Origin of the sequence: Acinetobacter sp. RW6 (assembly GCF_041956835.1) — a bacterium.
Classification (GTDB): Bacteria; Pseudomonadota; Gammaproteobacteria; order Pseudomonadales; family Moraxellaceae; genus Acinetobacter; species Acinetobacter calcoaceticus.
The window spans coordinates 1,959,211-2,074,553 of record NZ_CP167121.1; the positions used below are offsets into that span (position 1 = coordinate 1,959,211).

Annotated in this window: 103 protein-coding genes, 5 pseudogenes and 1 riboswitch (2 of these 109 only partly in view); of the genes and pseudogenes, 33 read left to right on the forward strand and 75 right to left on the reverse strand. The window is 37.4% G+C overall.

Annotation, left to right across the window (positions count from 1 at the left end):
- The 17 genes from ACB088_RS09290 to ACB088_RS09370 all read right to left on the reverse strand — a co-directional run.
- A protein-coding gene (locus tag ACB088_RS09290; RefSeq protein ID WP_375038738.1) for a hypothetical protein crosses the window boundary here: on the reverse strand, positions 1 to 414 show its 5' portion. The gene continues 213 nt to the left of window position 1, outside the view; the window shows 414 of its 627 coding nt (coding positions 1–414); the start codon lies at positions 412 to 414; its stop codon lies off the left edge, out of view.
- A gap of 12 nt (positions 415 to 426) precedes the next feature.
- Positions 427 to 1,233, reverse strand: coding sequence for a type IVB secretion system protein IcmH/DotU (gene icmH / locus ACB088_RS09295; protein ID WP_017390380.1), 807 nt, complete (start codon positions 1,231 to 1,233; stop codon positions 427 to 429).
- 17 nt (positions 1,234 to 1,250) lie between these two features.
- Positions 1,251 to 2,615 (reverse strand): type VI secretion system baseplate subunit TssK, encoded by a 1,365-nt coding sequence (gene tssK / locus ACB088_RS09300; protein WP_375038739.1) that lies wholly within the window; start codon positions 2,613 to 2,615, stop codon positions 1,251 to 1,253.
- A gap of 16 nt (positions 2,616 to 2,631) precedes the next feature.
- Positions 2,632 to 3,726 carry a type VI secretion system protein TssA gene (gene tssA / locus ACB088_RS09305; protein ID WP_375038740.1) on the reverse strand — a complete coding sequence of 365 codons (1,095 nt, stop codon included), beginning with the start codon at positions 3,724 to 3,726 and terminating at the stop codon, positions 2,632 to 2,634.
- A 22-nt stretch (positions 3,727 to 3,748) separates the two neighbouring features.
- Positions 3,749 to 6,430 carry a type VI secretion system ATPase TssH gene (gene tssH, locus ACB088_RS09310; protein WP_375038742.1) on the reverse strand — a complete coding sequence of 894 codons (2,682 nt, stop codon included), beginning with the start codon at positions 6,428 to 6,430 and terminating at the stop codon, positions 3,749 to 3,751.
- A 148-nt stretch (positions 6,431 to 6,578) separates the two neighbouring features.
- Positions 6,579 to 6,842, reverse strand: a complete 264-nt coding sequence (locus tag ACB088_RS09315; RefSeq protein WP_003651066.1) for a PAAR domain-containing protein — start codon at positions 6,840 to 6,842, stop codon at positions 6,579 to 6,581.
- A gap of 16 nt (positions 6,843 to 6,858) precedes the next feature.
- Positions 6,859 to 7,626: an OmpA family protein gene (locus ACB088_RS09320; RefSeq protein ID WP_004642337.1), complete on the reverse strand. Its 768-nt coding sequence runs from the start codon at positions 7,624 to 7,626 to the stop codon at positions 6,859 to 6,861.
- Positions 7,627 to 7,628: 2 nt separating this feature from the next.
- Positions 7,629 to 8,588, reverse strand: coding sequence for a type VI secretion system-associated protein TagF (tagF, locus tag ACB088_RS09325; protein ID WP_005047747.1), 960 nt, complete (start codon positions 8,586 to 8,588; stop codon positions 7,629 to 7,631).
- 37 nt (positions 8,589 to 8,625) lie between these two features.
- On the reverse strand, positions 8,626 to 12,444 hold the full coding sequence (gene tssM, locus ACB088_RS09330) for a type VI secretion system membrane subunit TssM (protein WP_375038743.1): 3,819 nt from the start codon (positions 12,442 to 12,444) through the stop codon (positions 8,626 to 8,628).
- 30 nt (positions 12,445 to 12,474) lie between these two features.
- The gene (locus ACB088_RS09335) at positions 12,475 to 13,884 is read right to left on the reverse strand and encodes a hypothetical protein (RefSeq protein ID WP_375036762.1); all 1,410 of its coding nucleotides are present in this window, start codon (positions 13,882 to 13,884) and stop codon (positions 12,475 to 12,477) included.
- Positions 13,881 to 14,879 carry a type VI secretion system baseplate subunit TssG gene (gene tssG, locus ACB088_RS09340; RefSeq protein WP_375036763.1) on the reverse strand — a complete coding sequence of 333 codons (999 nt, stop codon included), beginning with the start codon at positions 14,877 to 14,879 and terminating at the stop codon, positions 13,881 to 13,883. Before tssG ends, ACB088_RS09335 begins: the two co-directional genes overlap by 4 nt.
- Entirely contained in the window at positions 14,843 to 16,654 is a 1,812-nt protein-coding gene (tssF, locus tag ACB088_RS09345) for a type VI secretion system baseplate subunit TssF (RefSeq protein WP_375036764.1), read from the reverse strand. Before tssF ends, tssG begins: the two co-directional genes overlap by 37 nt.
- Before the next feature lie 16 nt (positions 16,655 to 16,670).
- Positions 16,671 to 17,147, reverse strand: a complete 477-nt coding sequence (gene tssE / locus ACB088_RS09350) for a type VI secretion system baseplate subunit TssE (protein WP_002048404.1) — start codon at positions 17,145 to 17,147, stop codon at positions 16,671 to 16,673.
- 78 nt (positions 17,148 to 17,225) lie between these two features.
- Positions 17,226 to 17,729 (reverse strand): type VI secretion system tube protein Hcp, encoded by a 504-nt coding sequence (locus tag ACB088_RS09355; RefSeq protein ID WP_003651052.1) that lies wholly within the window; start codon positions 17,727 to 17,729, stop codon positions 17,226 to 17,228.
- 49 nt (positions 17,730 to 17,778) lie between these two features.
- Positions 17,779 to 19,260 (reverse strand): type VI secretion system contractile sheath large subunit, encoded by a 1,482-nt coding sequence (gene tssC / locus ACB088_RS09360; RefSeq protein ID WP_375036765.1) that lies wholly within the window; start codon positions 19,258 to 19,260, stop codon positions 17,779 to 17,781.
- The gene (gene tssB / locus ACB088_RS09365; protein WP_003651049.1) at positions 19,253 to 19,756 is read right to left on the reverse strand and encodes a type VI secretion system contractile sheath small subunit; all 504 of its coding nucleotides are present in this window, start codon (positions 19,754 to 19,756) and stop codon (positions 19,253 to 19,255) included. Before tssB ends, tssC begins: the two co-directional genes overlap by 8 nt.
- A gap of 16 nt (positions 19,757 to 19,772) precedes the next feature.
- Entirely contained in the window at positions 19,773 to 20,462 is a 690-nt protein-coding gene (locus ACB088_RS09370) for a hypothetical protein (RefSeq protein ID WP_375036766.1), read from the reverse strand.
- An 804-nt stretch (positions 20,463 to 21,266) separates the two neighbouring features.
- On the opposite strand from ACB088_RS09370, the gene ACB088_RS09375 reads away from it, so the two are divergent.
- A complete protein-coding gene (locus tag ACB088_RS09375; RefSeq protein WP_375036767.1) occupies positions 21,267 to 22,238 on the forward strand; it encodes an SUMF1/EgtB/PvdO family nonheme iron enzyme in 972 nt (323 codons plus the stop codon).
- A gap of 330 nt (positions 22,239 to 22,568) precedes the next feature.
- Positions 22,569 to 23,537: a formylglycine-generating enzyme family protein gene (locus tag ACB088_RS09380; protein WP_375036768.1), complete on the forward strand. Its 969-nt coding sequence runs from the start codon at positions 22,569 to 22,571 to the stop codon at positions 23,535 to 23,537.
- Between the two features lie 29 nt (positions 23,538 to 23,566).
- Here ACB088_RS09380 and ACB088_RS09385 read toward each other — a convergent pair whose 3' ends face one another.
- The 8 genes and pseudogenes from ACB088_RS09385 to ACB088_RS09420 form a co-directional block, all read right to left on the reverse strand.
- Positions 23,567 to 26,569, reverse strand: a complete 3,003-nt coding sequence (locus tag ACB088_RS09385; protein ID WP_375036769.1) for a hypothetical protein — start codon at positions 26,567 to 26,569, stop codon at positions 23,567 to 23,569.
- 7 nt (positions 26,570 to 26,576) lie between these two features.
- Positions 26,577 to 29,357, reverse strand: a complete 2,781-nt coding sequence (locus ACB088_RS09390; protein ID WP_375036770.1) for a DUF2345 domain-containing protein — start codon at positions 29,355 to 29,357, stop codon at positions 26,577 to 26,579.
- A gap of 345 nt (positions 29,358 to 29,702) precedes the next feature.
- Positions 29,703 to 30,041 (reverse strand): annotated as a pseudogene (locus tag ACB088_RS09395) (hypothetical protein); the annotation flags it as partial.
- Between the two features lie 118 nt (positions 30,042 to 30,159).
- Positions 30,160 to 30,564 carry a hypothetical protein gene (locus ACB088_RS09400; RefSeq protein ID WP_375036771.1) on the reverse strand — a complete coding sequence of 135 codons (405 nt, stop codon included), beginning with the start codon at positions 30,562 to 30,564 and terminating at the stop codon, positions 30,160 to 30,162.
- 35 nt (positions 30,565 to 30,599) lie between these two features.
- On the reverse strand, positions 30,600 to 30,995 hold the full coding sequence (locus tag ACB088_RS09405) for a hypothetical protein (protein WP_199990829.1): 396 nt from the start codon (positions 30,993 to 30,995) through the stop codon (positions 30,600 to 30,602).
- Positions 30,983 to 35,791 (reverse strand): RHS repeat-associated core domain-containing protein, encoded by a 4,809-nt coding sequence (locus ACB088_RS09410; protein ID WP_375036772.1) that lies wholly within the window; start codon positions 35,789 to 35,791, stop codon positions 30,983 to 30,985. Before ACB088_RS09410 ends, ACB088_RS09405 begins: the two co-directional genes overlap by 13 nt.
- A gap of 9 nt (positions 35,792 to 35,800) precedes the next feature.
- Complete coding sequence (locus ACB088_RS09415; RefSeq protein WP_375036773.1) at positions 35,801 to 38,998, reverse strand: type VI secretion system Vgr family protein; 3,198 nt, start codon at positions 38,996 to 38,998, stop codon at positions 35,801 to 35,803.
- Between the two features lie 103 nt (positions 38,999 to 39,101).
- The gene (locus ACB088_RS09420; RefSeq protein WP_375036774.1) at positions 39,102 to 39,998 is read right to left on the reverse strand and encodes a LysR family transcriptional regulator; all 897 of its coding nucleotides are present in this window, start codon (positions 39,996 to 39,998) and stop codon (positions 39,102 to 39,104) included.
- A 98-nt stretch (positions 39,999 to 40,096) separates the two neighbouring features.
- On the opposite strand from ACB088_RS09420, the gene ACB088_RS09425 reads away from it, so the two are divergent.
- The 4 genes from ACB088_RS09425 (at position 40,097) to ACB088_RS09440 (ending at position 43,752) form a co-directional block, all read left to right on the forward strand.
- Positions 40,097 to 41,437, forward strand: a complete 1,341-nt coding sequence (locus tag ACB088_RS09425; protein ID WP_375036775.1) for an MFS transporter — start codon at positions 40,097 to 40,099, stop codon at positions 41,435 to 41,437.
- Positions 41,430 to 41,831, forward strand: a complete 402-nt coding sequence (locus ACB088_RS09430) for a hypothetical protein (RefSeq protein ID WP_375036776.1) — start codon at positions 41,430 to 41,432, stop codon at positions 41,829 to 41,831. Before ACB088_RS09425 ends, ACB088_RS09430 begins: the two co-directional genes overlap by 8 nt.
- 95 nt (positions 41,832 to 41,926) lie before the next feature.
- Positions 41,927 to 42,871, forward strand: a complete 945-nt coding sequence (locus ACB088_RS09435) for an ABC transporter permease (RefSeq protein ID WP_092705412.1) — start codon at positions 41,927 to 41,929, stop codon at positions 42,869 to 42,871.
- On the forward strand, positions 42,871 to 43,752 hold the full coding sequence (locus ACB088_RS09440) for an ABC transporter ATP-binding protein (RefSeq protein ID WP_375036777.1): 882 nt from the start codon (positions 42,871 to 42,873) through the stop codon (positions 43,750 to 43,752). The genes ACB088_RS09435 and ACB088_RS09440 overlap by 1 nt, the downstream gene beginning before the upstream one ends.
- A gap of 51 nt (positions 43,753 to 43,803) precedes the next feature.
- Here ACB088_RS09440 and ACB088_RS09445 read toward each other — a convergent pair whose 3' ends face one another.
- From ACB088_RS09445 to ACB088_RS09465, 5 genes are all read right to left on the reverse strand, one after another.
- Positions 43,804 to 44,826, reverse strand: a complete 1,023-nt coding sequence (locus ACB088_RS09445) for an ABC transporter substrate-binding protein (RefSeq protein ID WP_375036778.1) — start codon at positions 44,824 to 44,826, stop codon at positions 43,804 to 43,806.
- Positions 44,823 to 46,634 carry an allophanate hydrolase gene (gene atzF / locus ACB088_RS09450; protein WP_375036779.1) on the reverse strand — a complete coding sequence of 604 codons (1,812 nt, stop codon included), beginning with the start codon at positions 46,632 to 46,634 and terminating at the stop codon, positions 44,823 to 44,825. Before atzF ends, ACB088_RS09445 begins: the two co-directional genes overlap by 4 nt.
- Before the next feature lie 12 nt (positions 46,635 to 46,646).
- Complete coding sequence (locus ACB088_RS09455) at positions 46,647 to 47,081, reverse strand: CopG family ribbon-helix-helix protein (RefSeq protein ID WP_001118705.1); 435 nt, start codon at positions 47,079 to 47,081, stop codon at positions 46,647 to 46,649.
- A gap of 4 nt (positions 47,082 to 47,085) precedes the next feature.
- The gene (locus tag ACB088_RS09460; RefSeq protein ID WP_017390353.1) at positions 47,086 to 47,211 is read right to left on the reverse strand and encodes a hypothetical protein; all 126 of its coding nucleotides are present in this window, start codon (positions 47,209 to 47,211) and stop codon (positions 47,086 to 47,088) included.
- A gap of 197 nt (positions 47,212 to 47,408) precedes the next feature.
- Entirely contained in the window at positions 47,409 to 47,792 is a 384-nt protein-coding gene (locus ACB088_RS09465) for a winged helix-turn-helix transcriptional regulator (RefSeq protein WP_375036780.1), read from the reverse strand.
- 93 nt (positions 47,793 to 47,885) lie between these two features.
- Here ACB088_RS09465 and ACB088_RS09470 point away from each other — a divergent pair, with 93 nt between their 5' ends.
- Entirely contained in the window at positions 47,886 to 48,422 is a 537-nt protein-coding gene (locus ACB088_RS09470) for an NAD(P)H-dependent oxidoreductase (protein ID WP_375036781.1), read from the forward strand.
- Between the two features lie 39 nt (positions 48,423 to 48,461).
- On the opposite strand, the gene uca is transcribed toward ACB088_RS09470, so the two are convergent.
- The 4 genes from uca to ACB088_RS09490 form a co-directional block, all read right to left on the reverse strand.
- The gene (uca, locus tag ACB088_RS09475; RefSeq protein ID WP_375036782.1) at positions 48,462 to 52,067 is read right to left on the reverse strand and encodes an urea carboxylase; all 3,606 of its coding nucleotides are present in this window, start codon (positions 52,065 to 52,067) and stop codon (positions 48,462 to 48,464) included.
- Positions 52,068 to 52,069: 2 nt separating this feature from the next.
- Positions 52,070 to 52,723 (reverse strand): urea amidolyase associated protein UAAP2, encoded by a 654-nt coding sequence (locus ACB088_RS09480; protein WP_005041686.1) that lies wholly within the window; start codon positions 52,721 to 52,723, stop codon positions 52,070 to 52,072.
- 15 nt (positions 52,724 to 52,738) lie between these two features.
- Positions 52,739 to 53,479 (reverse strand): urea amidolyase associated protein UAAP1, encoded by a 741-nt coding sequence (locus ACB088_RS09485; protein WP_375036783.1) that lies wholly within the window; start codon positions 53,477 to 53,479, stop codon positions 52,739 to 52,741.
- A gap of 28 nt (positions 53,480 to 53,507) precedes the next feature.
- A riboswitch (guanidine-I (ykkC/yxkD leader) is annotated at positions 53,508 to 53,603 on the reverse strand.
- Positions 53,604 to 53,898: 295 nt separating this feature from the next.
- Positions 53,899 to 54,849 carry a 3-hydroxyacyl-CoA dehydrogenase NAD-binding domain-containing protein gene (locus ACB088_RS09490; protein WP_375036784.1) on the reverse strand — a complete coding sequence of 317 codons (951 nt, stop codon included), beginning with the start codon at positions 54,847 to 54,849 and terminating at the stop codon, positions 53,899 to 53,901.
- A 204-nt stretch (positions 54,850 to 55,053) separates the two neighbouring features.
- On the opposite strand from ACB088_RS09490, the gene yddG reads away from it, so the two are divergent.
- Positions 55,054 to 55,980: an aromatic amino acid DMT transporter YddG gene (gene yddG, locus ACB088_RS09495; protein WP_375036785.1), complete on the forward strand. Its 927-nt coding sequence runs from the start codon at positions 55,054 to 55,056 to the stop codon at positions 55,978 to 55,980.
- Positions 55,981 to 56,012: 32 nt separating this feature from the next.
- Here yddG and ACB088_RS09500 read toward each other — a convergent pair whose 3' ends face one another.
- The gene (locus ACB088_RS09500; protein ID WP_375036786.1) at positions 56,013 to 57,086 is read right to left on the reverse strand and encodes an alpha/beta hydrolase; all 1,074 of its coding nucleotides are present in this window, start codon (positions 57,084 to 57,086) and stop codon (positions 56,013 to 56,015) included.
- 228 nt (positions 57,087 to 57,314) lie between these two features.
- Between ACB088_RS09500 and ACB088_RS09505 the strand changes: the two genes are divergently transcribed.
- Positions 57,315 to 57,746 (forward strand): SRPBCC family protein, encoded by a 432-nt coding sequence (locus ACB088_RS09505; RefSeq protein WP_209733243.1) that lies wholly within the window; start codon positions 57,315 to 57,317, stop codon positions 57,744 to 57,746.
- A 360-nt stretch (positions 57,747 to 58,106) separates the two neighbouring features.
- Entirely contained in the window at positions 58,107 to 58,340 is a 234-nt protein-coding gene (locus ACB088_RS09510; protein ID WP_005047819.1) for a hypothetical protein, read from the forward strand.
- Positions 58,341 to 58,393: 53 nt separating this feature from the next.
- Here the strand turns inward: ACB088_RS09510 and ACB088_RS09515 are convergent, their stop codons facing one another.
- From ACB088_RS09515 to ACB088_RS09635, 25 genes and pseudogenes are all read right to left on the reverse strand, one after another.
- Positions 58,394 to 58,948 (reverse strand): TetR/AcrR family transcriptional regulator, encoded by a 555-nt coding sequence (locus tag ACB088_RS09515; RefSeq protein WP_375036787.1) that lies wholly within the window; start codon positions 58,946 to 58,948, stop codon positions 58,394 to 58,396.
- A 637-nt stretch (positions 58,949 to 59,585) separates the two neighbouring features.
- The gene (locus ACB088_RS09520) at positions 59,586 to 60,170 is read right to left on the reverse strand and encodes an FAD-binding oxidoreductase (protein ID WP_375036788.1); all 585 of its coding nucleotides are present in this window, start codon (positions 60,168 to 60,170) and stop codon (positions 59,586 to 59,588) included.
- A 183-nt stretch (positions 60,171 to 60,353) separates the two neighbouring features.
- On the reverse strand, positions 60,354 to 60,734 hold the full coding sequence (locus ACB088_RS09525; RefSeq protein WP_375036789.1) for a hypothetical protein: 381 nt from the start codon (positions 60,732 to 60,734) through the stop codon (positions 60,354 to 60,356).
- 104 nt (positions 60,735 to 60,838) lie between these two features.
- On the reverse strand, positions 60,839 to 60,994 hold the full coding sequence (locus tag ACB088_RS09530; RefSeq protein ID WP_375036790.1) for a hypothetical protein: 156 nt from the start codon (positions 60,992 to 60,994) through the stop codon (positions 60,839 to 60,841).
- Between the two features lie 50 nt (positions 60,995 to 61,044).
- A complete protein-coding gene (locus tag ACB088_RS09535; RefSeq protein WP_151745310.1) occupies positions 61,045 to 61,419 on the reverse strand; it encodes a hypothetical protein in 375 nt (124 codons plus the stop codon).
- 118 nt (positions 61,420 to 61,537) lie between these two features.
- A complete protein-coding gene (locus ACB088_RS09540; protein ID WP_375036791.1) occupies positions 61,538 to 61,894 on the reverse strand; it encodes a hypothetical protein in 357 nt (118 codons plus the stop codon).
- A gap of 12 nt (positions 61,895 to 61,906) precedes the next feature.
- On the reverse strand, positions 61,907 to 62,110 hold the full coding sequence (locus tag ACB088_RS09545; RefSeq protein ID WP_151745334.1) for a hypothetical protein: 204 nt from the start codon (positions 62,108 to 62,110) through the stop codon (positions 61,907 to 61,909).
- 34 nt (positions 62,111 to 62,144) lie between these two features.
- Positions 62,145 to 62,468, reverse strand: a complete 324-nt coding sequence (locus ACB088_RS09550; protein ID WP_375036792.1) for a hypothetical protein — start codon at positions 62,466 to 62,468, stop codon at positions 62,145 to 62,147.
- A 78-nt stretch (positions 62,469 to 62,546) separates the two neighbouring features.
- On the reverse strand, positions 62,547 to 62,846 hold the full coding sequence (locus ACB088_RS09555) for a hypothetical protein (RefSeq protein ID WP_375036793.1): 300 nt from the start codon (positions 62,844 to 62,846) through the stop codon (positions 62,547 to 62,549).
- A 563-nt stretch (positions 62,847 to 63,409) separates the two neighbouring features.
- Entirely contained in the window at positions 63,410 to 64,630 is a 1,221-nt protein-coding gene (locus tag ACB088_RS09560; protein ID WP_375036794.1) for a chloride channel protein, read from the reverse strand.
- A 303-nt stretch (positions 64,631 to 64,933) separates the two neighbouring features.
- A complete protein-coding gene (locus ACB088_RS09565; protein ID WP_375038797.1) occupies positions 64,934 to 66,652 on the reverse strand; it encodes an acetyl/propionyl/methylcrotonyl-CoA carboxylase subunit alpha in 1,719 nt (572 codons plus the stop codon).
- Positions 66,652 to 68,235 (reverse strand): 5-oxoprolinase/urea amidolyase family protein, encoded by a 1,584-nt coding sequence (locus tag ACB088_RS09570; protein WP_375036795.1) that lies wholly within the window; start codon positions 68,233 to 68,235, stop codon positions 66,652 to 66,654. The genes ACB088_RS09565 and ACB088_RS09570 overlap by 1 nt, the downstream gene beginning before the upstream one ends.
- 32 nt (positions 68,236 to 68,267) lie before the next feature.
- Positions 68,268 to 69,074 carry a putative hydro-lyase gene (locus ACB088_RS09575; RefSeq protein WP_375036796.1) on the reverse strand — a complete coding sequence of 269 codons (807 nt, stop codon included), beginning with the start codon at positions 69,072 to 69,074 and terminating at the stop codon, positions 68,268 to 68,270.
- A gap of 11 nt (positions 69,075 to 69,085) precedes the next feature.
- Positions 69,086 to 69,850: a LamB/YcsF family protein gene (locus ACB088_RS09580; RefSeq protein ID WP_038346770.1), complete on the reverse strand. Its 765-nt coding sequence runs from the start codon at positions 69,848 to 69,850 to the stop codon at positions 69,086 to 69,088.
- 34 nt (positions 69,851 to 69,884) lie between these two features.
- A pseudogene (locus ACB088_RS09585) lies at positions 69,885 to 71,136 on the reverse strand (NRAMP family divalent metal transporter).
- Between the two features lie 339 nt (positions 71,137 to 71,475).
- A complete protein-coding gene (gene mumR / locus ACB088_RS09590; RefSeq protein ID WP_092705395.1) occupies positions 71,476 to 72,387 on the reverse strand; it encodes a LysR family transcriptional regulator MumR in 912 nt (303 codons plus the stop codon).
- 95 nt (positions 72,388 to 72,482) lie between these two features.
- Positions 72,483 to 73,427: a DUF4424 family protein gene (locus ACB088_RS09595; protein WP_375036797.1), complete on the reverse strand. Its 945-nt coding sequence runs from the start codon at positions 73,425 to 73,427 to the stop codon at positions 72,483 to 72,485.
- Positions 73,428 to 73,551: 124 nt separating this feature from the next.
- Positions 73,552 to 73,896: a hypothetical protein gene (locus tag ACB088_RS09600; protein WP_375036798.1), complete on the reverse strand. Its 345-nt coding sequence runs from the start codon at positions 73,894 to 73,896 to the stop codon at positions 73,552 to 73,554.
- 311 nt (positions 73,897 to 74,207) lie between these two features.
- Positions 74,208 to 74,666 carry a hypothetical protein gene (locus ACB088_RS09605; protein WP_092705393.1) on the reverse strand — a complete coding sequence of 153 codons (459 nt, stop codon included), beginning with the start codon at positions 74,664 to 74,666 and terminating at the stop codon, positions 74,208 to 74,210.
- A gap of 252 nt (positions 74,667 to 74,918) precedes the next feature.
- The gene (locus ACB088_RS09610; protein ID WP_375036799.1) at positions 74,919 to 75,113 is read right to left on the reverse strand and encodes a hypothetical protein; all 195 of its coding nucleotides are present in this window, start codon (positions 75,111 to 75,113) and stop codon (positions 74,919 to 74,921) included.
- 175 nt (positions 75,114 to 75,288) lie between these two features.
- On the reverse strand, positions 75,289 to 75,606 hold the full coding sequence (locus tag ACB088_RS09615) for a hypothetical protein (protein WP_005070099.1): 318 nt from the start codon (positions 75,604 to 75,606) through the stop codon (positions 75,289 to 75,291).
- Positions 75,607 to 75,748: 142 nt separating this feature from the next.
- The gene (locus ACB088_RS09620) at positions 75,749 to 76,453 is read right to left on the reverse strand and encodes a hypothetical protein (protein WP_375036800.1); all 705 of its coding nucleotides are present in this window, start codon (positions 76,451 to 76,453) and stop codon (positions 75,749 to 75,751) included.
- Positions 76,454 to 76,820: 367 nt separating this feature from the next.
- Complete coding sequence (locus ACB088_RS09625; RefSeq protein ID WP_375036801.1) at positions 76,821 to 77,858, reverse strand: FUSC family protein; 1,038 nt, start codon at positions 77,856 to 77,858, stop codon at positions 76,821 to 76,823.
- Positions 77,859 to 77,946: 88 nt separating this feature from the next.
- Positions 77,947 to 78,729: an SDR family oxidoreductase gene (locus tag ACB088_RS09630; protein WP_375036802.1), complete on the reverse strand. Its 783-nt coding sequence runs from the start codon at positions 78,727 to 78,729 to the stop codon at positions 77,947 to 77,949.
- Positions 78,726 to 79,142, reverse strand: a complete 417-nt coding sequence (locus ACB088_RS09635) for a heme-binding protein (RefSeq protein WP_375036803.1) — start codon at positions 79,140 to 79,142, stop codon at positions 78,726 to 78,728. Before ACB088_RS09635 ends, ACB088_RS09630 begins: the two co-directional genes overlap by 4 nt.
- A 112-nt stretch (positions 79,143 to 79,254) precedes the next feature.
- Between ACB088_RS09635 and ACB088_RS09640 the strand changes: the two genes are divergently transcribed.
- Entirely contained in the window at positions 79,255 to 80,157 is a 903-nt protein-coding gene (locus ACB088_RS09640) for a LysR family transcriptional regulator (RefSeq protein WP_375036804.1), read from the forward strand.
- Between the two features lie 139 nt (positions 80,158 to 80,296).
- On the opposite strand, the gene ACB088_RS09645 is transcribed toward ACB088_RS09640, so the two are convergent.
- The gene (locus tag ACB088_RS09645) at positions 80,297 to 80,851 is read right to left on the reverse strand and encodes a TetR/AcrR family transcriptional regulator (protein WP_375036805.1); all 555 of its coding nucleotides are present in this window, start codon (positions 80,849 to 80,851) and stop codon (positions 80,297 to 80,299) included.
- A 693-nt stretch (positions 80,852 to 81,544) separates the two neighbouring features.
- Between ACB088_RS09645 and ACB088_RS09650 the strand changes: the two genes are divergently transcribed.
- Positions 81,545 to 82,054 carry a GNAT family N-acetyltransferase gene (locus ACB088_RS09650; RefSeq protein ID WP_375036806.1) on the forward strand — a complete coding sequence of 170 codons (510 nt, stop codon included), beginning with the start codon at positions 81,545 to 81,547 and terminating at the stop codon, positions 82,052 to 82,054.
- A 128-nt stretch (positions 82,055 to 82,182) separates the two neighbouring features.
- Entirely contained in the window at positions 82,183 to 82,941 is a 759-nt protein-coding gene (locus ACB088_RS09655; protein ID WP_375036807.1) for an HD domain-containing protein, read from the forward strand.
- Here the strand turns inward: ACB088_RS09655 and ACB088_RS09660 are convergent.
- Both ACB088_RS09660 and ACB088_RS09665 read right to left on the reverse strand, forming a co-directional pair.
- On the reverse strand, positions 82,931 to 83,962 hold the full coding sequence (locus ACB088_RS09660) for an AraC family transcriptional regulator (RefSeq protein ID WP_375038798.1): 1,032 nt from the start codon (positions 83,960 to 83,962) through the stop codon (positions 82,931 to 82,933). The two genes, ACB088_RS09655 and ACB088_RS09660, sit on opposite strands and share 11 nt — an antisense overlap.
- Positions 83,963 to 84,161: 199 nt before the next feature.
- Entirely contained in the window at positions 84,162 to 85,172 is a 1,011-nt protein-coding gene (locus ACB088_RS09665) for a DUF6670 family protein (protein ID WP_375036808.1), read from the reverse strand.
- A 289-nt stretch (positions 85,173 to 85,461) separates the two neighbouring features.
- Between ACB088_RS09665 and ACB088_RS09670 the strand changes: the two are divergent.
- Positions 85,462 to 85,629: pseudogene (locus tag ACB088_RS09670) on the forward strand (GNAT family N-acetyltransferase); the annotation flags it as partial.
- A gap of 17 nt (positions 85,630 to 85,646) precedes the next feature.
- Positions 85,647 to 86,291, forward strand: a complete 645-nt coding sequence (gene leuE / locus ACB088_RS09675) for a leucine efflux protein LeuE (RefSeq protein WP_375036809.1) — start codon at positions 85,647 to 85,649, stop codon at positions 86,289 to 86,291.
- Positions 86,292 to 86,402: 111 nt separating this feature from the next.
- On the opposite strand, the gene ACB088_RS09680 is transcribed toward leuE, so the two are convergent.
- Entirely contained in the window at positions 86,403 to 87,002 is a 600-nt protein-coding gene (locus ACB088_RS09680) for a TetR/AcrR family transcriptional regulator (protein WP_375036810.1), read from the reverse strand.
- A 180-nt stretch (positions 87,003 to 87,182) separates the two neighbouring features.
- On the opposite strand from ACB088_RS09680, the gene ACB088_RS09685 reads away from it, so the two are divergent.
- Genes ACB088_RS09685 through ACB088_RS09695 form a run of 3 tightly spaced genes read left to right on the forward strand, consistent with a single transcriptional unit; the run spans position 87,183 to position 90,052 of the window.
- Positions 87,183 to 88,235, forward strand: a complete 1,053-nt coding sequence (locus tag ACB088_RS09685; protein WP_375036811.1) for a sugar phosphate isomerase/epimerase family protein — start codon at positions 87,183 to 87,185, stop codon at positions 88,233 to 88,235.
- A 19-nt stretch (positions 88,236 to 88,254) separates the two neighbouring features.
- On the forward strand, positions 88,255 to 89,154 hold the full coding sequence (locus ACB088_RS09690) for an alpha/beta fold hydrolase (RefSeq protein ID WP_375036812.1): 900 nt from the start codon (positions 88,255 to 88,257) through the stop codon (positions 89,152 to 89,154).
- Positions 89,138 to 90,052, forward strand: coding sequence for an alpha/beta hydrolase (locus ACB088_RS09695; RefSeq protein ID WP_375036813.1), 915 nt, complete (start codon positions 89,138 to 89,140; stop codon positions 90,050 to 90,052). The genes ACB088_RS09690 and ACB088_RS09695 overlap by 17 nt, the downstream gene beginning before the upstream one ends.
- A 121-nt stretch (positions 90,053 to 90,173) precedes the next feature.
- On the opposite strand, the gene ACB088_RS09700 is transcribed toward ACB088_RS09695, so the two are convergent.
- Positions 90,174 to 92,120, reverse strand: coding sequence for a phosphatase PAP2 family protein (locus tag ACB088_RS09700; RefSeq protein ID WP_375036814.1), 1,947 nt, complete (start codon positions 92,118 to 92,120; stop codon positions 90,174 to 90,176).
- 363 nt (positions 92,121 to 92,483) lie between these two features.
- On the opposite strand from ACB088_RS09700, the gene ACB088_RS09705 reads away from it, so the two are divergent.
- Positions 92,484 to 92,906: a DoxX family protein gene (locus ACB088_RS09705; RefSeq protein ID WP_016138644.1), complete on the forward strand. Its 423-nt coding sequence runs from the start codon at positions 92,484 to 92,486 to the stop codon at positions 92,904 to 92,906.
- 129 nt (positions 92,907 to 93,035) lie between these two features.
- Here the strand turns inward: ACB088_RS09705 and ACB088_RS09710 are convergent, their stop codons facing one another.
- Complete coding sequence (locus ACB088_RS09710; protein ID WP_375036815.1) at positions 93,036 to 94,412, reverse strand: EAL domain-containing protein; 1,377 nt, start codon at positions 94,410 to 94,412, stop codon at positions 93,036 to 93,038.
- Positions 94,413 to 94,781: 369 nt separating this feature from the next.
- On the opposite strand from ACB088_RS09710, the gene ACB088_RS09715 reads away from it, so the two are divergent.
- The 4 genes from ACB088_RS09715 to ACB088_RS09730 all read left to right on the forward strand — a co-directional run bounded on the left by ACB088_RS09715 (position 94,782) and on the right by ACB088_RS09730 (position 99,739).
- Positions 94,782 to 95,288: a sigma-70 family RNA polymerase sigma factor gene (locus ACB088_RS09715; protein WP_375036816.1), complete on the forward strand. Its 507-nt coding sequence runs from the start codon at positions 94,782 to 94,784 to the stop codon at positions 95,286 to 95,288.
- 30 nt (positions 95,289 to 95,318) lie between these two features.
- Entirely contained in the window at positions 95,319 to 96,275 is a 957-nt protein-coding gene (locus tag ACB088_RS09720) for a FecR domain-containing protein (RefSeq protein ID WP_375036817.1), read from the forward strand.
- A 68-nt stretch (positions 96,276 to 96,343) separates the two neighbouring features.
- A complete protein-coding gene (locus ACB088_RS09725) occupies positions 96,344 to 98,887 on the forward strand; it encodes a TonB-dependent siderophore receptor (RefSeq protein ID WP_375036818.1) in 2,544 nt (847 codons plus the stop codon).
- A gap of 153 nt (positions 98,888 to 99,040) precedes the next feature.
- On the forward strand, positions 99,041 to 99,739 hold the full coding sequence (locus ACB088_RS09730; RefSeq protein WP_375036819.1) for a DUF1826 domain-containing protein: 699 nt from the start codon (positions 99,041 to 99,043) through the stop codon (positions 99,737 to 99,739).
- Positions 99,740 to 99,781: 42 nt separating this feature from the next.
- Here ACB088_RS09730 and ACB088_RS09735 read toward each other — a convergent pair whose 3' ends face one another.
- Positions 99,782 to 100,252, reverse strand: a complete 471-nt coding sequence (locus ACB088_RS09735) for a spore coat U domain-containing protein (RefSeq protein ID WP_375036820.1) — start codon at positions 100,250 to 100,252, stop codon at positions 99,782 to 99,784.
- A 508-nt stretch (positions 100,253 to 100,760) separates the two neighbouring features.
- Between ACB088_RS09735 and ACB088_RS09740 the strand changes: the two genes are divergently transcribed.
- Positions 100,761 to 101,198, forward strand: a complete 438-nt coding sequence (locus ACB088_RS09740) for a DUF2147 domain-containing protein (RefSeq protein ID WP_375036821.1) — start codon at positions 100,761 to 100,763, stop codon at positions 101,196 to 101,198.
- A gap of 103 nt (positions 101,199 to 101,301) precedes the next feature.
- On the opposite strand, the gene ACB088_RS09745 is transcribed toward ACB088_RS09740, so the two are convergent.
- Positions 101,302 to 101,418: a helix-turn-helix domain-containing protein gene (locus tag ACB088_RS09745; RefSeq protein ID WP_375038799.1), complete on the reverse strand. Its 117-nt coding sequence runs from the start codon at positions 101,416 to 101,418 to the stop codon at positions 101,302 to 101,304.
- On the reverse strand, positions 101,415 to 101,885 hold the full coding sequence (locus tag ACB088_RS09750; protein WP_231761481.1) for an Lrp/AsnC family transcriptional regulator: 471 nt from the start codon (positions 101,883 to 101,885) through the stop codon (positions 101,415 to 101,417). The genes ACB088_RS09745 and ACB088_RS09750 overlap by 4 nt, the downstream gene beginning before the upstream one ends.
- Positions 101,886 to 101,994: 109 nt before the next feature.
- Here ACB088_RS09750 and rarD point away from each other — a divergent pair, with 109 nt between their 5' ends.
- A complete protein-coding gene (rarD, locus tag ACB088_RS09755) occupies positions 101,995 to 102,894 on the forward strand; it encodes an EamA family transporter RarD (protein ID WP_375036822.1) in 900 nt (299 codons plus the stop codon).
- Positions 102,895 to 103,005: 111 nt separating this feature from the next.
- On the opposite strand, the pseudogene ACB088_RS09760 reads toward rarD, so the two are convergent.
- Positions 103,006 to 103,278 (reverse strand): annotated as a pseudogene (locus ACB088_RS09760) (TetR family transcriptional regulator); the annotation flags it as partial.
- A 448-nt stretch (positions 103,279 to 103,726) separates the two neighbouring features.
- On the opposite strand from ACB088_RS09760, the gene ACB088_RS09765 reads away from it, so the two are divergent.
- The gene (locus ACB088_RS09765) at positions 103,727 to 104,563 is read left to right on the forward strand and encodes a metal-dependent hydrolase (RefSeq protein ID WP_375036823.1); all 837 of its coding nucleotides are present in this window, start codon (positions 103,727 to 103,729) and stop codon (positions 104,561 to 104,563) included.
- Between the two features lie 162 nt (positions 104,564 to 104,725).
- Here ACB088_RS09765 and ACB088_RS09770 read toward each other — a convergent pair.
- Both ACB088_RS09770 and ACB088_RS09775 read right to left on the reverse strand, forming a co-directional pair.
- Positions 104,726 to 104,917: pseudogene (locus ACB088_RS09770) on the reverse strand (ethanolamine permease); the annotation flags it as partial.
- Positions 104,918 to 104,922: 5 nt separating this feature from the next.
- Positions 104,923 to 105,873, reverse strand: a complete 951-nt coding sequence (locus ACB088_RS09775; protein WP_375036824.1) for an AraC family transcriptional regulator — start codon at positions 105,871 to 105,873, stop codon at positions 104,923 to 104,925.
- A 422-nt stretch (positions 105,874 to 106,295) separates the two neighbouring features.
- On the opposite strand from ACB088_RS09775, the gene ACB088_RS09780 reads away from it, so the two are divergent.
- The 6 genes from ACB088_RS09780 to ACB088_RS09805 all read left to right on the forward strand — a co-directional run bounded on the left by ACB088_RS09780 (position 106,296) and on the right by ACB088_RS09805 (position 112,597).
- Positions 106,296 to 107,345, forward strand: a complete 1,050-nt coding sequence (locus ACB088_RS09780) for a phenylacetaldoxime dehydratase family protein (protein ID WP_375036825.1) — start codon at positions 106,296 to 106,298, stop codon at positions 107,343 to 107,345.
- 113 nt (positions 107,346 to 107,458) lie between these two features.
- Entirely contained in the window at positions 107,459 to 108,310 is an 852-nt protein-coding gene (locus ACB088_RS09785; RefSeq protein WP_375036826.1) for a transporter, read from the forward strand.
- Between the two features lie 140 nt (positions 108,311 to 108,450).
- On the forward strand, positions 108,451 to 109,965 hold the full coding sequence (locus tag ACB088_RS09790; protein ID WP_375036827.1) for an amidase: 1,515 nt from the start codon (positions 108,451 to 108,453) through the stop codon (positions 109,963 to 109,965).
- Between the two features lie 84 nt (positions 109,966 to 110,049).
- Positions 110,050 to 110,649 carry a nitrile hydratase subunit alpha gene (nthA, locus tag ACB088_RS09795; protein ID WP_133746395.1) on the forward strand — a complete coding sequence of 200 codons (600 nt, stop codon included), beginning with the start codon at positions 110,050 to 110,052 and terminating at the stop codon, positions 110,647 to 110,649.
- 42 nt (positions 110,650 to 110,691) lie between these two features.
- Positions 110,692 to 111,342: a nitrile hydratase subunit beta gene (gene nthB, locus ACB088_RS09800; protein WP_375036828.1), complete on the forward strand. Its 651-nt coding sequence runs from the start codon at positions 110,692 to 110,694 to the stop codon at positions 111,340 to 111,342.
- Positions 111,343 to 111,385: 43 nt separating this feature from the next.
- Entirely contained in the window at positions 111,386 to 112,597 is a 1,212-nt protein-coding gene (locus tag ACB088_RS09805; RefSeq protein ID WP_375036829.1) for a GTP-binding protein, read from the forward strand.
- A gap of 8 nt (positions 112,598 to 112,605) precedes the next feature.
- Here ACB088_RS09805 and ACB088_RS09810 read toward each other — a convergent pair whose 3' ends face one another.
- Both ACB088_RS09810 and ACB088_RS09815 read right to left on the reverse strand, forming a co-directional pair.
- Entirely contained in the window at positions 112,606 to 113,055 is a 450-nt protein-coding gene (locus ACB088_RS09810; protein WP_375036830.1) for a limonene-1,2-epoxide hydrolase family protein, read from the reverse strand.
- Positions 113,056 to 113,076: 21 nt separating this feature from the next.
- Positions 113,077 to 113,931 carry a metal-dependent hydrolase gene (locus tag ACB088_RS09815; protein ID WP_375036831.1) on the reverse strand — a complete coding sequence of 285 codons (855 nt, stop codon included), beginning with the start codon at positions 113,929 to 113,931 and terminating at the stop codon, positions 113,077 to 113,079.
- 191 nt (positions 113,932 to 114,122) lie between these two features.
- Here ACB088_RS09815 and ACB088_RS09820 point away from each other — a divergent pair, with 191 nt between their 5' ends.
- Entirely contained in the window at positions 114,123 to 114,806 is a 684-nt protein-coding gene (locus ACB088_RS09820; RefSeq protein ID WP_092705352.1) for a TetR/AcrR family transcriptional regulator, read from the forward strand.
- A gap of 73 nt (positions 114,807 to 114,879) precedes the next feature.
- Here ACB088_RS09820 and ACB088_RS09825 read toward each other — a convergent pair whose 3' ends face one another.
- Positions 114,880 to 115,343, reverse strand: the 3' portion of a protein-coding gene (locus tag ACB088_RS09825; protein WP_375036832.1) for a TetR/AcrR family transcriptional regulator. The gene runs 97 nt beyond the window's last position; the window shows 464 of its 561 coding nt (coding positions 98–561); its start codon lies off the right edge, out of view — the gene reads right to left on this strand; the stop codon is at positions 114,880 to 114,882.

A 115,343-nucleotide genomic window follows, 5' to 3' on the forward strand; every position in this document is an offset into this window, starting at 1 on the left:
CACAGTCTGAACTTTCTTTTCACCCGTGAGCTGTTCGTCAAATGGAGAAACTCGCTGTTCATTAGTAGTAGCGGACTTATGTGGAACAGGTTTAAAGATACTACTTAATTCATTATCTTTAGGTTGTTCAAAGCCATCACGGCTCATTGAATCTGTTTCATTGTCTTGACTTACAGCAACCTGATTTTGTTCATCAGAAGAATGAACAGTTTCTTGATTTAAAGTCTGTTCTTCTGTTGATTTACTCTCAATTGCTGCTGATTCTGACGAATACGGTTGAGACAAGAACAGGAATAGCGAGATGCTTACAAACACCCCGGCAATAACACCAATGACAATATAAAGTATTGGTGATTTCGGCTTTTTTTTATTCGACTGTAAAACTCGAATAGAAGTTGGTTTTTCCTGAGCCATTTCGTACCATCATCAAGGTAAATAAATTGTAATATGTGCTTGCTCTTGAGGAGCAGAAATCACATTTTGATAATTAGATAATGCTTTATCATTTTGATTGTTCAGCATAAATCTTAGTCCTGCAAAGGTAAGTAATGCAAAAATCAATAAAAAGATCAAAATCCAGAAGAACGGTACTTCGCGATGAATAATATTTCGGATCTGATCGGGAATTGCCGAGAACGGCGAAAATGCGAGCTTTTTCCCCTTCAAATAGTCAATTTCATCACCCACTCGTGATACTAAATGGTTCAGGCTTTCCGTTGACTCAATTCGGTACTTGCCCTGAAAACCTAACAAAAGGCAGTAATGAAATACTTCTAAAGCAGCTAGACGTTCTTTTCCACGGCTACGTAATTGCTCCAATATTTCAAAGAAGCGATAACCAGCTAATTGAGAACCAAACAAGCTCAATTGCAATGGACTAATCAACCAAGCATTTTGCAAATTAAAATAACTCGCATCTTGTTGCGTTACGATAGTTTCATCAATCAAAGCACAGAATGCATATTTAGCATCATGAATATCATCGGCTGAAAATTGCAACTTTTTGGCTTGTTGCTCAAATTGATTAAGTAAATTTAAGATTTTTTCACGAAACCGCTGCGCATCTGCCGGCACATACTGATTTCGAATCAAGAAAACCAAATAAAACCCATCATGCAATAAATCAATAAGATTGATTGCCTGTAGTTTTGCTTGAGACTGGCTATTATTGCTCCCGCCTGTTCCAATTTGCCCATCATCAAATAAAGAAGGAGCACCTGTGGATTGTGACATTTTTCTCTCCTTTACTGTTAAGCGTTCATGACCGCAATCAGTTCAATACTGATATCTTGGAAGCCAGCTGGAACATAAATACAAATCGTCTCTGAATCTAACATGCGTTGGTATAGCTCGTGATGTGGTTCAATTTCAAAATAGCTCACACCAGAGCGCACAGGGATAGCAGTTGGAACTTGAATTAAATGATGCAATGGAATTGCAGGTAATGCAGCGACCACACGTTGCTCTACATCTAAAGTGCTACCGATTTTGAATCGTAAAGGTACGATCTGGATCAACTCATGTGTCTGCATTACGCTACTTGATACTGCAATATAAAGTCGAGTGTCTCGAGTAATCTTATCGGTCTCAAGACTTCCCACCCAATATGAAGGACGGATTTCTTTAAGTGCAATGCTGATGTAACGACTCGAAATAATCGTATCGAGTAAATCACGCAAAATCGTATCTAACTGCGAAAAACTTTCTTGTAAATTATGGTGTTTATAGGCAGGTAATTGATCGACATCATAGGCCGTCGAGAAAGTTAATAATGACCCTGCTAAACGCAATAATTCAAAGAACAAACGCTCTGGATGGATTTGTGGGTATTGCACAAAATGATTTAGACCAGCATGTGCTGTATTTAATGCATTCACTAACCAGAATGAAACAATATCACCTGAACGAAATTCAATTAACTTCTGTTCATTTTCTCGGTTATTGGTTTGAATGGTCTTAATTTTTGCCTTAATAACATTCAATGTTCTTTTTAAATTTGAAATGAGTGTTTCAGATGCATCTACATGCAAAATTGGCGGGATAAACTTTCGATCAATTTCAAAAGCACCTGAGCTTTGACGCTTAATTTTTCCAATAGGCAGATATAAGAAACCATCTAAATTATGGTCAGGATTACTATGTACATCTAATAGTTTAAAAACAGCACGACGGCGTAACAAACTAATATCTGCTTCGGTTGCATTAGTGAATAGATCATGTATTTCAACAAGGTGAGATTGATATCTGCCCTTTTGCGCTTGGTTTTGATCAATTAGATTTTGCTTATTTGCTTGTAAAAGCGGCAATGCTAAATAGATTAGCATCTCACCACGTAAATTAAGATCATCTAATAAAATTGGTTCAGGTAATAGATCATATGCCGGTGCCTGATAAATTTCTCCGTCTTGCCAGATCATCTCTACAGACTCTAAAGCAAGTATATGTGTGCTCAATTGAGCCTCATCGAAATTTAATTTCTGAATACCATATGAAAAAGGTACAACCGCTCTAACCGTATGATTCAACCGTTGTTCATGATAGGTATCTTGTATTTGGAAATGTTGAGGTCTTAAAAATAAACCTTCGCCCCAAAGGACTTTTTCAGCTTTAAACATATGTCTTTACCAATCTTTATTCGTATTCATTTTTAGGCTGTACACCTAACATTTCCTGAACCATTTGCAATGGATGCTCATCTTTAATGACTTGTGCTAGCCATTCATGTAACGGCATTTGACTCCATTTAATGGTTTTTTGAAGCATATAACTCACAGGGCTATGAGGCTCATTTGCTTGAAAGTAATCCGCGATTTCTTGCAGCACTTTCATTGCTTGCTCACGGTTAGCCAAGTGTGTTTGAGCTTGAGGCTGAAAAGCAGGCTGATCTGAAACAACTTGTACAGGCACTTGATTTTCCATAGATGAGCTCGTGATGACTGTCGCCTGCTCTTGGGTTGGCGCAAGCCCAGTACCAAAAGCTTCTGCTTTATAAATCTTGCGTAATGTGCTGTGAATGGTTTCAAATGCTGAATCAATTGCACCAAAACTCGGCGAATCTAGTCCCATTAAATGATCAAGGGTTTGCTTTAAAACATCCCATTCAGTTAAGACTGAACTAAAATCTTGATAATTAGAATATTGAAAAGTTTTAGACGTATTAAAAATAGCTTGATCGAATTGCTCTAACTCCGATGGTCCCGACTGACTATCGTAATCTTCAGTTTGTTTACGACGAACATTTTCGTGATATAGAAAATTATCGTAATCAAGCAAATTATAATAAGGAGCTGTATTGTTTAAAGAAACTTTCTTTAACAACATCGGAAGTTGATTAATTAAACCCTGTAATAAACCAATGCGTTGATCTAAGTCATCATCTTCGATAACAGGGTGAATTTCCTGCCAATATTGATTCAACATGGTATGACTTAGAGTTAAACCTTTAGCCATACCATCAAAACCATAAAGATGAGTCCAAGCTTCTAAGAGCCAAGTTAATAGACGAATATCTTTTGTATTCTCTTTTAGCAAAACGCTCGTTTTATTTGATACAAAGTCCCAATCGGCTTGTTTACGCTCAGCAACCCAATCACCTTGATCTAGCAATAGATCATCTTGTGTCTTCGCTTTTTTTATTTCATGAAATTCATTAGAAAACGAAAAGTCGTCACCACAAGGCAAACTATCACTAATGGGTTCAAGTAGTTCAGAAATATCAATATTCATCTAATTTTAGCTCTATTCAATTTTAAACTTCTGACTTCAACTTTTTACTCGTCCTTTTTTTAGCAGCTTTTGCAACTGGATCTAGTAAATATTGAATTTCGTCATCTTTAGCATCAATCATGATAATTTTTGGCAATTTTTGCTCTGCCAAAGCCACCAAAATTTCTGTAGCTAATGCAGGTAACACCGTAGAGTTTAAAATATTATCGACATTACGTGCACCACTATCGACTTCTGTACAGCGGCTTAAGAGCAACTCTACCAAATCATCAGAATATTGGACTTGTGTACCGTATTGTTTCTCAATTCTTGCTGTGATCTTGCCTAGCTTATGTTTAATAATTCGTACGAGTAAATCATCATGCAATGGGAAATATGGCACCACTCTCATGCGACCTAAAAATGCAGGCTTGAATTGCTTATACAAACTTGGTTTTAAATGGTCAATCAACTCTTCAGCTGTAGGCCATTCTTCTACAGGCGTATTTAAGCACGCTTGCATAATCGCGCTTGAGCCAGCATTTGAAGTCAACAAAATAGTGGTGTTTTTAAAGTCAATTACTCGTCCTTCACCATCTTCTAAAGTACCTTTATCAAATACTTGATAGAACAGTTCTTGAACATCACTATGTGCTTTTTCAATTTCATCAAGTAAGACAACACTATAAGGATTACGGCGAACAGCTTCTGTTAAAACACCGCCTTGACCATATCCCACATATCCAGGAGGTGCACCTTTAAGTGAAGATACAGTGTGTGCCTCTTGGTATTCCGACATATTGATGGTAATTAAATGCTGCTCACCACCATATAATTCATTTGCCAAAGTTAGTGCAGTTTCAGTTTTACCTACACCACTTGGGCCTACCAAAAGAAATACACCTTGTGGCTTATTCGGATCTTCAAGTCTTGCTTTTGAAGTTTTAATGCCCTGAACTAATTGTGTGAGTGCATAATCTTGCCCCATTACACGTTCGCCCAATTTATCTTCAAGCGTTAATATTTGTTTAATTTCATCATTGACCATTTTTCCAACTGGAATACCCGTCCAATCAGAAATAATTTCATTAATGATTTGAGAGTTTACTCTTTCAAATACTAATGGTTGCTGGCCTTGAATATCAGCAAGATCTTTACGTAGCAGATTAATCTGATCATAAGCCTCAGATTCATTCGTATGATTCTGTGCTTCTAATTCCTGAATTTTATGAACAAGTTCTAATTCTTTTTGCCACTGTTCTTGGGTTTCTTGAATCTCTTTTTGCAAAGATTCTAAATTAGCTTTTAAAGTTTCTAATCGTTCATGATGAATTGGAATCTGACGATGCTCATTTTCTAAAATTTGCTGTTCAAGCTTTAAGTTATGCTCTTGAGCCTTTAACTGGTCAAGCTTTACCGGTTGTGCATTTTGAGTCAAAGCCACACGTGCTGCTGCTGTATCAAGCACACTCACTGCTTTATCCGGAAGTTGACGACCACTAATATATCGATGTGAAGAATGAACCGCCGTAACAATCGCCTCATCATCAATTTGTAGATTAAAGTGCTGCTGCATCACAGGAATCATTGCCCGTAACATATCAACGGCAACATCTTCAGTTGGCTCTTCTACTTTTACCACCTGAAAACGTCGACTCAATGCAGCATCTTTTTCAAAATATTGTTTGTATTCAGCCCATGTTGTTGCAGCAATCGTGCGCAACTCACCACGTGCAAGTGCCGGTTTTAAAAGATTCGCAGCATCATTTTGTCCTGCTTGCCCACCCGCACCAATTAAGGTATGCGCTTCATCAATAAATAAGATAATAGGATGAGCAGAAGCTTGAACCTCTTGAATCACTTGTTTTAAACGATTTTCAAACTCGCCTTTAACACTTGCGCCTGCCTGTAACAGCCCCATATCAAGCACATGTAAATGTACGTTTTTTAGGGCATTAGGCACTAAACCTTGGGAAATTTTTAAAGCTAAACCTTCGACCACCGCTGTTTTACCAACCCCTGGTTCTCCAGTTAAGATCGGGTTATTTTGGCGTCTACGCATTAAAATATCGAGCATTAAACGAATTTCATATTCACGACCAATAACTGGGTCTATACCGCCTTGTTTAGCTTTTTCAGTTAGATTAATCGTATATTGATCAAGCGCAGGAGTTTTAGCGACTTTGGTATTTGCTACAGTGGCTTCTGTTGGCTCAGCTTCACCCGAAAGTGTTTTTGTTTCATCTTGTTGTTCAACACTCTTCTCACAAATTTCAAGAAACTTATGTTTCATTGAATCAATTGGTAAAAGATCAAATAAACTCGAAGCTCGAGTGGCAATTTGATATAAATCAGGTGCAGTTAATAATGCAACTAATAAATGACCACTACGCATGACTGGATTTTGCTCAGCCGAAGCCAATAACCAAGCTTGTTCGAACAAACGAACGATTGATTTAGCAAAAATAGGAGTTCGATTATTACCTTTCGGTAATTGAGATATTGTCTCTTTTAAATCATCGGCTAAAGCTTCAGGTGAAATTTTATATTTCTTTAATAAAATTTTTAAATCATTCTCTAAAGATTGATTAAGTAGCTCTAAAAATAAATGTTCAATTTCAATTTCGTAATTTTGTTGAATAACACAAGCATTAGCCGATTTTTCTAAAGCAGTACGCGCAACTGTAGAAAGTTTTGTAATTAAAATTTTTAAATTACTCATCATTACTCTCAATATTTTTAAATAATTTAATGCTTAAAATCATAATGTCTGTATATTAACAAAATTCAGCTTTATCAGACAAACTACTCATCATTTCAAGCGTTAATATGTTCTAGTAGATATTTATATCTATATAAAAATATCTCTACCCTTATCCTTGATTAACTAAACTTTGTTTTGGTAATAATTTACAACCGCATGATAATGAATCATTTACGCGAGCTCCAGATTTTCCCATAACAAGCATATTCGGATCACCCGATACAATCGTAGAAACCGTTTTGTGTAACGGACAAGTTGCCTTGTCTCCTACACACGCAATTGCAATTCCATCAATTAAAAACGTACTATTACCAGAAATGACTTGCCCTCCACCTGTGGTTGGGCATCCAATCGTAATGTAAGGGCTAGCCATGTTCTTCTCCTTATATTTATAGAACGGTAAACTCAATTCGACGGTTTTTCTTTCTTCCTTCTGGAGAAGTATTATCTGCGACTGGTTTAGAGGAACCTAAACCTTCCGCAGATAAATGGTCTGCCGGAATACTCTTACTAATTAAATAGTTTTTTACTGCCAATGCTCGATCTTGGCTAAGTTTTAAGTTTTTAGTCGCATCGCCGGAACTATCGGTATGTCCTACGATTTTGACTTTTTTACCGCCTACTTTATTTAAAGCAACAGCCATCTCATCTAGAATTTTTTGACCGGCATCTGTTAACACTGCACTGCCAGATTCAAACTCAATAATTCGATTCTTAAGTGCATCATCAATAATTTTCTGTTCAGCCTGATTGACTGATAATTGTGAATACAGTTGATACGGAGGCTGAACTAACCCTTGAAATGATTGAATGGTAGGTTGAATATCTGCTGGATTCAGCATTTTTCCACTCAACTCAAATCGAGTACCGTTTACGCTTAATTTACCTTGTGAGACTTTTTTAAGATCAGGCGTAATGACTCGAGTTACGGAATCACTCCATCCATTTGGAGCAGCTACTGGTCTAACTTGTATTTTATCTACAACCTGATCTGCGCCATAAACAGACTGCATTTTTAATAAGATAGCTTGCTTACTGGCTTCATTAGGAACTACCCCTTCTACAACAATGGGCTGAGCCAAAGCATAATTAGCTACGGCATAGATAAGACAGCCTTTTATGAGCTGTGAAAGTTTAGTTTGATATCGTTGATTCATTATTATTCACCCAAAAAAGTCTGTCTAAATAGTTTTAAGCCTTGATTTAAACTTAATTGGCGTTGGCATAATGATTGTTCTAGCGTAGCTAAACCAGCATTCTGCTCCAAATAAGTATCAATCCACTGAGCTTCTATTAAAGAAACCCAATGTTTACTATCCATATTCTGAGTAAAAATATCGCTAAGGGCTAAAATATCAGCACCTTGAAAACCGAAGAATAATACGGGTTGCTCTCGATGTAGCAAACCTATCAGCACCTCAGTATTATGCTCCTTTAAAAAGCGGCAAATAATACTGACCCAAAAAGCAGCTATTTCATAACTGTAAGCAGGATTATTAATAGGCAAAATTAAAACTTTATTTAACCGACTAGTTCCATTTTGTAAAATTGGCTGTAGTAATAACCCCAGCCCAATCATACTTTGCGCTAACTCATAAATACTTAACTTCATTAACTGAGCAAATGAGTGCATCGTATGATTTTCATAAAAGCCTACACATTCTCGTTCAGTTAAAACCTGAATTTGATTTTGTAAGTGACCTAATTTTCCAAGTAACAAATCTGAATCTTTAATGCCTTTTAAAGCGCGATTGTTTTGAAATAAATCAACCAGCACATGTTTATAGCTATATGGTGCATATAACAAATTATCATACGGCAAATCAATTTCTAATAAATGGCTCAGCACCATTGGAAAAGATCGACCCGAACTATCTTCACTTGCGAGTAGATTCGCAACCAAAAACATATTTTCTTTTGGATTGGCAATAAAGAAATCCAGTGAAGGCAACGTGCTATAAGCTTCTTTAAAGCTGCCCGATTGCATCGCATATTCCAATGCTTCAGTAATCCACTGATCAAGCAACTGTATTAAGGCATTCTGACCTTTTGTTTTTAAAAAGTCGCCTCGTGCAGGACTTTTGCCGTAATACAAAGGAGTAGTTTTTAATGTTTGCATTATTGTTCCTCCTTTTGCATAGAGGTTATTTTCCATATCATGGTTTAACTCCCGCAGAAGGCTGAGCGAGTGCTGCAACAGGATTTTCTGTTTTTGCTGGGGCCGCTTGAGCTGGTGCCTGCTGAGCAGACACCACTCGAGCTGCTTTATCGGCAGTGACTTTATCAACCAGTTGCATACCAGAATAACCACGGCTTGAACCAATGCTGCCTGAATTACTGCTAATTAGACGGAAATTCATTTTTACAAATATTGATGGGTCTGTCTTACTACGCCAAAGCATTTCAAATCCACCATTTTGTTCTTTCCGCTGAGCACTATCAATTAAACGGTTAATACCATATTCACCTGGCTCATCAAAAATAGTGTGCGTTTGACCTTGTAAATCCACAGCAGTAATACGAGCACCCGGAATGCTTCCTTGGTTTGGCCAAATGAAGTTAACCCACTGTTGAACACCGTTTTCATAAGTCATACGCTGACCATCGATATCAACGGTATATGAAAGTAACTGTGGGTTTGGAATTGGATAGAACTGGAAGTTCGATTGGTTGGTTGCTGGTGCTGCTGGAGCTTGAGCATTCAACTCACCTGTTGCCATACCATTCGCTGGAGTAACATATCTTTGGAAATTCATCACGAATTGAGGATTTAAACTAATTCCTAAATCTTTCCATGTTTTAGACGTTAACGTATAACCACGACGGATCACAAATGGATCAAGGCTTTCTTTTACAAAACGTGAAATACTACCGTTCTCACCCAAGATTTGACCAATTTCACTGCTTGTCGCCTGCAAAGAAGCTGATGAGTTAAATGGATATTTCTTAGCAAGATTTGCTGTAAATGGTTGATAAGCTTGCATTACCCACAATTTATTAATTTCATCTTGTGCCGGTGTAATTAAACTTTCAAAAGCCTGCGTAAGTGGACTAACCACCAATTTTTGTAGTAATCGCTGATCGATTTCATTGAAACCAACCGCCATTTTTTCATCTACAATTTTTTGCGTCTGGTTAAATACAGAAGTTTGCTCATTAAGGGTTTGCTTGACTAATGTCATCGCATTAGGCCCAACTTCACCTGCATTCTTAAGCTCGTTAAACTTGCTACGAACTAGAGCTAAATTTGTCATATATTCATCAAGTAATGATTTACCTTGTTGATCATCGCGTTTGCGAACCAACTGATAGAACATTTGATATTCTTGAGAAATAGCACCCTGAGCATTAGTCGCCACTTGATTAGCAGCCTTATCATCATGATTTAAAACTTTACGTTTAAACCACGCAACAAATCCTTTTTGTGGAGCTGCGAGCTCTGCTTGCACAACTGGATTATCCCAGTTTGTTTCGATTGCCACTCTTTCAATTAAAGTACGAATCGGAGAGTTCTGTGGCTCACCTAAAACATCAATATTTTTTACTTGCTGAGCAAATTGGCCAGCTTTAGCATAATGAATACCACTTAAGAATTTTCTCCATTCTGCAATATATTCTTGCTTATAGAGTGCTGTCAGTTGCTTTCTAATTTGTTCAGGGCTGCCTGAGAAAGTTAAATCATCAGATTGACGGCTATTTAGCACCCAGTCTTTACTATCTGTTGGCTTATCTGCCGCTTCTTCAATCGCCTTTTCTACATAGTCATTCCATGCTTTTTGGGTAAATACACCAGGCAATGCATAACTACCCAATACAACATTTTTATTTGCCTCACCCACAATTTGACTTACAGTAAGCGCAGGGAAACGTACCGCAGCACGCATTTTTATTTCGTTATAAACACGATCACGCGCAGGCATTCCTCTGACAACAGAGAGCAATACTTGACGTGTTTGATCAACAATTTGCGAATCTGCATCTAAAATTGGAAATTGTTTATCATTTGCTAAAGTCATTGCATATGACAAGATCTGTTCAGCTTCCTGAATCATATCTGCACGTGGCATTTGACCTTTATTGGCATCAAGCCAAGAACGCCAGAAACGCGTAACCTGATCGCTTAAATGACTTGCATCCATATACTGTGGATTACTCATCATTAAATATGCTTTTAATGCATTGTAAGCATCTTGAGGATTTGTATCTGAAGGTTCTAAATATTGTTGAGACTGAGCAGTTTGTTTAATTTCAACATTCGTATGATTGGCTTTTAATGTTGCTTCATTATTTTTTACGCGTTGCAAATATTGAGCAATATTTTGCTGTGTCGGTGTTAAAACAATTTGCTTAACGCCTTTTAAATATTCCGCTTTTAGTTTTTCACGAAGCTCATTGCCCTGATATAAACCAAAACTAAACTTAAGTGGTCTATTTTCATCAAACTCATCTAACTGTTGTAGACGTCTTTGAAGAATAAGTAAAGCTTCTAATTGGGTTGATAATTGCTGGCCTGAAGATTTTTCTAATTGAACAACCTTATTTAAATCTGCTTGAACTTCAGCAATTAATTGCTGATTATTGCGATAAGACCAAACCCAGACACCAAGAATAATTGAAACACCTGCTAAAGCGCCAATAAATGCAATATAACGTTGACGTTTTCTGCCAGCATTTACATGCTGCTTAACAAGATCTTTATCTTTTAAAATAACATCTGAAAATAGACCATTTAAGAAATAACCGTGGTTAGGGGTAATTTTTGAATGATCTTTTAAATCACTTTGAGCAATCTGAGTCAGCTGGAATTCTTGTGCAATTTGCTCAGTCATTGGACTTTCAATGACACCTTCCTGCAAAGCACTAGTGAAGTAGAACCCACGGAAAACCGGTTGAAATTGATATGGATTATCTTCAAAAAGTGTCGCAATAAAGCTCTTTAAAGCTGGTTTTAGTGTTTTAAATTCCAATGGGAAAGTCATTACACTTGGAGAGATATTCTGCGAATGGCGGCGACTTAAATGAGTCGAACTTACCCCTTTTAAACCATCGTAAAGAATATTGTAATGTTTCTCGAATAAATCTACGGCATTGTGCGAAGAACTCTGCTCATAAGGAAGAGTCGCACCCCAAGCTTGGTTATATTCCTGAGCTTCATAGAATTCAAAAAACTCTGTAAAACCTGCAATCAAATCCATTTTTGAAAAGACTAAATAGACAGGCACAACCACTTCTAAGCGCTCAGTTAAATCTTGAATACGAGCACGTAAATTTTTAGCAAGCTTTAACGAATTTTCAGGACTTTGACTAATCAGCTCAGCAATACTGACAATTAAAATCAAACCATTGACAGGAGCTTTAGAACGGTTCTTTTTTAGAATATTTAAGAAACCTAACCACTCAGAATGGTCTTCACTATAAACAGAATAACGACCAGCTGTATCGAGTAAAATACCTTCTGTAGAGAAAAACCAGTCACAATTTCGAGTACCGCTTAACCCAGCAGATACCATTTTCTGATGCGTTTCTTCGAATGGAAACTTTAAACCCGAATTATAGATAGCTGAACTTTTACCTGCAGCGGGGTTACCAATAACCATATACCAAGGAAGTTCATAAAGTGCAGCATTCCCTTTTTTATCACCCAACTTAGATTTACGAATCAGTTGAATTGATTCTTTCATTTGTTGATTAACAAGCTGAAGCTCTTCTTTATCTTTATTTTTTCCGTACTCAGCTTGATTATCTTTTTCAATCGCTTCAGCTAACTCTTCACCTTGAGCAGCATGTTTTCTTCGTTGAATAAGCCAATAGATACCATAAACAATAAGACCCAAAGCATAGGCAGTCGCTAAAGCCCAGAATATATGATGGGGAATTGAAGTATATGAAGACATCAATGCCACGAACAATGACAAGGCAATAATTGCTTTAGGATTCGTGATGTACTGCCACAAGTAGCCTAAAATTGTATGCATTCTATTCTCGTTCTAAGTCCAAAGTTTAAATTAGTTATTCAACACCATCACATCATCTTCTGAATTTTCGGTGACATGCTGCACAAACGTATGTGCTGACACCGTATTTTCACCAAAGACAAAAGGAATGATATGTTCAGGGAAATGCATACTCAGCATAAAGCCATAAATATCAGCTAAATGTTGGGTATGCCCTAATGAAGATTTCACATAAATATAGTGATGCGGTTCTACAGGTGTTTTAAGAAAGTGTTGCTGCAATTTCTTCGAAACTTTTATATCCGTCTGATCTGACAATATCAGCACATAAGGTTCCTCACCCTCATGCTGAGGTAAATCATTAAATTCAAAATTATTAAAAAGCTTCGCTGTATCTTGTTGACCCACAACCACTTTCAGTGCTTTAGTAGGCTCTAATTCTTGAATTTTTACTAAAGGATCTGCGAGTAAACAGCTTGCTGCAAATTCAGCAGGAATATAATCTTTAATCATCCAAGATTTTTCATCGACTAGATTTTGATCAACTTCTGAATCGGCGACGACTAAAAAGAACATCTCATGCTCTCTTTTATGAATACCTTTTAATAGGTGTATCAACTCTTGGTAAGCTAATTGCTCTCCAAAAAAATGATATTCAATATGAACCTTTTGCGGAGCAATACCAATCTCAGCAAAGAACTCTAAAATTAATTCATTACTTTGATCATCATTCCAGATATGTAGTAAATCCTCCGAAAGAAGGATGTGTAAATTTAAACGATTTAAACGGTAAACTTCGACTACAGGCATTTGAGCATCGTCATATTCAGACTCGGGATCAACCCATGCCGGATGCATATGATATTCACGAGATTGTTGCGACTCATAAAATAAAGTCGAACGTTTTAAATGCTCTGCAAGAAGATATAAATTTTCTATATTTTGGTCTAGTTGCTGTTTTATTAATGACATCATACGAACTTGTCGTGGAGATGAGTAATCACTCTCCTCATGATTGTCTTCATCCAAGTCTTTAATACGATAAGATAATAGAGGCAACCCGTAAGAATTTAACAGTTGATTGTCTAACTCTGGGCTTTTGAAGTTTTGTAACTGCTCAATAATTGTTTCATTCTCACCTAATGCATGTACTGCAAAAGCAGAGTAAATATTAAAATCTAACTGTTCGAGTGGTGCGTCAATTACAGTGGTTTGCTTTTGATTAGCATCATCTTTATTTTGATTTATAGATTGTTCTTTTTTATCTTTGTAAGTTTTATAGGCACTATAAATTAACCAAGGCGATAAGATCACCAATGTAATAATTGCTGGCAATAATAAGAAATAAAGAAAAAAATCACCTTTATCAGGGTTATATTGAACGTCACGCCAGTAGAAAATAATAAATCCACTAACCACTGTAAAAATAGCAATAAATGAGAGTAATATTTTTTTAATCACATTCTCTCTCCAATAAGGCTATAGCAAGTTTCATGACTATGTACTTTTGGTTGTCGTGATATGAGAAAAGAACCCTGCCCTAAACCGTTCTGGTTATTCTTAGTTAAGCAAATAGGTTGTATTTCTGACTCATCTAATACGAGCCGCAGATCTATCGATAAAGTTGGACTACACCACGTTTCTACAATTTTTTTTAGTTTTAAACTCAACTCTTGATTTGGGAGGAAATTTAAATATTGCTGACGCTTTAGTGGTCCAATCTGAATTTCAATTTTTCCATCAATTTGCTGAATGGTTTCCCCACAAAATGTATTAATACCAAGTAAGCTCGGCTGACTTCCACCTAAAGTCGTTAATTGATCACTCGCTAACTTAAAAGATTCTTGTATAAACTCTTTAATCGTAATTTCATGCTTAAAAATACAGGACAGCATCGTTTTTAATGCATGAACTGTATTATTCTGGCCCTGCATTAATCCAGAAAACTCTGCAAAATAGTCATCAAGCTCTGTTTGCTGATGTTGGGAGCGCACATAGCCATTCAACGCATGCAGAATATCTAAATAATCGTTTTTATACTCAGTCTCATATCGAATCGGTAAATTATATGTAATGCTGGACTCTACATATTGAGCAGTAAGCTTATGGTTAAATAAACTCAGAAACTCTTTAGTTTCAGCTCTTTGCTGCCGTGGGGCCTGTTTAATCTTATTGGTATATGTATATGGTAAAGCACCTTGTATACCTGTAAGACCAACAATTAAATTCGTGATATAAACCCTTTCATCCGATAATTCTAAATTTTCAATTTCAGTAGCAGGGAAATTTAAATTAAAGGATGTCTCAAACTTGAAATGATCACTCCAAGATGAACCAGCTGCGCGACTAAAATCATGCCTTAATAGACGTGTTGCCTGAATAAATTCAAAAGACTTTGGCTTGTTAAACAGCTCAGCTGTTATAGAAGAGTCTTGCCACCAACGTTCTGACTGCATTGGTATAACTCCTGCTGAGATGAATAATCCTTAACAACCAAATCAACAAAACTATTAATTTGAACCTTTAAATTAAAAACACAACTTAACAATTGGCTAAAAATGTATAGGCTATGCCCTCTGAATACAGATGAATCAATTTGCAACTCGGCCTTCACGCCCCTTACAAACATTGGGAATGGTTTACCATCTACCAGTTTGTGAGTAAGTGAAAATTCGAGATGTTTAATTGATTCAATAATTAGATAATTTTCTTTTGATAACGGTAAGTTATATAAAGCAAGTAACTCTTTAATATGAGATACGGCATCACCTTTCATTAAAGCCAAACTATTTAATGAAAGGTGTGAAATGACACGCCACTGCTCAGTCTGGCTTTGTCCAAATTGATAAGGTTTAGTGGGCCTTTTTAAAACAATCGCACGTCTGGCCAGACTACTATCATTTAAGTTTAATATATTATTAGACTGCCCTAATGCTTCATGTGGCAAGTCACGATTTGAACATAATAATTTTGTACTAATAAAATCTGAACGTGTTGAAGAAGGATTTAAATTTTTAGAAATAATTGAATAACCCATTTCGACGAAATTGGGCTGTAACTTTTGATAGTTTACTGAATAGAAAAAGCGAGCCTTGTCTGCATGGTAGTGGCTCATCGCAAAAAAAGGCAGCACTGGAACATAGCTTTCTTCGTGACTGGTTTTTTCACGCACCATATTCATTTCAGTAATTGAATAGACTTGATAAAACTCAGGATGATGTGCATCTGTAATTAACGGATATTCTAATTGCTTGTGTACGACCTTTTGAGGTTCAGCATATTTTTCAAATAAATTAATGACTGGTGTAGTAAACAATTTAAAATTAGCGACATTTAATTCAGAATAATTTCGAACTACGGCTTGATCATTTAAATTTAATTTAAAATGTATAAGCAGTTCAAAATCATTCTCTTCTAGAGATAGATTCTTTAAAAAGTCTAAATCTAGCTTAAGATAATTGAATTTTTCAGGAAAACAGAAATACTCCATGAGCAAACGATACGCATGATGAGTATGCTGATCGAGTGGCAATAGACTTTCTTGCTCTGAAAAACCAGTTAACTCAAATGGATTTTTATCCAACGCTACAACTTTCTGCCCTGTTTTTATGGCAAAAGTTGTTTCCTTCTTAAAAATACTGTCTAGTACTTGAAGCGGAAAATTAGAAATTGCATCTAAATAAATAGGAAGTTTTTCATTTACTAAACATAAATGAGTATGATTAAAAATTTCAAACTTAAAACTTAAAGTCGCATTTTGACTTAAATGCATATGTGCACTAGGTGTACTTTTAAACTCTAGCGCTTGCAAACTTATCGGGAGTAATTTGATTTCTTGCGTGGTATTAAACTCACACTGAACACCTTTAAAACTGCGAGACTTCAAGACTGTGTGTGCAGGAACAATATGTGCTTCTGTGAGCTGTTTGATTTTATTTATATCTTCGAAACTTACCACCGAACAAGCTGGAAAGTGTCGTAAGTATTGAGGAAACATCACCTCAAATAAAGAACGTGTAAATACGTCATAACTATCAGCAAGTTTTTTATCAATGCGAGCAGCAATTAATGAAAACGCCTGTATGAGACGCTCAATATGCGGATCATCAATTTGCTCTTGATTTAACGATAAACGCTGAGCAATTTTCGGATATTTTTGGGCAAATTCTCGAGATTGCTGACCAAATTCTTGTAGTTGTTTTTCGTAAAACGGTAAAAGCTCTTCTATCACAACACACCCACTACGCCTAGGTTCTCGCCGAAATTACATATTGTTGCGTTGTCGGTTTTAGCAATGCATCAAAAACGACAGGTTCATACAGTGGATGAATATTTAGATAAGCCTGAATGCTTAAACACAATGCCCCCATATTATGTCCATCCAACAACATCTCTACCCGTATTTGTCTTAATCTGGGCTCATGAGCTGCAATTGATTGTTCAATTGATTGGCAAATCTTATCTCGATCTAGTGGATTGGCTGTAGAAAGCCCCACAAAATCAATAATCCCGAACTGAAGTATAGATTTTTTAACTAGCGGATAATCATCGACCACGTGGTCCAATTTAGCGACCCGACTATTTAGCAAGTCTTCTAAATCTTTCGCTACCGATTCTCTTAATTGCTGAATAGAAAGACCTTTTGCATAATCTTCACTTTCAGGAATTAAACGATCAAACAGAGTTGAACGAAATCCGTATGGATAAAGCCGATCTAAATTCATTCGAGTCCACAACAAGCATGGTTAAAGACAGCAGAGGCTAACTTTATGTCAGCCTCCACCAAATATTCACTTAAATAATTATGCTGCGTAAGAAGCAGTATTATTAGAAAGTGACCATTTCTTAGTAACAGCACCTTTAGCAGTACCGTTAATATCTTGTTGGTTATATGTCCACTCAACAGCTGCGTATTTCAAACCAAACGCTTCAGTTGGAACACCTTCTTCGTTAACTGTTGGAGTTACACTAGAAACAAGAACATGCTTCAATTTAATTTGTAAGTACTTGATGCGTTTGTCGCCATTCGCACGATAAAAATCAATTTGTACTTCATCAAATGTATAACCAGCTGAACACGCTTCCCATAATTTCGGGCTAGTTGCATCTAGGTCTTTAATAAAAAGCATATCTGAATGTTCAACACGTTCAGCAGTATGACCACCAACACTACTTGAAGTAGCAGATTTAGGTTGACGAATGTTGTGAGACCAAGAGTTAACTTCTAACCAGCCTTTGTGCTCAGAATCACGAGACTCGCCATCAACTTTATATTTACCGCGAAACTCAACGTATATATCTTTCATTTAGAACTTTCCTATTTTTAATTTAAAGTTATTCTTTCGCTGACCTTTATTAATTTGAGGACTGAGGTAACTCAGTAACAAGTCGTAAAGAAACTGACAACTCATCCAGCTGGAAATGTGGTCGTAAGAAAACCACAGATTTGTAGTGACCTGGTTGAGCAGGATCTTCTACAACTTTTACAGACGCTTCACGTAGAGGGTATTGAGCTTTCGCTTCTTGAGAAGCACCGTCGTCCAGCAATACATACTGTGACAACCACTCATTTAAGAATGCTTCAACATTTCCAGCAGAAGCAAAGCTACCCACTTTATCTCGCATCATTGCTTTTAAATAATGAGCAATACGTGAAACGGCCATGATGTACTGAATTTGACTTGATAAAGCAGAGTTAGCGTTTGCTGTATCATTGTCATATTTTTTAGGTTTTTGAGTTGATTGCGCGCCAAAGAAAGCAGCGTAATCGGTATTTTTACAATGTACTAAAGGAATAAAGCCTAAATCGCTTAGTTCTTTTTCGCGGCGGTCAGTAATCGCAATTTCTGTAGGGCACTTGAATACCACTTCGCCATCTTGTGTTTTAAAAGTATGAACTGGCAAGCCTTCTACTAAACCACCACCTTCAACACCGCGAATTGCAGCACACCAACCATGCATATCAAATGCATTTGTTAAACGAGTACCGAAAGCATAAGCAGCATTCATCCACAAATATTCGTTGTGGTTTGCACCTGAAACATCTTCAGCAAAGTTAAACCCTTCTGTAGCTGTTCCTTCTTTTGGATGGTAAGGAAGACGACCAAGCACATGCGGCAATGTTAATGCGACATAACGAGAGTCTTCACTGTCACGGAATGAACGCCATTGAACATATTCAGCCGTTTCGAAGATTTTTGAAACATCTCTAGGACGATCAATTTCTGTAAATGACTCAAGGCCCAAAATGCTTGGGCTAGCAGCTGAAACAAATGGTGCGTGAGCTGCTGCTGCTACATGAGAGATTTGCTCAAGCAAATACATATCAGAAGGCGTACGGTCAAACTCAAAATCACCAATGAGTGCTGAATATGGCGCACCACCAAAAGACCCATACTCTTCTTCATAGATTTTTTTGAATAAAGTGCTTTGATCAAAGTCTGTAGCACCTTGAAAATCTTTTACCAACTCTTTTTTAGTCGTATTTAACATACGAATTTTAATGAGCGGATTAGATGGTGTTTCTTGACAGAAGTAGTAAAGACCACGCCAAGTTGACTCAATCTTTTGGAATTGCTCATTGTGCATGATCTGACTTAATTGATTTGAAATCAGTGCATCAATTTCGGCAATACGCTTATCAATTGATAAAGTCATATTTTCAGAAACTGTAATTGTTCCTGCCATTACTTCTTTGGCAAGTTCACCGATTAAGCTTTTCGCACGCGAATGTTCTTCTTCATTTCGGGCAATACGGCTTTCTTCAACAATCGAGTCTAAAAGATTAACTTGTTCATTTTCAACAAGTGACATTGCTGCAGATTGAGTATTATTCATGATCAGCCTCCGCACTTAATTTACGGATCTGATCAGTACTCTTAAGCACTTCATCAAGCAAGTCTTCTAGACGCTCACTGTTCGAAATCTTATTTCTCAAATCAGTTAAACGCTCGCGTGCTTCAACCAGTTTCTTTAATGGGTCAACCTGTTGAACAACATTTTCTGGGCGAAAATCTTCCATTGACTTAAATGTTAAATCAACTGCAATTCTCCCACCCTCTTCAGTCAGCGTATTATCTACCTGAAAAGCTGCTCTTGGAGACAATGACTCCATAACTTCATCAATATTATCTAAGTCGACATTGATGAATTTTTTATCTTTTAATTTTGTACGTTCAAGCTCAGATGCTGCTGAAAAATCACCCATCACACCAACAACAAATGGTAGTTCCTTCGCTTCTTTTGCATCACCAATTTCAACATCATATGTAAGCTGAACACGTGGAGGTCGAATTCGCTGAAGCTTCTTTTGTACGCTTTCTCTCTTAGCCATAAGATTCTATTCCTGATTATTTAATTAAAGGGTCAAAAGGCGAACTTTTTGATTTATTAACATTGGCTACAGGGGCAGTTTTTTGTTTAACCGCAGTTGCTTTTGCTGGAGTTGCTACTCGTTTAGTTGCTGTTCTGGAAGTAGTAACTCTGTTACGTGTTACAGTTTGTTTTTTATAACTTCTTCGTTCGTTATCAACTGAACCACCTTCTGTTGCAGCCTTAACATTTGAAGTATCAGGCGCAGGCATTGAAGTATGAATATTTTCAATTAACTGTTTAGCGGGTGGGTAAGTTACATCATTGCTTAAATAACGCATTTCCTGACTTCGCATTTGCTGCAATGAGTTATTTGCAATGCTTACACCAGATAAAAATAAAACATCTGTTATTAATGAACCGCGTATATTTTGACTTTGCAATTGACTTGCCAAATTCAACGCTTTAACTGGTTGATTGGTCTGATAAAACCGCATGGCTGCTTTAGCTAATAAATCATTTTTTTGAGTCGCATTATCACTATCACAAACTTGCTTAAAAATATTCAATAGCTCAGGATCATTTTGGCCTTCTGCTAACGGATTCTTTTTAATACAACTTTTTTTAAGTTTTACAGGCTCTAGTTCTGCTGCTTGAGCACCTGATAGACCGATAATGTTTCCAGTCAGAAAAAGTATCAAAATACTTCGTTTCAACACAACTTTCATTCCTCTGTTTTCTTATTTATTCAAGGCTTTACTGAAAAGTTAATATTGAGAAAACATTAAAAAATCAGACTATAAACCTTATATTCAAAAAATTTATGCGCAGTTTATCATATAAACAAACATATTTTATATAAAAATCATATCAACTTAAACTAAAAGTAAATAGTTAAGATGGTTATAAAATATAGCTTAATAAAGTTATTCTTATAAAAATATAATATTGTTATTTTTTGTAATTAAAAATAAGTAATTGATTTTAATCAAATAAATAAAAATAAAAACTGAATGAAAAATTTATTTAAATATCATTAATTTAGTTTTTTTGAAACATTTGCTTAACAATATTTAAGTTTATATTAACTACAAGGTGCTTCTATTTGGTTACGAACAAACCATCAAAACTTAAAGTAAAAAAGTGCGCTACAAAAAACCATAAAACTTGTCAAGACTAATCTGTCTATCTATTATACTTTTTAAATAAATTTAGTTTCCATGATAAAGGTTAAAAAGTAACACTCCCGCCCCTAAGCATGCTTTTTCAATATATTTTCATCAAAAATCTAGAAGCAAAAAAATTAAGTTTTTTTTTGTAAGCATGAGGTAAAGAATTATAAATTCCCCTTTGACTACCAAAAGGGTATGCAATCTATGCTTCAATTATAAAATATCTTAGTTCTTTTTATTTTTTCATAACCCGTAATGAATGATTATTCACTTAGTTGAATAACTAAACCGCTATTTATATCTTCTACCTCTCTTACTAAAATATTTTCACCAATATTCAACCTAATGATTTCCAAGAAAATGATGAAATGGAATATAGCTGTTATTTTATTTTCAAGTCTTGCTTTAAGTGCTTGTGCTAAATCAACAAATACAACAGAGCAATCCCAAGCAGTTACGACTAAACAAAATCTCTCATCAGAGCAACAAAAAAAGCTGCAACAACTCTTAGATAAAACAAAAAAGAATCTTGTAGAAATTAGGGGCGGTACTTTTATGATGGGGGATTTTGGTGAGCAAAAAAGCCCAGATAAATTACCATATGATAGTGATGCAAATAGCAAACCTTTACACAAAGTCACTTTAGATACTTATGCATTAAGTGCAACAAAAGCGACGTATGCTGATTTCGATATATATACCGATGTTACTGGACAGCAAAAAATTGGAAAGTTTGATAAGTTATCAATAAGTGAGCGGGTTCCCACTGCGGCAGCTGGTATCAATTGGCAACAAGCCCAAAATTATTGCCAATGGCTAGGAAAAAAACTTAATTTAAAAATGGATTTACCTACTGAAGCACAATGGGAATATGCAGCAAGAAATCGTGGACAATACATTCTTTACCCTACAAACAACGGTAAAATTGATATTGGTAGAAATGTTTGGAGTTTCAAACAAAGACAAGAACTAATAACAAAATATAAAGCTGATGAGAAAATACCAGAATTGCAACAATTTCCAGCTACCCCTTTAGGGCTATATGACATGATTACCGATAATTATGAGTGGATGCTTGATTGGTATGACCCACATTATTATAGTAAATCTCCTGAAAAAAACCCGAAAGGGCCTGCAAAAGGAACTCTTAAAGTTGTACGAAGTGCAGAACCATCTAATGGACAGAATTTACAAATGTTTGGTGGATTTACCTTTAGTCGCCATGCCATCCATCCTGTAGAAGATCCCAAATTATCAAATGATCCTGATATTAAAAAATATAACATAGACTTAAATCGATTTAATTCTGTTCGATGTGCGGTTAATTATTAGCAATTTGATCAAGAAAATATATAATTAAACTTTATATATTTGCTTATCCACTATTTCCTTATCTTCATCAAAAGGCGCCAAAATATTCAGGTTACTCATCATTAGAGTAACCCCTTCTGAATCACTCCTCATTGCTTTTATCTAAAGTTATCTAAAAATATTAAAAATAGGGAAAACAAGAAAAATTTATTACAGACACGTCTTGAAAGGATTACTCTCTAAAGAAGTTATATTATTTCTATGCCTAAATAACAAAACCTCTATTTATATCTCTTATGTCTCTCACTAAAATAATCACATCACCACTCAACTACATGATTTTTAAATAAGATGATTAAACAAAATTTAGCCATCATTCTACTTTCGAGTATTACGTTAACTGCCTGTGCAAAATCAACAAATAATACAGAGCAACCACAAACATTTACGACTAAACAAAATCTCTCATCAGAGCAACAAAAGAAGCTGCAACAACTACTTGATAAAACGAAAAAGAATCTTGTAGAGATTAAAGGTGGTACTTTTATGATGGGGGATTTTGGTGAGCAAAAAAGCCCAGACAAATTACCCTACGATAGTGACGCAGATAGTAAGCCTTTACACAAAGTTACTTTAGACAATTATGCATTAAGCGCAACAAAAGCAACTTATGCCGATTTTGATGTATATACTGAAGTTACTGGACAGGAAAAAGTTGGGAAATTTGATGAGTTATCAATTCAAGATCGAATTCCTAATTCAGCAGTAGGGGTAAATTGGCAGCAAGCCCGAAATTATTGCCAATGGTTAGGGAAACAACTTAATTTAAAAATGGATTTACCCACTGAGGCTCAATGGGAATATGCTGCGCGAAATCGCGGACAATATATTCTTTATCCTACAGACAATGGTAAAATTGATATCGGTAGAAATGTTTGGAGTTTCGAACAACGTCAAAATCAACAAAATAGATTAAATGCGTTTAGAAATATTCCTGAATTATTAAAGTTTCCTGCAACTTCTTTAGGTCTTTATGACATGATTACTGATAATTATGAGTGGATGCTAGACTGGTATGATCCACAGTATTACAATAAATCTCCTGAAAAAAACCCTCAAGGTCCTACAAAAGGTACTCTCAAAGTTGTACGTAGTTCAATTCCTTCTGAGGGACAGACTCTACAAATGTTTGGAGGCTTCACTTTCAGCAGACATGCTATTCACCCTGTAGAAGACCCTAAAGCTGCTCAAGATGAATTAACCAAAAAACATCATCTTGACTTAAATCAAAATAATTCTGTCAGATGCGCAGTTAATTAAACTTATTTATTATGAAACATATAATACAATTACACATTATATGTTTCATATTTATCCGTATTATCTTGATCAAAAGGTGATAAAACATCTACATTACTTGCTATTAGTGTTATATCCTCTGAATCTTCCCATACACCTTGCTGTATTTCTAGTTGTTTAAATCGACTATCATCCTGATTTTTTACCAACATGTAATTCAAAGAACCTGCTATTTTTTTTGCCCCTTTACGATATTTTAAATAATCCTGAAGCCATGCATTAATTTGGGTACCTTTATATTCTATACCAGAGTTTAGACAATGGATTATATCTTCTGCGTACTTTTCATCACTCCCATAATTAAGAAAACGAATAATATCTCCTTCCACTTTACCTAATTGACTTTGAGTAAGCTTATTACCACGTGGATGAATATGCTGAATCGTATTTTCCCATTCTTCTGTAGAAATACATGTTTTAAAAATATTGATTACTGCAGTCTTACGAGTTGGAAAGAATTCAATTTTCATATCTGAGAATTTAACATTCATATCAAAAATTGGAGCAGTTTTATCTGTCCAATGAGTTACTGCATATAATAATATTCCTTTAGTCTCTGGTGTAGCATACAACAACTCCTTCTTCCCAGAACTAGAATTAATATTTTGTGCAGTTTTATAACGTCCTTGGTCGATATCTAGTCTTCTAATCCAATCTCCATATGAAGCTGCAATTCTGTTTATATCACCAATTACTGGATGATTCTCGCCGATACAATAGGCCAGAACTTGTGCAGCCAACAAAAATGCCGTTTCATTTATATATAGAAGTGTCTTAAATCCTGCATGAGCAACTTGTGACTTAACAAAACCAAGATAACTCAATAAATGCTCCGTGCCCACAACAAATGATGCAACTCCTTTTGCTCCCACGCCCCAACACAAATGAGCTGCTACCAATATTTTAAAATTGCCTGAACCAGGGTCATAACCAATTTGAAATTGGCCTTGCGCACCTGCTCCCATACTAACTCCCCCCCCAGCTGCAGCTGAAGCGATTGCCACAAACTCGCCCTCACCACTACCATCACCTTTAGGCTTAAACCACTCTATAGCCCCTTTAAGTAAACCTTGTATTTGAGCTCCAGCAAATGCATTAATACCAATATTTCCCTGATTCTGTGCATTTTCCTGATTATCACCAATTATTTTCAAACTTCCTTGCGCAGGTTGAAACATAGGCTTTTTATTACGATCTACCATCTGACTCATTGATCTTTCTGTTGGTCTTACCGCAGCCTTTACGACCTGAGTTGTGCCTTGATAAGAAATATCAACGGATAGATTACCAGCGATCCCTAAATTTGCTCCTGAAAAACCAGATATCTCAGCCCCAATTAAAAAACGGATTGTTCCTAAATCATAGTTATCATATTCAAGTTTCCAGCCTGTTTCACAAGGATAAAATTTACGCCACTCTTTCACTCCTTCAAATAATGTCCATTTAGTCGACATATCTCCAGAAGCCTTAATACTTACACCTTTCGGCGCAGCACTTATTGAACCTTCACCACTTGCCCCTGCGACCATGCGCATCCATTGTGCTTCTTGGGTAACTGTAATATCTCTACTATTTTTGTATTCTTCTGCAATTTCCCCACCCAAACCTCCTATTAGGTTATAAACAGCTTTCTCATCACTTCCAACACTCCCTTTTGCTGTCAAAAGTTGCTGCGAAAGTTTTTCGAAACTACTACGGATTTGTGCAGGTTGTTGTACTGTATATTGATTCGCGGTTACATCTACACTTGTCTGAGGGTTCCTACGCTTTGCTTTTAACTCCTCATATTCAGTAACTTTTAAATAACGTCGTTTTAAATTATATTTAGATGCTTGTTCGTTTGTTTTACCCGTGCTCTCAACTACCCAGACTTCTCTTAAATCAGCTCTTTGCTTAAATTCACCATTAATCTTTTCAATGGCTTTTTCCTGATTTATATTTAAACGCTTTTCCAATTCTTTAATTTCTTCTAAATCACGACTTTGGATTGCTTGTGTTAGATCCTTATTAGATTTATGAACTTCCTTCACTGCATCAGATAATATCTTGGTTTTTTTATCAAATTCAGCATAGACTGCGGGCGGTAAAACAAGCACTTCATTCGTGCAAGGGTTAATCACAATAGGTGGTTTTTGTCTTGCACCCATATTTTCCTTATGATTAATATCAGGCTGAGTTACCGCTGTTGAAGTAGGAAAAATAATTTGATAAATAACTTGTTTATCTACACAAGTTATTGGCTCATACCATTCACTATTTTTTTTTGTGGTTCCTAAAGTATATGTAACTCTACTCTTCAAATACGTATAAGCTAATTGAGTATACCCTTTTCTATCAGGTGGGCCAGGCTTCAAATTAACTAAGGGTTTACTCTGATCTTGAGCAAAAATTTGATAATCTACAATTGGAATCCCATTTCCTGCACTATCAATAAATCTATATAAAGCATAGTTTTTAAACTTAAGATATTTTGTTTTTTTTACGACATGAGTATTCTTTTTTTTATATTCCTCATAAGACATATTAATTCTTTCATTTAATTCTTCTGCTAAATCCAAAGGAAAAGTTGGTTGTATTTTTGACAAGTTAAAAAAGTTTTTTTGTTTAACTGATTTAGCATTTTTTCTTAGCTCTTCCAAATCTTTATTTGCTTTTCTCTGCTTGAGTTCATACTGAGCTTTTGTTAAGAAAAAAGCATTTTGATTAAGGCTTATGGCATTTACTTCAACTATATTGCTTCCTTCAGCCAAAATAGGCTTTATAGTCTTCTTAGGGCTGAAAATAGTTTCATGCCCCTCAACAAAAATATGCAATTTTCCATTTTGATTTAATGAAATTGGTTTTGTTTGTCCTTTTGGGTTTGTAGCACCCTTATAAGTCTCTTTCGTCCCATCTTCACAGAAAAAGATTATGCTGTATTTTACATTTGGTAATTCTTTATTTCTTTGATTATAGAAAACTATTGTATATTCAAAAGTAGTATAAGGATTCATTATATCTCTAACCTTTTGCCGCTAGTTTATATTTAGAAGCATTTTCATCACTAATATGAATGGAAATTTGTTCTGAGCCATCAGTTTCAAATCTTTGAGTTAAACCTTGGGCATTAGTTCGCCCCTTTTGCCGGCTACCATCCATTCTAAAAGCAATATACTCTACATTTTTCGCTGGCTTTCCATCTAAATCAGTAATTTCAAAAGTCAAATAATAAGGTTTATTTTCCTGCTTTTTAGGAGGAGTAACTTGTTCTCCCCCCATAAACAAATGCTGACCAGCTTTCACCTCAAACTTACCGCCAGTAACAGGGAAAATGCCTGAACCATTCAACTTAACTTGAGATCCATTTGCGGTCAGATTAATTTCAGTTGGACTAGTAATAAAAACCGTGTCTTCGGTTGAAGTAATCTGCACACCTTTTCGAGCAATCACATCTAAGGCATCACCTTGTGCCTGAATTTCAACTTTACCTTTACCAGCAAAAAGCCGAGCACCTTCTTGGGCGGCAAATAGACTTATTTTTTGACTCGCATGACCCACTATATTTTTTTGTGTACTGAGATTAATACTGTCACCAGCACTTTGAGTGAACTGACCATTTGCACTGAGATAGATATCTTCATTAGTGCTTATACCGATACTTTTTGGAGATGCCAACAGCATCACTGCCGATTGAAACTCAGCAGCCTTTTTAGGGTCTTCTTGTTTAAGAACCTCTAAGAAAGTCTGAATATTCTCAAGCATATCTAACGGGTCAGTTTGCTGATTTTTAGCCACTTCACTGAGTGCTTTGGCATTGTTAAGGCTGCCTTCGATTTGTTGCTTAGCTTCATTTGCGTCTAGATGTACGCCTTGAGCTTGATCCTGTTTGTGAGTACTAATGAGTAAGCCACTTCCCGCCCTGACTGCACCCCACTGATCAGTTCTGAGTTCGAAACCTTCACCACGACCTTCACTCTCCGCCTTATCTTTTGGATGGCTTAAGTTACCCAAGTTTAGCTGGCTTGCCGCATGGCTACTTTGTAGCTGAGCACTGATCTGGCCTGTAGTGTCATCAAAGCGTAGCTGGTTAAATCCTTTACCATCGACTTCTTCAGAACGGATACCACTGAGTTTCTTGGTCTCGGGTAGCTGACCTTTCTGATCGAATTTCGTTGGATGCCGTTCGGCTTCGTGAATACGGCCCACCACAAATGGACGGTCAATATTGCCGTCAAAGAAGTCGATCACCACGATCTCACCCACACGTGGTAAGAAGCGTGCACCGTAACCCTCACCTGCCCACGGAGTGAGCACATCAACCCAAGCCGAGTCGGTGTCATTATTGTTGCTTCCTGCTCCGCCATCATGGTTATGGTCGTCACCACGGGTAAATAAGAAACGGACTTTAATGCGCCCCCACTGGTCGACATGAATGCTTTCGCCTTCCAAGCCTACCACTCTAGCGCGCTGTGGGTAAGCTGCTGGTCGGTGCTCTAACGGATGATACTCAGGAACAGTTTTAATATTTCTACGCGACAAGATAAGTTCATTACCCTGACGTTCGGTCTGGTCGTTTAGCCCTGATTGATAGTTTTGCCACTGGCTTTGACTAAAAAGTTGATTGACTTGCTGCTGCAAATCTTTTGGTAAGTTATTTTGCTGGTAGAAACTTTTCCCAATAATCAAAAACTCTTTATCTGGCCCACTATGGGTATCTATTTCTGGATGTTCATTCAATTCAAACCAATAGCCAACTTGCGTATCACGTACCGTAGTTTGTGCACGGAAATATTTCGATTGAGACGCATAATAATCAGATAGATTTTGATTGAGTTTTTCTAGCTGCTGGTGACCCGATGCGGTGGCTTGGTCTTCCTCATTTAAGTCTTGCATCCAAGCAGGACTGACATGCCATGCATGTTCTAGACTTAAACTCGCATTATCCTGATTAGCACTATGACTATGCTTTGACTGAACACTGCCCATGCCTTCTTCTTGACTTAAAGCATCAGCCTGCCAGCGTTGCACATGCACAGCTGTAGATTGCAAGTTTCGGGTTGCCACAAGGCTCATCATACTGTCTTGCTGTTCAGCTGCGCTACTGCGGTGATAACGGATATTTCTTCGATTTAATGCTAGATATGATTCATTATTATCAATTAAACGTAATTTTTGCGGTTGAATCTCATCTGCGCTATTAGTGACAAACAACTGAGCTTCATCAATTAACCAGTTAATGCCTTCACTACGCCAAAGTCGAATTAAAAAGTCATAATCCGTTTCATTACTTTGCATGACAAAAGGTCGTACATCGTAGTCTTGTGTCAGACCTTTTAAGTCCAAAGTTAAGCTAGACGCAAACAATCGGCTTTTATTCTGCCATTCTGTAAATAGAATTTCAGTGATATCCCGTACACTTTTACTCATAAACACGCGGCTATTTCGCCGTTTATGCCATAGCACGGTCGGGTCTTGTAGTTTCAATTTATACAATGTTAATGAACCATCACTCTGCCCCTGACTGGCTTCTGTAATAATTCCTGTAGTTCTAAATAGCTGCCCCTGATCAGTTACTTGATCGACTGCAATCTGACAACCAATAAATTGTTTTAATGAAATATGGGCATTGGTAGAAAGACAAAATAAATCAGTAGTCAGTCCTTCATTTAGCTGATGCTGCCCTTCAATACTTTGTAAAAAGACTTGAGTATTCAACGATGGATTAGAAAACTGAACGTGAAGCACGCGTTTTTGCGAGCTGATACCCAAATCTTCTAGAATTCTATGTATATGAGATAACATCTTTTTATGAAAATTTTGTCAGGATTGGCATTATTTTATAAAATACAGAAACATCTGTCTATTTTGTAAAGAAAAACTTAACCATATGAATACACGAATGAATGAGAATGCTATTCGTGATAAATATAAAAAAGTGAATTAACAACTTACGCTATTAGTTCACTTTTAAAAGTTGTTAATATTTTAGTATTCTAAGAAATTCATTTTTAATTTAAATTTATTAATAGTATCCACAAATTTTTGACTTACTACATAGATATAAGGTTTATCCGTATCTCTAGCAATAAAAAAGTCATCTGTTACAAGATCTTTTTTTATGAAGTCATCTTCATCTAATAAATTGTTTTTTCTCTTAATATACATAGCATAAATATCTACCTCTTCATTCTTCATATAGCACTTATAGAAATCACTCTCATCTTCAAGAATTTCTTTCATTTCATTAAAAAATCTTTTTGAAAATAGTAAAATTCCAGAAGATGAATAATAAAAATCAGTTTCTAATATCTCATTTAATTGATCAGAAAAAATATTATCATAATCTAAATTTATTCTAGGATTTTTTAAAAAATTATCACTTAAATCAAATTTAAAATAATCAACGATAATTTCTTGCTTTCCTTTCAAATCAAAAGAAAAATCTCTATCAATATACTCAGATGGATAAATTGTATAAAAGCTCACAAAACCTACAAGTTAGTTAAAAAAGTTATGAATATTTCAACTATATATTAAAATACACCTAAGAATTATTTAAGTTCTAAAAGCATTAGCCAGACTAATACTTTTAAAACTTTATCTATTAATTACTTAAAAATTCAATTTTGATTTTTTCAAAATTTTCAACGGGAATGACTACTTTAAAACTTCCTATAACTTTAAAAAAAATTTTAAATTTACTTTCTCTCAAACCATATCCACTGCTATTACCTTCTCTCACGTCATACATAAAATCACCAAAATCTGTAGAAGGAATATAAACTCCATTTTTTACATTTAGTGTGTCTTTTATATTTTCAATAGATAAAAAGCATATACCATCACTTTTACTCGAAAAACTACTAAAAAAGTTTTGAAAAGGAAAAGTGATACGAATAATTTTATCAAGATAATCATGAGCTATAGTCAACGTAATTTCATCTTGATCACAACTCAAATCCAATAACTTTGAATCATCACTATTTTCAATTATTTCTAATAAATTCATGTATTTAAATAATAATCTATATAACCTATTTCTAATTAACTTACACTCCTGTCATTTATTGTTGGTAAAAAAGAGTAACCTTTTGCATATATTTCAAAGCAGTGATCATATGTCCATAAAAGATAGAGATTCAAGCCATTCTGGTCATAATTTGTATAGTCTAAATTTGAATTGGATTTATGAGAATAAATATGCTCAAAATCATCATATTGAAACATTTTAAAATTATTAACATTTGTAAAAACAACTGATAACAACTCAGACGTTTTAAAACTTTTACCCTTTTCATCTTTCTTAATTTGACTAAATGTTAAATCAACTTCCAAATTATTGCCTTGTGGGTTAAATTTAAACCCATTTAACCAAAAATCAGTGCGAGATGAAAGAATCCCAAACTTTGTGTGAATTGGTAAAAAATTTAATTGTGACATATAGTTTTTCCTGCATCATTTGTAGAGAATCGACGTAAAGTGGCTTCTTGCTGTATTTCTTCAGGAGTAGCCCATCGTGTATTTACGCCAGTTTTTGACTGTTTTGCAGCGGCTAACCGTCTATTGTCGAGTGAATATACCATATTGCTTTTGGCACCTTGTTCCAATAACTTTGCTTGGACATTCTGTGGAAGATCTTTAAACCTCACCAATCTAATCGGTTCGACTTTGGCAGCATAAGAGGGATCTGCTGCCAATCTATGGGCCAGACCATTCACATTACCTCCATCTCCAAAACATGGGCTATAGCCATTTTGGCTATATCGAATTGTCTTAGGTGATTTTATTCGTTCTAATCCCAAAGGATCAACCCAAACGACGGGATTCGGTGCATAAGCATAAATATTAGATCCACCCAACAAACCAATCGGGTCTTTACTAATAAACCGCCCTACATACGGCGAATAATAACGATAACGGTTGTAATGAAGCCCTGTTTCACCATCAAAATACTGACCTTGGAAACGGATGTTATTGCTAATAATTTCTGAATTTTCAAAGAAATCCGACTTAGCTTGTTCTACCTTACACTCACCCCAAGCTTTATATTGAGCTTTCCAGACGATGGCACCTGTTTGGTTACTCATTTCTTGTGGTGTGCCTAAATGATCGCAGTGATAGAACCATACATCATCAAAACCTTGGCTTTGTTTTACTGTATTCCACAATGGGTCTTTATAAATGCTATACGATTTTTCCGTCCAATCTTGCGTGTGATGTAGCTCAATTGAGTGACGATAAGCCGCTTGCAACAAAGGCACAAAACTATCTTTTTCGTAGAAATAGTGTTTAGTTATATCAGCGCTAGATTCATAAGCTAAAGTATCACCATCCCAACCATAAATAATGTTCTGCTCTTGACATGTATGGTGGTGCTTACTTCTTTTTTGAATACGTCGGCCCAAAGCATCGTAACGATAATCCGCCGTGTATTGATTGTTTCGACTACGAACAAGACGTCCCAACACATCCCACTCAAGATTTAAATCACCTTGTGATGACTTTTGTCGAATCAGTTGTCCAAAAGCATCATATTGATATTGTTGGTCAAGATATTCCTGCACGACATTATTAACTAAGCGGTTATAGCCAAGACCTTTTTCAGTGGCAGTATGCTGTGAGGATTGCTCTTTGGTAGTGTTATATCGATCTAAAATATTACTTGCTGGGTCAAAATTAAAAGTCTCTTTCCCAAGTTTACTAGTTGCCTCTAATAAACGCCCAACAGGATCATATTTATAGTGAATGGCCCCACGACGAGTATCCTTAATGAGCGTTAACTCACCTGTTTTATCGTAGTGATATAAGCGTTCAATCAATTGATTGGTATGCTGGATGGCATTATTTTGAGTTTGGGCCTGGTAACCTTTGTCATGCCCATTCAACATTAATTGCTGAGTTAAACGTCCGACTTCATCATAACGTTGTTGCTGGCTAAGACCATTTGCATAGTGTCGTAATGTCTCTCTATGTAAATCATCTCGCTCAAAACTAACAATATCTTCACCATTTAAAGCCATGCCATAGACATGCCCACTTCCATAAGTCAGCCAATCTATTTTCTGTCCATCTGGTCTGATGGTTGTGGTTCGATTATTTAATTCATCATAGACGTGTTTCCACACAGCAGTTTTTTGTGTCACGACATCTTGATGATGCTCTTTAATTAAATTACCTGCGGCATCGTAAAACCACTGCAGGTTAGTTTCGGCATTTTTGGCCTGAACTAGATTACCTAAGCCATCATAAGAAAATTCTTCTGTTTGCTTTTCTTCAAGCTCTTGCCCTTGATAGCCATATCCTGCTGTGCGTTGTTCTAAACGGCCCATGCTGTCAAAAATAAATTGCTGAACACGGTCTTTAGGTGCAGCACGGTCTTTGAAATCTTGACCATAGGCAGAAGCGACCTCAATACTCGTAGTCAGACGCCCATTATATTCATCGTACGCATAGACAGTTTCTTTGCCATCAAAATCAATTTCTTTTACTAATCGACCCGTAGCATCATAGACAAACTCATAACTTGCGCCATTTTCATTAATTAAACGTTTTAAGCGACTTAAACGGTCCCATTGATATTTTAAAGTTTGATTTAATGGGTCAATACGCTTAGTAATTAAACCAGCTGCATCATATTCATAACGTGTCTGCTGTCCTTTAGAGTCAACATGAACTAATAAACGACTTTCTTCGTCATGAATAAAATGTTCTTCAGTACCATCAGCATGCTTAATTTTTTCGAGCTGTCCAAAAGCATTTAGTGGTAAGCCTTTTTTTAGAGGCTGTCTTGGTTCAGCAGTTAATTCCGTATAGAAATATTCAACTTTTTGCTTTAAGGCATTTTCAATAAATTTGACGCGCCCGCGATCATCGTAGTGCCAGTGCGTTTCTTTACCAGAACAATCCGTATAAGTAACCAAGTTGCCTTGATCATCATATTTGAGTGTCTTCTTACCGCCTTTAGCATCTTGAATGGAAGTCACCAATCCCATTGCATTGTAGGCATAGGCTGTTTCACGCTTCAGTGGATCAATTTCTTTAATTATATTTCCTGAAGCATCATATTCTTTAAACCAACGCCCCTGTTCAGCGTCAACAAAACCAGTCAGATTATCTTTTTCGTCGTATTCATAATAGAAGGTTGAGCCATCGGCCTGAACCATACTTAAGACATTACCGCGTTCGTCGTAGGTATACGATGTTTCTGTTCCATCTGTAGCAATATGCGATGTTATATTTTTTGCTTGGTCTCTAAAGAACCATTCTTGTAAATTATCTGGATAAATAATTCGATAGGTATAACCCGTAATACCATAATAGTATTCAGTCACGTTACCATCGATATCCATGACTGAAGTTACTCGAACGTTTTCATCCCAGTCTAATTTAGTAGCGGAACTATAGTCATCGGCCCATTCTTCAATGGCTTTTGAGCTAGGTAAAACACCATCCCACTTTAAGTTCATTCCTCTTTGAGTAAGATCAGTATAACGAGTCAATAAGTGAGTTTGATATTGATATTCATAAGAGGCAGCAAACTCATTGGTTGCCTTAATTAAATCGCCTTGTTCGTTATATTGATATGCTGATAGTTGTCTAATCAGTTGACCATCTTCAACCAACCAAGCTGCAACAACTTTCTGAACATCGTTAATTTGTAATGCTACATGCGCCAATATTTGTTGTTGTTGTTTAAATATAATGTCGGATAAATAGCTATCACCATTTTCTAATTCATAGTCATAACGTAGTCCGATACTAAATCCATTTTGACGTTCTATGGAGACTAAACGAAACTCATTTTTATATTTTTGATAGAAGCGAGTTTCTGAAACACCATATGAAATTGCTCTAATTTCAGGTGAGACAACTGTATAAGTAAAAGTTTCTACTTCATCATAGTAACTCTGCCCAACTTTTAGCTCTAGTAAGCGAACAGGACGGCCATCGCTGCCAATATACTCCCAACCTTCTTGCTCAATCGGTTCTTTAGGTTCATTTATGTTGTAACTAGAACAACGAGCAATCTTGGTTGTAAAAGGTGTAATCCACCGCGCTCCGAAAATCGATTGATCATACTGATATAAGTTCGATACGTACGTTCTCGAAAATTGCTCTATTAGTAACGGGTGAATTTGTGCATCGGTATGGTTTAAAAACTCAGTACCCATGGCAAAGGTAATTGATCGTTTAGTCGCACCACCTTTACAGTTTTTACATGCATTCGCATTATGAGTCGCGTCGTGTTCAGTATTCGCCTTTTCTAATTTATTATTTTTCTTGTCATGTTTGACTTGTGTGGTTTGAGTTGGCTTAACTTGAGCTGGTTTCTTTTTCCTAAATTTAGAAGCACTCATTCTTAATACATCAAATAGCCACCCAATTGTTTGCGGCTGCGCTGCATTTCCCAAGCCTTTAATTTTAGTATTGGCAGTGATACCAATTTTATTAATCGTTGCGCCTACATTTAATATCGGCTGCTTTAAATGTGCTGGAACTAAAGAAGTAACAACTTTAGCATTGGAGTTTGCTCCTGTTTTAATAAGAGCCTTCCCCCAGTTTTCGGTCATGTAAACTAAATTTTTTCCAGCTCGCGTTAAGTCACCACTTTTTATTCCTTTAATAACACCGGCAGCTTGCTGTTGAGCGCGGTTTGTATTTGAGCCTGCATTTGTAAATACTTGGCCTTTTGTTACAACTCGAACAATTCCGCCATTAATTTGTGCCGTTGCATTTTGGACTGTTCCACCACAAGTGGCTAAAATTGAATTTAGTTTATTTAACCCAGTTTTGCAGAATTTTTCTATATCCCCTGCAACCTGATCGTTTAAATGGTTAGAGATCACCACAATAACTGCTTCTCCTAAAGCAGCTTTACCCACACGTTTAACTTCTTGGCGGACTAGAAACAGGGCTGGACGAGCAGACATACGAATTGCTGTTGTTCCTGGTACAGGTGCAATCCCAATAAGGTCAATACCCATTGTGGACCAATCCATAATATCGGCATTTTGAAAACCTTTATCATAGATATAGCAAATATCGGAAACCACATCGATGGCAGCCATTACATTTCCAATAATTGGAATGGTCCCCATTACACTTGCGACTAAGTCTAATGTCACAATTTGATGAGTATGACTTTTTAACCAATTATCTATTTTTTGTTTTGAATGGCTAACATCTTTAATAGCAACTTCTGATAACGGTTTAACAACTTCTGTTTTTCCAGACATTTTATTTCTCTACGAATTCTTTTTAAAAGGGCTTTGCAAATACTGAGGAAGAGCGTTAGTAACCAAACTACCGCTATCAACAGAACTTAATTTGCTGAAGTCATTTATTTTTTGAATTGATGCAAGATCAATGTTGTTTCCTAATTTTTGGCTTACTTCTGAAATGGGTAAAAGGCTTTTCACTTGATCAGTCACTAATCCCTGTACCTGAGTTTTTAACATTGGCATTAAAGCCTTTGCCCTTTCAGATTTTATGCTTTGTGCAGTTTGAATATTTTTCATAATATTCGCAGGATTGGTTAATTGTTTAGATAATTCACCAAGTTTGGACTGGGCTGTTTTACTCATTTGCGCAATTAATGAATCTGATTGCTCATTATCCGCATCATTCTTATTTGGCCACTCAACTGGGCGTTTAAAATCACTTGCTGTATCCCAAGGATCACGGTGGTCTGGCTCAAAGAAGACTTTCACTGCACCTGTCGCTAAGCCAGAAACTCTTGCGAATCCTTTATCATCCAACTTGCCAGTGACTTCTTTTCCTAAGTTGTCGACAACTGTATAACTTCCACCTTTAACAAACTCACCATGTGAATAGTCATGTAAAAGCTCGAGCACACCCTGCCCACGTTTAGGCGGAGGCGGTAGTGACGAACTGAAATTCGCACTTCCGCCCCCCATAAACAAATGCTGTCCAGCTTTCACCTCAAACTTACCGCCAGTGACAGGGAAAATTCCCGAGCCATTAATCTTGAGTTGAGATCCACCCGCCGTGATAACGATTTCTTTAGAAGCACTAATTTCAATTTTGTCTTCTGTTGAAATAATCTGAACAGCTTTACGGGCAATTAAATCTGCTCCATCGCCTTGTGCTTGTATCTCAACTTTACCTTTGCCTGCATACAGTCTTGCCCCTTCTTGCGCTGCAAAAAGACTGATTTTATTTTGGGCATGCGCAATCAGGTTCTTTTGGGTAGACAGGTTAATACTGTCTCCAGCAGTTTGGCTTAACTGAGCATCTGCGCTTAAGTGAATGTCTTCATTACTGGCTAGAACAATACTGTTAGGTGCAGTTAATATCATCAAGGCTTGCTTAAAAGCAGCAGCTTTGTCTTGATCTTTTTCTTCAATTTGCTCTATGAAGGTTTTTAAGTTCTCAAGAACTTCTAATGGATCAGTTTGTTGATTTTTGGCAACTTCACTGAGTGCCTTGGCATTGTTGAGGCCGCCTTCAATTTGTTGTTTGGCCTCGTTTGCATCAAGGTGTACGCCTTGAGCTTGGTCTTGTTTGTGGGTGCTGATGAGTAAACCACTTCCAGCTCTTACCGCACCCCACTGGTCAGTTCTCAGCTCAAAGCCTTCTCCACGACCGTCACTTTCGGCTTTATCTTTTGGATGACTTAAGTTACCGAGGTTAAGCTGACTAGCTGCATGGCTGCTTTGTAGCTGGGCACTGATTTGTCCTGTAGTGTCATCAAAACGTAGCTGGTTAAAGCCTTTACCATCGACTTCTTCTGAGCGGATGCCGCTCAGTTTTTTAGTGTCAGGTAACTGGCCTTTTTGGTCGAATTGGGTTGGGTGACGTTCAGCTTCGTGAATACGCCCCACCACAAAAGGTCGGTCAATGTTGCCGTCAAAAAAGTCGATCACCACGATCTCGCCCACACGTGGCAAGAAACGGGCACCATAACCCGCACCTGCCCACGGGGTGAGTACATCTACCCAAGCCGAATCGGTGTCATTATTGTTACTTCCGGCACCACCGTCATGGTTATGGTCATCAGTTCGGGTAAACAGGAAACGAACCTTAATGCGTCCCCACTGGTCGACATGAATGCTTTCGCCTTCCAGTCCCACCACTCTAGCGCGCTGTGGGTAAGCTGCTGGTCGGTGCTCTAGCGGGCTATATTCAGGCACAGCTTTAATGTTGCGTCGAACGACATTCAGCTCAGCATAGTGGCGCTGCTCAGGGTTTTGCGTGTCGAGTTGGGCTGCCTTGAGCTTGTCTTTTGGTAATAGGTGCTCGAGTTGCTGTTGTAATTCTTTCGGTAAATTATTCTGGTTATAGTAGTGCTTGCTTAAGATTAAAAACTCTTTGTCAGCACTGTCATGGCGGTCGAGTTCTGGGTGATCATTCAGTTCAAACCAGTAACCGACCTGAGCATCACGGACGTTACCTGAAACGGTAAACTGTTTAGAGCTCAGGTGATGGTAAGCATTAATGTGCTGGTTAAGCTGTTCAATCTGGCTATTGCCTGAAGCTGTAGCTTGGTCTTCACCTTTTAGGTCTTGCATCCAAGCTGGGCTGACGTGCCATGCATCTTCAAGGTTCAGGCTGGCATTGTCATAGTGTTCGCTGTGCTTTTGTGTGCCTTGTACGCTGCCACTGCCTTCTTCTTGTTGGAGGGCATCAGCTTGCCAACGCTGCACATGTACCGAGGTTGGCTGCAGGCGACGCTCTGCCTTAACTTGGGTAATGGTGTCGAACTGTTCTGTAGCACTGCTGCGTTGGTAGCGTAGGCTACGACGTTCAAGGGCTTGGTAGTGCTGGTTATCGTCAATTAAGCGCAAGACTTGTGGCTGAATGGACGCATTTGGATCAGCAATAAAAAGTTGTGATTCATCAACCAGCCAGTTAATGCCTTCGCTACGCCACAAACGGGTTAAAAAGTCATAATCGCTTTCGTTTGACTGCATCACAAATGGACGCACGTCGTAGTCTTTCGTTAACCCTGCAGTGTCGAGCGTTAAACTTGAGGCAAATAACGGGCTTTTACCTTGCCATTCTTTAAACAGAATTTCGCTAATATCCCGCACGCTTTTGTTCATAAACACGCGGCTATTACGGCGTTTATGCCAGAGTGCAGTTGGGTCTTTTAAGGTGAGGTTATAAATGGTGAGTGAGCCGTCACTTTGGCCTTGCCTTGCTTCGGTAATAATGCCTGCGGTTCTAAAGAACTGGCCCATGTCAGTGACCTGATCAATAGCAACCTGACAGCCGATAAATTGTTTTAATGCAATATGAGCGTTCGTCGACAGACACAGTAACTCAGCAACGCTACCTTGGTTGAGCGTATGTTCGCCTTCAATACGTTGTAAGAAGACTTGATTGTTTAATGATGGGTTGGAAAATTGCACATGAAGTACACGATTCTGTGCAACCAAACCTAAACTATCTAAAATTTGAAATATTTTATTGGACATCATTATTATAAAACTGAGTCATAATCAGCGCTATTTTATAAAAAACAGACAGAATTGTCTATTTATATAAAATAACTTATCGTCCATAACTTACATACTTTTTAGTTTATCTAAAAGAAAGACGGGCCACCAAAAAGTCTATAAATGCTCGAGTTTTGGCCGGTAAATTAGCAGTATTAGGGTACAGTAATTGAATATTTTGTAGCGGTAATGAGAAATCAGGAAATAACCGAATTAAGCGGTTTTGTTGAATATCTTCATCAACTAACCATGCAGGACAAATCGCAATACCTAATGATGAAAGAGCCATTTGATGAATTGCTGTTACCGAATTTGACTCATACTGACTTCGAATAAAAGGTAATGAATATTGCTCCCCTAAACTATTTTGCAAAATATATTGCGAATCTTGCCAATTTAATAAGGTGTGACCAATCCAAGGAACATCCGCTAAATCAGATATATTTTCTACAGGATGGTTTTGTATAAATTGCGGAGTAGCAACAATGTAAATTGGATATTCTCCGATTTTTCGAGTTTTTAGAGATGAGTTTTTTAAATTTCCTAGCCTAATAACCAGATCTAATTTTTCAGTCACTAAATCATCGAGAGATGAATTAAACGAATACTGTAAGCGTAAATGAGGATAGAGCTGACAGAACTCAGGAAATAAAGGCAGAATAAAACGTTGACCAAATTCATTGGTTGATGAAAAACGTAAAATGCCTGTAATGCTTGTGCCTAAATGTTGGCTTCGCTCAAAAGCCTCATCAATCTGAAGCTGGATTTGTTTAAAATCTTGATAAAAATGCTGACCTATTTCAGTTAATGCAATATTACGGGTGTTTCGAATTAAGAGGCTTGTATTTAACTGCTTTTCTAATTGTTTTATATCAATACTCACCATTGATCGGCTCAGTCCCAAAATTTCGGCAGCCTTAGTAAAAGATCCGGAATCGACAACTTGTAAAAAACTAGTAATTTGCTTGAGATTTTTTTGCACAATTCAGCCGATTGTTTGAAATTATTGAACAATGATTTTACTTCGCTTGCATCGACAATAAAAGAGCCGAATCTTACCCTGCCTGCACGGAGGTAGGTATGTCTTATCGATATAAAATAGCAACGGTGTTTTTACTTGGGTTCTTTATTGATTGCATTAACATTTTTATGTCAGCAATTGCATTACCTAATATTGCATCATCATTTTCAGTTAGCCAATCCATAGTCGCATGGGTAACAAATGCGTATATTCTCGGCCTCATTTTAATCATGCCCATGAGTTTATGGTTAGCCACCAAACTTGGGAACCAAAAGTTATTGTGTTATTCGATGCTGTTATTTTCTATAAGCATTTGCTTTATTGGCTTTAGTGAATCGATTTATAGCTTAATTTTTTGGCGTTTTATTCAAGGTATCGCTGGAGGTTTATTAATTCCCGTAGGCCAAGCACTCGTATATGCTTTATTTCCCAATCAAGAGCGCCAACGCATTTCTACAATGATTATGGCAATTGCACTCATTGCACCTGCATTTTCACCCGCCCTTGGCGGTGTGATTATTGATTCATTGAGTTGGCGTTGGGTATTTTTTTCCAATCTTCCATTTTCTTTACTTGCCTCATTTCTAGCGTGGCTATGGGTTAAAAAAACAGAGAGTGTATTGAGTGAAAGACCTGACATAAAAGGCTTGGTTATTTTTAATATAAGCCTGTTATGTTTATTACTCTCCTTTTCATTCTATAGTGATTACCATAACGTCACATTAGCTATAAGTAGTTTTCTAATTTCGGTGGGAATGCTTATTTTTTACATTCAACATTCGAAAAAAATCGATCATCCTATTCTCAATCTCCAGTTATTAAAAAATAAAAATTTACGCAATGCATTTATTATTTATTACGCTGTTCCCGGTATTTTTACAGGCGTTAATTTACTCAATATTTTTAATTTACAGGTTAACCTTGGCTTTAATGCAAAACAAACTGGCTCATTCATGTTGCTCTATGCAGTAGGTGCACTGGTGGCAATGATCAGCGGTGGCTTGCTCTATCAAAAAATAGGAAAGAAATATTTACTTATTATTGGCATTATCCTTCATAGCCTTGGTATCTTTTTCTTATTTTTTATTTCAAACACTAGCCCCATCAGCTTTTTAGTATTCGCCTATTTAGTGATGGGTATGGGAGGCGGCTTAAGCGCCAATACTGCCCAAATTAGTTCGTTAATTGATTTTACTGAGCAAGATTTATTACAAGGCAGTGTACTCTGGAACATCAATCGACAAGTTTCATTTAGTGTCGGCACAGTTGTTCTGATTTCAATATATAACCTTATGTCTGGCTCAACTGATCTCATTCGTTATCAACATACATTTCTTGTTGCAGCAGTCCTCTGCTTACTCTCACTCATTCCCATTTTAAAGGAAAAAACACATGTCTAACCAAATAGATCAGGCCATTCAAAGCGTGATTGACCTACACGTTTTGATCGAAAATTTATTTACAGGCCAAAATGCAGAACAGAGTCTTAACCCGCTTTTAGATAGTTTCGATCAAAATTTTAAGATGGTTACGGTTCAAGGTCAGAGCATTGATTTAGCCGAAGTGAATAGTTTATTTAGTCAAAATATTGGAAAAAAGCCTTCTTTAAAAATCGACATTATTAAGAGTACAGCTTTATACGAATTTGAGAATTATTGTTGGGTGCAATATCAGGAACATCAACAAACCAATGAAACCGAGACAGTACGTACTTCCACAGCCTGCATTAAAGTAGAAGGCGAAAAATGTTATTGGGTTTATTTACATGAAACTTTAGTTCCCTCACCTTCTTAACTCATCTAGAGCACCTTAAAGATGGCACTTATTTTGCTTAATAATATTACGTTTTATGAAAATCGTAATACTGATCAAAATGGGGAGCTCTCAATATGGGTTATGTTGCAAAGGAATTTACGCGAAAGAACAAGCTGATTCTCAGTATTTGTTCTTTCGTTATTCCAATATGTCTTTGGTGCGCAATCAGTTACTTACCTTTTGTTTGGCATCCTCAAGTACAAATCACGAGTTCGGGAAGTGTTTCTTACTTACAAGTAGGAAGTCGTGTTGATAAAAATGTGTTCTATCTCGAAGCACAAAATGCAGTCAATCGAAATTCTGCACCACCACAAGGTATTTTAGTTAATCCGATTTATTTACCCGCTCCTCATGAAGTAGCTCAGGCTTTGGTCACCGCCTTTACCACACCACCCGAACAACCTGATTCACCGTGGTTTCATCAAAGTTTATGGCACAGTATTAAACTGGTGTTTTCCGCCTTTTTTATCTCTTCGCTTATTGGGATTCCACTGGGTATTTTGTGTGGTTTTTCTAAGCGCATTTCACTGTTAACAGAGCCGTTTGTCGAGTTTTTCCGTTACTTGCCTGCACCAGCTTTTGGCGCACTTGCAGTGGCAATTTTAGGAATTAATGATGCCCCTAAAATTGCAATTATTGTGATTGGTACGCTTTTTCAGCAAATTTTAATTATCGCCAATACCACCCGAATGGTAGATCGAAGCTTAATTGAAGCTGGCTATACCCTTGGCACTAATAAGCTCAAAAGTTTATTCCATGTAGTAATCCCTGCTGCCTTACCCGATATTTACCGTGACTTACGAGTGTTATTGGGCTGGGCATGGACCTATTTAATTGTTTCAGAATTGATTGGTACAACCTCTGGTATTACGTGGTTTATTACTCAACAGGCGCGCTATCAAAACTTTGACAATGTCTATGCGGCTATTTTGATTATTGGGGTGATTGGTCTGGTATGTGATTGGGCATTAATGAAGTTAGGTGAGCGGATGTTCACTTGGAAAGTAGGAGCAAAATAATGAATGATTCAACATTTAACGCGCATGAATACTTTCAAAAAATTTATGAACGCCCTGTTATTTTAGAAGCCAAACAGCTCAGTCAAGTATTTAAACATGGTCAAACAGAACGTACGGTTTTAAATAAACTCAATTTGAAAATTCATAAAAGAGAATTTATTTGTGTGATTGGTCCTTCTGGTTGTGGTAAATCGACGCTGAGCCGTGTCATTGCAGGTTTAGACCCATACCATAGCGGAGAAGTTTTAGTAGACGGCGAATGCATTACTGGCCCATGCCCTGAACGTGGCATGGTGTTTCAGGGCTATACTCTTTTTCCGTGGAAAACTGTAAAAGAAAACGTGATGTTTGGCCCGCAAATGCGTGGAGCCAGCCAAATGACAGCCGAGGCTCAAGCACGTGAATGGATTAATATTATTGGTTTAGAAAAATATGAAAATCAGTATCCATATCAACTTTCTGGTGGCATGAAACAGCGCGTTGCCATTGCGAGAGCCTTGGTCAATCAACCTAAAATTCTACTCATGGATGAACCTTTTGGTGCGCTCGACCCACACACTCGTCAAAAAATGCAAAAGCACTTAATGGATTTATGGCAGAACATTGATATCACCATTATTTTTGTGACCCATGACATGGATGAAGCCATTTTACTGGCAGACCGAATTGTGGCACTCAAAGCCAATCCCGGTGAAATTAAGGAAATTATTGAAGTTAATTTACCTCGTCCACGCTCACTGGACTTAATGAGTACACCTGAGTTTAAACAGCTCCGTTCACGGGTTGATTATTTAGTTCACGCTGACGAAGATGAACTTGACCCAGCTTTACAAGACTTACCAAAAATTCCGCGTATGACTCAGGTCAGTACAGAGAAATAAGTAAGACGTTAAAAAGCCCAAGCTGAACTTGGGCTTTTTTATTGATTAGGCTTATTTAAGTTGTTCTACGAGCGTTGGGTAAATCAGCCCATCTACATTTTGTTCGGTTTTATAAATACCGTTTTCAACGTTAAATTTATTGACGTGATAGGTAGAACCATAAATCGAGTCGAACCCTTCTGATTTAGCAAATACCTTTTTATTGGCATTGATATCTAATAGATGCGTTCCACTGACCATCAACTCATATTGTTTAGGGTCAACCCCTGAACGGTTTGCCATGATTTTAACTGCATCGGCATGGGTTGCAGGGTCATTAATATATTTAACGGTTTTGTCCCACACCTGAATGATTTTTTTCCATTCTTCTTGATGGGCAGTTAAATGGCTCATGTTGACGGTCAGAGTGTCATAAATTAAACCCGGCTTGTCTTTAGAGGTATAGATAATTTTAGAACCCGCTACGGCTTTTAATGCCTGCCCAGCAACAGGTTGCCAAACAGCAATCGCTGAAATATCTGGGCTATTGAACACTTGAGGTAATTGGTTAGTCGCTGAGTTTACTAGCTTCACCTCACTCGCTTTAATGTTATGGTCGGTTAAAGCTGTTGCTAGTAAAAGATGATCAACCAAGCCTTTTTCAACACCGATTGATTTTCCTTTTAGGTCTTGAATGGTGTTAATACCCTCTTTTGCAATGATGACATCATTGCCCGCAGAATAATCTGTTGCCATGATCATCATGCCTTGAGTACCACCCGAAGCTGTTACCAAGTTATCACCATTAGTGACCAACACAGCATCGAGCTGATTTGCTGAAAAGGCCGAAAGAGAAGCCGAATAATCAAACCATTTAAACTCAACATTTAACCCTGCTTCTTTTAACCAGCCCTTTTCAATAGCCACCTGCCAAGCCACCCAGCCTGGCCAATCACTATAGCCAATGGTAATTGATTTGGTATTTGTAGCTGCCTGAGAGTCTTGTTTGGCCTCGGGCACTTTAGCCGTATTGTCACACCCCCCCAATACAACTGCCGATAAAATAGATACGGATAAAAACGCTTTTTTAATCATATAGAAACTTCCCCAACATTTTTACTAACAACACTTTGAGCGATTTGATTGAGTGACTGCATATAGGCTCGCCAGCCTCCAAAATGGCTAATATCGATTGCATCATGAATTGCATAAGCTTCGCAGATAAAGCCTTTGACCCATGTTCCATCTTTTAATTTAAGGTTCCCAATACCAAGCGGTGCAGGAACTTCGGCCACAATGGTTCCAAAATTTGCTAAAGGAACATCCCACACTTCAACTTCAATTGATGTCCCTGCTACATCGCACTGCAGGCCTGGCTTTGGTGGTGTGGTGTTTTTTAAAGCAAAGAGTTTATAAGCATCTGCGGTCTGGGTTTTCTTAAGCAAAGTGGCATTACGGCTAGTGAGCTGAAAATTAAGAGGCATACCTGTTAAGTGTGCTCCCACAACAGCAAGCTGCACTGAATGACTCGACTGGATCTCTAGACTTTTTTGATAATGTTGAGTTGATTTACCTAAACTCAGCGATGTTTCGGTTTGCCAGAGCTGCGCAAAATTGGCGAGTGCCTGATCGTGCCAAGCTGGTGCAATAAAGGTTACTCCACTTGGTAAACCATCCTCACGCAGTACATTTGGTAAGGCCAGTGCAGAAAGATCTGCAAAATTTACAAAGTTGGTATAGGCCCCCATGTGCGCGTTTTTAGTCAACGGGTCGGCTTCAACTTCGGCAATGGTATAAATGGTTGGCGCTGTTGGTACCATCAAGGCATCAAAAGGTTGTAAGGCTAAATTAATTTTTCGAGCAAGCACCGCACGGTTATATTCGGCTTGAAGTGCATCTGTTGCCTTGAATTTATCTGCCTGCGCAATAATCTGGGCGATGACCGGATGAGCTTTTTCACGTGTTGTCATGCGTTCAACGGCGACCGTTCTTTCCGCTACCCATGCATCATTATAAAGTGCAGCGGCAAGCTCATTAAAAGAGCTGAAATCAATATTCTCAACTTCATAACCCAGCTTTTTTACGCGCTCGACTGCAACTAAAAAGGCTTTTTCAGATTCAAGATCACCATAAAATTCAAGCTGAGCAGGAATGGCAATTTTTCGTTTAGAAAACTGAGTTGGTACATTGGCTGGATGCGCTCGTGAATATTCATCTGCCTCATCATATCCCTGCATTAAGTTGGCGACTGTCCAAGCGTCATCAATATGCAGTGCAAAAATGGAAATGACATCAATGGTCCGACATGCAGGAATTAAACCTGTGGTAGAGAACCAGCCCTTTGTCGGTTTGAGACCTACAATATTGTTATGACCCGCAGGTACACGCCCTGACCCCGCCGTATCAGTCCCCAAACTAAAAGGCACAATGCCGTTAGCAACCACCACCGACGAACCAGAGCTTGAACCACCACTAATATATTCAGGATTAAAACTATTTTTTACTGCGCCATATGGAGAACGAACCCCAACCAGTCCAGTTGCAAACTGATCGAGGTTGGTTTTACCGACCACAACCGCCCCTGCTTTTTTCAGCTTGGCAACTACGGCAGCATCTTTTGTCGCTAGATATTGAACTTCTTTACAAGCAGCAGTCGTGTGAAAGCCAGCGACATCAATGTTGTCTTTAACTGCAAATGGCACGCCGTATAGAGGTAGGTCAACAATGTTCTGATCTTTTAAAACATCAATTTGCGATTGAATCTGCTCAACGGAGGCAATTTCAATCCATGCATGATCATCATTTTTAATTTCTGCAACATAGCCAACCAAATCTTTAAGATGGATTTGCCCGTTTTGATATGCGGTTTTCCAGTCTTGAATTGTCCATAAATTTTTCAACACGCTACTCCTCATTTAGTCATTTTGCTGTATAGGCGGCATCACGGCATCCATCAGTTCTAAATGCCCTTTGATTACCCCTTTAAGCACAATAAATTGCTGGCTAATTTGTCTGAGTTCAGAACTCGCGCCCTGCATTAACATGACTTGCAATATCTTTTGTTGGTCAAGCTGAATATGAAGCGAACTAATCACTTGTGCTAAAAACTGTTGTTGTAAATCAACCAATTGATTACGCAGGGTCATTTGGCTAGCGTCGTAAAGCAGCGTCAACGTGCCTACCATGACTTCATTGGCCTGCGCCTGCTCTGCAATTAGGTGTTTATTAATCATGTCAACAATGGCTTGCGAGCGACTTTCATAGTTCTGCTCGACAATTTTTTGGTCGAGTGCATTGAGTGTCGTTTCAGGCACGGTAATACTGATTCGAGCTAACTTTTGTTTTGCCACAGTCTTATCCTTTTGTTTTAGTCGGATAATTGTTTTGTTTGATATATACGCCTGCACGTACGCTGAGCAATTCAACTAAAAAGGCTTTTAAAGTTTGCTTTGGTTGAGCCACGGGTTTTACATCGTTCATATCGCACCTCCAGCTTGGTATTACCAAATTCAGTTTTTGTATTACTGATAAGAGATGCAGAAAATGTGCCAGTTTTTAAGCGCGGTTTGATAGTTTTGGCGGGTATTTATGAGTGATTTTTGGGCAAAAAAAGCCCCATGCACAGGGATGGGGCTTTTTTATGTGAACAATAAAACCAATCTTCTATATTAATTAAATCACAATAAATTAAGTTTTAATTTTGACTCTTCAGATAGATTAATCAAACTATGCGCCCATACATATAAAGAATCTAAAACTGGTCTAAAAGTCTTTCCAAACTCTGTCATTTCATAGACAACTTTGATCGGTGCTTTTTCACCATAAACAGTTCGAGATATTAAGCCACTCTGTTCTAATTGCTTGAGTTGAAGACTTAATGTCATTTCAGTAATTGTAGGAATGAGTTGCTTGATTTCATTAAAGCGTTTCGGCTTATCTTTTAAATAATACAAAATCACGCATTTCCATTTTCCACCAACTAAGTCCATAGCCATACTGATATGACATGGATAAGTTTTTCCATTTACCGTGACTTCACATGTATTTTCAGTATTTGCCATTTTTAAACGCTACCTATCAACTTTGATAGTTATTGTACGCCAATACTATAAAAATTATAGTGGCTATTATTTTTATAGTTTAAAGGCACTCTCATGGCTTTACTTATTTTGGCTCATCCCTACTACGCTCAATCAATTGCAAATAAAACGATAGTGAATGAACTTTTAAAAACCTATCCAGACCTCGAAGTACGAGATATTTTCCAGCTCTATCCGGACTATCAAATTGATATCAGCGCTGAACAAGAAGCCTTGTTACGCCACGACACGATCATTCTGCAATATCCAATGTTCTGGTTTAATATGCCGGCAATTTTGAAATTATGGTTTGATGAAGTTTTTACTTACCAGTTTGCTTACGGCTCTCAGGGCGACAAATTAAAAGACAAAAAAGTCATTATTAGTATGACGGTCGGCCAAACAGAAGCCAACATGGTGAACGACCGAGAAAACTTAATCGATAGCTTTTTAAAAGCGGTTCAATATTCAATTCAATATACGCAAATGCAGTTAAGCGCCACTTACTTGCTTTATGACGTTTCGCCTTTATCAGGCAATGCAGAGTCTGAAATTAAATTAAAAGCTGTTGAACATGGTCATAAAGTATTAAAGCATTTGACCGAAGTATAAGATAAAAAGAGAGCATCAATATCGATGCTCTCTTTTGGTTTAAGCGACAGGCACCAAGGTAAATAGCACTTGTCCCGTTTTTACAGTTTGCCCTTTTTCAATGGTAATGGTTTCTACCTTCATCCGTTCAGGCGCAATAATCGGGATTTCAATTTTCATTGCCTCAATCACCGCAAGAGTTGCACCTTCTTCAACAATATCTCCCGATGCACATTCGATTTTCCAGATTGACCCCGGCATATGCGATTCAACTGCACAGCCCCCTTCAGGAATAACTACGGTTTCACCTTCATCAACAGCATCTAGGCTTTCAGAGATATATTCTTGTAAACCTGCTTCATGCCAACGACGACGCTCAGCCTCAAAGTTAGCTTGCTGTGTGTCTTTAAAGGCTTGAATACTGTCTTGATGTGTTTTTAAAAACTCGTTGTACTCTTTTAAGTTGAGCACGCCATCTTCAATGCGAAGTTGTAGACGGCCTGCCTTAAAGTCTTCACGCATTTGCAGAAGTTCTGTTTCAGAGACTTCATAAAACTTAACTTGGTCAAAAAAGCGTAATAACCACGGTTTGCCATCTTCGAAGTCGGCATTTTTACGGTAGCGGCTCCACATTTGGGTGGTACGGCCAACAAACTGGTAGCCACCCGGCCCTTCCATGCCGTATACACACATATAAGCACCACCAATACCCACGGCATTTTCAGGTGTCCAAGTTCGTGCTGGATTATATTTTGTAGTGACTAAACGTTGGCGTGGGTCGAGTGGTGTCGCAACTGGCGCGCCCAAATACACATCGCCTAAACCCATCACCAAATAGTTTGCGCTATAGACCACATCTTTAACCGCTTGCTTGGAAGCCAAGCCATTAATACGGCGAATAAACTCGACGTTATCTGGGCACCACGGCGCATCTGGCCGAACAATTTGCGTATAGCGCTCGGTTGCGAGTTGAGTTTGTGAATCTTCCCAAGCCAAAGGCAAATAGACAGTCCGTGAAGGCACTTGCATATTTTGAATGTCGGGTAACTCGGCTTCTGCTTGTTGAAGTTTCTGTAGAAGCTCTAGTTGATCGAGCTGGATTGAATCAAAATGAATTTGTAGTGAACGAATACCCGGTGTTAGGTCAATAATGCCCTGAATGTTTTGATCTTTGACCCATTGCATGAGTGCGTGAATACGGAAGCGTAAATTTAGATCGAGTACTAACTCGCCATATTCCACCAACAAATAGCTATTTCCAGCTGATCGATAGGTCACGCTTGGTAACTCAGCTTCACCCTCTAAAGTGGCTAAAACGGCATCTTTTAAAGTGTCAGGTTCTGCTTGAATGGTTGGGTTGAAATCAATGCTAGTTGTATCAGTCGCGATTAAACTTTGATGATATTTTTGGTCCAGTGCTTTCGCTTGCGCATAACTTACAGGCACAAATTTGACTTTATCGCCTGCTTTAAGTTGCCCGATTTTCCAAAGCTCGGAATGAATGACTACCGCGGGACATACAAAACCACCTAAGCTCGGACCATCGGGGCCAAGAATAATTGGCATATCTCCAGTGAAATCAATTGCCCCAATGGCATAAGCATTGTCATGAATATTGGATGGGTGTAAGCCTGCCTCGCCCCCATCTTCACGCGCCCATTCAGGTTTTGGCCCAATTAAACGAATGCCTGTACGGCTTGAGTTATAGTGAATTTCAAACTCATTGGCAAAGAAGGTATCAATATCTTGTTTTGTAAAAAAGTCTGGCGCGCCATGTGGGCCATACATCACTGCAATTTCCCAGTTTTGGGTAAAGCTAGGAATTTGCGCGTGAGTTAAAGCTGTGGTCAATTGAGTGGAATATTCAGTAATCGGCAACATATCGCCAATTAATAAATTACGTCCCGCATGCCCACCAAACTGACCCAAAGTAAAAGTCGCCTGTGACCCTAAATAGTCAGGAACATCGAAACCACCTTTAACGCCTATATAGCTACGGCAACCTGAGCGAATAAGTCCACATTTTAAAATCTGGCCTTTTTTAACATTGATGGTTTGCCACATCGGCACCTGTTCGCCATCAAGTTGCGAAGGCATATCACCGCCTGTAATCACGATTTGGCTGTGGCAGTGAAATTTTAAGGTTGGACCTTGCAAAGTACATTCAAGCCCTGCGGTATTTGATTCATTGGCTAACAGTTGGTTTGCCACAGTTAAACTGAGTGGGTCGATCGCACCCGATGGCGGTACGCCGACATCCCAATACCCTAATCGGCCTGTTACATCCTGAATGGCGGTTTGAATACCAGACTGCAACACCTCAATTTTTTGAGTTTTCCATTCAAAAGTATTTAAAAATCGGGTGGTTTGAGTACCTAAAGCAAACACATCGCAAGCAATAATGTTTTGTAAATATTCCAGATTGGTTTCGATACCTGCGACTTGTGTATTTGCAAGACTAGCACTCATTGCCTGTATGGCTTGATCTCGTGTTACAGCAGTCACAATGATTTTGGCAATCATCGGGTCATAAAAAGACGACACTGTTGAACCTGTTTCTACCCATGTTTCAACACGTGCTTTCGGGTCAAATTTCACATGAGTGAGTAAACCCGCACTCGGCTGGAACTGTTTAATTGGGTCTTCCGCATAAAGACGAACTTGAATCGAATGTCCTGTTGGCTCTAACTGTTCAGTCGGTGCTGACCAGTCACCACTTGCCAAAGTGACCATCCACTCGACTAAATCGACACCAAACACTTGCTCGGTCACGCCGTGCTCAACTTGCAAACGTGTGTTGACCTCTAAGAAGTAAAATTCTTGAGTTTCAGTGTCCATGACAAACTCAACTGTGCCTGCCGAGCGGTAATTCACCGACTGCATGAGTTGAATAGCAACTTTTTGAAGGTAGTCGCGTTGCTGTTCATTTAAGTGTGGCGCAGGTGTTTCTTCAATCACTTTCTGATTACGACGTTGTACCGAACAATCACGTTCACCCAACGCTAAAACTTGCCCTTGTCCATCACCAAAAATTTGAACTTCGATGTGGCGTGCATGCTGTACAAATTTTTCTAAGTACAAACCAGCATCTTTAAAATTGACCTGCGCTAAATAAGACACAGTTTGATAGGCATCTTTTAATTCGGTTTCATTCCAAACCAGACGCATGCCAATACCACCACCACCCGCGGTACTTTTCAGCATGACCGGATAACCAATACGGGCCGCTTCAGTTAAGGCTTCAGCTTCATCTGCAAGGAGTGAACTACCCGGAAGTAAAGGCACGTTGCTTTTAATAGCCAGCTCACGTGCAGTATGCTTTAAACCAAAATCGAGCATTTGGCTTGAAGTTGGCCCAATAAAAGCAATGCCTTGGCTTTCACACAAATCACAAAACTCGGCATTTTCAGACAAAAAACCATAACCGGGATGAATGGCTTCTGCACCCGACTGTTTTGCAACTTCAAGGATTTTTTCAATATTTAAATAGCTTTGATGGGCAGGTGCAGCGCCAATTAAAAAGGCTTCATCGGCTAAGGTCACATGTAGAGAATCACGGTCGGCTTCTGAGTAAACTGCAACCGAAGCAATACCGAGTTTTTTAAGGGTACGAATTACGCGACAGGCAATTGCACCACGGTTAGCAATCAGAACTTTTTTAAACATGCTTACACCCCCTCCGCTTCACGGACAACCAATTGAATTTTGGTTGGGTTATAGGCATTACATGGGTTATTGAGCTGCGGACAATTTGAAATTAAAACAATTAAATCCATTTCTGCCCGAACTTCTACATATTTACCCGGCGCTGAAATACCATCATCAAATTTAAGCTGCCCGTCTGGTGTAACAGGCACATTCATAAAAAAGTTAATGTTTGGACCGATATGACGGACATTTAAGCCATGCTTTTTTGCAATTGGGTGTTTTGCCAAGGCATACATAAAATTATTACGGCAACTATGCATTGGGTAAGTTTCATGTGCATAGCGAACTGTATTACTTTCACATGAACAAGCACCACCAATGGTGTCATGACGGCCACAGTTATCATCATGAATAACCGCAATTGGGCGGCCAAAGTTACTATAGAGCTTAGTGCCCTTTTCTAAATAAATGTGTTGGTTGATGGCCAAAGTATCCATTGCACTATAACGCTCAGTTGGGTTTTCGGCACTCATAAACAAAGTATCGACCGCTTGGTTTCCCTCAAGATCAATAATTCGAAAATATTGGCCCTTTTTAACCTCACACATCCACGCTTCGCCCGCAGGACAAACTTCATTTAAAACTGCTTTTTCAAATGATTGTAAAACTGTCATGATGCTTCTCCTGATTTAAATATTGCTAAGTGCGTAGTAGCGGGCTGTGTTTTGAAACGCACGCTGATTTTGCGAACATGCATCACGACAAATATCGCTGTCTGTTAGTGAATTGGCTTTAAATAAACTGAGTTGAATATCGGCAGGTTGATAAATTTGAGTGGTATCTAAACCATGCGGTGCAGCAGATAAAAATAGCAGGCAGTCCATTTCAAAACGTAGTTCAATGGTTTGATCGGTGTTGTCAGAACTGACATATGACAAAGCACCGCTTTCATCTGGCACAACTTTAGAAAACAGGTTAACGGCGGCACTTAAGTCTTGGCTTGCGAGACCATATTTGCACATTTCAATGAGTAGACTGTCCAAACCGTTTTGGTACATATCATTGCGGGCATCTTGAAATGTACGCGTTCCAAATTGCTTTTCAATTTGTTCTGGTCGGCTTGGCCCACAGAGTGCATCGTTCCAACCATGCTCATCATGAACAATTGAAGCCATGACACGACCAAGGTCTGAATAGAGTACATTGGAAGCTTTTAAATAGGCAGTATGTTGCCCTTTTAAACTGTCGGGCGTGTTAAAACGTTCAAGCACATCTGCTGCATTTACACAGAACAAAGAAACGTTTGCTTGCGCGCCAAGTGATTTAAACCTAAGAATAGTTCCCTTTTGAATACGGCCCGACCAGTGATGTCCACCGGGTAAAAGTTCGGTCCAAATCGCCTGATTGTTATGATAATTTGCAGTGTTCATAGCTACTCCTGTCGGATAGTTTTAGACTTCCTCCCGGGCTTTTATCCCTCCGTGTAGTTCGCTAGGAACCGTGAACTCTCGGTCCAGTCATACATGAAGTATCGGAACCCTAGATCACTTTTGATTGTTTATGACTATGCAAAGGACATGCCAGCTTAGTATTACGTTTTTGATTAAAAGTAATACTAAACTTGGGCAATTTGAGTGCGGTTTAAAATAAAAAGTAAAAAGCTGCACTAAAAACTGTGCATTTCATAGCAGCAATACCGCATTGACACCGCAGTAATTGTCTCTAGAGAGATTTAAGTAATAATTAATGAATACACAATAATTTCAGCTAGCAATGTTTTTCTTATTGATCTAACAAAAAGCCAATCATCTCTACAGTAAAATGATTGGCTCTGTCCTAAAGATTAGGCTTAATCTAACTCGAGCTGCTGTCTGAGCTTTAAGATATCCACCAATCCTTTATCTCTGGTTTGGTATAAATCGATATCTTCATATTGTGTTAACAACTGGTTGGTTTGTGCTTCCAATAACTCTTTTGTCTCGTCTGAATGTTGAAATGCTTGCATATCATTCCACCATTCTGTCATCGGTGGGCCTAAATGATGGATAGCCTCTTTAAAACCCTTTTGGTTTGCAAGCTGCATATTAATATAGGGGCCAAATAGCGCCCATCTTAAACCCGGCCCACTGGTAATCGCAATGTCAACATCTTCGGCAGAGCACACCCCTTGTTCAACCAGTGAAAAGGCTTCTCGCCATAGCGCAGCCTGCAAACGGTTTGCTACATGCCCTTTGACTTCTTTATTTAAAACGATTGGGTTCTTACCTAATTGTTTATAAAACTCGGAAGCTTGTTGCAAAACTTGTGGAGACGTCAAATTACCACCAACAATCTCAACCAAAGGTAAAAGATGAGGCGGATTAAAAGGATGCCCTAATAAAATACGTTCAGGATGTTGGGCCTCTTTTTGAAAATCAGACACTTTTAAGCCCGACGAACTTGAAGCAATAATGGTATGTTCAGGGCAATATGAGGTGATTTCTTGATATAACTGTTGTTTTAAATCCAGACGTTCAGGGGCATTTTCTTGAATAAAATCAGCTTCTGAAACTGCATCTTTTAAGTGATTAGAAACTTCCAGATTAAGTAATACATCTTGTAGAGAATGGCTATGCTCAGAGTTTCCATCCAAAGCCAATAAATCATTTAAATTTGCATATATTCTTTTTTTAAAAATCGCTTCATCTATAGGATACGGGTCGTAAACCTTAACTTTAAATCCTTTATATAAAAATAAGGCGGTCCAACTTGCTCCAATTACACCTGCACCTACCACACCAACCGTTTTAATAACTTCCATATTTTCCTCGTCACAATGTTATTTTATTCAAAATTTCTTTACCCAATTTTATGCTTAAATAAACATAGCAGATTCAACCAATCAATAAATTTAATTGTTTATATTTTATATAATTTGTCCTATATTCCCTATCTTGAAAATTTATTCCTTTCATTAGTACAACTTAATCTTTTACCATTTTTTAACCGTTATTTACTGAACTTTATGTCAAAAAATCTAGCAACATTGATTGGTCTAAGCGCCATTCTCATGTGGGCATCTATGGTGGGCTTAATGAAACAAGTCAGTGCCGCCATTGGACCTGAGCTAGGTGTTACGCTTATTTATTCTTTAAGTGCTCTACTGTTGCTTACCATTTTCAAAGTTCCAGACTTTAAGCAGATTTCCAAAAAATACTTAATATTGGGTACAGTCCTGTTCGTTGCTTACGAGCTGTGTTTTTCATTTGCGATTGCTTACTCTCAAAGCCCTCAACAAGCAATTGAAGTCAGCATTGTTAACTATCTGTGGCCGAGTTTAACGGTTTTGGCTTTTGTTATTTTTAAAGAATTAAAGTTTAATTTTCTTATTATTCTCGGCTTACTTATTTCAATTTCCGGCATTATTTTTATTCAAACTGGAAGCAGTGATTTTAGTCTAAGTAGCATTGTCGATAATTTTCATAGCAACCCTCTGAGCTATATTTTGGCATTTGTAGGTGCCATTATTTGGGCTTTTTATTGTGTACTCACCAAAAAAATGAGTAATGGGCAAAACCCGATCTCTATTTTCTTTGTTTGTGTCGCCCTAACACTATGGCTCAAGCTGCTTCTCTCTGGGCAATTTGCCATTCCTTCAATGGATATTCCAACTGTAATCACCCTTTTAGTTGCATCCGCTGCAATTGGCTTTGGTTATGCGGCATGGAACATTGGCATCATTCATGGAAACATTACCATGCTTGTGGTTGCCTCTTATTTCACCCCTATTATTTCGTCTATTTTGGCAATGTTTGTTTTACAAATTCAATTGTCCTTAAGCTTTTGGCAAGGAACAGCCATGGTTACGGCTGGTTCCTTTATTTGCTGGATTTCAACCAACTGGTATGTGATTCAACCTTTCTTTAAAAAATTAAGAAATAAAAAACCGTAACGAGCAGAATTAAAACGGGTCACAATTACTCGTTATTTCACTGTAGTGCTGTAAAAGTTGTCAATGGCATCAACCATTTGAGATAAACCCGGCTGCTCTAATGGATAATGCCCTGCATTTTCCAATATTACGGTTTTTACAGGTACCTTCTGAATACGGCTAAGAAATGGTGTACTTAAATCAAGTGGGGTCCAACGGTCTTTTTCCGGTTGAGTTAACAAGACTGGGCACACATCAAACTCTTCAGGCATCACTTCAGGTTTGTAATGTATATATGAGTCTAAAAATGTGAGTGAAACCGAGTTACCAGCCGAGGTTTTATCTTTCATAAAAGCCTTTAAAGCCTCTTTATTATTCACCAAGGTACTCATTTTACTTGTCCAGCTCATTGGAATCCGCATTGAGGCCAGAGGTGTTTTTGCAGTCAAATGCGCAATTGGTGTCCCTACTCGACTCATAAATAAGTTACTTGCTACAGTGTCTGTAACCTTCTGGCTACTTGTGTCAAGAAAGGTCATTCCAACAATTGCTTTCACTTTTTTATTCTTTGCCGCAACGTGATACGTCATCATTCCACCTGCGCTTAAACCATAAAGCACAACCGGACGACTATCTTTTACTAATTCAATATCAATTAAATCACTACCAGCCTGTACCCAATCGTTATAGCTAATAACCTTGCCTTTGCTAACTTGAGTGACACCATAGCCCGGCATATCGACTGCAATTGTTTCATATCCCCGATCAGCCAATGGTTTACCTAAAATCATCGACATTTGTCGACCATTCGTACCCACACCATGAAATAAAATCACTTTAATTTTTGCATTTGGATTTCGATAAGTATCTAAATGGATGTTATTACCATTCCAAGCCCACCATTCTTCTTTTGGTAACTGGTCTTTAGGAATATGAAATTCTTGAGGAAGAAATTGTTCAATTTGTTGCCAAGCAGCTTGATTTTGATAACCCATTGCCGAATCTCCTGATTTTATTTCTTTAGCGGCAGATGCACTTGTGACACAGACTACGAGGCCTATTACACTCAGTTTACTTATTAAATACCGCATAACACCTGCGGGCTTTGTTGGTTGAACAGCATTCATTTTTGTTGTACTCGTTCTTCTCCCAAGAATAGATATTAGGCGTTTAAATTTTAATTACCATGTTAGGTTAAAACAGATGTTTTACTATTTAGGTCAATTGATAAATTCAGGCTCTGATTGCTGAAGTCTCAAAACTCCGACGGATTAGAATTCCCCCATTGCCCAAAGCGTGCTAATATCCAAATTCTGACAATCACCCATGTCAAAATTATTTTTAGAGGGAATAAGATGTTAAAAACTCAAAAAATCAACATCGTACAAGAATTTGACGCACCCGTAGACAAAGTCTTTGCAACCTTGAGTGAGCATGAAAACTTAAGCAAGCTTTTTGCTCCAGCTAAAGTGACTCGCATTAGTAACGGAAAAGACGCTCGTAATGGTGTTGGCTCTGCTCGTAAAATGTCTATTCCATTTACCCCTTCATTTGTTGAAACTAATTTAATCTACAAAGAAAATGAACTCATCGAATATGCGATTACCAGCGGCATTAGCCCAATTAAAGGTCACCGTGGTGTAATGAAGTTTATTGATTTGGGAAACAACCGTACTCGATTGGATTACACCATTAGCTTTAAAGGTCGGGTGCCTTTTATTGGCCCCATCATTAAAGCAGCTTTACAAAATGGCGTAAGCCGTGGACTTAAAAAACTTAAGTTTTAATCGCTAACTTAAAAAGTAAAAGGCCCATCTAGGGCTTTTTATTTGTCCACAAAAACAAAAGCCGACTCGTTAAAGTCAGCTTAATACCACAATGTGAGAAAATTGCTTAAGTAGTTCTTGTTCGTGGCAATCTTCTATCTATTTTCTTTTTCTAACATTAATTTACACCTTGGTTATGACTGTTTGATTAAAAAGAAATCAGAAATACCAAATAAAATGCAAATTAATTCACTCTTAATAAAATAAATGTAATTCAATTAACATTTATTAAAACTGATGTATATCAACTACATCTTTAGAAATTTTCTAAAGTTTAGTATGCTGAAATGACCTACTAACTCATAGAAAATAAGCAATACAATGGAACATCAGAGTTTGTTAAAGGAATTAAATTCGCTTATTGAATATTATTCCAAAAGAACAGATTGTCCACCTACCAGAATTCGTATAGGTTACAGAGCCTATGCAAAACTCATGCAGAATCCAAAATTTGCTGATGAAGTGACAAACTCTGCTTTAGATCCAAACAAGCGTAAATATAAAAAGTTGAAAATCAAAGTCACGAAAGATGACGATCAACTAGAGCTCGAATAAATAAAAAGCCCAATGACGGGCTTTTTACTTTTAGAAAGTGTGTGGATTTAGAGCTAAGAGAGCATTATTAAAAAATAATCTAATAACTTGTCTCGCTCATCTACACTGTTTTTACTTAAAAGTTGAACCATTGCCCCATCAATCACAAACAAGAACATGTGGGCGTCTTTCATTGAAACCGTAGTTTTGACGGTTAAAAGCAGTTTATAAATTTCGTTGATTAGCCAAGTTCTATATTCAATCACCAAGCTATAGGCTTTTGGGTAGAGCTTTTCAATTTCAAAAATTGCTTTAAAGGGCAAATGATAAAAACCATTTAAATCGGCATGTAAAAGGTAAATCTGCTTGAGCTTATCAAGCACCATTTGCTCTTTGTATGAATTAAGAATGGAAAATACTTTTACTTTGAGTGCATCTTTTTGAAAAGTCAGACACATCTCGATCAATCGTTCTTTTGAGTGAAAGTCATTATAGAAAGTAGCTTTGGGAATTTTGGCTTCCGCAATAATTCGGTCAACGCCTACCTTATGAAAGCCATCTTGATTAAATAAATCTTTTGCTGCGTGAAGCACGCGCAGCGCTCTAAATGAAGATTCTAAATTTTTCATGTATACCGCTTAAAATAATTTTTTGTTGTATCTAAAAGAGATAGAAATGCCGTCACTCTTAAAATGAGTGTTAAAAAACAGGCATGGATAAGCAGCACAAAAATGTGCCTTAAGCTATCTCGGGTTTTATTGTTGCTATGATTTTTTAGTCTTAACGATTTAAGCTCGTAGAAAACCTAGATTCGATTAAACCGTTTTAAAGACCAATTAGGCGGTATGGATAGAGAGAGTTTGGCAAAGGCCAATAATTGAGAAAAATTAGTACGCATAGCGGACTCCTTTGGCTATAAAAGAAGTTTCACCGCATTACTGCTAAATAATGGTGGTGAAACGAAAGAGGGTTAGCAGACTGGAGCCAAAGAATCCAGCACACCCGAGGGTGTCCCCCTTCCGTTCCACCGTAAAGGGGGCACACAGGGATTTCCACAAAAAAGTTAGACTTTTTCGTGTACTTTGGCTGATGGTCTGCTAAAACCAACTGGCAATGTAGGCCAGCACGCAAAGGATAGTATTCGCTCTTGTTGGCGTCAAGCGTGTGAAATGACAATCGTATTAAAATAGATCGTTAAAAAGAAAGGATAAATAATTTAGATTTTTTGTTAATTATTTTTTTAACACCATACTTTTGGCTTTCTATCTATCTTAAAATCTTATGTACTCGATCAATTAAATCTTTTTTTAATAATGGATCTAAAAATTGATCTATCCTATCCCAATTCTTTACATACGGCCTCATTACATCACTCATGAAATCTTTTTTCATATAGACCTGCATGTAATATCCATCTATAACCACTCCTACAAACCTACATTTACTATCAAAAAATATATAACCTCCATTTAACATCTGCATAAATGAACGACTTACATAATCAAGTGTTTCTTTTGTAATCGAAGTTTTAGCAATCATAAGAGGAGAAAAATCTTGAAAGATAATATTGTCATTACTACTAAGAGGTATCCAATATAATTTCTCGTGTTTTCCTCCTTTTGTTAAGCATAAATTCTCAAATAATGAAAGATGACAATTTTTATTAGAATAATCAAAAAAATCTAATAACTGAATACCTGTCTTAACCTGACCAATATCGGATTCTAATCCATAATTATTTTTATTCCACTCACTAAACAAACTTAAAAAGCTACTTAACTCATTATCATCCAATAAGCCATAATATTCTTTTAAAGGATCATTATCTTCAACCCACGGCTTATTTTTCATAACGTATCTCCATCACTTTTTGACCATTCGACTTTTGAATCTCAATTATTTTAGGATCAATTGTACTAGGTCTAAAGATAACTTTAGTTCAATCTTGTAGAACGGGTATTTTAAATTATTAAGTATTTTCAATAACTCACACACCAATAGTTAATATTTTATAATAAGATTCTTTTACTGTATTTATCGCAGATTACCATTTTCATCTTCATGATATACACTAATTGGCATACTTATATCGAATTGGTTCAATCTTTTTAATCTATTACTATTTAATATTTCAAAGTTACATTGATCAACATAATACACTTCTATAAATAGATCAAAGCTCCTAATACCATGTTGAAATAATTTTTCATAATTTTCTTCAATAAAGACAATAAAATCTTCCTCATAGTTATTATCAGGATATTCACCCGAAATTCCCTTAGGATGGAAAAATGTTAAACATGAATAATCATCATAATTATAAAATTCATAGATAAAATCAATATTTATGCTATCTATAATTTCTTGGCAATTTAAATTATCACCACCTAATCTAAGACTTAAACGAATTTTCATTTTAAAAACCTTGAAATATCAATCTTAAGCATATTATTTTATTGGTTACCCCTAATAAAAATATCACCTGTTTTTGGATCACGATAGAAATCAAAAGTCTTAGCCTATCTTAACTCTCTTGCATAAGCGGCTGCAATCCCATTTGATACTTCAAAAATTTGATTTTTATAAGATAAAGCATCATCAACACTTTCAAAAAATTTTGGTTTCCGCAAATATTCTGCAGCGATCTCGCTAACACCAGCTCCTATCGCACTCAATCCCGTTTCTGCCTTAAAAAATATAAAAATTCTCTCAGCTATGAGTACTTCTATTCGGCTTCATATCTTTCATCTTTTAATACATAGGGATATACTTGCCCTAACCAAACATGTTTTGCTATATCTTTACCAGTATTATCTTCTTTAGTATTTTGATATTTATCAAAATACTTTTTTAAAATATTCACTACCTTATTAAAAGATTTTTTATCTAAAGTTGAAAAATCAATAGTATCCATAAATTCATAGACGAATGTGATCTCTGGAATAATTTTGGGGAAAGACTTTTCCAATACATCAATAATAGTATCCCCAAAACATAAAGCGTAACTTGAAGCCATACTTTCGCCCATCAGCTTTTCCTTTTCAGGATCTATAAGCGGATTATAATGTGAATTTTTCCCAACAATGATACTACCAGCCATTTCTACCCCCCTTTATTAAAAATAATTAAAAACTTTGCTTGATCCGCTTTAGACACTCAACTCCTTAGAAAAGCTTCACTAATCCATCAACTTTTTACGGCGATAATATTCTATAGTTTTAAGAGTTATGTTCATCTTCATTTTTTGATAATTTGTCTGGCTGCCCGCAATGAGAGCATTGTTTTCTGAAGATAAAACTTAGCCCATTAACAAAAGAACCTAGATCATTCATGAAAAAACCACATTTACACCAAGGGCATATATCGTTAGCTAACAGCTTAAACATCAAAAATAATATGATAGGAATCATGGTTATCGGAAAATAAATAGATAAGTACTTTTCATCTACTCTTGCTAGCATCAATACAACAATAACAACTGATGGAAATACTAATACTGAGAATACAAAGTTTCTACGTAAACGCATTAATCGCAAGTATTTCTGCATTTTCTCATCGACAAATTGCTTTTCCATTTATATTCCCAATTATTTTTTACTTCTAGGATCAGTAGGACCAAATTGGCAGGTATCTTTTTGATGATCCCATGCCCCTCCAGAGTCAGCACATGCATCCTTCTTGGCAGCATTATCAAAGAATTTATTTGCGATAAACTCGATTACACCGAGCAAGAGAACAAACATTAGAAATAGGACAATAAGCCATTTAAGTATTTTTAATATTTTTTTCATTTCAATCGCCAGATACAGGTAGAATAATCTAAATTCAACTTCTTAAAACTTGTTTTTTACTACTTAACCTAAGCAGAAAAAGACCTACCAGAACTCCAATAAAATAGGAGTTATAAAAATACACCCCATTTTCGTCAGAGATAACCCAAGAAAAGAGATTCCCCCATAGTGAGAACAGGAAAACAGAAACTATTGCACAAAGCATCGAAACAATTGAAAGAAAAGGATTAGTTAGAAGGCCTTTAAGGAGTATATAAACTTTATCATATAAAAAGACAAAGACTGCTCTATAGTAGCGCCCAAAAATAGCTCCAGAAAAAGCAGCTAACAAAACGATCATAGGAATGGACTCAACCATTTTATTGCTCCAAATGAGAGAGGACTTAGCTATTTAATACAAATATTAGATTGTCTAAGATCTTTTAATCTGAACAATTTAAATGACATCATACCGAATAGCCCATGCAACCAAAACTAAAATAAACGTAATAAGTGAACTTAAAGATGAAGATATTAATAAAGAAAGAAGTGCTAAGTGATTAGGTCCATGTATAGTAAAAAATTGTGCATTGGTCCAATCTTTAGGAAATAAAATTACTAAAATAAATAGAGTGATAATAAAAAATGATAAAAACCATATTGGCGCTAAATAGCGAAGCTTCCACCCTGCTTTAACTACAAAATAGCCAATTCCATATAAGAATATAAAAAAAATAGCGAAACCTAACATAGACATAACACCCTCTTTAAGATTATTTTTTATATTAACCACTTATCTATTATTTAAAACTATTATTCTTCGGATGAAATCCAAAAAAACTTGATCCAACCACCCATCCCAATAAATATATAAACTTACCTAGCTCTATTACTCTTCTACTAATGATATACCACAATATCAATCCTCCTGTTAAAATTAGAGAAAATAAAATAAAGAATAAAATAGCTGAAAGAAAAAGAACAAAGTATTTATTTAAAAATTTATCAACAGCAGATATAAAAATAGATAAGGACTTCTGAATTAAAAATATAGTGTATCGCCCAACAAGTACACCCACGAAAAAAGTAAGTATTAGAATAAATATTGACACAGTTTAAGTTATTCCTTTTTTGATATTAAAATAATTTTCTATTTCTCATTATAGTTCCCAACAAGAGATAGAACTTCATTTCTTTTCATTTGCTTATCAGTTTTTATTAAGCATTTAATATGCCAATTTTCATTATAGTTATTAAAAATAAGAAGATTTAATAGGAGTTAAGCAACCTAAAACTACTCAACTCCTTAGAAAGGCTTAATCAATCCATCAACTTTTTACGGCGATACAGCCCACAATTTCCAGAAAATAGCGCTGCCAACAAACAAGTAATGATGGCATAAGTCGCAACATTCATTCCAAATAGCTCAATGGCTAAAATAATAGACGTTAACGGCGCCTTACTCGCTCCAGAAAACAGGCTCACCAAACCTAAGCCTGCAAGCAATGAAATCGGCAAGTTTAAAACCGCCCCTAAAGCATTACCTAATGTCGCACCTACATAAAACAACGGCGTAATTTCACCACCTTTAAAGCCTGAACCTAAAGTAATGGCAGTAAAAATAGTCTTGTTAAAAAAGTCGTAAAACTCAATCGGTACATAAAAAGATGAAATGATTTTATCTGTACCCAAACCGTTGTATTGCTGATGAGCGGTGAACAAAGTAAGTAGCATAATCACAATACCACCCACCATCGTTCTTAAAGGCAAATAACGCACATATTTATAAAAGACGTCACTGGCAAAATGAATTGCGGCAATAAAGAATCGTGCAATCAAACCAAAGATCAGACCTGCCACAATTAAGTTCATGAGCGTGCCGAAATGAATAGGCGGAAACTCACTAATCACATAAAAAATGTGTGGGTGAACAATATCAAATAGCTCAGGAATGGTCGATGCAACAAGAGCAGACACAAAACATGGAAAAATGGCTGAATATCTTAAATTACCTAAAGCGGTAATTTCCAAACCATAGATTGCACCCGCCAAAGGCAAACCAAACACCCCAGCAAAGCCAGCTCCAATACTGGCAATTAGGCAAATTCTTCGGTTATCTTCCGAAATTTTTAAAATGTGGCTCAAGTGGTCAATTAAGGCACCTGAAAGCTGAACGGCTGGTGCTTCACGCCCTGCCGAACCACCAAACAACTGCGTTAAAATTGAGGTGATAAAAATGATGGGGCTCATTCGTTTCGGAATGAATGACTTAGGCTGATGAATTTCATCAATGAGTAAATGGGTTCCCCGCTCAATGGGTGATCCATATTTTTTAATGAGATAACCAATACCAAAACCTACAAAAGGCAAGAAATAGATGAGCCAGTGATGCAGGCTTCTTACTTTATTTGAAATATCAAAAGCCACAAAAATTAAAGTCGAAGCCAGCCCCGCGACGACTCCAATCACAATTGATATGGCGAGCCAATAGACACTGTATTTTAGAATTTGATCATATTCAGATGAAGGTAGAATTTTCATTCGCTTTCTTCAATTCGCCTTTGAGTGAGTGCCAAATTCTCAAATTGTTTTTATGCTGCCAGCTCATTAAGTGAGAAGTGCTTAAACTGGGCTAAAAATTAAAGCTCGCATAGGCGAGCTTTCAATACAGTGATTAATTTTGATATCACCAAACAGGGCGAAATATCTCATAACCCTTTCTGGCTTTCAAGTTGAAAATGGTTAACGGGTACTGTGAACATAGCTGACTGAGTTAATAAATAAGCATTTGATTTGACCCGATCAAACTAAGAATATAATCAGGCCAAATCATTTATTCAAAACTTAATTAATGCTACCAATAATGGTTTCTGCATGGCAGGTCGCGCCCTTCTCTGCACTAATCTGAATAACGCCGCTGCGATGCGCCAGTACCTGCACTTCCATTTTCATGGCTTCCATAATGGCAACGACTTGCCCTTCTGTCACTTGCTCACCATTTTCAACTTTCCAAGCGCTAATCACGCCATTAATTGGGGCAAGTAAATGCTCTGCACTTACTTCTGGATCATTAGTTTGTGCTTGAACTGCGGTGGCTGGGCCTTGTGCAAACATGCCCGCTGGTAAACCTAAGCGGTGTAACTTGCCATCAATTTCAATGTAGCTGAGCAACATCGGTTGTTGATGGTTTGGAATGCCGCGTTTAGTTGGCTTTAACTCTTGTTTAAAGTCATTCTCGATCCAACGGGTGTGTATATTAAACTCATCGGTAAAGTCAGATTCATTGAGTACCGCACGGTGAAAGTCTAAAACCGAAGCTACACCTTCAATTTTAAATTGCTTTAAAGCACGTTTAGCACGAGCAATTGCAACTTCACGAGTTGGACCAGTCACAATCAGTTTTGCCATGAGTGAGTCAAAGTGGCTCGACACCAATGAACCAGTGCGAACGCCTGTATCCACTCGTACACCGTTACCAAACGGCGCTTCAAATAAACTCAGTACACCAAATGCCGGAATAAATCCGCGAGCTGGGTCTTCGGCATTAATACGAAACTCAATGGCATGGCCTTGGGCTTTCGGTGTTTCTTTAATAGAAAGCACTTGGCCCTGTGCCACGCGAATTTGCTCAACTACCAAATCGACTTTTGACGTTTCTTCGGTAACTGGGTGCTCGACTTGCAAACGTGTGTTTACTTCTAAGAATGAAAGCTTTCCATCACGACTCAGTAAATATTCAACTGTACCTGCACCCACATAGTTTGCAGCCTGACAAATGTCTTTTGCCGAGGTTAAAATTTGTTGGTAAATCTCGTCGCTAATAAATGGTGCTGGCGCTTCTTCGACTAGCTTTTGGTTACGACGTTGCAACGAGCAATCACGTGTACCAAGCACGACAATATTACCATGTTGGTCGGCAATCACTTGTGCTTCTACATGGCGCGGTTTATCTAAATATTGCTCGACAAAACATTCACCACGGCCAAAGGCAGCTTTTGCCTCTCGTACTGCCGACTCATAAAGTTCTTTCACTTCTTCGACTTTCCAAGCGACTTTTAAGCCACGGCCACCGCCACCAAACGCAGCTTTAATAGCAATGGGTAAACCAAATTGTTTGGCAAAATCTAAAGCTTCATCTGCATTGTTGAGTGGGTCTTGAGTACCCTGAACCAACGGCGCACCTACCGAAGCGGCAATTTTACGCGCTTCGATTTTATCGCCTAGTTTTTCAATCGCGCTTGGTGATGGCCCTACCCATTTTAAGCCTGCATCAATCACGGCTTGGGCAAATTCAGCACGTTCAGATAAAAAGCCATAACCCGGATGCACCATGGTCGCTTTCGATTTTTTGGCAACTTCGATAATGGCTGGAATATTTAAATAGGTTTCGCTTGCGGTTGCACCAGCCAAGCCCCATGCTTCGTCTGCAAGTTCGACATGCATGCTGCCAATATCGTCATCTGCATATAACGCGACCGATGAAATTCCTATGTCACGGCAAGCATGAATAATACGAACGGCAATTTCACCACGGTTAGCAATCAATAATTTTTCTGTATTCATCATTCATTCTCAAAATCTGTAAATTCGGCAATTTTTTTAAATTTGATATGGCAACCTGCTGGTATCTGCGCCACCAAATCCCAATGGTGTTTAGCAACAGCGCCAATGACCGGATATCCGCCCGTTAAAGGGTGATCATTCATAAACAAAACGGGTTGCCCACTCGGTGGAATCTGCAAAGCGCCAATGCATGTGCCTTCACTTTCCAGTTCATGGGTAATTTTGCGAGTTAAAGGCTGCTCACCTGAAAGTCTTAACCCAACGCGGTTGCTTTCATTGGTCACAAGCCACTCTTGCTGACAGAGCAGTTCAATACTGTCTGATTCAAACCAATCTGTGCGTGGTCCCATCACAATATCTAGCTCAACCACTTCGCCAGCTTTTGGTAAATCGCTTTTGCCTACTTCATTTACACTAATGTTGACTGCCTTCACCTGTCCTAGATAAATCGTATCTCCAAGCTTTAAAGGCTCTGGCCCTAACACCGCCAAGCTGTCAAAGGAGGCACTATTCAGAACTGGTTCAACATCTATGCCACCACGAATAGCCAAATAATTTCGAAGCCCTGCTGTCGGTGGCTGAATTTGAAACTCATCGCCTTCATCTAAATCAATCAGTTGATAGCTTTCAAAGTCTGCGGTTTGACCATCAGCAAATTTCACACGAATGTTTGAAATAGCCCCAGCAACCGCAATAACGCCCGCATGCTGCATTTTGGCTTTTAGGCCGCCATTTAAAACTTCAATGACAGGTGCATCGGTTGGGTTGCCCACAATACGGTTAGCACTGTGCATGGCAGATAAGTCCATTGCACCTGCGACTCCGACACCAATATTGGTCTGGTTTAAACGCCCTTCGTCTTGAATGAGCATCTGTAGACTTGGCGCAGTGATCTTAAACAGTGGTGTAGATTGTTTAGGCTCAACCGTACGAGTAATTTGCTGCGGTACATTCACAGTCGTTGGGCTATGCGTAACATCTTCAAAATGTACGGTCATGCCCGGTAAAAGTAGTGCTGGATTTTTGCGCTCTAAATCCCACATTTTTTCCGATGTTGTACCAATAAGCTGCCAACCACCCGGACTGTCTTTTGGGTAAATACCAGAGTATTTTCCAGCCAAGCCCAAAGAACCTGACGGTATTTTTTTACGCGGAACTGTTAGGCGTGGAATATCGGTAAAAGGCCGATCGGGACTGCTCATATAAGCAAAACCCGGCGCAAAACCAATAAAAGCGACATTCCACACGCTTTCATGATGTTTTCTAATCACATCAGCCACAGACAAACCTTGTAACTCAGCAACCTGAGCAAGGTCTTCACCATCGTAATGAATCGGTACAATTACTTCTTGTCCGCTACGCTCAAACGCTGAATCAATCTTGAGGCTCTGAATTGAAGCAACCAGCGTTTTAAAGTTGGTTTCGATCTCGTTAAAAAAAACCAAAATTGTTTTTGCAGCAGGGACTAAGTCTTTAATTCCATTCAATTGCGTATTTTGCAATTTATTGTATAACGCCAATGTTTCTTCAAGGCTTGCAAGCTCAATCAGAAAACAATCGGCGTTTACCGATAAAAAACGCATTTGCTTATCCTTTTAATTCTTCTTTAGTCCAATTAGCCCATCCAAGCACGGTCAGGAATATCGGTAATAAACATGTAACCTGGAGCATGACTAATAGCAAAAGGAATTTTCGAGTTCATGACTGCCGCTTGCGGCGTTACACCACAAGCCCAAAACACCGGAATTTCACCCGCTTCAATACGAGAAGCATCACCAAAGTCAGGCTTATTTACATCCTGAATTCCTAAGCTTTCAGGGTGCCCAATATGCACAGGTGCACCATGAACACTTGGCATACGCGCGGTAATTTTTACAGCTTCACTAATTTGATGAGATGGAATTGGTCGCATGGAAACCACCATATTTCCAGAAATACGGCCTGCTGGCTGGCACTGAATATTGCTCAGATACATCGGCACATTGGTGTCATCATGAATATGGCGAACTTCAATACCCGCTTCTTGCAAAGCCGTTTCAAATGAAAAACTACAACCAATTAAGAAAGTCACCAAATCAGGATGGGCGTTATAAATCTCGCTTGCATCAGTCACTTCATCGACCATTTCGCCATCTTTCCAAACGCGATAACGCGGAAAATCGGTGCGGATGTCTGAATCTGCGGCAAGCTTGGTTGCATAGATGCCTTCTTCGAGTACATCAAGTACTGGGCAGCTTTGCGGATTACGATGCGCATAGAGTAAAAAGTCATATGCCCACTCTTTTGGCACCGAAATCATGTTGACCTGAGTCATGCCCGCAGCCATGCCTGCTGTTGGCTTATCAAAACCAGCACGAATTTTTAAACGCGCATCTAACGCGGCTTCAAGTTGAGCTGGGTCAACTTTAATATCCTTATACATTGCGCTCTTCCTTATGCTTTATTTACAAACGGGCGAATTTCAATATTGTTTTTTACAAGCTCCGCTTTAATGGCTGCTGACATCTCTAGCGCACCGTCGGTGTCGCCATGTAAGCAAATGGTGTCGGCTTGAATTGGAGTAAATACACCGTCAATTGACTCAACCCCACCATTTTTAAGCATTGAAACCACACGGCTCGCAACAAATGCCGAGTCGTGTAAAACTGCACCTTCGAGACGACGAGACACCAGTGAACCATCGCTGTTATAAGCACGGTCTGCAAAAGCTTCAGACACAACTTTTAAACCAGCTGCACGTGCCTGCTCGACTAAGTTCGATCCCGCCAAAGCCACTAAAATCAATTCAGGGTTATACATTTTAATCGCATCAATCACTGCGGCTGCTTGAGCTTGGTCATGTGCAATGGTGTTATAAAGCGCGCCATGCGGTTTAACGTATTGCACTTTTGAGCCTGCCACTTTAGCCAAGCCATCGAGTGCAGAAATTTGGTAAAGCACATCGGCAATCAGTTCATCACGTGACAAATCCATATTACGGCGGCCAAAACCAACTAAGTCTGGATAAGAAACATGAGCGCCAATGGTCACGCCAAGTTCAACGGCTTTACGAACTGTTTTTAAAATGCCGAGCGGGTCGCCAGCATGGAAACCACAAGCAATATTGGCACTGGTCACGACAGGTAAAATTTGGTCATCATTGCCCATTTTCCATGACCCAAAACTTTCACCTAAATCACTATTTAAATCTACAAACATGGCATTATTCCTTTATCACTTAACAAAGTCTGGCTTAAAGCTTGGTCAAATAGTTAAACACTGTCGTAAATGACATATAGCCCATCCACCACGTCAACAGACATGTTAATCCACCCAAAATAAGTAACCATTTGGGATAGTTATAATTACCCATTAAATCTTTACGGCATGCTGCTACATACACAAAAATTGTAAGGCCAATTGGCAACACCAAACCGTTAAAACCACCCACAAAAATGAGTAGACCTGCCGGAGTTGCGCCCAATAACACATAGAGCAATAAAGCCAATGCGATAAAAGTAATGGTCGTATAGTTGTTTTGTTTTGGTGTTAAGTTCTTTTTAAACACATTAAAGAACGACACTGAAGTATATGCTGCGCCAATGGTGCTACTAATACCGGCTGCCCAGAAAATCAAACCAAATAATTTAAAACCAAATGTACCCGCTGCATATTGAAATGCTTGAGCTGCTGGGTTGGCATCATGGCTGGCTAAATCAATATTTGCACCACTCACCACCACACCTAAGAATGCTAAAAACAGCACATAGCGCATGATGCCGACAACAATAATGCCCTTGGTTGCAGCTTTAGCGACTTCATCAATATTTTCAGGGCCAACCGCACCTTTATCGAGTAAACGGTGTGCACCTGCATAGCAAATATAGCCACCGACTGTACCGCCCACAATGGTGGTAATAATGGCAAAGTCAATCTGATCTGGAGCAAAGGTTTGATGTACAGCTTGCCCAACTGGTGGCATCACAATCACGGCAACAATAATAATCAGGAGAATTTTAAGCAATCCCAACACGATCATGCTTTTATCCATGGCAAGCGTTGCTTTTCTTGATGCAAAAATCAAAATAGCTAAAGCACCACTTAAAATACCGCCCCATTTTGTGTCTAGACCAAAAAGCGCATTTAGACCTAATGCAGCACCTGCAATGTTACCAATACTAAAGAAAAAACCACCTAGGATGACCAGAAACGCCAGTAAGTAGCCACTGCCGGGAATTGCTTTATTGGCAATATCCGATGCACGCATTTGAGTGAGGGTTACCACTCGCCAAATATTTTGTTGAACCACATAATCAATCAGAATGGAAACTAAAATGGCAAAGCCAAATGCCGCGCCTAACTTCACTGTAAATACAGCAGTTTGGGTTAAAAAACCAGGCCCCATTGCAGAGGTCGCCATCATAAAGATCGAGGCAACTATGGCCCATTGGCGATCTGATAAAAAAGAAGATTTCAGTAAAGACATTAATGCGTTCCTCATCCATTTGAGCTTAACAACGCTATTTTCAGGTTGAACCAAGAACATCATTTTCCCAAACAATATTCTTTAATCCTTTTAAATGACAAAGATTCCCTGTTCCCCAATCAACACAATCGGTGATCAAATCTTGTATCTAAAATAAAAACATAGCTCATCCCTACGGACAATAAGACTTTTTACATAAAATTAAAAACTCAAATACATGATTTTAAAAAATTTAATGTTTATTAAAAAATCAGGATAAGCTTTACTTATCAAACTGTATAAGCTGCTTTTATGACTTTTCATGCAAGTAGCCTATTTAAAATAAGAAAAAATATTTTATAAAAAATAATAACAGCGCTTATTTTTGGATTCTTTCATTGAGACTTTTCATGGCGCTCGTCGATACTTTAACGGCGACCTCTGTCAATTTCTCTTTCAAGGCGACGTCATTCCCATGAATATAGATAGAGGTAAAATGAAATGTCTTTAACTGAATGGGGGTATTTAATATTTCTAGTCGGCCATCAGTAATTTCTTTTAACGCCGTTAAGGTCGGCACAACAGCAATACCTAGGCCCTGTTCGGCTAAACGCAATAAAGTTGCTAATGAATAACTGGTAATTGAAAGTGGTTCATCAATGCCTTGCTCTTTCATTCTGGCTTTTAATTCTTTATAGGGGTAGGTAATTTTTGGATAAGTTAAAATGGTATGAGACATGAGAGCTTTAAAAGACATTTGAGCTACACAGCCTTTAAATGACGGTGAAGCCAAGAAACTCAGCTCAAAGTCACACAATGCCTGTTCAATACATTCAAAAGCCAACGTTGGCCCAAGTAAAAAGGCCATGTCCAAGTCCCCTGTCCGAACGCCTTCTTGTAAATTAGGTGTTAGATCGACCACAATTTCGACTGAAACTTTTGGGAATTCTTGTTGAACTTTTTCGATGTATTCGACCAACCATGTATAAACGATTGTTTCGGAAACACCTAAACGAATTGTTCCAGTCAGGTGCTGGTTTTCGGTAAGCTCTGCGACAAGATCGGTTTCCAACCGCATAAACTTTTCAGCATATTTAAATAACGTGATGCCTTTGTGAGTCAGTTTAAATTTTCGCAAACTTCGGTCTAAAACTTTAAAACCTAATTCATTTTCAAGAGATGTGATTTTTTGAGATATCGCAGGTTGGGTTGTTTGCAATTTAGTTGCAGCCTTATTGAAGCTATTTAAAGTCACAACCCAATAAAAAGCTTCCAGATTCTTTAAATTCACGTTATATCCCACATTAGAAATCCCTCTACTTTTATAGTATGGAATTTCTTAGCATGATTAGGCTAGCCATTTATTTATTTTTATTTGAGTTCGGCTTATTTCACTCTCACAAAAATAATATCTAGATCCTTTTTAGGAACAAACTTGGTTTTAGTCATCTGAAATTGAGTTGGACTAATCTTTTTAACTTGACCATCCCAGCAAAAAGAAACTAGTTCGTCTTTATCACGCTCAATGGTTAACTTAAAGTTTTCAATTGGCTTTGCCCAATTTGCACCAGTCGTCAAAATATAGCCCAAAGCACTAAACGGAGAATTTTCTGCGCTGGCTTTTTTTAAGCCCTGCTTAAATTGTTTATCCATACAAAATTGCTGGTTATATTCATCTGGGTATAAAGCAACTGAACCGCCTACCAAAGGTTTATATTCATGGTGAATTTTAGTCAAACCATTGGCCTTAAAAGTTTGCTTCCAACTATAAATCACTTGAGATGACCATGGGATGACATCATCTTTTTTAAAATTAGCTAAAATTTTCTGTATTTGTGGTTTATTACATTGTTTTAGTTTATCTACATAATAATCATAATCATAGTTGTTTCGAACCCATGGGTTGAGCATGTCTTTTTCACTAAAACCACATTGCTTAAACTCGTCCGTTGCATCAATCAGAGGTGATTTTTCATCTTTTTGAATAAACGTTCTGACATGCATTTCCGGTTTTATATTTTTGCCATCAACCACAATCTTAAAACTTTTTAAAAGTTCTTCTGTATGGGCAAAATCAGACTCAAAGAAATTATCAATGCGCGGCAAGGGAAATAAAATGGTTTCAGTGACATCTTTATTGCTTAGGTTTTTATAGAGATAATCGACCTTAATCAGTTTTTTACTAATAAATAGATCTTCGTTTTGCATCGCAATCTGCGAATTTTTGAGATATTGAATTCCCCCCGTACCGACATAGCCCGTAGAATCATTGGCTACGCTATAGGTCGATAGTTGAATCAATACAGTAAAAGTCATTACAAGCTTTTTCATTTTAAAGCGCTCTGTGTCATTTTCTAATTATGGAATGTCAATCTGTGGTAAATCATATTATATATTTCACCCACAAAAAACCGTCTAAAGACGGTTCGTGCATACATTTAAAATCTAGTTCCTTTTAATGATAATTTAGTTTTTGCCTCATCATCTTTTTTTGCACACTAATTTTTCCGATAAAATTTGTCAGCCATAAAATGCATTCATCCCGATGTTCAAAATGAGGAATCAAACTTAAATCAATTTTTATATCTCTATCTGCCAAAGGTAAACTCAAGCAATATTCAAAGTCGATAGAGTTGTACTTTAATTTGAGATCTTTTTCTTCAGCCTGCTTTTTGATTTCCGCCATAATTCGATTGAGGTTAACAATCAAGTTATTTGAAACTTGGTTATTTTCATAAATACATTCATATACATTTTCAGCAACGTCTATGTATTTAATTAACTCGGCATTTTCGTTCATATTATTTATATTCCCCTTTTTTTAAAGATTATGAACAGCTAAATGTTTAATTGCGTTACTTGACACATTGCTTATGTGAAAAATGTATATTTCTATTTACCACACAATATGACTATGTTTTTGTTATTTATATAAAAACACTGAATAGCTGAACATTTACATACATTTAATGTTTTCTAAAATCTGATTTTAGACAATGTTAAAAGTTAGTTATGAGGAGATTTAAGACAAAAAAAACCGCCCCAGAAGGCGGTCGCTGAAGTTAAACCAGCAGTATATAGAAGTATGGTGGACGTCACTTCTATATTCTTTTATGAAGGAGTTTTATTGTTTTTACTAAAATCCTCAGATTTAAAATAATTGATAATCATGTCAGCATGCTCTTCTTTTTGAGGAGCTACAGATACAGGAAATGCATCTTTCGACATCTTAAAACCTGGCGGAAGAAATTGTGAAATTGGCGGCAATTTAGGTTTTCCACCTTCCGTAATTCGCTCTATAAAACCAGCTAACCAAAGAAGATACTCTCCTTCATTTGCAAATTTTGGCATGACACTCAAGTCAATTTGAACTTTGCATTCACTTAAAGGTTTGGTTAAGTTCTCTTCAAAATCTATATAGTTGAACTTGAGCTTAAACTCAGTTCCCTTGATTGCTTTTCGAATCTGACTAATTAAACAGTTAAGATTCTGAGTAATGTCATCAGTGAATAAGCTATCTTTTTTAATATTTTTATAAACCTTTTCGGCTACAGCTAGATACTTTGGCATTAACCTCTCTCTCCGTACTATTGTTATAAAGTGCTGATCTAAGAATCTTTTATGACTTTGATTATGCTCAAAGAAGTGTAAGTAAAGGTAATCTTATTGGTGTGGTTTGTAAGTAATTAGTACCTTATGTAAATCGCACCAAAAAAACACCTAAAAAAATTATGGTTTTGATAACTCATCCACAAAATGAATGGTTGAATAGAGATAATTAGAAACATTTACTTTCATATTATTTTTTACCAAATGGTAAAATTAATATGTCCTCATCTGTTTATCTCTACGCACTAAACCCAAAACAGCTCTAGGTACTCTTATTTCTTCTTCAGAAAAAGGCAAATGTTCTATGAGTTCGTGAATTGGGAGAGAATTATTTTCTATCAAGAAACAGTCTTGCTCTGTTGTCCAATTAGTCGTAGCCGATTCAGTTTGTTTTAAATAGCGTTTCATATTTCCTAGCAGACTTGTTTACATATACAAAAAGCCTGCCTTTAGGCAAGCTTATATTTCAGATTTTGAATTGATCATTATTATAGCAGTCTATAAATGATATGTTCAGTTAATATTGTAGCTGCCCTAACTAAACATTATAAAAAAAGCCCACTTACTGTGGGCTTCTGAATGGTTATTGTGCGGCATTTACCCCAACAATAAACTGACTACAATTAGAACCTTCAGATGCATTACCTAATTGCTTTTCAGAGAATTTGAATTTGGATGCAACAGATTCATAATCTTTTTTAAGGCTTTGACCTGTTAGCTCACCTAGCTCTTTCACTTGTTCAGGTTTCAAGATTCCATGTTCAACCGCTTGGTTTACCATGACACAGGCTGTGGTCATGGCGTCATAACGTGCAGCAGTTTTAGAATAACCTAGAGCGCCGATTACTCCACCAACAATTAAGCCGATAATTACCGCTAAAGTTACGTGCATTTTATTCATTTTTTAAATACCTAAAAATCTAACCATAAAGAGGAGCACTTCAAAAGGTTGTGCTCAAGTCCAATTAAGATAAATGTATTTATCTGATATCAAAAGTTAGAATCTGTCAGATTTATTGATAGATTCAGATATTTCTAAATCATCAAGGTAAAAATGGCTTTGTTAGAAATACAAATCCGACAGAGAAAAATGCATTATCGTGATGAGAGATTTGATTGCCATAACTTGCATCTAATTGAACAAAGTCTTTATAGACCATGTATCGAAAACCTGTTTGGTAAAAGGCATCATTTCGGTCATAACCATATACTTCGGCAGTGAGCGTTAAAGGATGAGTAAGTTGTGTTTCGGTTCCAATTCCCCACGTGGTCTGGTTTTTATGCGTGGTATTTTCACGTAACCAACCGAGGTTGGCATGGATTAAAAATTTATCATCGAAAGTAGAAACACTTAATGGAACATTGACAGTCCAATCTTTCTTTGAAGAATCTTTGGTATTTATTTGAGTGCCAAAAGAAAAGCCAACTCCCCAATCATTAGTTTCTAAAGTCTTTAATAAGGTCTTACCTTGTAAGGTTGCATAGCTGACGTGCTCAGTATCATCGCTTACTCTTCCCACTCCTACAGCCAATTCAAAATTGCCATCAAAATTACAGGCAGGCATTGCCCAATGTTCTTTGTTGTCAGGATTATGCTGCATCCATGTTTCGAGTTGACAGGTTTTTGGAGGAACAAGAGCTGCATCGTCAACAACCATAGGTCTTCCACTATGGCTAGCGTTAGATAAAGCCAATAAGCAGAAACCAAAAATAAGTGAGCGTTTCTTTAAAATAAATACCATTGGCATCACTCCCATAAGTTATGGAGCATATGCAAGTACTGCAACCTGTCATGAATAAATCATGGGTTAATAATAGAAATGAAAAGATAAAAATAAAAAACCTCTTCTTGCATCCACAAAAAGAGGTCTGTAAGGACTTCAGTGGATACTTAGACTATTACCGATCGACTACTGTCACTCGAGCAAGTACTCACATTGAAGCTCCTAAAAATTAGTTGGGCGGATTCTAAAATTAGCTTTGTTAAATATCAAGTTAAAATTTCGTGACAATTTAAACTGTAGACTGATAGTTGAATCAAAGTATTAAAATGATCGTGAGTTTTTTAATTATTATATAATTTTCGAAATTTGATAAGAATAAAATATTTTAAAATCAAGATATTCGGTTATGTATAATATATCCACCAATAAAACCAATAAAGCACCCCAGCAATACATCTATAAATCTGGTAAATGCTATAGAATATAAATCAAAACTAGCACTATCTAAAATTAAATTATTCGCTTCAGCTTGTAAAATAGTTAAAAGGGTAATAAAAATAACTGCTAATGCATAATTTCGTGTAATAAAATATTCAACAACAAACATTAATAACATAACAGCTATAGCAATCCCCCACCCATTTAATAGTTGAGACAATATTAAAATTGTAACTCCTCCTCCAATCATTGTACCGAGTACACGATGTAAAATTTTACTAAAAACATCTCTAAAATTAGTTTGTTGTAATACGATCAAACAGCTTACAGAAACCCAATAATAATTTTTTAACTCAAATATTTTAGAAAAAAAGACAGCGATACCAACAAATAAAGCAATAATAATAGATTCACTAATTACATAGTTAAAATCATAATTAAAAGAAGGTGTAGATAATTTTTCCTTCTTTTTGTGCAACATAAATACGCTATAAAACATAGCTAAAAAGCTTGAAAATAGTGCACCTAAAAACATCATTCCTACATGAAATGGGATTTGTGAAATCGCTATATTTGAGTTTGTGCCAACACTTAATGCAATAATAAAAAATAATCCGCTAGGTGGACCCAATCTAAAAAATCGGCATATCATCAAAATACCAAATGTCATCAGAGAAAAAATGATAAATAAAGAAAATTCTAATGAATGACTCAGCAAACCGACTAAATAGCTAAAACTAATACCCACTGTTGCACAGATCATTGTCAAAAAACGATGGTATAAAGGTGTATTATTCGGTGTATAGAGAAATATCATCCCCCCCAAACTTGAGATCAAACCGTATTCAATATGTCCCAAATAAATAGCCAAAAAAATTGGTAAACTTGTTGCTAAAGCTGCTGTTAAAGGAAGCTCCCAAGTACGATCACTTTTTTGTAGTAAAAATAATCCTATTAATTCTTGTTTTAATATTTTGATATATTTACTCATTATCATTACCAAATAAAATTAAGTAAGGTATATGTGGAATGTTGATTAAAAGCTGTTCCACTAATTTAACTAGAGGAACAGCTATTTTTTAATTATTTTCTTTAACCCATAAATCAGCCTGATAGTCTTTTACAATACCAACAAAACTCTCAGGCAATAAGTTTCTAAATAACCTCACCTCACCCGATACAACTTTCACAATACGCTCAATAAGTTCTTCAGGACTATACTGCTCTAAAGGAAATTTGAAGCTGTCTTCTGTCAACTGGGTGAAGTTTTTCTCTGGATCGTACCATTTTTTCATTTCTAGCATTTGAGCATCATTAAAACCAGTGTCGTAAGGCCCAGGATTAATGACCGCAACCTTAATATTGTAGTCTTTGAGTTCCTCACTTAAGACTTCTGCCATTGCCTCTATGGCATGTTTTGTTGCGCAGTACGGACCAGTTAATGCTTTCGTGATTAGCCCTGCGACAGATGAAATAAAAATAATTTGTCCAGCAATATTAGACTTCACCATAGTTTGAACAATGCTTTGCGTTAAAGCTAAAGCTGAGAAAACATTGACTTCAAAATTTCTTTTAAAATGTTCCATTGGTATTTCTGCTAATGGACCAGTTTCTGCGATGCCTGCATTATTAATCAGTACATCGACATTCCAAGTGGCTGCCTTTTCTCGATCTTCTACATTCGAAATATCTAGCTTTTCAACTGTTAAATTAACATTTTGCGCTATTGCGAATTCTTTTAAGCTTTCTATTTCAGATATAGAATAAACTGAAGCAATCACCTGATTACCTGCCTTAGCAAGCGCAATTGCCATTAATTTTCCTAATCCAGTTCCAGCACCAGTTACTAATACTTTTTTCATTGAGTAAACCCTAATTTTTTTAGAAAATATTCTGAACACATTTGTGCCATTTCTTTATCTTGTTCTGCTGTTCCACCAGAGACACCAATACTACCGATAAACTCTCCAGCCTGATTTAGAAGTGGCACACCACCAGCGATTGTACTTAGGCCTCCGTTACTAAACTCTATAGACCAAATGGGCATATTCGGTTGTGATAGCTGACCTAGCTCTTGAGTTTCTGTTCGAAATAAGCACGCTGTTTTAGCTTTCGTCAAAGCAAGATCAATTGACCCTAGCATTGAATGATCCATCCTTTGAAAAGCAAGCAAATTTGCAGATTCATCATAGATTGCAAAACAAAAGCTGAGTTTTTGTTGACTGGCTAAATCTACTCCGAATGAAATCATTTTCTTTGCCCAAATATGTTTCATAAAGATTTACCTTCCCATCAAATACTATTCTTGATTCATAAAAATAGTATTTGAATAAGTAATTTCATAATAGTAGCTTTAGAGTTCAAACAGCTTGAAGCTAGGGTTCAAAATGGATCATTACAAACGTATGGTTATTTTTACTAAAGTAGTGGAACAAGGATCGATGAGTAGTGCAGCAAGAATTCTCAATATGTCTCCATCTGCTGTAAGTCAACAAATTCGATATTTAGAAAAAATTAGTGGAATTACTTTAATACATCGCTCAACAAGAAAATTATCTTTAACCGAAATTGGACAGCGATATTACTTTTATTGCAAACAAGTTGCTCAAGCAGCAGAAAATGCTCAAGCTTTATTAGATACAGAAAAGAAAGAACCTTTTGGAGAGTTACGAATCTCGGCACCAGTCGGTTTATCTAATTATTTTATAGAAAGCTTAAAAGACTGGTCTCAGGCTTTACCTCACCTTAATTTAAACATCCAAGTTCAAGATCAGTATATTGATCTGATTACAGAACGGATTGATTTGGCTATACGTGTTGGGGAAATGCCAAGCTCTTCATTTATTGCTCACAAAATCTCTGAAATGCATATGAAACTTTATGCTTCCCCTTCTTGGGTAGAAAAACATGGAATACCCACTCATCCTAATGAGTTAAATGATGAAAACTGGTTACACTTACAATATGCAACTAACGATACGATGATTCAAAAATATTTTTTTCATGAATCAACTTACACAAGTTACTATGTAGAAATTAAGCCCAAGTACCTTACGAACAATACGTTAATTCTTCATAAAATGTGTGAACAAGGCTATGGTGTTTGTTGTTTAAGTACATTTGAAGCTGAACAAGCATTATCAGAGGGTAAACTAGTTAAAGTACTCGATGACTGGAATGTTGGCACCATGAATATATGGGCAGTCACTACACAAAAAAATACGAAATCAGCAAAAGTGACTCAGGCCATTGAATATATAAAGAGAAAACTCAAGCCAACCCAACCTTGACTTGCTTAAAGAGATATATAACTTAATAGCATTAGTCTACTTACAGTGTATATAGGATTATTTTCTGAGATTTCTCTCCTTGTGTCCTTATCAACACAATCTACTACCTAAATGCCCTATCAACATAAGTGGTATTAATTCACCCCACTCCCACCAAAAAATACTCAAGCAACCGCTCTCTTTCATCTGGTTTGTTAGGGTCTAAAAGCTGAACCATCGCACCGTCAATCACAAACAAAAACATGTGGGCATCTTGTTTTGAAGCATTTGCATTGGTGGTTAAAAGCAGATTATAGATTTCATTGATGAACCACTTTCGATAATCAATTACGGTCTGATATGCCTTTGGATGTGTTTTCGAAATTTCAAAAATAGCTTTAAACGGCAAATGATAAAGCCCATCTAAGTCGGCATGTAAAAAGTAAATCTTGCGCAGTTTTTCAACTAGAGTTAATTCTTTTTGAACATAGATGATTGAAATTACTTCTTGTTTAAGTCCATCTTTTTGAAAGGTTAGGCTCATTTCAATCAGCCTTTCTTTTGAGTGAAAGTAATTATAAAAAGTCGCTTTAGGAATTTTTGCCGACTCGATAATTCGGTCGACCCCGACGTTATGAAAGCCATATTTATTAAAGAGAAATCTTGAAGTGTGAAGTACGCTTAAAGCACGAAATGGAAGATCTGAATGTGGCATAGTTTTACCGTTTTAAAATAAATTCTTGTTGTATATAAATGAGATAAAAAAGGCATAGCAAAGCCATAAAGACTGTGCTTGGCACATCTCAAGTTTTATTGTTAGCTAAGTTTTTAGACGAAATAATTTAAAGCCTGAAAACCTTACGGCGATCAAACTGCTCTAAATGTTTAAGTAGTGTCGTTATAGCTTTTGGCAATGGTTGCCAAGAAATAATGGATGTGCAAAGCCAACTCCTTTTTATTTGGAGTTCTGCCAGACATTAAAATTATGGTGGCAGAACGGAAGTGGGTTCGCAGACTGGTCACACAACCAGCACACCCGAGGGTGTCCCACTCCCGTCCTACCGCAACGGGAGGGAACGAGATGGCCGCACAAAATTATTCCTCAGAGAAATAATCCTGATACGGGTGTGAATCGGTCTGCGACAACCGACTGGCAATGTAGGCCAGCAGGCAAAGAATAGTATTCAACCCTCTTTCAGTCAAGCACACGAAATGACAATCGTATTAAAATAGATCATTAAAAAGTAAGGATAAATAATTAAAATTTATTGTTAAATGGGGGTTTATAAAATACTGACATAAGATCAAAGGGCTATTATTAGTGATAGTTTATTATTTGTTCTGACTCTAGTATGAATAATATATTTTTGATAATTATTAAATTTAAGTGACCTATATAAGGATTATTATGAGTTTGCATGAAGTGAGTATTTCTACTCAAAGGCTTAATCTAAATCCTTTTACAGCAGAAGATGCAGATGAAACATACAACTGTATTACACCTACCCTGACGCGCTATATGGCGTGGGACCCTCAACCAAGATATGAGTTTGATCAAACTTGGAATGGTTGGTTAAAAAACTTCAAAGCTGGATCTGAAATTATATTTGTTATAAGAGAGGCACATTCTCAAATATTTGTAGGTCTTGTTGGCCTACATCGTATGCAAACTCCTCATCCAGAGTTAGGAATCTGGATACGCGAAGATTATCATTATCATGGTTATGGAAAAGAAGCTGTATCAGGAGTCGCTAAGTGGGCAATCGACATTGTTAAGCCTGAATACTTTATTTATCCAGTCGCTGAAGAGAATTATCCAAGTCGAAAAATTGCTGAATCTTTAGGAGGTAAAGTAGTTTCAAAATCCACAGGTCCAAAATACGAATTTGTAACCTATGAGATTCCTATTAATTTTTAATAAACCAAAAGTAAGAAGCATAAACATTCAAATCTATCAAAGCTCTATCTATCTTTAAAAAGATACGGCTTGCAAAAATTCAGCTATGGCAATATTTTAGAGTAATTACTCTAAAATGAGATCTACTAATGAAAACTATAAGAATTGGTTCATATAACTGGATGCAAGCTACAAATGGTCAGCTTAGCTTCAAAGAGAAAATTAAGTTAATTCAAAAAATTATGCTACCGAGCATTATGGCATCTATAAAAATAAATTACTTCCGGTTCAAAGCTTCCAACGATTTTGATATGGATCAGATCGTAATACCAGATACTCAAATGGTTAAAGTCGCACTTGATGAACTAGAAGCAAAAGCAAATATATCTATCTACAATCATTCATGGCGGACCTACTTTTGGGGAGCTGCCTTAGGCAATATACAAAAACAGCAATTTGACCATGAATCACTTTTAATAGCCTCACTTTTTCATGATATTGGCTTAACTGAGCAACATATTCAGAGTAAAGGTTGTAACTGTTTTACCTATGAGAGCGCCAAACAATTTGAGCTAAAAGCTAAAGAACATAGCTTTGATGAGAAGAAAAGTGAAGTTATTAGAGATGCCATCTGCTTACATATGAATGGCTATATAGATCATTCTGACCTAGCTGAAATTACGCTATTACAGCAAGGCGCATCATGCGATGTGATTAGTGAGGGTCTCTATCAACTCCCCCTATCTTTTAGAAATGAAATTTTAGAAAAATACCCAAGAAAACAATTTAATAAAAAATTTATTGAGCTTATTGATTTAGAGAGAAAAAGTGTTCCAAATTCACGGACAGATTTATTATCTGAACTTGGTTTACCGCTCATGATTAAGTCAAATACATTTAAAGAGTAATAATCTTTTTACTTTTACGTTTCCGATATTGTGAAGGAGTTTCACCAGTCCAATATTTGAATGCTCTAGAAAAAGCTGAAGGCTCAGAAAAGCCTAGCAAGTAAACCACTTCATCACTTTTTAACTGTGTGTTTTCTAACAAATCTCGTGCAAGCTTTTGACGGTATTCATTTAATACTTTTTCATAGCTCGTACCAATTTCTTTTAAGTCAGTTCTTAAGGCTTTTGAAGTGATATTGAGTGTTTTAGCAATATCATCTATTTTAAAATTTCCTGATTTTAGTTGATCTTGAAGAGTATTTTCGATTTTAAAAACCAGTTCATGCTTTTCTATCTGAGTTAAAGATTCTTCAATAATAGTCTCATGGATTTTATTTAATGTTTTATTAGCCGCTACAGAAGAGTCATTTAGAATACTGGCATTAAACTTGATACACCCTTCAGGCATATTGAAATATACAGGACATCCCCAAATTTCTTGATATCGCTTTGCATCCGCACCTTCACGATAAGTCAGCCACACTTCTAAAGGCTTAAATTTTTCACTAGAAACATGTTTTAAATATGCTAATAAAACTGAGATCGCACATTCTAAATAGTGCCGAATAGAATGCTCTAAACCAATCAAGTAAGCATCCTCTCCTTTTACCTCAAGCTTTAAAACATCAAATGCACTGGTAAATAGATGATAATATTTTATTGCTGTATTCAAACCTTGGCCGAAAGTAGCACTACTTAAGAATACATATTCAAATAAATCGCCACGTAGTACAGGCATTCGCCCGCCTACGACTAACCCAATATCTTTATTACCACTGACCTTTTCAGCAGCAGCCCAAAATTTCTCTTGAATACGATTGTCATATCTTACGTTTTTATCTGGGATATTCAGTGCATGCTCTAAAAAATTAACACTTGAGAAGATAGCATCCGTATCCAATCCCATGTCTTTCATTGTTAAATAAGTTAGCCAAGGAAAGATGCCCGCATCACTACGAATTTTTGATTCTTTTATAGATATGCTCACAATTACAAACTCAATCGAAACCAAAGCAATAGCTGAGTAAAATACCATCTAACTAAGTTAACAATAAAGTTTTTATTCAGTATGAACCGTAAGTTTACAGCTCTTATACGTGTAAATGTAATTTTCAAAAACGCCCCGACCCGATGTAAAAAGCAGAGCGTATTGAGGACAAGTGCTTGATTAAATTTTAAGATTATTTCGGGTCTATGTATTCAATATAGGCTCTACCTTCTATTGGTTTCCCTTTAAATAGCCCACTATATTGGTAACTTCCTGCATAGCCTCCCGCCATACCATACTTAAAGTCACGGTTAGTAATACCATCGATTTTAATGAGAAGATTTCCATGTTCATCATCCACTTGCCAACTAAATTTATGTGGTAAACGCATACTAATTCCATCTGGCGTCGTAACTCTTTCAGGCTCATATTCATGAACAATAGATTTAAAACCACGAGAATAAATTCCGCCATGGTCATCTAGAGAGCGCACATAGACTCTACTTTGCAACGTTAAACCTAATGGACCAAACGAATCTACAAATAGGACTTGGGTTTTTTCATCAATATTTAAAATTTGATAGGTAAAAAAGTTAATGGGAAGTTTGACACTAATGCCACGAGCATATTCGTAAGTACATAAACCCTTAATTTCTGTTTTTACACCCGCTTGCTCTACATATCCTTCGTACTCACACAGCAAAGCCCAATGGTCATATAAACCACCCACAAGATTCGTGAAGTGTGCAATTTTATCTGTTGCACGAAGCTTTAAATCAAAATTAAAGTTGTGGCCTTCACGGTGAGCATGAAATTCGGGATATGTTCCTTCAATCGTCACATCATTGCCAAACTTTAAGTAGCTACCATTAGTCACTAGTGTGCAATCTTTTTCTACACTATAGCCATTAAAGTGATCAGGGGTTCCAGTAGCTGTACCAATTAAAACGTTAGCCGTATCTACATCACTTGTCTTGATTAAATGTTGATTTCGAAATAGCTTAACTTGAGGTTGACCCACGACCACAATAATATTTAGGAAATTAAAAGGTTCAGGTAAATTTGGAATCATAATTCCATAGTGAACACAGGTATATTTTCCTTGGGGCGTACTCAATGACGTATCTGGATTGAAAGGCATACTATTTATTAAACCCGAACGATCAATATTATTTGCAATTTTAGCTGGCAATGAAAAACGCATATGTCCCTTCCCTCACAATAATGATCAGCCATTTTTGATTTCAAAAGGGCTGTACCTGTAAAACAATTCCTAGAGGAATAGTAATTTCATTTTTTCTTTTTTTTTTGACATTGCTGTACTCAACCACAATCACACTATGTCAATTTTTTAATACACTAAAATTCTAACTCTCTTCAAATCCCTAACTGTTTTGAACGAAAGTTTGGTATGAAAAATATGAATAAAATTATGTTCATAAAAAACCTCTTCAGACTTCGCTTGAAATTTCAGTTAACAACTGTTTAATAGTGCTAAGTGGGCGATCGACTTTGTTAAACCTAAATATTTTATTTATCCAGTCGCTGAAGAGAGTTATCCAAGTCGAAAAATTGCTGAATCTTTAGGAGGAAAAGTAGTTTCAAAATCTACAAGTAGAAAATTTGACTTCGTAAAGTATGAAATACCTGTTAATTTCTAGTTACTTAAGGTGGATTTGTGTTCTCTAATATCGGCATTATAAATTTTTGGACTTATTTGTTGGGGGTAACGTTAATAATACTCGCTCCCGGTCCTGAAACCATGTTCGTCATTAAGACAAGTATTAAAAGCGGAGTAAGAAAAGGGTTCGCGGCAATTCTATCCATTGTTCTGAGCGATGTATTATTAGTATTCATGGCTTGGGGCGGTCTTGCGGCTGTAATTAGCTCTACTCCCTTTTTATTTAACACAATAAAATATGCTGGAGCCGCATATCTCTTTTATTTAGGCGTACAAACACTTTATTCTCTTATAAAACCAAAAGTAAAAAATGAAATAGAAGAAACAGAATTAAAAGATGATGGTGGGATAATAGGACAAGGAATGCTGGTAACTCTCCTCAATCCGAAAACACTTCTATTTCATATTTCCTTTTTTTCCCAATTCATTAATATTCATGCTCCACACATATGGATGGCCTTTATAATACTCACTACCGTAATGCTTACAATTACATTGATTTATCTTAGTTTTTTAGTATTTTGCGGTGCATATTTAGTTAGCCGTTTAAAAGGAAATAGAATACTTTCTATTTTGGGAAATATGCTTATTGGTTTTTTCTTCATAGGTTTTGCTGCAAAATTATTATATTCAAGCTATTGATATAGTTCCTGCTCCCATCTTAAAGCAAAGTTCTCTTAGCTCTTTGCAAAACTAATTCCATCATATTTAGAATTCTGCCGAAGCACTATAAATTAAATAAACCTCAATTGATTAAATATTTACAACGTATTGATCTAGATTTATTAATGCGAAATGAATCACCTGAGAAAGCTCTTCTTGTGAATATCCATCTCTTGCTTGAATAGATAATCCATGAAGAACAAGTGCGTAATACTGCCCCAGCGTTTCAGGGTTTGCTTCAGCCACTAATTGACCGTCTGATTTTGCCTGAACAAATCGATCAACCAGACTCTGCCCTCGCGCTATACGTTGTGCTTTCATCCAGTCTAAAACAGCTTGGTTTTCTTCACCTAACACACTCGCTGCTGACACGACCATGCACCCATACGAATGGTTCGCTTGCGTGTAGAGCGCTAGCGCATCTTGAAATAATTGGCTGATGGCATCTTTAATATTTTTTTGCTTTAAAGCGTTTAGCGCAAAATTACCTTCATTTTTTTCGTAGTGATTTACGGCCTCTCTGAATAAAGCCTCTTTTGAGCCAAATGCCTTATAAATTCGAGCTGAGGCAATCCCTAAAACTTCAACTAAATCTGACATTGATGTGCCTTCATAGCCATGAAGCCAGAAAAAATCTCTCGCTTTTACGAGGGCTTCTTCTCGATCAAACTCTCTTGGTCTGCCAGCCATAATGACACTTCATCAAATTTATTACGTCTTTTTATTATTATTCGAAAAAAATATTTTCACAAATAAATCAATGAGATTTATTCAAAATACTTTCGTTTTGTTTTGATTTTCCAATAAAAAGTTGTTTTTATCCAAAATTAAGCCTATTGTTTGTCGATCGACAACTAATTAAGTTTTGTTATGAAAACGATCAAAGGCCCAAGTATCCACCTTGCTCAATTTAGTGATGATGTTTTCCCTTTTAACCGTCTAGAAGATATTGCTGCTTGGGTATCAAGCCAAGGCTTTGAAGCGGTACAGCTTCCTGCTTGGGATAAGCGTTTATTTGATGTCAATTTAGCAGCAGAAAGCCAAGATTATTGCGATGGAATATTAGGTACTTTAAATAATCATGGCTTAAAAATTAGTGAGTTAACGACTCATATTTTTGGGCAGTTAATGGCTGTGCACCCTGCTTATGACTCAATGTGCGATAACTTTGCCCCCTCTCATTTGCATGGTAATTCCGCAGCTAGAACTGAATGGGCAAAACAGCAAATGCTCGCTTCAATTCAGGCATCTGCCCGCTTAGGTCTTAAAGACATGGGGACATTTTCAGGCTCTTTGGCGTGGCCTTATGTATTTCCATTTCCTCAAAGACCATCAGGGCTTATCGAAACGGCTTTTGATGAATTAGCACGTCGTTGGCTTCCTATTTTGAATGCGTGTGATGAACAAGACGTCAACCTTTGTTATGAAATTCACCCCGGTGAAGATTTGCATGACGGCATTACATTTGAAATGTTTTTAGAGCGAACTCATAACCACCCACGTTGCCATATTCTTTTTGACCCGAGTCATTTTGTTTTGCAGCAACTGAACTATGTGGAATATATCGATATTTATAAAGATTTCATTCGCATGTTCCATGTTAAAGATGCCGAATTTAATCCAACAGGCCGCCAAGGAATGTACAGCGGCTATCAAAGCTGGGGAAATCGAGCGGGTCGATTCCGTTCTACGGGTGATGGGCAAGTTGACTTTAAAGCGATTTTTTCCAAGTTAGCGCATTACGACTACGAAGGCTGGGCAACATTAGAGTGGGAATGCTGCCTAAAAAATAAGGATGATGGCGCGCGCGAAGGTGCCGAGTTTATTAAACAAAATATTATTCATGTCACCGATAAAATATTTGATGACTTTGCTGCTGCCCCTGTGAATCAGACTCAAATTAATCAGTTATTAGGTATTTAAGGAATCGTAAGAGATCAACATGAAAACTCAATTATTCAATGAAAACTCGCATAACGAATTCCACCATCATTACACTCACATCGAAAGTAAAAAATTACACTATGTCACCTTAGGGGAAGGTCCAGCTGTATTGCTTATTCCAGGCTGGCCGCAAACATGGTACGCGTGGCACAAAGTCATGGTTGAATTGGCGAAACAGGGTTATCAAGCAATCGCTATTGATTTACCCGGAACAGGAAATTCAGCTCCACTTGAGGGAAGTTATGATACGGGGCGTATTGCTAAAATTTTATCGATGCTCATGACTCAACTTGCATATCCAACTTATTCGGTTGTTGGTCATGATATTGGTATGTGGGTTGCCTATGCACTTGCATCTGACTTTCCTGAGTCAGTGACACGTCTTGCAGTAACAGAAGCAGTAATTCCCGGTTTAGCACCTGCACCTCCTATTTTTGTTGAGCCGAGTGAAAATATCTTTCTTTGGCATTTCATGTTTAACCAAACCCTAGATTTACCCGAAGCTTTAATTACGGGCCGCGAAGATACTTATTTAAATTATATGTTTGATAAATGGTCGTGGCACAAAGATAAAGTTGCGATTGAAACTTATATTGAAGCCTATAAAATTCCGGGTCGATTAACGGCAGGTTTCAATTACTACCGCTCTATTCCAGAGACCATACGTCAAAATAAAATTAGAGAACGTAAAAGTTTAGACATGCCAGTTTTAGCAATAGGCGCTGAACATGCCACAGATAATGCGCCTTATGAAACCATGAAAAAGGTTTCACCTCATTTAACCAGTGCGATTGTAAAAGACTGCGGTCATTTCATTATGGAAGAACAGTCAGAAACATTTAGCTCACTCATTTTAGATTTTTTACAGCAGGAAAAAAGCCATGCCTCTACTTGCTGAAATTGAAAACTGGCTTAAATCTAGACCAAAAACACAAGAAGTAAACTCGTTGGAAGAACTAAGGGAACAAGTCAATAAAGACATTATTGATCAGCAAGGCATTCAACATGATGCAAGCTATCAGCAAAGTTTTCATGTTGCTGTTTCAGATGGTGCGGAAATTGAGGTTCGTGTTTATGTTCCCTATTCTCTAGAAAACGCTGAGCAACGGCCCGCTTTGGTTTTTGCGCATGGTGGAGGCTGGTGCCTAGGAAGTTTAGACGCATGGGGCCGCGCTTGTCGGTTATTAACAGAATCAACTCAACAAGTTGTGTTTTCTGTGGACTATCGATTGGCTCCAGAGTTTAAGTTTCCAACTCCTCTAAATGATTTTTTTACGGCATTCCGCTATATCAATAAGAACGCTTCACTGTTTGGAATTGATCCAAACCGTATTGCTGTAGGTGGAGATAGTGCGGGCGCAAACATAGCTGCCGCCACATGTCTCATGGCAAAACAACACCCAGAAATTAAGGTGAGCCATCAACTTCTTTTCTATCCCGCCTTAGATGCCACGATGAGTAGCAAATCTTATAAGCAATACGCTGAAGGTTATGGTTTGGACTCACCCACAATGGTCTATTGCTGGGATCAATATGTGCCGCATGAAAGTGAAAAACAGAATGAACTTGTAAGTCCGTTACTCGCTCAGTCTTTAGAAGGATTGCCAGATGCGACCATTTTTGTGTGTGAATATGATCCCGTTCGTGATGATGGCGAAAGATATGCTCAAAAACTGTGGGATGCAGGTATTCAGGTGAACTTTCATTTGTTAGATGGAATGATTCACGGCGCGATTCACATGTTGGCCATTAGCCCAGAGAAAGTAAAATCTATCTATAGCAAAATTCATATGTAGATATATTTTTCGATTATTCAAATATATTGCTTAGTCGGGCCACTCTTCAAAATTGTTTAATTACACTTCTGAAGTGGCCCAATTTAATTTTAACTATGGATATTGGTTATCTCAGTTACGCTTATGACACCGTAAACTTAACGCTATTATTTTGATAGATTGGCGTAATATCCTTGCCATTGAGTGTCACTTTTTTGTAGGTGCCTTGAACTTTTTTAGCTGATAACACCGTATAAGTGCCTGCTGCTAAATTGTCTTTTGTGACAAGCTGCAATGTTCCATTTAGGGTAGCTGTATTTGCTACTTGAACTGCTGGAAGTACATTCGATTTTAAAGTGATGTTGAATGTCGTTCCTGCAAGCTGAGTTAAATGACCCGCAATGTTAACTGTTTTAGCTGAGTTGGTTTTTAATAGGCTATTTTCATGCATATAAATATCGCCTTGGCCTGCCCCATGTTCAGACAATATTTCTAAACTACCCTGCTTTAAATCAATACCGCCAGTAAATGAGTTATTTCCTGTAAGGGCTAAAGTACCTGTTCCTAATTTAGTGAGTTTCCCAGCACCCGTAATATCATTACTCCATTGGTCATATTGGCTAAAGCCACCTAAACTTGCATCCATGGTCAGATTTACATCACCATCAAAGCTGCCATAACCTGCACCCGCTCTAAATAGATTTAAGCGGCCATAACCTTCGGCATCATCCATGACAGGATAACCCGAAGCAAGCGCAGTCGATTTCAAAACTACACGGCGCTGATCGGCTGTTAAATAAGGAAGTCGAGTTTCCAATAGAACCTCAGCCCCTTTGGGCACCGTTGCTATTTTGGTTTTATCGCCAATTTGGTTAAAACCATAGGTCATCCAGTGATTCACCTGCTGTTTTAATTTCTCAAGATCGGCAAAACGGTCATTGGTGTCATAAGGTGTTTTAGCCAAACTATAAAATGATTCAAACGTTGAGCTATTGGTTTCTTTCATAAGCTGTGTTTGCGCTTGAAGATACGCTTCTTTTCGTTGCTCTACAGTCATGGCATTTAAGTTTGCAACATCTGCGGCAATCGATTGAAGACGTCCTCCAATCACGTCCATGGCTGAATGCATTCCAGCAATAATACGTGAATCACCCAAATCTAAACCACGAGCGATAAGTTCTTGATAACGTTGAGGCACTAAATACGCCATCGCAATTGCATTTCGGCCAGCTTCGGCTGTGTGCCCACTCGGGAAACCACCGTCAGTTGCTGGTGTACTACTTTTTGCAGATTCTAAACTCGGTACCACAATGACTTCAGAACTCCAACGCCACGGGCGAGCATATTTATAAAAGCGTTTTGCTGACTCTGTCGAAGAGTTATTTCCCATCGCTTGAACAAATTCAACGACTTTACCAAAATTGGAATTTCCATCGGCCGTCGTCAGCCCACTATTATTTCCTTTGTCATCATATTTTACTTGTGCGGCATCGGCTGGTACTGAATTGATTGTGGTGGTCTGCCCAGTAAGCTTTCGCCACGGATCGGTTAATGCTCCCATCCCTGTCGTGACGCTATAACTTTTTCCACGTCTATCATCTAAATAGGCACGAATAGCTTCTTCTTCTGTACGCTTATGGGTGGTTTGAATTGAATAATTAATATTATAGTTCAATACATCTGCATTCTTTTTTGTACCGTCCGTACTGTCACCCGGTAGACCTGTCCAGTTTGATGCGACTACCGCAGGAAAGCCGTCTTTTGCCTCAGCAGATTGGCCTGCATCTACAAACAAACTTGAGGGCGTCCATACATCTAAAAAGCCACTCAACACACGTACACCTGCATTTGTTTCAATCGTTGCGTAACGTGCATCACCACGTTGATTAGTCGTCCATGAATCTACAATAGTGGTGATATTTGATGGGACTGGAGCAGTATCCTCAAAGCCTACGCCCTTTGGCGCTGCTGGTATTTCTTGATTTGCTGCCGAATTATCATCAGAAGAATTGCTGTCATTACACCCTGAAAAAAAGACCGAACAAGAGATAAGCGAAAGTAAAAGTGTATTTATTTTAAAGCTAGACATGATGTGACCCGTTTAATAAATATCCGTATCTTTCATCATTAATGTTTAGCTGTTATTACATATCTCTAGTTAATTTAAATTTATTCTAAATAATATCTTTGCAGTTTTATAGGTCAGAACTGCTCATAAGCAAATGAATAAGGAAATTCTTTAAAGACAAGGATATCCAGGTTCAGAGGACGCAATTGTGAAACATTCTAGGTGATACTATACTCATACTAAGGAACACCATGTTTGGTATGGGCTGATTCGGCTATCGATATAGAATTATAAGAGTACAACCACTCTAATTAGAACTATCAAAAACGATTAAAGGTGCTCTCTATCACACTATCAACAATATACATATAAGGTGTATTTCACATGAATAACTTACAATATTTTGAGCTAAAAAGTGCCAGATCAATTTTATTATTACTTGCACGTGTACTGCTAGTTGCTCTTTTTCTCATCTCAGGTATACCAAAATTGATTGGATTTGAGGGCACTGTGGGTTACATGCAATCATTACATACCCCTCTCCCTGTTCTTGCAGCCGCTATTGCTGTAGCAATGGAAGTAGGCGGATCTCTTCTTATTGTGCTTGGCTTCTTTACCCGTCCAGTTGCTTTAATTTTTGCTTTATACACATTAGGAACTGCAATCATCGGTCATGCTTATTGGAATATGACAGGTGATGCCGTTCATCCTAATATGATTAATTTTTACAAAAATATAAGCATTATTGGGGGATTCATTTTATTAGCGTTCACCGGTCCTGGAACTATCTCTTTGGATAAAAAGTAATATCCTTGAGTTTCCAATTAATTTAAAAAGCCTTGGGCTAAACGCAATAAACAAACATAACGAAGTTAAGAAAAAAGAGAGCTCAAGCTCTCTTTTTATTTAAAGACCTAATACAACATAAGAAGAACATCAAAAATTATTCAGATGCGGTAATTGTTCAAGAAAATCTTTTAAAGGCATTGGACGTCCCCACAAATAGCCCTGAAACTCAGTACAGCCATTGTTTTTAAAAGTGCTAAATTGTTCAGCGGTTTCTATTCCTTCTACTAGCACACGAAGGTTCAAATCTAATCCAATTTTAATTATACCAGTGACTAATTTATTACTACGTTTATCATCCAAAGCTGCTTGTACAAAGCTACGATCAATCTTGATTTGTCTAATGGGCATTTTTTGTAAATAGCTTAAAGATGAATACCCTGTACCAAAATCATCAAGAGAAAGCTGAATCCCTTGTTTAGATAAAATATGCATTTTTTCAATCATGCTTACACAATTCGTTAAAGCAATATTTTCAGTGATTTCTAATATGAGTCGAGATGGATTTATCTCATACTGCTGAATCAGCCCGATCACAGTCTGCTCAAAGTTTGGTTGCATGAAGTGATCAGCACTAATATTGATTGAAAGTGTAAGATCTTTGGTCTCGTCTTTTTTACTCCAATCTTTTAAAACTTTGCAGGCTTGAGCCAATACCCACTCCCCAATCTCTGGCATTAATCCAAAAGTTTCGGCCGCGGGAATAAAATCTTTTGTGGGAACATAACCTAAAACAGGGTGTTGCCATCGTAATAAAGCTTCTGCGCCAATTAGCGTTTCAGAAGCATTGATTTGCGGTTGATAAAAAAGCTCAAATTGTTCTTTTGCCAGTGCTAAGCGTAGGTCTTGCACCATGGTATTTTCTGTTTGTATCTCTAATTGCATGGTGTAAATTGAAATACAAATCATGAGTGTAGCGACACAAGTTGCAATCCATCCACCATGGTCACGAATATCTTCGGGCAAAGGTATAGCGCTCTCAAGATTAAAAGAGCTGCCACTAAAAAATATAAAGCACCCGATCGATAATAGAATTAAAACGATTTGCAAAAAGCTTGGATTTCTACGGTAATTTAAATATCCCAATATCGCCCCAGCAGGTAAAAACAATTGAGCCACCTGCGGACGATCACTTGTAGCTACATCAAAAAATAAGCAAAAAATCACTGGAAAAACAAGCAAAACGACTTGAGATAAAAGAATGCCCGCTGAAACACGGTTGATATAAATGAGAAAAAGGCTAAATATGGAGATCAGTGTAAAAAAGATGTCCATACCAACAATCAGCCACATTTGTGCAAATGCGAAATATATGGTCCAAAACAAGCAAAAAATAATGCAAATAAAGATATTCGCTTTTGCTGCGATTGTAAGCTGCTGATCCTTTACGGCGCGGTAATTTTTCTGACGTTTTTTAAAGTAAGATGAAGCTATCATAAATAAATCAACCGTAAAATATTTCTTCATAGACCCCCATCTTGCTCATTGATTTTCCTTTTCAATATTCACCAATAAAACTTCATGTTTTATTCCCTTGTTCTTTATATGATTCGTCTTGAGATCGGTGTTGTTTTAATTGTGGTGGTACAGTCCAGTTGTTTAATTGAATGATGTTGCTTTTTCAATCACCCTATAATTTTAAAGTATTATTCCCTAACGATACATGCCTCAGCGACGAAGGTACAGGCTTTAAATAGTGAAAAATTAGAACATTACCATTTTTAGAATATATCGTTTCAATGATTGATATTAATAATAATTATCATTACTATTTAAGAATATCTTAAATGTTTGTTTAATTGTGCTACTCATTACCAATTTGTGGGCTCCTCTGCTATGAACCTGAATGTAGATAAACAAGTATGGTTTAGCCAAATTTACCGTTCTCAGCAAACCACGCTCTTGTCATGGTTTAAACATAAACTTCAGCATCATCATCAATCTGAAGACCTGAGTCAGGAAGTGTTTTATCGTGCTTTAAAAAGTGAATATTGTTTTAAACAAATTAAAGAGCCACAAGCATGGCTAATGGGAATCGCCAAGCATGTCATGATTGATTATTGGCGGCGTCAGCATATTGAAAGTCTCTATCTCGATGCCCTACAACATCTTCCAGAAGAATATTACCCCTCTGCCGAACATGAAGTTTATATTCAAGAAACCTTGTATCAGGTTCATTTAATATTAGAAAAGCTCCCCACCCGAACGGCTCAAGTGTTTTTGATGTCTCAACTAGATGGCATGACTTACCGAGAAATTAGTGAAAAAATCAATATTTCTGAGGCCACTGTAAAAAGAGATATGAAACAAGCTTTTTTAGCATGTATAGACCTCTATAATTAAACCCGTTAAACGCGCTTAAATTGCTACCCTATGTCAGATATTACGAAAATCCCTCATCATGTTTTAGATGCAGCCGCAGATTGGCTGGTACTTTTGCATTCAAGGGAAATGACAGCGTTACAGCAGCAACAGTTTGAGCAATGGAAAGCTGAAAAAAAAGAACATCAATTAGCACTCCTGCAAATGGAAAAATTTAGCCAAGGTTTAACAAACCTTGCAGGTAACTTCCCTTCTGAAGCTTTGGTTCAGTCCAATCAAAAATTTAACCTCGCTGCAAAACGCAATATGCTGTTAAGCCTTTCAGGTTTAGTCATTGTTGGCTTGTCTGCCTACTGCATACCTTGGGAAAAATGGCAGTCCGACTACCACACCCAAGTGGGCGAAATTAAGAAAGTGCTATTAAAAGATGGTTCACAACTGATTATGGCAAGTAATTGCTATGTCGATGTGAATTTCACGCAAGAGACACGTCAGATAAAGCTAATTGATGGTGAAATCTATATTGAGACAGCAAAAGATCCTCAGCATCGGCCGTTTATTGTGGAAACTAAGAATGGTTCAGTAGAAGCACTAGGTACTCAATTTTCAGTGAGACAAGAAAGTAGCGAACAAACGAAAGTTAAAGTCTATAAGCACGCTGTAGCCCTTGAGCCAGATAACTCGTCTAAACGGAAGATTCTAAAACAGGGCCAACGTGCTTTTTTTGATGAAAAATATATTTCAAAATCGCTTCCACTCGATAATGATCAGCCTTACTGGACACAACAACTTTTAGTGGTAGATCAGTGGCCGCTACAAAAAGTGTTGGATGAACTATTCCGCTATAAAAAAGGAACCTATAGCATCGACCCGGAATTGAAAAATATTAAGATTTCTGGCGTGTTTTCTCTAAAAAACCCTCAGCAAAGCTTAGAAACTTTGGCGTATAGCCATCAACTTGAACTGACCTATTACAGTCCTTATCTGTTAAATATTAAAAAAAGATAAAAAAACATGACCCTTTTTTTGATCTGGTTCGACTTATAGAGAAATACACTCTCTGTCGAGAAGACCACATGAAGGATTATCAAGCAAAAAGTAAATTGGCTTTGGCTATACGTGCAGTGCTGTGGAGTACGCCATTGGTGGTCACGGCGCTTATCACAACTTCTGCTTACGCTGCACAAACTTATAGTATTTCAATTAATCAAAGCACCCTTGATCAAGCCATTAAGCAACTTGCGATTCAAACAGGTACGACCATTAGCTACGATAATGCCAGCCTTTCAAAAACGAAAAGCAAAGCACTTAAAGGGAATTACGCTGTTGACGATGCTTTAAGTCTGTTATTACAAAGCCATCCATTTGAAGCAATTAAAGTCAACAATGGCGGCTATAGCATTCGAGTGAAGTCATCTCCCGCTCCGATTGAGCCCAAAGTTTTTCAGTTGGAAACGATTAAAACCAAAGCAAGTAGCAGTAAAGAATTTGATACGGCAGGTGGTGAAGCAGGTACAGCCCATTTAGCAACAATTCATGTTAATGCTGATCATGGTGAAAACCTAACAACCGAAGGTTCTGGTTTATATACGGCGAAAGCCACCACTGCTTCTACTGGCTTAGCATTAAGTCTGAAAGAAACGCCTCAATTGGTCAGTGTAATCACTAATCAACAAATGAAAGATCAGAACCTGACACAATTAACCGATGTTGTAAGTCAGGCGGCAGGCCTCTCTATTAAACAAGGCGGAAATATTGGTAGTGATAATTCCCCTATTTACGCTCGTGGTAAAGAAGTGGATAGTTATTTACTCGATGGCGTGAAGCTCATGAGTTCATATTCAAGTATTTTCCAAAGTCAGGACATGGCTTTATTTGACCGTGTAGAGGTTGTGCGAGGTGCAAATGGCTTAATGACAGGCGCTGGAAGTGCAAGCGCAAGTATCAATCTGGTCCGCAAAAAACCATTACAGGACTTTAAAGCTTCGGTGAGTGCTGATATTGGTTCTTGGGATTCTTACCGTACCGATATTGATGTTTCGACACCACTTAATGAGTCAGGAAGTATTCGTGGTCGTACCCTGTTTGCCTATCAAAAGTCAGACTCTTATATCGACCGCTACAACGAAGAACGTAAAGTGGCTTATGCCGTAGTAGAAGCTGATTTAAGTGACAAAACCAAAGGTAGTTTAGGTGCTAGCTATCAACAAATTGACATGACTGGCGTCGCTAGAGGTGGCTTACCTAGCTTTTATACCGACGGGACATTAATCGACTGGTCTCGCTCAGATTCAGCGGCAGCGAGTTGGACGGGTTCTGATCGTTCTACTACATCTTACTTTGCAGATATTGAACATCAGTTTAATGACCGCTGGAAATTAAAAGGTGTGGTGTCTAGAACCATTACAGACTCAGACGAAATTGTAGGCTATACCTACTCAAGTCAAGGGATTGATAAAGCCACAGGTAGCGGGGCGATGTTGTATGCAACCCGTTGGGATTATCGCCCTACTCAAGATTTATTTAACTTAACCTTAAACGGATCATTTGATTTATTTAATCAAACTCATGATGTAGTACTCGGCACAACCTACACAAAAAGTAAAAATAAACGTCCCACCTATTCTGGCTGGAATAACACTGTTAACGATAAAATGACATGGGACGGGACTCTAGATAATATTTTTGCTTGGGATGGCAGTACACCTAACCGCCCCGAAACAAAAATAGATGGTTGGTACAGCGGAGATGACCGTAGCCAATCTATTTTTGGTGCTGTTCGTCTTAAAGCAACCAACAATCTTGCAGTTATTTTAGGCACTCGAATTGAAGACTGGGAACGCGTAACGGGCAACCATTCAGATGCTAACAATAAGACCACCTACACAACCCAAGAAGAAAGCGGCAAAGTCATTCCATATGTCGGTGTTACCTATGATTTCACTGACAACTGGACTGCGTATGCAAGCTACACCAATATTTTTTCACCGCAAGATAAGAAAGCCGTTACAGGCGAATACATAGACCCATTAATAGGTAATAGTACCGAGCTGGGTATTAAGGGTGAGTTTTTTGATAATCAGTTAAATGTCGGAGCTGCTATTTATCAAACTAAAGAGGACAATACAGCGATTGCATTAACCGATGTATTTGCCCCAGATGGTTCTCAAGCATATCGAACAGAATCTGGCACTGAAAGCCGCGGCTTTGAAATTGAAGCGACAGGTAAGTTGACTGATTTATGGCAAGTTTCCACAAGCTTTAGCCGTAACTTATCAAAAGATAGCCAAGACAATCGATTAAATACCGGTGTGCCAAATAACACAGCCAAACTGTTTACGACCTATACCCTGCCTTATCTTGATGAAGCCCTTACTGTTGGGGGCGGTGTTCGTTGGCAAAGCGAAATTTACGAAAAAAATGCAGTCTCTGCAACGGGTAGATTTACTCAAGAGAGTTACGCTTTAGTCGACTTAATGGCACGTTATAAGGTGAACAATAATCTTATGCTCAACTTCAACCTTAATAACTTATTTAATGAGAAATACCATTTAGCGACGACAAATAGCTATTACGGTGCTCCAACCAATTTCCGAGTGGGTGTGAAATATGAGTGGTAAATAGATTAGTCGACTTCTAATGACCTTACTTCAGAAGCAAATAATGTTCTTCTGGAGTAAGGTTAAATCTACTTAATAAGCCAGACTAGAATATTTTTGACTAAGCTCAGGCTATAATATTAGACATGCTCTATTATTTTATTTAATTCTCATATGAAGAATGCGTTTTCTGACAGCAATCAAATTAGACAAGTTTCTAGTTTCCCTGAACTTATAAGTACAAAGTTTCAAGGAGAGGCAAATGCGATGTGTTGGCACAGAAATTTGGTTGGTGACTTTAAAGAAATTGTGAATAAACTTCATTTAAAAGAAAATATTACAGAAGTTTCCGTTGAAGACTTATTAGCGCTACAGCTTTCAGAACAAGGTAATTTGGCAAGGGAAACTATTTTAGAAGATATCCAGCAGTTAACTGAATTTGGCGCATCGCCAGTACTTAATTTGCTTAAACATTATGAACGTGATGAAGAGCTAGATTTCATTTCAACAGATGTATATTCATTTCATGTTGATCGCTCCCCAATTGAAACCGACACATTCTTATGTACCTATCACGGCGCTGCTAGCGATATTGTACCCAATGATCAGGTTAAACAAAAAGTTTTAATCCCAGAAATTAGAAACAAGCTCAAAGCATTACATGACGGCCCAGATGCTGAATTTGAAGCCTTTTTGACAGAGTATTTTTTTGATTTGCATTATCAGCCTAAATCTAACGCCCAACCTGTAAATTTAGGTACGGGACATTTGTGGCGCTTAGCGGTAGATCATCCTACACAACAGGTTTTACCGTGTGTTCATCGAGCACCTGTTGAAAAGGATGGCGAGTATCGATTGCTGTTGATTTGTTAAATATTTTGGTGGTTATTATATTCATCATTATTTTTTCTACTCTTAATATATGACATTCACACGAACCCAATCTTCATACTTGGTTGCCTGAACATTAGTACTTGATGTAATTGCCCCATGAATAGGAATAATTTCTTTCATTCCTGTCGCAATTCCTGAACGTATTTTACTTCCCGACCCTCCCCAAATTTGGGTATGACCAGCATCTTGATAGAGTACATATGCAACAGATGCTGGGCTTGCAGCAGATTTAAGTTCAAAGTTATTGTCTGAAGTTACCGCCAATTGATACGGCGTATTTTGGGTACATTGGACAGATACATCCGTTCTTGCACCAGCAACTGGCTGAGAGCGAACAACTGAGCCAAAATCTAAATTTCCTTGTGTGGAAACTTCACACGTTTCTACAATGGTTAAACTGACCTTCAATGATGTAGATGTATTTCCGGCATCTGCACTATTTATTATCAGCATTCCCATAAGAGAAAATAAGGCGTATTTAAGGACGTTCATTTCTTCTCCTTATATTTTCGTTCTAATATCTATTCGTCTTTATATTGTTATTTCTCTGTTCTTACTAAAGAAACAGTTTTCAGGATCTTTTAGTTATAAAACTTAATATTGCGGATTGTCAATCAATACTAAACAAATGATTTTCATATTATTTTTTATAATTTGTGACGTATTGCACGCAATCTAATTAATTTTAAAAGTAGTTGATGTTTTTATTTCCTTAAACACATATTTTGTCATCATTTATATCTGCCTAATCAGCGCATGCTTCAAAAAATTGTTAATAATTTATGATCTGATAATCAACTTTTGAGGATGTATTTGTTAATTCTGTCTATTATCGCAATTGCATAAAAAAAACGATCAAAATAATATTGCGGGAAATAGATTATAACTTTACATATTATTTTTCTTATTGATTCAATATAAAGAAGATTGTGAAGTTAAATTTAAAATGAATCATTCTGGCGATTAAAGCCACCCATTTTTAATTAGAGAAACTATTGATATGAAAAAATATTTATTATTACTTTTACTTAGCTTTTATTCGATTCATTCATTTGCTTCAGACAAACTACATGGCAGTGTTTGGAAAACAATTGATGATGCAGCCAATGAACCCAGAGCACTGGTAAAATTTAGCGAAGATAAAAATGGTAACCTCTCTGCTAACATCGAAAAAATACTCGTTCCAAATGAAGCCAATAAATGTACGATGTGTGAAGGTACTTACAAAAACAAATCTTTAATTGGTTTAACCATTGTCAAAAATTTAAAAAGTGTCGGTCAAAATAAATATGACAAAGGATCTATCCTCGACCCACAGTCAGATAAAACTTATAAATTTAGTGCAACAGTATCACCAGATGGGCAAAAACTTACCGCTCGTGGATACATTGGTATCTCTGCAATTGGTCGGAACCAAACATGGTATCGAATTAAATAAGCTTCGAGGTCTTTAAAAGACTTTATTTATAAATTGCATGGTTTTTTGACTTAATCTGTTATCTCAAGAGCCATGTAATTTTTTCCAAATCTTCTAAATATTCTTAACATTTTTTAAAATATTCTCGAGGTGTTACACCAAAAGCCTTTTTGAATGCATGGCTAAAATGTGAAAAATCAGTAAAACCATAATCTAAAGCTACTTCAGAAATGCTATTTATAACTTTTTATCTATTTCTGGAACTTCTAACGTAACTTTTACTCGATCTAGTACAACAGTTGTCTTGAACCACTCTACATTAGAATTATTGTGAAATAGCTCATCACAAATCTTTTGAAAACGACTCATACTCGGTACTAATAGCACCAACATAAAGTCTGCCTCACCAGTGACATAATAGCATTGCTGAATTTCTGGCCCAGAGAAACTTTTTTTAAGATCATCTAGATCAGTCGCATGAGTTTTATTTACTCGAATCTCCACCAGAATTGTAATCACTTGATTTAATTTATCAGGGTCTAAAACAGCAATATTTCCAATAATATAGCCATTTTCACGTAGCTTTTGGATTCGACGCTGCACTGAAGCGGTAGATAAATGAATAGTATCTGCTAATTCACGTAATGGTATATGGCAATCTTTTTGAAGAAGTTCAAGTAAAGCTAAATCAAATTTATCTAATGTCATCACAAACCATATGGTGAGAAATTTTCTCATTTATATTAAGAAATAAGAGCCTAATTATCAATCAACCTGAAATAAAATATCAATTAAAAGACTCTGCTATTAAATATCTATGCATACTCAATCGAATACGGCCCTTGGTATAACCCTCAATGTAATTGGCTCTATCCTATTTGCTCTAATGTTTGCCTATACATCTTTACTACACTCATTACAGGGGAACGAAATGTACGGTTGGCGTATATTGCTGACATTTCCCTGTTTAACTCTTTTTATTATTTTGAAAGGAAATTGGCAACAAGTACGTGATATATACACGCGTATATTTCTAGACCGCTTTTTCTTTTTAACTCGTATATTTTCTGCGTTTCTTATTGGATTACAACTTTGGTTATTCATGTGGGCCCCTACCAATGGTTACGGCCTCGATGTATCTCTTGGATATTTTTTAATGCCCATCATTATGGTAATTGTAGGGCGAATCGCATTTAAAGAAAGAATGTCGAGATTGCAAAAAATATCCTGTATTTTTGCCATACTTGGAATTATTAACATGTTGGTGATATCAAAAACACTGACATGGCCAACTTTACTTATTTGTTTAGGTTATCCGATTTATTTTTGGTTAAGACAAAAGACTAATACTAATCATATTGGAGGGCTTTGGTTCGATATGATCCTGAGTTTACCCATTAGCCTATTCTTTATTTTTAACGGGAATATTGGCTCAATTGAATTGATGAGCAACCCTGAAACAATGTGGTTAATTTCAGGCTTAGGTTTGATCAGTGCACTTGCTTTAGGCTTTCAATCTCTTTCAGCACCGCATCTAAATCTGACTCTTTTTGGGCTTCTTGTATATGTTGAACCAATACTATTATTAGCTGTATCTATATTACTTGGTGAAACCATTAAAACTGATGAATGGCCCACTTACATTGCGATATGGTTAGCGGTTTGTACTCTTATCATTGAGGGGGTAAATAGCATAAAGAAAAATACTTATGCTTAACTTTCAAAATTTATAGCTGTCTTTTAAAAAGATTTATGATCCAATATCCAACATGCACGATGAATGGCCTAAAGTGGTTGCAATTAATCGTGCAAGATATTGCTGAACCACTCAGACATTCTGGGATAGGTATTTACATCCATAGTTAATTAAAAAAAAATCCAACACCCTTTCCCTCTGGTCCGCCCCATCTGAACTTACAAGCTGAATACTTGCCCCTTCAATCATATATAAAAATAGTTTGGCATCCTGAAAAGTCACATCGGTTTTTAGGTTTATAAGTTGGCTATAGATTTCATTGATTAACCACGTTCTATATTTAATTGCGACCTGATGCGCTTTTGGATAGGTTTGTCTCGTTTCAAAAATTGCTTTAAATAATAGATCATTAAAAAGTAAGGATAATTAATAAGTTATTGTTAAATTAGGGTTTATAAAAGGGTTTTCTCTCTATTATTTTCTAACTCTTTAAAACTAATCATCTAGCCAAAGCACTCACAGCGGGTGATGCTCTCAATAAAATTCCAAAAACTCGAGCTTGCTAAAAACTCCTCATACGCCTTATAGAAATGATAGATGACTATTGTATTAATTTTAAGCTTTGAAAAATATATCGATGTAATAAATCACATTAAATACAAGAAATATATAAGAATATTATACCCAATACTTTTTTTGACAACACGAATTGTCAAAAATTAATTGACAAATAGAGTGCTAATATTTTACAAAAGAACTAAATGGTTCTTTTGTAAAATATTCATTATGTCCTATCTACGACATTAATGGTTATTCATGTACATCACCCCTCTATATTGGAGCAATATTCATCATGTCAACCACAATTAACGCTGTACAAAAAGTTAAATCATCCTTTCCTGTTCGAAATATTAAGTTTAATTTTGATCCCTCTACACGTTATTGGTTTGATCAAGATCCCCTTTATAGTCATTTTTTGAATACGTTATCGGCAATAACAGCACAAGGTGAATTATTTTTAATAAGAATGTTGCGTACTCTTAGAGAACGTATTACTGACCCAGTACTACAGGCTGATATCAGTGCATTTATAGGTCAAGAAGCCATGCATGCCAAAGAACATACTGCATATCATCGTTATGCTGATCTAAATGGCATTGATATTGAAAATTTTGAGCATCAATTAATTCAGATATATACCCTGCTAGATCGTACTTTACCGTTAATGGATCGTATGGCAATCGGCTGTGCAATTGAACACTGTAATGGAACTTTTGGAGCAGAGTTATTACGTAATAATGCGTGGAATCAAAGGATGGTTGGTCCTCTACGTAATTTATGGCTTTGGCATGCCGTTGAAGAAAACGAACATAAAGCAGTGTTTTTTGATGCCTATCATGCTGCAGGTGGTGGATATATTAGACGCATTGTATGGATGGTACTTGGGTGTAGTGCTTTTGCAGGATTAATGACCTATGGCACAGCCCGTCTTTTACTAGCAGATAAGAAGTTACTATCAAAAAAGCACCTGCAATCTATAAGTCAAATTACGCACCCGAAAACAGGGCTATTTAATATTACCGTTATTAAAGAATTCCTCGACTATATTCGTCCATCATTTCATCCATTTGACTATGATACAAAACAACTCGAACAACGCTGGCAGAAAGAGTTAAAACTTAAAATTTAACAAAAGTAGATACTTGAAGAGTATTCGATGAATGCTCTCCCTGTAAGACAATCTTTTCAAATACTAGATTTCCAAAAGCCTTATTTGGCAAGCTTTAAGCACAAGAGCAATTTCAATTAAAAAACTAATTAAACAAATAAAGAGGCCTAAACCTCTTTATTTTTATCGCACTAAAAAACAGTCATCAATCATGGCAAACTCTTGCTCAGGAGTAGCTTTAAACAAATAATGACCACTGTATAGCAAGTAATAAAATATAAATCCGAGATAAATCAGCACAGCTAATAATCAAACTTTTGGATTAATCATTAAACCTGCAACTACAGTGACGGTGGCAAGAATCAAAGAGATACAGGGAACTAACACTTTTTAAAATATTCTCGAGGTGTTACACCAAAAGCTTTTTTGAATGCATGGCTAAAATGTGAAAAATCAGTAAAACCATAATCTAAAGCTACTTCAGAAATGCTAGCCACCCTACCACTTTTCAGTGCGTCACGACTTGCTATTAAACGTTCAGACCAAATGACTGACATGACCGTCTTTTGATGTCTTGCAAATGCCCTACTCAATGTTCGTGTTGATACACAATGTGTCTGTGCAATCTTTTCCAAGTTCAGTTCAGGATTTTGTAAATTTCTTAAAATAAAACTCATCGCCTTACTATACAAATCCCGCTCAATATTTACCTTCGCAATATCCTGTACTTCTAAACTTAATACCAATAACTCTAAAGCTGATTTAGTAAAGCGTTCAGCAAAATCTATGTTGGAAAAATCAAATGTTTGATCTACTGATTGTCGTAGCATCTCACGCAAAGGAATAATTCCAGGCCGAGTTTCATCCAAAACTTGAGCAGTTAAATGTTCAATATTAGGCACACGATTGATTAATAAATAACGAGGAATACGGATTAAATGATTTTTGCTTCCTGCTAAATTGAACTGAAAGGTTTGTGCAGCATCGTATAGCATGAGGCTATTATTTCGGTATTGTGTTGTTCTTCCACCTTGGGCTAATTGTCCACAACCATTTTCCATAAATCCAAGCCACAAATCATCATTTGGCCCAAACCGTAGATGCTTTTCGGTGCGTTCCCAAAAGTGCATAGTTGATGAAATAGTGCATATATCTATCAAACCAAGATGACGTACACTTAATTCACCATTAAAAGATTTTTCATCTTCTGGCTTGCTTTGAGCGGGAATACAGTGCCGTAACACAACATCGTTCCAATACTCGAAACGTTCAGATGCGTTTATATCTTGAGTTGAATAATGAATCGGATTTAATGACTGATAATGATTCATGGCAATTTAATCCCTTATACGACTACGCAAGATGTCAAAAAATATGGTCTTGCTTTTATCAAGCAACTTTCATACCACTACTCTTCTGTTATCTCTGTGCACAGTTAAAGTCTTTTCCATAAGACCCGTTTGTTTTATTCATCTACTTATACTTTTTTACATGCTGATCGAGCAATCCTGCAACATCAACAGCTCACTATAAATTAAACGATATATTTTTTTTGATCAAATTAAAACCTGTCTTTTTTAAACAAGCGATTGTCCATTCTGACCAAGTTTCGTTTTATGCCTTGCGTAATATCAATATAACAACGGTGCTCCCCCAACATAAACAACCGTTAAAACAACGCCTAATTGTTTTGATTAAGGCAATACGAATTTTGCGATTGAAACACTGCAATAAGAGATGTAGGAGAAACGAAATGGAATCAGCAATCGACAAACATCTAAAATGTCCTCGCACACTGAGCCGCCGAATTCATGATGAATATGAACCCCCATTTGCCATGTGGGTGGCTCGGGCTGATGCAGATCTTCAGCAAGTTGTGATGGCTTATTTAGGTATACAGTTTAAACCTGACCAAAAAGCTACGGCTGTAAAAGCGATGCAGCATATCGTGAAAAGTTTTAGTTTGGAAAACGGGCCATTAAACCACGATATAACACATCATACTGACAACCAGAATTATGAAAATTATATTGTGGTTGGTTACTGGCGTGATCCCGCTGCCTACTGTCAATGGGCACGTTTAGCAGAGGTCAATGACTGGTGGAATTCAGATGAACGTCTAAATGATGGCATCGGTTATTTTCGTGAAATTGTTTCGCCACGGGCTGAACAATTTGAAACCTTATATGCGTTTAAAGAAGATTTGCCTGGTGTGGGCGCGGTTATGGATCGTATCAGTGATGATATTCAAGAACATGGATATTGGGGATCAGCACGAGAGCGCTTTCCGGTTTCACAGACAGATCGCATGTTAGCCAATGGCGAATTAACTATACTTTCAGGTGATCCTCAAAAAGGTGGGCGTGTCGTCGTACAGGGCCATGACAATATTACGTTAATCCGCTCTGGTCAGGACTGGGTCAATGCAGATGAACAAGAAAGAGCATTATATTTTAATGAAATGCTTCCTTCATTGCAGGATGGCATGGATTTCCTTCGCGATGAGGGCCAATCTGTTGGATGCTACAGCAACCGTTTTGTTCGAAATGTTGATCTTGAGGGTAACTTACTTGATATCGCTTACGATATAGGTTACTGGCGCTCATTAGATAAACTAGAACGCTGGGCAGAATCGCATCCGACACATCTCAGGATTTTTACCACTTTCTTCAAAGTTGTTACCGGCTTACAAAACTTGCGTCTTTATCATGAAGTTTCAGTCAGTGATGCCAAACATCAAATATTTGAATACATCAATTGCCACTCCCAAACAGGCATGATGCGTGATGCCCAAACGACCTAAATAACCCTAAAAATTATTTTATTTCACAAGAATACAGGCACCGTCTAACTGTGCTCATGGCTGGTTATTGCCTAAAGGAAATGCAAATGAATTCAAAATATTATAAATATTACATGATGTTAATAGCCCTACTGGCTGCATATGCTGAAACACATGGGGCTGAAGTGATGCCGGGTGATTATGAGCAAGCTCCCGGTGGCCTAACTCTCGGTGCAATATATTATCAACATGCCACGACCGATGCACTTTATAGCAATGGTTCAACTGCCGCAAAAGATATGAAAGTCGAATCAAACATAGGAATCGCAAGGATGATCCATGTATTCGAACTCAGCGATCGCGTCACAATTGAGCCACAGTTCTTATTACCCTTTGGTCGCGTTGAAGGTAAAGACAATGCCAGCGGACTTGGGAGCACCTCTGGTATAGGAGATCTTGTTTTAACCGCTCCTGTCCGCTATCGCTTAAATGATGCTAAAGATGTTCTTGCAGGAACGCTTTATATTAATGCTCCGACTGGAGATTACGACAATGATAAACCATTAAATTTGGGGAGTAATCGCTGGAAACTCGATCTACAGGGTGCATATGTTAAACATTTCACACCAAACTGGGCATTAGATCTGGTGGGTGATGTGGTGTTTTACACCAATAACGATAATTACGGAGCAAATTCTGACACCCTCAAACAGGATATCTCGTTTGAAACACAAGTCATGGGACGCTATATGCCAAATGCCACAACCTCTTTGGGATTAGGTATCGGGCATAACTGGGGTGGTGAAACCAAAATCAATAATGTTTCACAGGATGACTCCACCGAAACCACCAACATTCGCTTTGCTATTAGCAAATTTATGACGCCTAAAGACCAGTTCGTAGTGCAGCTGGGGCGTGATCTTTCAGTGGAAAATGGCCTGAAAGAAGATTTCCGTTTGAACTTGCGTTATTTACGCATTTTTTAAAAGTTAGCCCCTATTAGGATAACTGCTCAAGTTGTCCTTTTCGAACAAATGTCTGGCGCTTTAAATCAAGTTTTCAAGAAAAGAACAGACTAATTTAAAACATATCTTCAGTCAGAATAATAAGTGACGGGTAAAAAATTATGGCAATTCAAAGACCAACTATCGACGATTTAAAACAAATTGCAAACAACCTGCACATGCAGTTGACTGACGTAGAAGCCGAGGAATATCTAAGTGTTATGCAGGCTAATTTTGATGCATACGATTTGATTGATGAACAGGCAGATGAAATTCCAGAAGTTCATTACCCACGTACTCAACCTTATCGACCTGACGTGACCGAAAATCATCTCAATGCATGGTATTACAAAACTGAAGTTAAAGGTGCCCCAACTGGAAAACTTGCAGGAAAAACCGTTGCTCTGAAAGATAATGTCTCGCTTGCTCACGTTCCAATGATGAATGGTTCATCTACATTGGAAGGTTTCATCCCCGATTATGATGCCACTGTAGTGACTCGTATGCTTGATGAGGGTGCTACGATTTTAGGTAAGGCTACCTGCGAACATTTCTGTTTATCAGGTGGCAGCCACACCTCAGACCCAGCTCCAGTACATAACCCATATCGTCACGGCTATTGTGCAGGTGGTTCATCATCTGGGAGTGCTGCACTTGTTTCAAACGGCGATGTTGATTTAGCAATTGCTTGCGATCAAGGCGGCTCAATCCGTATTCCGGCTGCTTTTTGCGGTGTTTATGGGATGAAACCCACCCATGGATTGGTTCCATATAGCGGGATTATGCCTATTGAAAATACGATTGATCATGCAGGGCCAATAAGCCGTTCAGTTCAAGATAATGCGCTACTGCTTGAAGTCATCGCAGGTGTAGATGGGTTAGACCCACGTCAGTATGCTGTTCATGTTGAAAACTATACAAGTTATTTAGATCGTGGTGTGAAGGGTTTAAAAATCGGTGTTGTTAAGGAAGGCTTTGCTCTACCCAACATGGACGTAAGAGTGGCAGAAAAAGTCCGACAAGCCGCAGCTGAGTTTGAAAAACTCGGTGCAATTGTTGAAGAAATCTCTTTGCCTGAACATCAACTGGCAGGTGCATTATGGACACCGATCGGCTGTGAAGGCCTGACTGCACAAATGATGCATGGAAATGGCATGGGCTTCAACTGGGAAGGCTTATACGATGTCAAACTACTCGATAAACATAAAGACTGGCGTCAAAAAGCCGATCAACTTTCTCCAACATTAAAAGTCTGTATGTTTGTGGGTGAATACGGCATTCAGAACTATTCAGGTCGTTACTACGCTAAAGCACAAAATATTGTACGACGTGCCCGTGCAGGTTATGACCGGAAATTGGCTGAATACGATCTGTTATTAATGCCAACTTTGCCAATTATTGCCCAACCTCTGCCTGACTCAGATTGCTCGTTAACTGAATATATTACCCGTGCATTTGAAATGATTGGAAATACAGCCCCACAAGATATTACAGGCCATCCAGCGATGAGTGTTCCATGTGGTCTCATAGATGATCTACCTGTCGGCATGATGCTCATCGGACGTCACTTTAACGAAGGCACTATTTATCAAGCAGCAGCAGCTTTTGAAGCAGCCATTGACTGGAAAACTTTTTAAGCAAAATCAAAACGTTCATTCAATCAAACCATTTCTTCATGAATATGGTTCGTTGACACTCATCTCTACCAAGGAGTATTACACGTGAGTACATCTGTTTCTAAAACATCAAACTCCACCCCAGGCGAGAGAGCATGGGCATTACACAAAGTGCTTAGCAATAAAGGATTAATACCAGAAGGATTTATCGAAGGTTTAACCGATCTGCTTGCCAATAAATTTGATCCGGCTAACGGCGCTCATGTAGTGGCTAAAGCGTGGACTGACCCAGCCTATCGCGAACTGTTATTAAGTAATGGTACAGCAGCATGTGAAATGTTTGGTTATACCGGCCCGCAGGGAGAATATATTGTTGCCCTTGAAGATACACCAACAATCAAAAATGTGATTGTTTGCAGCCTTTGTTCTTGCACTAACTGGCCCGTGTTGGGCTTACCACCAGAATGGTACAAGAGTTTTGAATTTCGGGCGCGATTAGTGCGTGAAGGTCGCACGGTACTAAAAGAACTGGGCACCGAATTACCCGAAGATATCAAAATTAAAGTATGGGATACCTCTGCCGAAACACGTTATCTAGTATTACCAATGCGTCCCGAAGGAACTGAGCATATGACTGAAGAAGAACTTCAAAAGCTCATCACCAAGGACGTACTTATTGGTGTTGCATTGCCAAAATTGCCTTAGTTTTTAGTAACGCTTTATCAACTATATAGTGGAGTAATGATAATGGATGGTTTTCATGATTTAGGTGGTATGCAAGGTTTTGGCCCAATTGATCACCAAATTAATAGTAAGAGTTACAAACCTGTATTTAAAAAAGACTGGGAACACCTCGCTTATACATTAATGTTTCTAGGTGCAGGACATCTCAATAAATTTAATATAGATCAGATTCGTCATGCTGTTGAGCGTATTGGATTACGCCAACATGTTGGGACTGAATACTACGAGCGTTATGTTATTGCAACAGCAACTCTGCTCACAGAAACTGGTGTGATTACGCAACAAGAACTAGATGAAGCTCTAGGTTCTCATTTTCAACTCGCTACCCCAAATCATTCAAATGGCCGCGAAGCAATTTCAGGACGCCCACCATTTGAAGTTGGTGACCGAGTTACTGTTCGTGATGAATCGATTTCCGGCCATATTCGTGTACCTGCCTATGTAAGAGGAAAAACAGGTGTTGTCCTTCACCGCACCACAGAAAAATGGCCATTTCCAGATGCTGCGGGTCATGGTCATTCCGATGCATTACCGCAACCAACGTATCATGTGGAATTTACAACACAGGAATTATGGGGAGATGCAACTCTTGAAGGTTCTGTAATCGTTGATTTATTTGAAAGCTATTTGGACAAAGCTCAGGCCTCTTCTTAACCTGATTTTCTATATTCATTATCACGAACTGATGAGATCCTACATGACAGCAATATCATTAAAATCAGAATTTGAACTTAATTCCTCTCGTATTCCTGTGACTGTTTTATCTGGCTTTTTAGGTTCAGGCAAAACGACCCTACTCAACTATATTCTGAATCATCAGCAGAATATGAAAGTAGCAGTAATCGTCAATGATATGAGTGAAATTAATATTGATGTTGAAGATGTGCGTCGTCATGTAGATCTCAGTCGTGGTACTGATCAATTAATTGAAATGAGCAACGGATGTATCTGTTGTACATTAAGAGCCGATTTACTCGAACAAATTAGTACAATCGCACGCAAAGCAGAGTTTGACTATATTTTAATAGAATCAACAGGTATTTCAGAGCCCATGCCTGTTGCCGAAACTTTTGCTTTTCTTGATCAAAATGGTTTTAGCTTAAGTGAACTGGCCCGTTTAGATACGCTGGTCACTGTAGTAAATGGCGAAAACTTTGCTCAAATGATTCAATCAAATGACGAAGTAGAGACAGCTCATCAAGATGAACAGTTACCAACAACACGCCCTTTATCTGATCTTTTGATCGAACAAGTTGAATACGCCAATGTTATTTTAGTCAGTCGTGTTGATGTGATTGGACAAGAACAATACGATCAATTGCGATCACTACTCACTGAGCTGAACCCAGCAGCAGAAATTTTTCCCATGTCATTTGGTGAAATTGATCTCGAAAAAATTCTAAATACTCATAAATTCAATTTGCCTGATTTGGTGAAATCTCCAGGATGGATGAAACATATGGATCCGAATGAAAATATTCATTCTGAATCTGAAAATTATGGTATTTCTTCATGGGTATATAGTGAGCGCCTTCCCTTTCATCCTCAGCGTTTTCAGAGCTTTTTACAGCAGGCATGGAATAATGGTGCTTTATTACGGTGTAAAGGCTACATCTGGTTTGCCAACAGTTATCAAGATATTGCGATGCTGGTGCAAACAGGCAATCAATTTGCATGGGAATATGTAGGCAAATGGTGGAATTTTATTAATCAGGCTGATTGGCCTCAGGATACTTATCGCCGTAATAGTATTTTTGAAAAATGGGACCAACGTACAGGCGACTGTCGACAGGAAATTGTTTTTATCGGTCAAAATATTGATTGGGAACAACTTCAGCAGCAACTTGATCAATGTTTATTAACATTAGATGAAATCGAAGACGGACCTGACGTTTGGACAAATTATTGATGTTTAATCTAAATTGTTGGACGTAAACTGGTTATTCCTATCCCGAGAAATCCTCTGATGAGTCCCTTGCTCACATTTAACCAATCAAAGTAATCACGCCACAAAATTATTTTTCCATTTTCAACTTTAAATGTACCGCATACCCAAAATCCAGCATGAAATGGTCCAATATTCACAATATCGGTACGCTCAGTGAGGACCACGTTCCCTTTAGCAACAATTTGATGATTTTTAACTTGTAATTTTCTTGTGCCACTAAGCGCAAGCTTTATTAGACCAGCAACCCTTTTTCCACCTTTAAATGTCGGTAAAGAAACATTGGTATAAAGGATGTCGGGATGGAGCAATTCACTGATCGTGACATGATCTTGTTCCACTAGTGCGTTTAGAAATCGTTCAACAATTTCTTCAGATTGCGCTTGAATATTATTTACATCAGCACTTAAGGTTGGTTTCATTTCAGGTCCTGTTCTAAAAATTTAAATTTTGAGGTCTAAACGCTTTTGCCAAAGGTTTTCTAACGTTTTGGTATCGTGGTCAAAAGGATGAAAATCAGGTCGGTAATAATCTAAAAAATCTTTAACGGTTTGTAGTGTCAGTAATCCTTGATTACCTACTCCTTTTTTAAAAAATTTAGCGATGCCATTTAAAGAAAGTACTTGATCTGCTTTGAGTAATCTTCGTGTGTTATTTGCAATTAAGAAAAGTAAAATGCTTCCTGCAAATGTCATATAAAAAATACGTGACAAATATCCCCCGCCTGATGCGACATAAGCATCAAAAAATACCGCTTTATGTTCGTTTTCTTCAACTGCATGCCATAGCCATAACTCAGCAACTGGACCTACTAAGCGATGATTCCACTGATCATTACGCAAGAGTTCGGCACCTAAGGTGGCAGTGATATGTTCAATTGCACAACCAACCGACATGATATGCATAGTTGGTAATATTTTTTGCATTAGGGCATACAAGGCTTTAACTTCATTCTGTAGCTCATTGATATTGATTTGCTGTTCATCTGCATAATGGTTAAATGCCAAATGCTCTTTAGCATGCATCGCTTCTTGTCCAATAAAAGCACTTATCTCTGCTTGAAGCGCAGGATCATCAATTTTGTCCCGAATATTTCTCAAAGCCTCAATCAACATTAATTCTCCTTGGGGAAAAATAGCTGACATTGCATTCATCAAATGTGTGAAATAAGCATCATTATCAAACCAATAGCGCTTTGAACTGGTGAAATCAAAACTTAATCGTCTGACTGGAAAAGATGCTTTCAAACGATGTGCTATGGAAGAAGGTTTAGGTTTAATGGCTTCAAGCGTAGACATAATTATTCCAATTACAAAAGTACCAATTAGTTCTTTTGTAGATTGCTTTATATTTCTAGTCAATAGTTATTTTTCATCCAATTGAAATTCATATATTTATTTCAAGGGCTCAATGTTTTAAAAAAACATTCTTGAGCCAAAAAGCGGTTAGTGATAGTTTTAGCAAGATTTCAAATTTTAGAAGAATTAGTGTGGAAAAACTCTCTGGCGCTTACGATACTCAAGCAGCGGGCTTACCCAGAGGTCGTACTAGCCTGTTAACCGAAGAAACACGTGAAAAGCAGCGCCGACGTTTGGTTAAAGCAGCCATCAGTGCATTTGCAGAAAAAGGGTTTGCTGCCACAACCATTACAGACATCGTAAAAAGAGCACGAGTATCGAAGCAGGCCTTTTATGAAATATTTGAAAATAAAGAAGACTGTTTTCTAGCAGCGGATGATTTAGGTAGAAAAGCTTTATTTGAGCAAGTTCTCTCTGATATTAAACTTGAAGGTATTCATGCAGATCAATGGATTAGATCCTCTGTCCGCGCCTATTTACAACTATGTAATAGCGAACAAGACTTCACCAAGGCTTGGGCAATCGAGTTCCCAAATGCGGGAAGTCGCTGTCTAGAACAACGTAATTTGTTTTTCGCAGAGTTAGGAAAAAGACTGAAATCTATACATAACGTCATTAAAATGAATCACCCCGAACAATGGGTAAGTGTCCCTGATTTATTTTATGATGCAGCTATTGGCGGCGCTTATGAAATTATTTTTCGCTATATTTGTCAAAACAAGTTTACTGAATTATTAGATCTCGAAGATGATCTCGTTAAATTCATTCAGTTTTCTATTGGATATAAACAAGTCGAAACCGATATTAGCAAATGACTGACATGACAGTTATTTAATTTCTAATATAACTATTCTTGAAGATCACAGAAGAAGATTACTTCGATATTCCCTACACCTTATTCAACCCCACCAAAAAACGATCCAGCACCTTTTCCCGATCAATTGCCCCATCTGAGCTTAAAAGCTGAATAATGGCCCCTTCAATCATATATAAAAATAGTTTGGCGTCCTGAAAAGTCACATCGGTTTTTAGTTTTATAAGCTGGCTATAAATTTCATTGATGAGCCATGTTCTATATTTAATGGCGACTTGATAGGCTTTTGGATAGGTATGTTTCGTTTCAAAAATTGCTTTAAATAATAGATAGTACAGCCCCTCCAAATCAGTATGTAAAAAATACAGTTTCTTGAGTTTATCCATCTCACGCGCCTCAAGACCGTATTCAGCAATTGAAACCACTCTTTCTTTTAGCCGTTCTTTTTGCACAATCAAACAGATTTCAACAAACCGTTCCTTAGAGTGAAAGTAGTTATAAAAAGTCGCTTTGGGAATTTCACACTCTTGCACAATTC

Coding starts and splice junctions, on each gene's coding strand:
- icmH (WP_017390380.1), bottom strand. CDS start 1,233: ATGTCACAATCCACAGGTGCTCCTTCTTTATTTGATGATGGGCAAATT.
- ACB088_RS09485 (WP_375036783.1), bottom strand. CDS start 53,479: ATGAACACTGCAAATTATCATAACAATCAGGCGATTTGGACCGAACTT.
- ACB088_RS09735 (WP_375036820.1), bottom strand. CDS start 100,252: ATGAACGTCCTTAAATACGCCTTATTTTCTCTTATGGGAATGCTGATA.
- ACB088_RS09500 (WP_375036786.1), bottom strand. CDS start 57,086: ATGAATGCTGTTCAACCAACAAAGCCCGCAGGTGTTATGCGGTATTTA.
- ACB088_RS09575 (WP_375036796.1), bottom strand. CDS start 69,074: ATGTATAAGGATATTAAAGTTGACCCAGCTCAACTTGAAGCCGCGTTA.
- ACB088_RS09665 (WP_375036808.1), bottom strand. CDS start 85,172: ATGCGTTTTTCATTGCCAGCTAAAATTGCAAATAATATTGATCGTTCG.
- ACB088_RS09490 (WP_375036784.1), bottom strand. CDS start 54,849: ATGGAAGTTATTAAAACGGTTGGTGTGGTAGGTGCAGGTGTAATTGGA.
- ACB088_RS09545 (WP_151745334.1), bottom strand. CDS start 62,110: ATGAAAAAAATATTAAAAATACTTAAATGGCTTATTGTCCTATTTCTA.
- ACB088_RS09425 (WP_375036775.1), top strand. CDS start 40,097: ATGTCTTATCGATATAAAATAGCAACGGTGTTTTTACTTGGGTTCTTT.
- ACB088_RS09815 (WP_375036831.1), bottom strand. CDS start 113,931: ATGTCTACGCTTGAAGCCATTAAACCTAAACCTTCTTCCATAGCACAT.
- ACB088_RS09615 (WP_005070099.1), bottom strand. CDS start 75,606: ATGAATAAAATGCACGTAACTTTAGCGGTAATTATCGGCTTAATTGTT.
- ACB088_RS09315 (WP_003651066.1), bottom strand. CDS start 6,842: ATGGCTAGCCCTTACATTACGATTGGATGCCCAACCACAGGTGGAGGG.
- ACB088_RS09435 (WP_092705412.1), top strand. CDS start 41,927: ATGGGTTATGTTGCAAAGGAATTTACGCGAAAGAACAAGCTGATTCTC.
- ACB088_RS09580 (WP_038346770.1), bottom strand. CDS start 69,850: ATGTTTGTAGATTTAAATAGTGATTTAGGTGAAAGTTTTGGGTCATGG.
- ACB088_RS09705 (WP_016138644.1), top strand. CDS start 92,484: ATGAATAACTTACAATATTTTGAGCTAAAAAGTGCCAGATCAATTTTA.
- ACB088_RS09400 (WP_375036771.1), bottom strand. CDS start 30,564: ATGAATTTATTAGAAATAATTGAAAATAGTGATGATTCAAAGTTATTG.
- tssM (WP_375038743.1), bottom strand. CDS start 12,444: ATGCATACAATTTTAGGCTACTTGTGGCAGTACATCACGAATCCTAAA.
- yddG (WP_375036785.1), top strand. CDS start 55,054: ATGTCAAAAAATCTAGCAACATTGATTGGTCTAAGCGCCATTCTCATG.
- ACB088_RS09560 (WP_375036794.1), bottom strand. CDS start 64,630: ATGAAAATTCTACCTTCATCTGAATATGATCAAATTCTAAAATACAGT.
- ACB088_RS09775 (WP_375036824.1), bottom strand. CDS start 105,873: ATGAATCATTATCAGTCATTAAATCCGATTCATTATTCAACTCAAGAT.
- ACB088_RS09415 (WP_375036773.1), bottom strand. CDS start 38,998: ATGATGTCCAATAAAATATTTCAAATTTTAGATAGTTTAGGTTTGGTT.
- ACB088_RS09460 (WP_017390353.1), bottom strand. CDS start 47,211: ATGAACGATGTAAAACCCGTGGCTCAACCAAAGCAAACTTTAAAAGCC.
- ACB088_RS09730 (WP_375036819.1), top strand. CDS start 99,041: ATGAAGAATGCGTTTTCTGACAGCAATCAAATTAGACAAGTTTCTAGT.
- ACB088_RS09765 (WP_375036823.1), top strand. CDS start 103,727: ATGTCAACCACAATTAACGCTGTACAAAAAGTTAAATCATCCTTTCCT.
- ACB088_RS09430 (WP_375036776.1), top strand. CDS start 41,430: ATGTCTAACCAAATAGATCAGGCCATTCAAAGCGTGATTGACCTACAC.
- ACB088_RS09750 (WP_231761481.1), bottom strand. CDS start 101,885: ATGACATTAGATAAATTTGATTTAGCTTTACTTGAACTTCTTCAAAAA.
- ACB088_RS09565 (WP_375038797.1), bottom strand. CDS start 66,652: ATGAATACAGAAAAATTATTGATTGCTAACCGTGGTGAAATTGCCGTT.
- ACB088_RS09520 (WP_375036788.1), bottom strand. CDS start 60,170: ATGAAAAATAAGCCGTGGGTTGAAGATAATGATCCTTTAAAAGAATAT.
- ACB088_RS09655 (WP_375036807.1), top strand. CDS start 82,183: ATGAAAACTATAAGAATTGGTTCATATAACTGGATGCAAGCTACAAAT.
- ACB088_RS09465 (WP_375036780.1), bottom strand. CDS start 47,792: ATGGCAAATACTGAAAATACATGTGAAGTCACGGTAAATGGAAAAACT.
- ACB088_RS09790 (WP_375036827.1), top strand. CDS start 108,451: ATGGCAATTCAAAGACCAACTATCGACGATTTAAAACAAATTGCAAAC.
- ACB088_RS09620 (WP_375036800.1), bottom strand. CDS start 76,453: ATGCCAATGGTATTTATTTTAAAGAAACGCTCACTTATTTTTGGTTTC.
- ACB088_RS09380 (WP_375036768.1), top strand. CDS start 22,569: ATGATTAAACAAAATTTAGCCATCATTCTACTTTCGAGTATTACGTTA.
- tssH (WP_375038742.1), bottom strand. CDS start 6,430: ATGATGAGTAATTTAAAAATTTTAATTACAAAACTTTCTACAGTTGCG.
- ACB088_RS09630 (WP_375036802.1), bottom strand. CDS start 78,729: ATGAAAAAAGTATTAGTAACTGGTGCTGGAACTGGATTAGGAAAATTA.
- ACB088_RS09375 (WP_375036767.1), top strand. CDS start 21,267: ATGATGAAATGGAATATAGCTGTTATTTTATTTTCAAGTCTTGCTTTA.
- ACB088_RS09390 (WP_375036770.1), bottom strand. CDS start 29,357: ATGTTATCTCATATACATAGAATTCTAGAAGATTTGGGTATCAGCTCG.
- ACB088_RS09690 (WP_375036812.1), top strand. CDS start 88,255: ATGAAAACTCAATTATTCAATGAAAACTCGCATAACGAATTCCACCAT.
- tagF (WP_005047747.1), bottom strand. CDS start 8,588: ATGCAAACATTAAAAACTACTCCTTTGTATTACGGCAAAAGTCCTGCA.
- ACB088_RS09550 (WP_375036792.1), bottom strand. CDS start 62,468: ATGGTTGAGTCCATTCCTATGATCGTTTTGTTAGCTGCTTTTTCTGGA.
- nthB (WP_375036828.1), top strand. CDS start 110,692: ATGGATGGTTTTCATGATTTAGGTGGTATGCAAGGTTTTGGCCCAATT.
- tssG (WP_375036763.1), bottom strand. CDS start 14,879: ATGCAGTCAGAACGTTGGTGGCAAGACTCTTCTATAACAGCTGAGCTG.
- ACB088_RS09510 (WP_005047819.1), top strand. CDS start 58,107: ATGGAACATCAGAGTTTGTTAAAGGAATTAAATTCGCTTATTGAATAT.
- ACB088_RS09605 (WP_092705393.1), bottom strand. CDS start 74,666: ATGCCAAAGTATCTAGCTGTAGCCGAAAAGGTTTATAAAAATATTAAA.
- ACB088_RS09385 (WP_375036769.1), bottom strand. CDS start 26,569: ATGAATCCTTATACTACTTTTGAATATACAATAGTTTTCTATAATCAA.
- tssA (WP_375038740.1), bottom strand. CDS start 3,726: ATGAATATTGATATTTCTGAACTACTTGAACCCATTAGTGATAGTTTG.
- ACB088_RS09685 (WP_375036811.1), top strand. CDS start 87,183: ATGAAAACGATCAAAGGCCCAAGTATCCACCTTGCTCAATTTAGTGAT.
- tssB (WP_003651049.1), bottom strand. CDS start 19,756: ATGGCTAAGAGAGAAAGCGTACAAAAGAAGCTTCAGCGAATTCGACCT.
- ACB088_RS09405 (WP_199990829.1), bottom strand. CDS start 30,995: ATGTCACAATTAAATTTTTTACCAATTCACACAAAGTTTGGGATTCTT.
- ACB088_RS09355 (WP_003651052.1), bottom strand. CDS start 17,729: ATGAAAGATATATACGTTGAGTTTCGCGGTAAATATAAAGTTGATGGC.
- tssE (WP_002048404.1), bottom strand. CDS start 17,147: ATGAATTTAGATCGGCTTTATCCATACGGATTTCGTTCAACTCTGTTT.
- ACB088_RS09410 (WP_375036772.1), bottom strand. CDS start 35,791: ATGTCTGGAAAAACAGAAGTTGTTAAACCGTTATCAGAAGTTGCTATT.
- ACB088_RS09595 (WP_375036797.1), bottom strand. CDS start 73,427: ATGAAAAAGCTTGTAATGACTTTTACTGTATTGATTCAACTATCGACC.
- ACB088_RS09785 (WP_375036826.1), top strand. CDS start 107,459: ATGATGTTAATAGCCCTACTGGCTGCATATGCTGAAACACATGGGGCT.
- ACB088_RS09470 (WP_375036781.1), top strand. CDS start 47,886: ATGGCTTTACTTATTTTGGCTCATCCCTACTACGCTCAATCAATTGCA.
- ACB088_RS09570 (WP_375036795.1), bottom strand. CDS start 68,235: ATGCGTTTTTTATCGGTAAACGCCGATTGTTTTCTGATTGAGCTTGCA.
- ACB088_RS09505 (WP_209733243.1), top strand. CDS start 57,315: ATGTTAAAAACTCAAAAAATCAACATCGTACAAGAATTTGACGCACCC.
- ACB088_RS09635 (WP_375036803.1), bottom strand. CDS start 79,142: ATGAAACATATTTGGGCAAAGAAAATGATTTCATTCGGAGTAGATTTA.
- ACB088_RS09680 (WP_375036810.1), bottom strand. CDS start 87,002: ATGGCTGGCAGACCAAGAGAGTTTGATCGAGAAGAAGCCCTCGTAAAA.
- uca (WP_375036782.1), bottom strand. CDS start 52,067: ATGTTTAAAAAAGTTCTGATTGCTAACCGTGGTGCAATTGCCTGTCGC.
- ACB088_RS09535 (WP_151745310.1), bottom strand. CDS start 61,419: ATGGCTGGTAGTATCATTGTTGGGAAAAATTCACATTATAATCCGCTT.
- ACB088_RS09555 (WP_375036793.1), bottom strand. CDS start 62,846: ATGTCTATGTTAGGTTTCGCTATTTTTTTTATATTCTTATATGGAATT.
- ACB088_RS09715 (WP_375036816.1), top strand. CDS start 94,782: ATGAACCTGAATGTAGATAAACAAGTATGGTTTAGCCAAATTTACCGT.
- ACB088_RS09370 (WP_375036766.1), bottom strand. CDS start 20,462: ATGAAAGTTGTGTTGAAACGAAGTATTTTGATACTTTTTCTGACTGGA.
- ACB088_RS09805 (WP_375036829.1), top strand. CDS start 111,386: ATGACAGCAATATCATTAAAATCAGAATTTGAACTTAATTCCTCTCGT.
- ACB088_RS09610 (WP_375036799.1), bottom strand. CDS start 75,113: ATGAAACGCTATTTAAAACAAACTGAATCGGCTACGACTAATTGGACA.
- ACB088_RS09625 (WP_375036801.1), bottom strand. CDS start 77,858: ATGAGTAAATATATCAAAATATTAAAACAAGAATTAATAGGATTATTT.
- tssK (WP_375038739.1), bottom strand. CDS start 2,615: ATGTTTAAAGCTGAAAAAGTCCTTTGGGGCGAAGGTTTATTTTTAAGA.
- tssC (WP_375036765.1), bottom strand. CDS start 19,260: ATGAATAATACTCAATCTGCAGCAATGTCACTTGTTGAAAATGAACAA.
- ACB088_RS09810 (WP_375036830.1), bottom strand. CDS start 113,055: ATGAAACCAACCTTAAGTGCTGATGTAAATAATATTCAAGCGCAATCT.
- ACB088_RS09725 (WP_375036818.1), top strand. CDS start 96,344: ATGAAGGATTATCAAGCAAAAAGTAAATTGGCTTTGGCTATACGTGCA.
- ACB088_RS09600 (WP_375036798.1), bottom strand. CDS start 73,896: ATGAACGAAAATGCCGAGTTAATTAAATACATAGACGTTGCTGAAAAT.
- ACB088_RS09515 (WP_375036787.1), bottom strand. CDS start 58,948: ATGAAAAATTTAGAATCTTCATTTAGAGCGCTGCGCGTGCTTCACGCA.
- ACB088_RS09480 (WP_005041686.1), bottom strand. CDS start 52,723: ATGACAGTTTTACAATCATTTGAAAAAGCAGTTTTAAATGAAGTTTGT.
- ACB088_RS09650 (WP_375036806.1), top strand. CDS start 81,545: ATGAGTTTGCATGAAGTGAGTATTTCTACTCAAAGGCTTAATCTAAAT.
- ACB088_RS09540 (WP_375036791.1), bottom strand. CDS start 61,894: ATGGAAAAGCAATTTGTCGATGAGAAAATGCAGAAATACTTGCGATTA.
- ACB088_RS09525 (WP_375036789.1), bottom strand. CDS start 60,734: ATGAAAATTCGTTTAAGTCTTAGATTAGGTGGTGATAATTTAAATTGC.
- rarD (WP_375036822.1), top strand. CDS start 101,995: ATGCATACTCAATCGAATACGGCCCTTGGTATAACCCTCAATGTAATT.
- ACB088_RS09320 (WP_004642337.1), bottom strand. CDS start 7,626: ATGAATCAACGATATCAAACTAAACTTTCACAGCTCATAAAAGGCTGT.
- ACB088_RS09645 (WP_375036805.1), bottom strand. CDS start 80,851: ATGCCACATTCAGATCTTCCATTTCGTGCTTTAAGCGTACTTCACACT.
- ACB088_RS09710 (WP_375036815.1), bottom strand. CDS start 94,412: ATGAAGAAATATTTTACGGTTGATTTATTTATGATAGCTTCATCTTAC.
- ACB088_RS09780 (WP_375036825.1), top strand. CDS start 106,296: ATGGAATCAGCAATCGACAAACATCTAAAATGTCCTCGCACACTGAGC.
- ACB088_RS09700 (WP_375036814.1), bottom strand. CDS start 92,120: ATGTCTAGCTTTAAAATAAATACACTTTTACTTTCGCTTATCTCTTGT.
- ACB088_RS09440 (WP_375036777.1), top strand. CDS start 42,871: ATGAATGATTCAACATTTAACGCGCATGAATACTTTCAAAAAATTTAT.
- ACB088_RS09640 (WP_375036804.1), top strand. CDS start 79,255: ATGGATCATTACAAACGTATGGTTATTTTTACTAAAGTAGTGGAACAA.
- ACB088_RS09445 (WP_375036778.1), bottom strand. CDS start 44,826: ATGATTAAAAAAGCGTTTTTATCCGTATCTATTTTATCGGCAGTTGTA.
- ACB088_RS09720 (WP_375036817.1), top strand. CDS start 95,319: ATGTCAGATATTACGAAAATCCCTCATCATGTTTTAGATGCAGCCGCA.
- ACB088_RS09740 (WP_375036821.1), top strand. CDS start 100,761: ATGAAAAAATATTTATTATTACTTTTACTTAGCTTTTATTCGATTCAT.
- ACB088_RS09695 (WP_375036813.1), top strand. CDS start 89,138: ATGCCTCTACTTGCTGAAATTGAAAACTGGCTTAAATCTAGACCAAAA.